The organism is Sporosarcina sp. (genome assembly GCF_029257255.1).
Classification (GTDB): Bacteria; Bacillota; Bacilli; order Bacillales_A; family Planococcaceae; genus Sporosarcina.
The window spans coordinates 1-87,092 of sequence record NZ_JARICI010000080.1 but is presented as its reverse complement, the minus strand read 5'-3'; the positions used below and the strand labels follow the sequence as shown (position 1 = coordinate 87,092).

General features: G+C 41.8%; 86 protein-coding genes and 1 pseudogene. 54 read left to right on the top strand and 33 right to left on the bottom strand.

Translation table 11 applies throughout. The features are described from left to right. Nucleotides 1-164: RNA polymerase sigma factor (locus Q1J64_RS15225; RefSeq protein ID WP_301109959.1), on the bottom strand; the 164-nt coding region annotated here is incomplete at its 3' end. Nucleotides 165-581: 417 nt separating this feature from the next. Here Q1J64_RS15225 and Q1J64_RS15220 point away from each other — a divergent pair. Together Q1J64_RS15220 and Q1J64_RS15215 are read left to right on the top strand one after the other, a co-directional pair. After that, nucleotides 582-1,070 carry an RNA polymerase sigma factor gene (locus Q1J64_RS15220; protein ID WP_301109953.1) on the top strand — a complete coding sequence of 163 codons (489 nt, stop codon included), beginning with the start codon at nt 582-584 and terminating at the stop codon, nt 1,068-1,070. Further along, on the top strand, nt 1,057-1,713 hold the full coding sequence (locus tag Q1J64_RS15215; protein WP_301109952.1) for a zf-HC2 domain-containing protein: 657 nt from the start codon (nt 1,057-1,059) through the stop codon (nt 1,711-1,713). The genes Q1J64_RS15220 and Q1J64_RS15215 overlap by 14 nt, the downstream gene beginning before the upstream one ends. A gap of 172 nt (nt 1,714-1,885) precedes the next feature. Here Q1J64_RS15215 and Q1J64_RS15210 read toward each other — a convergent pair whose 3' ends face one another. Then, nucleotides 1,886-3,550 (bottom strand): FAD-dependent oxidoreductase, encoded by a 1,665-nt coding sequence (locus tag Q1J64_RS15210; RefSeq protein WP_301109951.1) that lies wholly within the window; start codon nt 3,548-3,550, stop codon nt 1,886-1,888. Nucleotides 3,551-3,987: 437 nt separating this feature from the next. On the opposite strand from Q1J64_RS15210, the gene Q1J64_RS15205 reads away from it, so the two are divergent. From Q1J64_RS15205 to Q1J64_RS15190, 4 genes are all read left to right on the top strand, one after another. Further along, complete coding sequence (locus Q1J64_RS15205; RefSeq protein ID WP_301109950.1) at nt 3,988-4,560, top strand: TetR/AcrR family transcriptional regulator; 573 nt, start codon at nt 3,988-3,990, stop codon at nt 4,558-4,560. Between the two features lie 98 nt (nt 4,561-4,658). Then, the gene (locus tag Q1J64_RS15200) at nt 4,659-5,006 is read left to right on the top strand and encodes a DMT family transporter (RefSeq protein WP_301109949.1); all 348 of its coding nucleotides are present in this window, start codon (nt 4,659-4,661) and stop codon (nt 5,004-5,006) included. A 1-nt stretch (nt 5,007) separates the two neighbouring features. After that, entirely contained in the window at nt 5,008-5,322 is a 315-nt protein-coding gene (locus Q1J64_RS15195; protein WP_301109948.1) for a DMT family transporter, read from the top strand. Nucleotides 5,323-5,520: 198 nt separating this feature from the next. Further along, entirely contained in the window at nt 5,521-6,408 is an 888-nt protein-coding gene (locus Q1J64_RS15190; RefSeq protein WP_301109947.1) for a DMT family transporter, read from the top strand. 58 nt (nt 6,409-6,466) lie between these two features. Here Q1J64_RS15190 and gshAB read toward each other — a convergent pair whose 3' ends face one another. From gshAB to Q1J64_RS15175, 3 genes are all read right to left on the bottom strand, one after another. Continuing rightward, entirely contained in the window at nt 6,467-8,728 is a 2,262-nt protein-coding gene (gene gshAB / locus Q1J64_RS15185) for a bifunctional glutamate--cysteine ligase GshA/glutathione synthetase GshB (protein ID WP_301109946.1), read from the bottom strand. A 147-nt stretch (nt 8,729-8,875) separates the two neighbouring features. Next, the gene (gene fghA, locus Q1J64_RS15180) at nt 8,876-9,709 is read right to left on the bottom strand and encodes an S-formylglutathione hydrolase (protein ID WP_301109945.1); all 834 of its coding nucleotides are present in this window, start codon (nt 9,707-9,709) and stop codon (nt 8,876-8,878) included. Nucleotides 9,710-9,713: 4 nt separating this feature from the next. Continuing rightward, complete coding sequence (locus Q1J64_RS15175; protein WP_301109944.1) at nt 9,714-10,832, bottom strand: S-(hydroxymethyl)glutathione dehydrogenase/class III alcohol dehydrogenase; 1,119 nt, start codon at nt 10,830-10,832, stop codon at nt 9,714-9,716. A gap of 226 nt (nt 10,833-11,058) precedes the next feature. Here Q1J64_RS15175 and Q1J64_RS15170 point away from each other — a divergent pair, with 226 nt between their 5' ends. The 3 genes from Q1J64_RS15170 to Q1J64_RS15160 all read left to right on the top strand — a co-directional run bounded on the left by Q1J64_RS15170 (nt 11,059) and on the right by Q1J64_RS15160 (nt 13,134). Further along, nucleotides 11,059-11,400: a winged helix-turn-helix transcriptional regulator gene (locus tag Q1J64_RS15170; protein ID WP_301109958.1), complete on the top strand. Its 342-nt coding sequence runs from the start codon at nt 11,059-11,061 to the stop codon at nt 11,398-11,400. Between the two features lie 193 nt (nt 11,401-11,593). Further along, nucleotides 11,594-12,319, top strand: a complete 726-nt coding sequence (locus Q1J64_RS15165) for a 3-ketoacyl-ACP reductase (protein WP_301109943.1) — start codon at nt 11,594-11,596, stop codon at nt 12,317-12,319. A 299-nt stretch (nt 12,320-12,618) separates the two neighbouring features. Further along, on the top strand, nt 12,619-13,134 hold the full coding sequence (locus tag Q1J64_RS15160; protein WP_301109957.1) for a YehS family protein: 516 nt from the start codon (nt 12,619-12,621) through the stop codon (nt 13,132-13,134). Between the two features lie 47 nt (nt 13,135-13,181). Here the strand turns inward: Q1J64_RS15160 and Q1J64_RS15155 are convergent, their stop codons facing one another. Further along, a complete protein-coding gene (locus Q1J64_RS15155) occupies nt 13,182-14,003 on the bottom strand; it encodes a DUF817 domain-containing protein (protein WP_301109942.1) in 822 nt (273 codons plus the stop codon). Between the two features lie 154 nt (nt 14,004-14,157). Here Q1J64_RS15155 and Q1J64_RS15150 point away from each other — a divergent pair, with 154 nt between their 5' ends. Further along, nucleotides 14,158-14,859, top strand: coding sequence for a peptidylprolyl isomerase (locus Q1J64_RS15150; protein WP_301109941.1), 702 nt, complete (start codon nt 14,158-14,160; stop codon nt 14,857-14,859). A gap of 280 nt (nt 14,860-15,139) precedes the next feature. Beyond that, nucleotides 15,140-15,964 carry a TatD family hydrolase gene (locus Q1J64_RS15145; RefSeq protein ID WP_301109940.1) on the top strand — a complete coding sequence of 275 codons (825 nt, stop codon included), beginning with the start codon at nt 15,140-15,142 and terminating at the stop codon, nt 15,962-15,964. A 555-nt stretch (nt 15,965-16,519) separates the two neighbouring features. Here the strand turns inward: Q1J64_RS15145 and Q1J64_RS15140 are convergent. Further along, nucleotides 16,520-16,964: pseudogene (locus Q1J64_RS15140) on the bottom strand (hypothetical protein). 445 nt (nt 16,965-17,409) lie between these two features. Between Q1J64_RS15140 and isdC the strand changes: the two are divergent. From isdC to Q1J64_RS15095, 9 genes are all read left to right on the top strand, one after another. Next, a complete protein-coding gene (gene isdC / locus Q1J64_RS15135; RefSeq protein ID WP_301109939.1) occupies nt 17,410-18,051 on the top strand; it encodes a heme uptake protein IsdC in 642 nt (213 codons plus the stop codon). Further along, complete coding sequence (locus Q1J64_RS15130; RefSeq protein ID WP_301109938.1) at nt 18,048-19,520, top strand: NEAT domain-containing protein; 1,473 nt, start codon at nt 18,048-18,050, stop codon at nt 19,518-19,520. The genes isdC and Q1J64_RS15130 overlap by 4 nt, the downstream gene beginning before the upstream one ends. Nucleotides 19,521-19,640: 120 nt before the next feature. Continuing rightward, nucleotides 19,641-20,567 (top strand): hypothetical protein, encoded by a 927-nt coding sequence (locus Q1J64_RS15125; RefSeq protein ID WP_301109937.1) that lies wholly within the window; start codon nt 19,641-19,643, stop codon nt 20,565-20,567. Nucleotides 20,568-20,585: 18 nt separating this feature from the next. Continuing rightward, a complete protein-coding gene (gene isdE, locus Q1J64_RS15120; protein WP_301109936.1) occupies nt 20,586-21,491 on the top strand; it encodes a heme ABC transporter substrate-binding protein IsdE in 906 nt (301 codons plus the stop codon). 41 nt (nt 21,492-21,532) lie between these two features. Beyond that, nucleotides 21,533-22,498: a FecCD family ABC transporter permease gene (locus Q1J64_RS15115; RefSeq protein WP_301109935.1), complete on the top strand. Its 966-nt coding sequence runs from the start codon at nt 21,533-21,535 to the stop codon at nt 22,496-22,498. 6 nt (nt 22,499-22,504) lie between these two features. After that, nucleotides 22,505-23,275: an ABC transporter ATP-binding protein gene (locus tag Q1J64_RS15110; protein ID WP_301109934.1), complete on the top strand. Its 771-nt coding sequence runs from the start codon at nt 22,505-22,507 to the stop codon at nt 23,273-23,275. 11 nt (nt 23,276-23,286) lie between these two features. Further along, complete coding sequence (srtB, locus tag Q1J64_RS15105; protein WP_301109933.1) at nt 23,287-24,063, top strand: class B sortase; 777 nt, start codon at nt 23,287-23,289, stop codon at nt 24,061-24,063. A 255-nt stretch (nt 24,064-24,318) separates the two neighbouring features. Continuing rightward, complete coding sequence (locus Q1J64_RS15100; RefSeq protein ID WP_301109932.1) at nt 24,319-25,590, top strand: M48 family metallopeptidase; 1,272 nt, start codon at nt 24,319-24,321, stop codon at nt 25,588-25,590. 104 nt (nt 25,591-25,694) lie between these two features. Continuing rightward, nucleotides 25,695-26,321, top strand: coding sequence for an NUDIX hydrolase (locus tag Q1J64_RS15095; RefSeq protein WP_301109931.1), 627 nt, complete (start codon nt 25,695-25,697; stop codon nt 26,319-26,321). Nucleotides 26,322-26,368: 47 nt separating this feature from the next. On the opposite strand, the gene Q1J64_RS15090 is transcribed toward Q1J64_RS15095, so the two are convergent. Beyond that, complete coding sequence (locus tag Q1J64_RS15090; protein ID WP_301109930.1) at nt 26,369-26,791, bottom strand: organic hydroperoxide resistance protein; 423 nt, start codon at nt 26,789-26,791, stop codon at nt 26,369-26,371. A gap of 176 nt (nt 26,792-26,967) precedes the next feature. Here Q1J64_RS15090 and Q1J64_RS15085 point away from each other — a divergent pair, with 176 nt between their 5' ends. The 8 genes from Q1J64_RS15085 to Q1J64_RS15050 all read left to right on the top strand — a co-directional run bounded on the left by Q1J64_RS15085 (nt 26,968) and on the right by Q1J64_RS15050 (nt 36,770). After that, entirely contained in the window at nt 26,968-28,158 is a 1,191-nt protein-coding gene (locus Q1J64_RS15085; RefSeq protein WP_301109929.1) for a DUF4317 domain-containing protein, read from the top strand. Nucleotides 28,159-28,263: 105 nt separating this feature from the next. Beyond that, a complete protein-coding gene (locus tag Q1J64_RS15080) occupies nt 28,264-28,794 on the top strand; it encodes an RNA polymerase sigma factor (protein WP_301109927.1) in 531 nt (176 codons plus the stop codon). Next, the gene (locus Q1J64_RS15075) at nt 28,787-30,058 is read left to right on the top strand and encodes a DUF4179 domain-containing protein (RefSeq protein WP_301109926.1); all 1,272 of its coding nucleotides are present in this window, start codon (nt 28,787-28,789) and stop codon (nt 30,056-30,058) included. Before Q1J64_RS15080 ends, Q1J64_RS15075 begins: the two co-directional genes overlap by 8 nt. A gap of 246 nt (nt 30,059-30,304) precedes the next feature. Continuing rightward, a complete protein-coding gene (locus Q1J64_RS15070; protein WP_301109925.1) occupies nt 30,305-31,804 on the top strand; it encodes a malate:quinone oxidoreductase in 1,500 nt (499 codons plus the stop codon). Between the two features lie 190 nt (nt 31,805-31,994). Beyond that, nucleotides 31,995-33,788, top strand: coding sequence for an SLC13 family permease (locus Q1J64_RS15065; protein WP_301109956.1), 1,794 nt, complete (start codon nt 31,995-31,997; stop codon nt 33,786-33,788). Nucleotides 33,789-33,975: 187 nt separating this feature from the next. Then, entirely contained in the window at nt 33,976-34,998 is a 1,023-nt protein-coding gene (locus tag Q1J64_RS15060) for a LytTR family transcriptional regulator DNA-binding domain-containing protein (RefSeq protein WP_301109924.1), read from the top strand. Nucleotides 34,999-35,217: 219 nt separating this feature from the next. Next, nucleotides 35,218-36,066: an ABC transporter ATP-binding protein gene (locus tag Q1J64_RS15055; RefSeq protein WP_301109923.1), complete on the top strand. Its 849-nt coding sequence runs from the start codon at nt 35,218-35,220 to the stop codon at nt 36,064-36,066. Beyond that, nucleotides 36,063-36,770, top strand: a complete 708-nt coding sequence (locus tag Q1J64_RS15050; protein ID WP_301109922.1) for an ABC transporter permease — start codon at nt 36,063-36,065, stop codon at nt 36,768-36,770. The genes Q1J64_RS15055 and Q1J64_RS15050 overlap by 4 nt, the downstream gene beginning before the upstream one ends. A 43-nt stretch (nt 36,771-36,813) precedes the next feature. On the opposite strand, the gene Q1J64_RS15045 is transcribed toward Q1J64_RS15050, so the two are convergent. Beyond that, the gene (locus Q1J64_RS15045; RefSeq protein WP_301109921.1) at nt 36,814-37,353 is read right to left on the bottom strand and encodes an ECF transporter S component; all 540 of its coding nucleotides are present in this window, start codon (nt 37,351-37,353) and stop codon (nt 36,814-36,816) included. A 316-nt stretch (nt 37,354-37,669) separates the two neighbouring features. Between Q1J64_RS15045 and Q1J64_RS15040 the strand changes: the two genes are divergently transcribed. The 6 genes from Q1J64_RS15040 to Q1J64_RS15015 all read left to right on the top strand — a co-directional run bounded on the left by Q1J64_RS15040 (nt 37,670) and on the right by Q1J64_RS15015 (nt 43,357). Further along, nucleotides 37,670-38,194, top strand: coding sequence for a sigma-70 family RNA polymerase sigma factor (locus tag Q1J64_RS15040; RefSeq protein WP_301109920.1), 525 nt, complete (start codon nt 37,670-37,672; stop codon nt 38,192-38,194). Beyond that, nucleotides 38,184-39,356, top strand: a complete 1,173-nt coding sequence (locus Q1J64_RS15035) for a hypothetical protein (protein WP_301109919.1) — start codon at nt 38,184-38,186, stop codon at nt 39,354-39,356. Before Q1J64_RS15040 ends, Q1J64_RS15035 begins: the two co-directional genes overlap by 11 nt. Before the next feature lie 221 nt (nt 39,357-39,577). Next, complete coding sequence (locus Q1J64_RS15030; protein ID WP_301109918.1) at nt 39,578-40,600, top strand: methionine ABC transporter ATP-binding protein; 1,023 nt, start codon at nt 39,578-39,580, stop codon at nt 40,598-40,600. Continuing rightward, the gene (locus tag Q1J64_RS15025; protein WP_301109917.1) at nt 40,597-41,250 is read left to right on the top strand and encodes a methionine ABC transporter permease; all 654 of its coding nucleotides are present in this window, start codon (nt 40,597-40,599) and stop codon (nt 41,248-41,250) included. The genes Q1J64_RS15030 and Q1J64_RS15025 overlap by 4 nt, the downstream gene beginning before the upstream one ends. Before the next feature lie 13 nt (nt 41,251-41,263). Beyond that, entirely contained in the window at nt 41,264-42,091 is an 828-nt protein-coding gene (locus Q1J64_RS15020; RefSeq protein WP_301109916.1) for a MetQ/NlpA family ABC transporter substrate-binding protein, read from the top strand. Nucleotides 42,092-42,166: 75 nt separating this feature from the next. Beyond that, complete coding sequence (locus Q1J64_RS15015; protein ID WP_301109915.1) at nt 42,167-43,357, top strand: M20 metallopeptidase family protein; 1,191 nt, start codon at nt 42,167-42,169, stop codon at nt 43,355-43,357. Nucleotides 43,358-43,411: 54 nt separating this feature from the next. Here Q1J64_RS15015 and Q1J64_RS15010 read toward each other — a convergent pair whose 3' ends face one another. Both Q1J64_RS15010 and exaC read right to left on the bottom strand, forming a co-directional pair. After that, nucleotides 43,412-43,774, bottom strand: a complete 363-nt coding sequence (locus Q1J64_RS15010; RefSeq protein ID WP_301109914.1) for a DUF779 domain-containing protein — start codon at nt 43,772-43,774, stop codon at nt 43,412-43,414. A gap of 21 nt (nt 43,775-43,795) precedes the next feature. Beyond that, on the bottom strand, nt 43,796-45,316 hold the full coding sequence (gene exaC, locus Q1J64_RS15005; RefSeq protein WP_301109913.1) for an acetaldehyde dehydrogenase ExaC: 1,521 nt from the start codon (nt 45,314-45,316) through the stop codon (nt 43,796-43,798). Nucleotides 45,317-46,245: 929 nt separating this feature from the next. On the opposite strand from exaC, the gene Q1J64_RS15000 reads away from it, so the two are divergent. Next, nucleotides 46,246-47,100, top strand: coding sequence for a YitT family protein (locus Q1J64_RS15000; RefSeq protein WP_301109912.1), 855 nt, complete (start codon nt 46,246-46,248; stop codon nt 47,098-47,100). A 55-nt stretch (nt 47,101-47,155) separates the two neighbouring features. Here the strand turns inward: Q1J64_RS15000 and Q1J64_RS14995 are convergent, their stop codons facing one another. Further along, complete coding sequence (locus Q1J64_RS14995; RefSeq protein ID WP_301109911.1) at nt 47,156-48,889, bottom strand: globin-coupled sensor protein; 1,734 nt, start codon at nt 48,887-48,889, stop codon at nt 47,156-47,158. A 239-nt stretch (nt 48,890-49,128) separates the two neighbouring features. Between Q1J64_RS14995 and Q1J64_RS14990 the strand changes: the two genes are divergently transcribed. Further along, on the top strand, nt 49,129-50,583 hold the full coding sequence (locus Q1J64_RS14990) for a protein adenylyltransferase SelO (RefSeq protein WP_301109910.1): 1,455 nt from the start codon (nt 49,129-49,131) through the stop codon (nt 50,581-50,583). Between the two features lie 46 nt (nt 50,584-50,629). Here the strand turns inward: Q1J64_RS14990 and Q1J64_RS14985 are convergent, their stop codons facing one another. The 6 genes from Q1J64_RS14985 to Q1J64_RS14960 form a co-directional block, all read right to left on the bottom strand. Then, nucleotides 50,630-51,568 carry an ABC transporter permease gene (locus tag Q1J64_RS14985; protein ID WP_301109909.1) on the bottom strand — a complete coding sequence of 313 codons (939 nt, stop codon included), beginning with the start codon at nt 51,566-51,568 and terminating at the stop codon, nt 50,630-50,632. After that, entirely contained in the window at nt 51,546-52,469 is a 924-nt protein-coding gene (locus Q1J64_RS14980) for an ABC transporter ATP-binding protein (protein WP_301109908.1), read from the bottom strand. The genes Q1J64_RS14985 and Q1J64_RS14980 overlap by 23 nt, the downstream gene beginning before the upstream one ends. A gap of 84 nt (nt 52,470-52,553) precedes the next feature. Continuing rightward, nucleotides 52,554-53,225: an ABC-2 transporter permease gene (locus Q1J64_RS14975; RefSeq protein ID WP_301109907.1), complete on the bottom strand. Its 672-nt coding sequence runs from the start codon at nt 53,223-53,225 to the stop codon at nt 52,554-52,556. Continuing rightward, the gene (locus Q1J64_RS14970) at nt 53,222-54,082 is read right to left on the bottom strand and encodes an ABC transporter ATP-binding protein (RefSeq protein WP_301109906.1); all 861 of its coding nucleotides are present in this window, start codon (nt 54,080-54,082) and stop codon (nt 53,222-53,224) included. Before Q1J64_RS14970 ends, Q1J64_RS14975 begins: the two co-directional genes overlap by 4 nt. A 5-nt stretch (nt 54,083-54,087) precedes the next feature. Then, nucleotides 54,088-54,459: a GntR family transcriptional regulator gene (locus Q1J64_RS14965; RefSeq protein WP_301109905.1), complete on the bottom strand. Its 372-nt coding sequence runs from the start codon at nt 54,457-54,459 to the stop codon at nt 54,088-54,090. A 109-nt stretch (nt 54,460-54,568) separates the two neighbouring features. After that, nucleotides 54,569-55,000: an S-Ena type endospore appendage gene (locus Q1J64_RS14960; protein WP_301109904.1), complete on the bottom strand. Its 432-nt coding sequence runs from the start codon at nt 54,998-55,000 to the stop codon at nt 54,569-54,571. A gap of 199 nt (nt 55,001-55,199) precedes the next feature. Here Q1J64_RS14960 and Q1J64_RS14955 point away from each other — a divergent pair, with 199 nt between their 5' ends. Beyond that, nucleotides 55,200-56,126, top strand: a complete 927-nt coding sequence (locus tag Q1J64_RS14955; RefSeq protein WP_301109903.1) for an S-Ena type endospore appendage — start codon at nt 55,200-55,202, stop codon at nt 56,124-56,126. Between the two features lie 55 nt (nt 56,127-56,181). Here the strand turns inward: Q1J64_RS14955 and Q1J64_RS14950 are convergent, their stop codons facing one another. Then, nucleotides 56,182-57,510, bottom strand: coding sequence for a TrkH family potassium uptake protein (locus tag Q1J64_RS14950; protein ID WP_301109902.1), 1,329 nt, complete (start codon nt 57,508-57,510; stop codon nt 56,182-56,184). Between the two features lie 187 nt (nt 57,511-57,697). Between Q1J64_RS14950 and splB the strand changes: the two genes are divergently transcribed. Continuing rightward, nucleotides 57,698-58,726, top strand: coding sequence for a spore photoproduct lyase (gene splB / locus Q1J64_RS14945; protein WP_301109901.1), 1,029 nt, complete (start codon nt 57,698-57,700; stop codon nt 58,724-58,726). 110 nt (nt 58,727-58,836) lie between these two features. Further along, complete coding sequence (locus tag Q1J64_RS14940; RefSeq protein ID WP_301109900.1) at nt 58,837-59,067, top strand: hypothetical protein; 231 nt, start codon at nt 58,837-58,839, stop codon at nt 59,065-59,067. A gap of 11 nt (nt 59,068-59,078) precedes the next feature. Here the strand turns inward: Q1J64_RS14940 and Q1J64_RS14935 are convergent, their stop codons facing one another. Both Q1J64_RS14935 and Q1J64_RS14930 read right to left on the bottom strand, forming a co-directional pair. Continuing rightward, nucleotides 59,079-59,231, bottom strand: coding sequence for a hypothetical protein (locus Q1J64_RS14935; RefSeq protein ID WP_301109899.1), 153 nt, complete (start codon nt 59,229-59,231; stop codon nt 59,079-59,081). A gap of 75 nt (nt 59,232-59,306) precedes the next feature. Then, the gene (locus tag Q1J64_RS14930; protein ID WP_301109898.1) at nt 59,307-60,221 is read right to left on the bottom strand and encodes a patatin-like phospholipase family protein; all 915 of its coding nucleotides are present in this window, start codon (nt 60,219-60,221) and stop codon (nt 59,307-59,309) included. 164 nt (nt 60,222-60,385) lie between these two features. On the opposite strand from Q1J64_RS14930, the gene Q1J64_RS14925 reads away from it, so the two are divergent. The 4 genes from Q1J64_RS14925 to Q1J64_RS14910 all read left to right on the top strand — a co-directional run bounded on the left by Q1J64_RS14925 (nt 60,386) and on the right by Q1J64_RS14910 (nt 64,359). Next, on the top strand, nt 60,386-60,715 hold the full coding sequence (locus Q1J64_RS14925) for a DUF378 domain-containing protein (RefSeq protein WP_301109897.1): 330 nt from the start codon (nt 60,386-60,388) through the stop codon (nt 60,713-60,715). A gap of 287 nt (nt 60,716-61,002) precedes the next feature. After that, nucleotides 61,003-62,406 carry a VWA domain-containing protein gene (locus Q1J64_RS14920; protein WP_301109896.1) on the top strand — a complete coding sequence of 468 codons (1,404 nt, stop codon included), beginning with the start codon at nt 61,003-61,005 and terminating at the stop codon, nt 62,404-62,406. Between the two features lie 110 nt (nt 62,407-62,516). Further along, entirely contained in the window at nt 62,517-63,041 is a 525-nt protein-coding gene (locus tag Q1J64_RS14915) for a sigma-70 family RNA polymerase sigma factor (protein ID WP_301109895.1), read from the top strand. After that, nucleotides 63,034-64,359, top strand: coding sequence for a DUF4179 domain-containing protein (locus Q1J64_RS14910; protein ID WP_301109894.1), 1,326 nt, complete (start codon nt 63,034-63,036; stop codon nt 64,357-64,359). Before Q1J64_RS14915 ends, Q1J64_RS14910 begins: the two co-directional genes overlap by 8 nt. Before the next feature lie 381 nt (nt 64,360-64,740). Here the strand turns inward: Q1J64_RS14910 and Q1J64_RS14905 are convergent, their stop codons facing one another. The 10 genes from Q1J64_RS14905 to Q1J64_RS14860 all read right to left on the bottom strand — a co-directional run bounded on the left by Q1J64_RS14905 (nt 64,741) and on the right by Q1J64_RS14860 (nt 74,661). After that, the gene (locus tag Q1J64_RS14905) at nt 64,741-65,502 is read right to left on the bottom strand and encodes a purine nucleoside phosphorylase YfiH/LACC1 family protein (protein WP_301109893.1); all 762 of its coding nucleotides are present in this window, start codon (nt 65,500-65,502) and stop codon (nt 64,741-64,743) included. 69 nt (nt 65,503-65,571) lie between these two features. After that, nucleotides 65,572-66,228 (bottom strand): GntR family transcriptional regulator, encoded by a 657-nt coding sequence (locus Q1J64_RS14900; protein WP_301109892.1) that lies wholly within the window; start codon nt 66,226-66,228, stop codon nt 65,572-65,574. A gap of 49 nt (nt 66,229-66,277) precedes the next feature. Continuing rightward, a complete protein-coding gene (locus tag Q1J64_RS14895; RefSeq protein ID WP_301109891.1) occupies nt 66,278-67,789 on the bottom strand; it encodes a tripartite tricarboxylate transporter permease in 1,512 nt (503 codons plus the stop codon). A gap of 29 nt (nt 67,790-67,818) precedes the next feature. Further along, on the bottom strand, nt 67,819-68,259 hold the full coding sequence (locus Q1J64_RS14890) for a tripartite tricarboxylate transporter TctB family protein (protein ID WP_301109890.1): 441 nt from the start codon (nt 68,257-68,259) through the stop codon (nt 67,819-67,821). A gap of 71 nt (nt 68,260-68,330) precedes the next feature. Further along, nucleotides 68,331-69,308, bottom strand: coding sequence for a Bug family tripartite tricarboxylate transporter substrate binding protein (locus Q1J64_RS14885; protein WP_301109889.1), 978 nt, complete (start codon nt 69,306-69,308; stop codon nt 68,331-68,333). 18 nt (nt 69,309-69,326) lie between these two features. Next, the gene (locus Q1J64_RS14880; protein WP_301109954.1) at nt 69,327-70,286 is read right to left on the bottom strand and encodes an aminopeptidase; all 960 of its coding nucleotides are present in this window, start codon (nt 70,284-70,286) and stop codon (nt 69,327-69,329) included. Between the two features lie 446 nt (nt 70,287-70,732). After that, nucleotides 70,733-71,845, bottom strand: a complete 1,113-nt coding sequence (menC, locus tag Q1J64_RS14875) for an o-succinylbenzoate synthase (RefSeq protein WP_301109888.1) — start codon at nt 71,843-71,845, stop codon at nt 70,733-70,735. Continuing rightward, nucleotides 71,835-72,653 (bottom strand): GNAT family N-acetyltransferase, encoded by an 819-nt coding sequence (locus Q1J64_RS14870; protein WP_301109887.1) that lies wholly within the window; start codon nt 72,651-72,653, stop codon nt 71,835-71,837. The genes menC and Q1J64_RS14870 overlap by 11 nt, the downstream gene beginning before the upstream one ends. Further along, on the bottom strand, nt 72,650-73,798 hold the full coding sequence (locus Q1J64_RS14865; protein ID WP_301109886.1) for an amidohydrolase: 1,149 nt from the start codon (nt 73,796-73,798) through the stop codon (nt 72,650-72,652). Before Q1J64_RS14865 ends, Q1J64_RS14870 begins: the two co-directional genes overlap by 4 nt. A 14-nt stretch (nt 73,799-73,812) precedes the next feature. Continuing rightward, nucleotides 73,813-74,661 (bottom strand): MurR/RpiR family transcriptional regulator, encoded by an 849-nt coding sequence (locus tag Q1J64_RS14860; protein ID WP_301109885.1) that lies wholly within the window; start codon nt 74,659-74,661, stop codon nt 73,813-73,815. Nucleotides 74,662-75,041: 380 nt separating this feature from the next. On the opposite strand from Q1J64_RS14860, the gene Q1J64_RS14855 reads away from it, so the two are divergent. The 4 genes from Q1J64_RS14855 (at nt 75,042) to abc-f (ending at nt 79,309) form a co-directional block, all read left to right on the top strand. After that, nucleotides 75,042-76,514, top strand: a complete 1,473-nt coding sequence (locus tag Q1J64_RS14855) for a BCCT family transporter (protein ID WP_301109884.1) — start codon at nt 75,042-75,044, stop codon at nt 76,512-76,514. 121 nt (nt 76,515-76,635) lie between these two features. Continuing rightward, the gene (locus tag Q1J64_RS14850; RefSeq protein WP_301109883.1) at nt 76,636-77,097 is read left to right on the top strand and encodes a RidA family protein; all 462 of its coding nucleotides are present in this window, start codon (nt 76,636-76,638) and stop codon (nt 77,095-77,097) included. Nucleotides 77,098-77,198: 101 nt separating this feature from the next. Then, nucleotides 77,199-77,729, top strand: a complete 531-nt coding sequence (locus tag Q1J64_RS14845; protein ID WP_301109882.1) for a GrpB family protein — start codon at nt 77,199-77,201, stop codon at nt 77,727-77,729. A gap of 23 nt (nt 77,730-77,752) precedes the next feature. Next, nucleotides 77,753-79,309, top strand: a complete 1,557-nt coding sequence (gene abc-f / locus Q1J64_RS14840) for a ribosomal protection-like ABC-F family protein (protein WP_301109881.1) — start codon at nt 77,753-77,755, stop codon at nt 79,307-79,309. 79 nt (nt 79,310-79,388) lie between these two features. Here the strand turns inward: abc-f and Q1J64_RS14835 are convergent, their stop codons facing one another. Then, nucleotides 79,389-80,075 (bottom strand): DUF4956 domain-containing protein, encoded by a 687-nt coding sequence (locus Q1J64_RS14835; RefSeq protein WP_301109880.1) that lies wholly within the window; start codon nt 80,073-80,075, stop codon nt 79,389-79,391. Beyond that, the gene (locus Q1J64_RS14830; protein ID WP_301109879.1) at nt 80,044-80,853 is read right to left on the bottom strand and encodes a polyphosphate polymerase domain-containing protein; all 810 of its coding nucleotides are present in this window, start codon (nt 80,851-80,853) and stop codon (nt 80,044-80,046) included. Before Q1J64_RS14830 ends, Q1J64_RS14835 begins: the two co-directional genes overlap by 32 nt. 345 nt (nt 80,854-81,198) lie before the next feature. Here Q1J64_RS14830 and pxpB point away from each other — a divergent pair, with 345 nt between their 5' ends. From pxpB to Q1J64_RS14795, 7 genes are all read left to right on the top strand, one after another. Next, nucleotides 81,199-81,912: a 5-oxoprolinase subunit PxpB gene (pxpB, locus tag Q1J64_RS14825; RefSeq protein WP_301109878.1), complete on the top strand. Its 714-nt coding sequence runs from the start codon at nt 81,199-81,201 to the stop codon at nt 81,910-81,912. A gap of 1 nt (nt 81,913) precedes the next feature. Then, nucleotides 81,914-82,873 (top strand): 5-oxoprolinase subunit C family protein, encoded by a 960-nt coding sequence (locus Q1J64_RS14820; protein WP_301109877.1) that lies wholly within the window; start codon nt 81,914-81,916, stop codon nt 82,871-82,873. A gap of 102 nt (nt 82,874-82,975) precedes the next feature. Then, nucleotides 82,976-84,016 carry a TRAP transporter substrate-binding protein gene (locus tag Q1J64_RS14815; protein ID WP_301109876.1) on the top strand — a complete coding sequence of 347 codons (1,041 nt, stop codon included), beginning with the start codon at nt 82,976-82,978 and terminating at the stop codon, nt 84,014-84,016. Nucleotides 84,017-84,126: 110 nt separating this feature from the next. Continuing rightward, a complete protein-coding gene (locus Q1J64_RS14810; protein WP_301109875.1) occupies nt 84,127-84,666 on the top strand; it encodes a TRAP transporter small permease subunit in 540 nt (179 codons plus the stop codon). Between the two features lie 33 nt (nt 84,667-84,699). Beyond that, the gene (locus Q1J64_RS14805) at nt 84,700-85,992 is read left to right on the top strand and encodes a TRAP transporter large permease (protein ID WP_301109874.1); all 1,293 of its coding nucleotides are present in this window, start codon (nt 84,700-84,702) and stop codon (nt 85,990-85,992) included. Between the two features lie 13 nt (nt 85,993-86,005). Next, entirely contained in the window at nt 86,006-86,764 is a 759-nt protein-coding gene (locus Q1J64_RS14800; RefSeq protein ID WP_301109873.1) for a LamB/YcsF family protein, read from the top strand. A gap of 67 nt (nt 86,765-86,831) precedes the next feature. Continuing rightward, nucleotides 86,832-86,984, top strand: a complete 153-nt coding sequence (locus Q1J64_RS14795) for a hypothetical protein (protein ID WP_301109872.1) — start codon at nt 86,832-86,834, stop codon at nt 86,982-86,984. Nucleotides 86,985-87,092: the final 108 nt, after the last annotated feature.

Sequence of the window (87,092 nt, the reverse complement as noted above, 5' to 3'; positions counted from 1 at the left end):
GTCGCATGGTTTCGGTAGGTGCTCATACCTTTAGCTGCCTTAATAAACACTTCTTGTACGAGATCTTCTACATCACGAGTTCCTGAATAGTAAACTAAAAAATTGAAAACATCTTGGCTATAGAGATAAAACCAATTGGAAATAATCTCTTTTTCGTTTTGCATTGATTTTGATCCTCCCTTTATAGGTCTCTGCTTATTAGACGTTTTTTATTTCATATTGTGTCAAAAAATGGCGCGAAAAGTTTTTTCTAAACACTGGATAGGTTTTACTCCAACAAGAAGGTAAATTGATATTTATATTGAAGAATTTGATGTAGGTGTTATAAGGAATGAAAGCTGAGATGTGTAATAGCGTATATATGCTAAAGAAGCAGATCCTTCATTAGAATTATGTTAAAGTGCTCTATAAAAACTGCATTTTCACATGGTAAGGTGAACCGTACCATAAGTAAGTGCGGTTTTAATGGTATTTTCTTGAGCATGCGCATATGTTTTTATGCTTGTTTACAGATATGTCTATTTTTTTAACCTTGTAACGTTTTAATGCTTCGCTAGTTGTTTAGGTAAAGGGGGGAAGGCATGGATTTTGAGGAAATCTATCAAGCATATTTTAATGACGTTTATTTTTATATAAGATCACTGACGTCAGACGAAAATATTGCGGAAGAAATAACACAAGAAACATTTTTTAAGGCACTAAAGTCCATGCACCAATTTGACGGCAAAAAAGATATACGAGCATGGCTTTTTACAATCGCAAAAAATACCTATTTTACGCATTACAAAAAGCAGCAACGTCAAATCAATCAGATGGAAGAATCAGTATTAGATGTTCAAATCGTGGAGCATTTAATGAATGAAGAACAAGCTTTTACTATTCATCGTTATTTACACACAATGGAGGAGCCCTATAAAGAAGTCTTTTCCCTTCGTACATTCGGTGAGCTGTCTTTTGAGAAAATTGGTCAACTTTTTGGAAAAAGTGATGGCTGGGCTAGAGTAACGTTTTACCGTGCGAAAAAGAAAATATTAGTTTATATGGAGGCGATACGAGATGAAGGAAATTAAATGTACAATTATTCAAGATTTATTACCGATTTATGTAGACGATGTCGTAAGTAAAGATACAAAAGAGCTGGTAGGGCATCATTTACTAACATGCCAAGCGTGTCAAAAAGAATACGAACAAATGGCGCAAACATTGTATGTACCAATCGAAAATAAAGTGACATTGTTCGAAAAGGTCAATAGAAAATGGAATCGCAAAAAAATGATACTTATTGGTGGATCGATTGTAACGACTGTTTTATTGTGCTTAGCTATATTTTCTTATGTATTTCACTATGCAAAACCAATTACGTATTCAAAGGATTTGTTTGAGATTGAACAACAGCAAGATGGGACGTTGGTTTCAAATTATTTTGGGAAAAGTCATGCAGGGACTCATATGACGCATCCGATGAAGGTTGAAATAGATGGTGAAATGAAAAATATTAGCTTGGTATATTATGTCGAAACGATCGCTAATTCGCCAACGAGTAATTTTTTACGGGATGATGAAAGAACAGGTCCCGATCGATTTGAATTACCGGATAGCAAAGCTGTTGATGCAGTGTATTATGGGCAATTTGATGTTGAAAAAGTAATCATCACAAAAAAACAATCATGGGACGAACTTTTGAAAGAAATGACTTTAATTTGGAAGAGATAGAAGGAACTAATCAACTCATTTAATTAAAATGTTATAAAATTAGAACTTAGAACGGATAAGGCTGTAGCCAAACTCAAATTTTGAGTCTGGCTACAGCCTTATACATAATTAAGAATTACTAGCTTCTACGTAAAACGATTTTTTCACACAATGGATGGTATAAAAATACTTTTTATATTTTATCTTTACAGTGCATGGAAGCCAAGTAACCAAAGGTCATACCTGGCCCTATTGTTGCCCCTGGACCAGGGTAAGAACGCCCCATTATCGAAGCTGAACAATTACCAGCAGCGTAGACATTATCAAATACAGTTCCATCCTCTTTTACTACCCTTGCAAATTCGTCCGTAACGACGCCACCTTTAGTACCGATATCGCCTGGATAAACTTTCATTGCATAATAAGGTGCTTCATTGATTTCGAGTAAATTTGGATTTGGTAAACTAGGATCACCATAATACGTGTCATGTGGCGTTTCTCCTCTATGGAAGTCCAAGTCTTTGCCATCTCTTGCAAATCCATTGAATCTGTCCATTGTTTCCACTAAATTTCCTTTTGGAATATTTAACTTCCCTTCTAATACTTCGACTGTATTTCCTTTTAAAACTACATCATTCTCGTAGTATTCTTTAGGGAAATCTTGTCCTGGGAATAGGCCGGTAAATATATACCTTTTCTTAGCACGTGCATCTAGAATAATCCAGGAAGTAATAGCTTTTCCATCTGTTTTTTCATTGTGTTCATACATTTTATCGACAAATTCATGGTAAGGGGTGGGTTCATTAACATATCTTTTTCCGTCTTGGTCAACGATGATCATATTCGGAATCCCTCTATCAGCGACTAAAAAGAATGGCATTCCCAAATGATTAATAACAGTAGGCGCCCCCCAAACCCTGTCCATTAAAGCAAACTTTGCATTCAGTTTTGCAAATGGTTCAATGATATCCCCGGTTTGCCCTTTTGGTGAACTTGTCCAATCGACGTTTTGTGGACTTGGAAGATACTTATTTCTCTTTTCTTGATCTCTAGAAAATCCACCTGAACCAAAAATTAAGCCTTTATTGATTTTGATTGATATATCATTACCGTTTTTCTTTACGAGTAGACCCGTTACTTTGTCGTCTTCATAAATAAAGTCAATAAATGGTGATTCAAGCCAAATCTCACCGTTTAGATCTTTGTAAGTTAAAGCCATTCTAGCGATTAAAGCACTTCCTAAAGAGGTATAATTCTTTTTGAGTAATATATGCTTAATTAATCGCCATCCTAATGTAATAGAAGCTCTTTTTCCTGCCCAAGTTCTAGTAATCATATTAACTTTTACGAAATCTTGTCCTGTCATAACGAAACCTTTTGTATCCATTGCAGGAGGAAGAAGCATACCCTTCCAATCTCGTAATTTATTTAAATCAATAACTTTGGGTTCAATCGATCTACCCTTTCCTTTCCCACCTGGTTGTGTTGGGTAATAGTCAGAGTAATTTTTTGCATAGGAGAACCTCATGTGTGGTCCTAGATTATGCATATATTCCAACATTTCGATACCCTTATTTAGATAAGTTTCTTTAATTTTATCACTTACTAAATCGCCAACAGTTGAATCTAAATATAATTTAGACTCTTCAAAACTATCGCCAGCGCCAGCCTCAACTAAATATTTATTATTCGGAATCCATATACCACCACCCGATAATGCAGAAGCTCCTCCAAAATACTTTTCTTTTTCGATTAATAACGTATTTAATCCTTCTTTTTTTGCTGTAATTGCAGCAGAGAAACCTGATGCACCAGAGCCAACTACTACAACATCATACTCATAATCCCATACCATCATAAAATCCTCCTTTGGTTATGTGTTTAATACTTTCTACGTTTGTAAGATAACTGTGAAATATATTTAAAAATTCGATAAAATGCTTAGACAACTAAACATTACAGTATTTACAAAATTTATACAATGTATGATTTAAATAGATTATATATGTTGATCTTATGATTCTCACGTAATCCCAGGCGACATGAAACACACAGCACTACTTCACAAAGCAGATAGCGAGAATAAAATGAAGAAGTTGGTTTGAATTGCTATTCTAAATTTATTGGTTAAATGGGTTTGGCCGGGACCCTCTTAGAGCCTATGACTGTTTTTTCTACCCCGAATGCTCAAGTAGTACCGGATTATCCCTTAGTGTTGATATGAAAATTTGACATACTAAAAAGGTTGTGTAACACTTTGAATATGAATGACATTCATTCATTAGGAGGTTAGTTATGAATAAAAGGGAAAAAATTGTCTCGGTAGCGATTGATACATTTATCGAAAAAGGTATTGAAAAGACAACTATTTCTGAAATTGTTGATAAGGCGGGGATCGCTCAGGGCACATTTTATTTATATTTCTCTTCTAAAATGTCATTAATGCCTGCAATAGCTGAGGTGTTGGTGAAAAAAATGCAAGTTTGTTTACAAAATGAAGTGAAATCTACTCATTTAGAACAACAATTAGAAGAAACTATAGATGCGATGTTTGCTTTTACGAGTGAATATAAGGAACTAACAAAAATAATGTATGTTGGGCTTATAAAAACTGAACATGTTAACGATTGGGAAATGGTTTATATTCCTATTTATCAATGGATGGAAGATCTCTTATATACCGCCCGAAGATTAGGCGATATACGATTAGATATAAATGTAAAGTATGTAGCTAAAATAATAATTGGTATGATTGAAGCTGCGGCGGAACAAAATTATCTATTTGATGAACAGAATCCAACCATCATTGCGGAACACCGTAAGGAATTGCAAAAGTTTGTAACGTACGCTTTAGGTGCACCTTCATAGCGTAATTTTTTTAAAACTAAAATGAATGACATTCATTCATTAGTAGTAGGCATAAGAATAAAAATCAGTGGCAATATATCTAAAAAGGAGTGATTTTTATGAACAAAGCTTGGTTTTATGTAGTGTTAACTAGTATATTTGAATTATTTTGGATTTTTGGGTTCAATGTAGCCAATACATGGTGGCATTGGCTAATCATTATTCCATTAATATTTATTGACTTTATATTCCTATCCAAGGCTTGCGAAACTTTACCAACCGGAACAGTGTACGCTATTTTTGCCGCTGCGGGTACAGTAGGAACAGCATTAATGGATGTATTCATCTTTGGCGGAGACTTTAGTTTTTCAAAAGGGTTCTTCATGACAGTTATTGTAGCCGGAGTTATTGCTTTAAAATTAGCAGATAATAATGTGAATAACACGTCAGAAAAGGAGGTTGATTAATATGGGTTGGTTATTTGTACTAATAGCAGCAATATTAGAACTTGTTGGTGTGATCGGATTGAATAAATTTAGTGAGAAAAAATCACTTGGTAACACGTTAATGTTCTTCGGGGGATTCGGCGGTGCATTTGTTTTCTTATACTCCTCATTTAACTATTTACAAGTAAGCATTGCATATGCAGTATGGATTGGTATTGGAACAGTAGCTGCAGTACTAGTAAATATGATTTTCTTTAATGAATCAAAGAGCTTAGGGAGGATCATTAGTCTTATCGTAATCATTATTGGAGTGGTAGGTTTAAAAGCAGTATCTTGATAGGGAAGTATTGTATAAATTGAAACCCCATGCTAATTATGTACCTCTTAAATAACTAAGGTTTTCCCTTCCTAGTTTTAATCCTATAAAAATGGGCCAACCTACATTTTAGTGAGTTGATGTATCTAAACAAAAATGTATATGAAAAATCTTAGTAAGTATAAAATAGGACAGTTAGCGTTAGGGAGGGGGATAAATTTGTTAAAAGCATATGGATGGCTAACTTTTTGTGTAATAGTGTGGGGAAGCAATTTTGTATTTGGAAAGATGTTAGTCCAAGACTTTTCCCCGACTCTTTTAACCATGCTTAGACTTTTGTTTATTGTATTATTTTTAATTGGATTATCCTCATACAAACAGCACTTTAAACGACTTAACAAATCCGATTTATTGGCGGTTTCCTTTCTAGGCGTTATTGGTGTTTTTATAAACCAGTGGTCCTTTTTTGCGGGATTACAAACAGCCGATCCAACAACGTCTGCATTAATTTTGGCCACTACCCCTATTGTAACCGGCGTATTAGCCGCCATTTTTTTAAAAGAACTAATAACCATTCGTATGGTAATGGGATCTATCGTTGCGATAATAGGTATCTACTTTGTTGTAGCAAAAGGAGATTTATCTTCTCTGCATATCGATAAAGGTTTATTTTGGATTGTTATCACGATGATTACCTTCGCCATTCTGATTATCATGACTAGGCTTCTTTCTAATAGAATAGATTCATTGACCATTACTTTATATTCAAATGTTGTAGGATTAATTGTGTCGATTCCTTTTGTTTTTTTACTTGATAACCCATTAAAGATAAGCTCTAAGATATCGGATTGGTCTTTTTTGATTGTAACTGCCGTTGTGGTACACGGTATAGCAATGTTGATTTGGAATAACAACATTAGATATGTCGATGTTTCAAAGGCTTCCATATTATCTAATTTAGAGCCTTTTGTAGCAATGATAATGGGATTGATATTGTTATACAAACCAATAACTGGAGCGGAAATTTTAGGATCACTATTTATAGTGGGAGGCGTATTGCTATCTACATATCAGCGAAAAAAACCTCTGCCTATTACACAGAAATGATTTCTGGATAAAAGGAGAGGCTATCAAGCAAAGTTGATAATCGGATGAGCTATACAACTTACTCTGCTTCATCCTCAAATAACTCAGGGAATAAATACTGTATGATTTCCATAGTCAACCGCCGGGACGTCCCTTTGTATGGATAGATATGCATATACATAGACGGATTAAAGTTCGCTTCAATAATTCCATACGCATTTTCATCAGTTGCAGGAACTTCGGTGTTTTCAATAATTAAATCGATACCGCTAATTTTTGCTTCAAGGGCAGCTACCGCATCCACCGCGATCTTCTTATAATCTTCAGGAATTTGATCCGTAACGTCAATAGAATCTCCACCTGTGCTCACGTTGGAATTCTCACGCAGGTACACGATCTCATCAGCTTTTGGAATCGAATCTATTTGATGTCCTTGTCCTTTAAGCATAAGAACTTCCAGATCACCTAATTGTATAAGTTCTAATGGGGTTCTATGGTCTCTGCCTCGTAAGGGATCACGGTTCTTTTCGTTAACTAACTCTTCAATAGTATGTTTTCCATCACCTGTAACATTGGCAGGCGTGCGCAATAAGACTGCATGAACCTTTTCATTCAGCACGAAGAAACGATATTCTGTGCCATTGAGAAACTCCTCTATAAGTACAGAAGAATCCTCTTGAAATGCCAGTGTGATGGCTTTTTGATAATCATCATAACTTGCACCGTCTTTGAAGATCGAAATTCCTAAACCATAGTTAGTTGTTTTCGGCTTCACGACAAAAGGCTTGGTGGAAAACAGAGTGTAAGCTCGTAAAGCGTGTTCTATGTCATTAAATTCATCACCTAATGGCACACGAAAGCCATGTTGATGAAGGATTTTCTTCGTTACTGTTTTATTTTCCATAATTAAAGGTGATACATAACTATCTTTACTTGTCATATTACCGTTTTTTACATACTCAATATGATCTTGTAATTGGAGCTTCAAAAATTGATCTTGCCGATCTAAAATCTCGACTTGTATCCCTTGCTGGATTGCATCGAACATTAAAATCTGCGTGGACAGCTCCATGTCAGTAAACCCTGTTAATTCATAGGGCTTAGCCCATGCCATAGTATAATTTTCTTTGGCAATCCCCACAGCCACCTGTTCTTGGCTGCTTTTTTCAATCTCTTCATAAAGTCTTCCGGCTAACGTTTTACTTGGATCTGCTAACATTTCTCTCAGATTAGTAAATAACGTATCTGAAACCGTCAGACCTAAGGTTTCTACTACATATTCCATTTCATCAATCATATGTTCAGCTTCTGTTTTAAACTGAGTAGGCTCTAATGGATGCTCGAGAGCTACTGTATTATTGTAAGATTCGCCAGTTTTACAATCAGTGCTTTCATCTTTCCAAAGTAAATATAGAAGGAATAGGTGCAGAAACTCTACTTGTTCATGACTGATCCCATACATTTCGAAAGGATTTAAGTCTATATTTCTCACTTCGACATAGCTGACGCCTTGCTCTTCCAGTTTTGAAACATGACCTTTGCTTCTCAGACGGATGGCTGAATAAAATTCTTTTTCCTCTAACAAATGTCCCTTTTTAACCATAGTGGCGAGACCGGCAACATAATCGGATATGCTGTTGTATGAAACTTGAACCTCATCTGAATTCGTATAACCATATTTACTGCTTCTAATACTTCTTACGGGCTTGTCAGAAGAATGATCTTCAAAAAAGTTCTTTTCACTAATAGGCGAAGCTCCGTAAAAGTAAGTTGTTAACCAGCGATACTGTATATAGTTTCTAGTTAGTTTTAAATAAATTTCACTTTTAAATTGAAGATATTCTTTATACTCCGATTGTAAATGAAACAACGCTTGAATCAACCTATCATCAAATTCAAAATTAAAATGAATACCGCTGATCATCTGTTTACGGCGTCCATAGGATTTGGCTAAGTACCGGCGATATAAAACACTTTCAAAGTTTTTTAACTTGGCAATGACAATGTCTTCTTCTTTTTCCGGTAACTGCGGCGGCATGCTTAACGGCCAAATCATTTCCTGATCACTCATAGAACGATATGCAACGTCATGAATAGCAGATAAGTGGTCAAATAGCTCTTCTATTGAATTGGTAACGGGCGTTATTAGTTCCATCTGTGTTTCTGAAAAGTCTCGCTGAATATATGGATGCTGATCTCTTGCTGCAAGCACTTGAGGATGGTCTGTTTTTGCTAAACTTCCGGATAGATCAACTCGTTGACCCTCTTTTTCAATCCCGTAGCGAGCTTTTAATAAGTATGGTTTCACATGTTCATTGCCTAACATTTCTTTTAAATTCATAGTAGCTATCGCTCCCTGATTACTTTTTCAAAGCAGTCTTTTAGGAAATTCACCCATAATATATGACAAAAAGCAGAAATTGAAAGTATCCACATTCGGTTAAAATGTGGATACTTTCAATTCCACATTTTATGATAAAAAAGGGAATTAACCTAAGTGTTTCATATGGAAAGCAAAATGATCATCCAAGAAAGAAGCAATAAAGAAATAGCTATGATCATAACCATCTGCTTTTTTATAAGTAACTGCTTGATGACTCTTCTGGGCATTTGCTAAGAATGTCGTTTCATCCAATTGTTCCGGATAAAACGAATCTTGAGTTCCTTGTGTAATAAGAATAGGCGGTATGCCAGTTTCTTTGATCAGTTCGGAAGCGTCCCATTCTTTCCAGGCATCTCGGTCTTCCCCTAAATAAGCGGAGAAAGCTTTCATTCCCCATGGAACGTCACTAGGGCTAAGGATTGGAGAAAAAGCAGAAATGGCTTTAAATCTTGCAGCATTTTTCATGCCAATTACTAAAGCGCCATGCCCTCCCATTGAGTGACCCATTATGCTCTCTTCTCCTGAAAAATTAGGCACTAACGTTGAAGCGATATCTGTTAATTCCTCCGTAATATACGTGTACATTTTATAATTATTTGCCCATGGTTCCTGAACTGCATCTAGATAAAAGCCTGCGCCTTTTCCAAGATCCCATGCATCGTCGTCCGCGACATGTTCTCCGCGGGGTGATGTATCGGGAATAATGACTGCTGTTTGATGTTTGTCAGCCAATCGCTGAAAACCGCTTTTTTGACTGAAATTATCATCTGTACAAGTCAAACCAGACAGCCACCAAATAAGAGGGATCTTTTTTCCCTCTTTATTTGACGGTAAATAAATGCTAAACGTCATATCACACTGTAAGACTTCTGAATAATGGCTGTACTTACATTGCTCTCCATCAAAAGAGCGATGTTGTTCCATGCGTTTAATACTCATTCTCTCACTCTCCATATGTTAAGATTGTGCGGATTGATTCGCCTTTGTGAAGCAAGTCGAATGCTTCGTTGATATCCATAAAGTCTAAATGATGGGTAATAAATGAATCCAGATCAATTTTGCCATTCATAAAGTCTTCAATCATTCCTGGAAGTTCAGTTCTGCCTTTCACTCCGCCGAAAGCTGAACCTTTCCAAACGCGGCCCGTAACTAATTGGAATGGACGAGTCTGAATCTCTTTCCCTCCAGCTGCTACGCCAATAATAATACTTTCTCCCCAGCCTTTATGGCAACATTCAAGAGCTGATCTCATCACTTCTACATTTCCAATACATTCAAAACTATAATCCGCGCCGCCATCAGTCATTCCAACAATGACTTCTTGGATAGGCTTATCAAATTTAGAAGGATTAATAAAATCAGTAGCGCCCATCTTTTTAGCCAATTCAAATTTATCCTCATTCATATCAATCGCAATAATTCGGCTAGCTTTTGCTTGAGCCAATCCTTGAATAACAGCTAATCCAATAGCCCCTAAACCAAATACAGCCGTCACAGCGCCTACTTCTACTTTCGCTGTGTTATGAACAGCACCAATACCAGTCGTAACACCACATCCGAACAGGCAAACTTTATCAAGCGGTACATTGTTGTCTTCCACTTTTACTAAAGAAATTTCGGATACAACTGTATATTCACTGAACGTACTTGTTCCCATATAGTGATAAATAGGTTCCCCATTATAAGAGAATCGTGTCGTTCCGTCCGGCATTAATCCTTTACCTTGCGTTTCCCGAATGGCACTGCACAAGTTTGTTTTGCCTGATAGACAGAATTTACACTTTCCACATTCAGGTGTATATAGTGGAATCACGTGGTCTCCTGGCTTTACAGAGGTCACTCCTTCACCTACAGATACGACAACACCCGCACCTTCATGACCGAGAACCGCAGGGAATACACCTTCAGGGTCGTCACCTGATAATGTGTATGCATCTGTATGACAGACTGAAGTGTACAGAATTTTGACCAGTACCTCTCCGGCTTTTGGCTCTTCTACATCAATTTCAACGATCTGAAGTGGTTCTCCTGATTTAAATGCAACAGCAGCTCTACTTTTCAAATGAAGACCTTCTTTCTAGAGTTTTTATAGTAATACTATACCCATAATTACATATCACGAACCGATCATCAATACTGACATATTTGTCACTATACAGGTTGCGCTACGTATAAAAGCTGCAAAAAGATAGTGTTTACATTTTCATACTGACATACTATAATTCATCTTACCATACTGACATATTTGTCACTTTAAACATCACGCTATTGGAAAGGTATGTGAACAGATCGTGATTCATTATAAAGAAAAAGAATTCTACAGCAGTAAAGACTTAGCCTTATCCGTTATAGGTGGGCGTTGGAAGATAGCGATTATTTGGTGCTTGCTCCAGCAGTCACCATTACGGTTGAGTGAAATAGAGAAAAAGCTTCCTGATGCCAACCAGCGTATGTTGATTAGACAATTGAGGGAATTAGAAGACGATAAAATCATTACTCGGTTTGTATATCCTGTTGTCCCGCCGAAAGTAGAGTATGAATTGAGTGAAATTGGTCTTCTTTTGGAACCCGTTGTTACATCGATCTGTAACTGGGGCGATAATTTCCATGCATTTTTAGAAAAAGATTAAAAGGGGTAATTGTTAAGTTCATTTCATAATCGCTCTTGTTAAAAATACAAGCGAGGAACGAATTTGCGTAGTCGTCCAATGAATCGCATTCATGAACATCTATCATTCCTCTTTTTTCAGTTTCGTGCTACATTTCATTTCAATGGGTATAATGAGAGAGTAAGGCATAAAAGCGTGAAGGGAGTCCGTTACAATGGCACAATCATTAAATGGAAAAGTAGCATTTATTACAGGCGCAGCAAGAGGGATTGGGAAGGCAACAGCACTTCACCTAGCAAAAGAGGGTGTCCATATTGGACTACTCGCAAGAACAGAGTCTGCTTTGAAAGAAGTGGCTGCAGACATTAAAAGTTACGGTGTGAAAGTAGCCTACGCAACAGCGGATGTTTCATCTGAAAAGCAAGTAGAAGCAGCGATTGCATCATTGACGAATGATTTAGGACCTGCTGATATTTTAATAAATAATGCAGGCATTGCAACATTCGGTACTGTCTTGGAAATGGATCCAGGGGAGTGGAAGAATATAGTGGATGTGAACTTAATGGGTACATATTATGTAACACGTGCCGTATTACCGCAGTTAATTGAAAAAAATGCGGGTGATATCATTAATATTTCATCGACAAATGGTTTAAATGGAGCTGCTACTTCTAGTGCATATAGTGCCTCAAAATTTGCCGTAATAGGTTTTACAGAATCATTAGCACAAGAAGTACGACGAAATAATATTCGTGTTTCAGCTCTAACACCTAGTACTGTAGCAACTGATTTAGCACTTGATTTAAACTTAATTAAAGAAAACGATGATTCCAAAATTATGCAACCGGAAGACATAGCTGAATTCGTCGTGAATCAATTAAAACTAAATCCACGTGTTTATGTGAAAACAGCAAGTTTCATCGCCACTAATCCATTCTAATCTTTTCTCATCAGAAAATTTTTATTTGTAATAGATGGACCCGAAGCTAATCACCCATTTTAATAGGTGATTAGCTTTTTTATTTGGATCAAAGTAAGTGAACTAATAACAATCCATTTTATTTTATGGTTCTTAACCGCAACCTGTTCTTGACTTCATAATTAAATGGGAGGTATTTGTGGTGATTAGAGAAAGTTTGTACATTTTGATTTCTAGTACAGCTGCAAAATGATACGATAAAGTAAATCAAAAAGGACTATACTAGGCGTAACAACCGCAAACCAGAAAGGTATCAGGTGATCACATTGAATAATAATGATATATTAGCCCGTTTACGATACGCATTGGATATAAAAGATGCAGGCATGACAGAGATATTTGAATTGGGCGGAGTAGAAGTAACCAGACAAGAAGTCCGCGACATGCTGGCAAAAGCAAAGGACAGCCAGGAACTTGATGCGCAGGAAAGTGAATACGTCAAAGAGATCGACAACAAAACGTTAGAATCGTTTCTGAATGGTTTTGTAATACTGAAAAGAGGAAAGCAAGAAGGTCAATCTGAAAATGCACCGAACCAGTTCTTGATGTCAGATAATCATCGAAACAAAAATAACATCCTGCTCAAAAAACTGAAAATCGCACTTTCGCTTACAGGTGAAGATATGATGGAAATCTTACACGAAGCAGGTGTTGATTTATCAAAAAATGAATTAAGTGCTGTTCTGAGAAAAGAAGGACATCGGAATTATAAAGAATGCGGTGACCGATATGCCCGGAATTTCTTAAAAGGTTTGGGATTACGTTACCGGGAATAGTGTAAAGACCTGAGTAATGCTTACAACAGCATTACTCAGGTCTTTTTTTATTTCGATTCTTTTCTCGAATGTCCTTTGACCTGTTTCAACGTCGCCACAATCAAAAAGCTGACGATCACCAGCAACAGCCACGAACTCAGCTTCCCAATCCCCACCAGATGCCACGTCTCGCTTTGATTCGGATATTTCCAGGCACCGAAAAACGTTGCGATATTTTCAGCGACCCAGATGAAAAATCCAATGAGTACAAATGAAAGTGCAATAGGCATACGGTAACGCGTCCCACCTACTTCATACGTAACCCAGGCCTGCCAAAAGACAATTAGCACTAGCGCAGACAGCCACCAGCGAATATCAATCCAATAATGGTGAGTGAAAAAGTTCAGGTAGATGGCGGCAGCAAGTGGGGTAACGAGCCAAAGTGGCGGCCACTTCACCAAATCTACATTCAGTCTTCTCCATGCCTGGCACAGATAACTGGCGACACTGGCATACATGAATCCACTGTACAGCGGCACGCCAAGTATTTTGAAGAAGCCTTCTTCAGGATATGACCAGGAACCCATATTCACTTTAAATATTTCCAAGGCCAGTCCTATTAAATGAAACAACGTAATCACTTTTAGTTCATCGCGAGTTTCGAGCCCCGAACGCACCATCCACCACTGCATGAGCAGGAAAATGAGTAGCAGCCAGTCATAACGAGGCAAAAAGGGAAGTGGTATCACCTGTGTCAGTGCTAATGAACCGAAAATAACGACCGGGAATAAGCAGGACAACGCCTGTTGCCAGCCGAAGCGGACGAGCTGCAACCAAGCCGTTGTAATAATTATTCTTACGGACTTTTTCTGAATCGCACTTTCTTGCATAAGTCACCGCCTTTTCATTATCAAGATAAATCGAAATCTTTCTGGAAATTAGTATGACGAAGTATGACCTGCTTTGGTTCACTCTTTATTGGGAATTAGCTGGCCATCTGTTATATAATGAGTTCGCACAATACATAAGGGAGTTGTAAAAAATATGTTCGTACGTAAAAAAACACTCGCTTTACTTTTTAGCTTAACAGCGATTGCCTTCTTGTTGATGGGCTGCGGTTCAAAGGCAGAAGAGGGGAAATTGGTAGAACAAGAAGTTGCTGAAGAGCCGGTAACCGACACAGAAGAAGTGAAAGAAGAAGCAGTAGATTATTCTGGAGATGTGGAAGAAAATCCAATCGTGACCATTACGATGGAAAACGATGAGAAAATCGTATTGGAACTGGAGCCTAAAGTTGCGCCAAATACAGTAGCGAACTTCATTTCATTAGTAGAAGAAGGATATTATGACGGGCTGATTTTTCACCGCGTTATTCCAGGATTCATGATTCAGGGCGGAGATCCTGCAGGAAATGGTTCAGGCGGCCCAGGGTATTCAATTGACGGGGAATTTACGGATAACGGCTTTGAAAACAACATGCTACATGAGCGCGGAGTTCTTTCCATGGCTCGTACACAAGATCCGAACTCTGCAGGTTCACAATTTTTCATTATGGCGGAAGATACGCCTGATCTAGACGCAGCGTATGCATCATTCGGAAAAGTGATCGAGGGAATGGAAACAGTCGATGCAATCGTTGCTGCTGAAACAGACCCTTCTGATAAACCTGTTGAAGATCAGAAGATGAAGACAGTCGAAGCGGATACAAAGGGTTTTGACTATCCTGCTCCGGCAGTTAATAAGTAAAAAATACAGGCTGCTCTTGTTAAAAAGAGCAGCCTGTATTTTTATTTACTCAACGATGATGTATGGTATAAATAAACTAATAAACACACCTGTGAATAGTGCATTTACCAGCGTCCAATGCCGATCGCCCCGTCGAAAAAGAAGGCGATGATGAAAGATAATTATGAAATCCAGCTTGTAGCAGTCGCAAAACATTTCATCTCCTATACCTAACGCAATCATTTCCTTTTGATTGTAACCCGCAATTGTAAAGCCTTCTATTAGAAAGCGAGGACATAAAATGAACAGACGTGTGATTGACGCGCATATTCATTTGGATATGTACAACGATGATGAAAGAGCGTTGATTCTAAAGGAGTTAGAAGGGCATTCCGTCGATGCGTTGGTTGCGGTTTCAAATGACCTGGCATCTTCCTGTCGACAACTGGAGTTTGCGCGTATAGACAGTCGTATCAAGCCGGCAATTGGCTGGCATCCAGAGCAAAATGTACCGGGTGAAGAAGAAATACAGGCAATCCTGAAATTGATTGATGAAAACCAGCATGGTCTGACTGCGATCGGTGAGGTTGGGCTGCCTTATTATTTGAGGCAGGAAAAACCTAAATTGAAGTTGGCGGCGTATGTAGAAGTGCTCGAGACCTTCATTCGAAAAGCTGCTCATACCAAGCTGCCGATTGTGCTGCATGCAGTTTATGAGGATGCAGAGGTTGTCTGCGATCTGCTGGAAGCTCATTCGATTACGCATGCTCATTTTCATTGGTTTAAAGGAGAGGACGCAGTTTTACAGCGTATCCTGGCAAATGGCTATATGGTTTCCGTCACGCCGGAAGTGTTATACAGAGAAAAGATTCAGCGAGTTGTCGAACAAACACCGCTGTCGCAGTTGATGGTGGAAACGGACGGACCGTGGCCGTTTGAAGAGCGGTTTTCAGGACACATGACACACCCATCGATGATGCACGACAGTATACAGAAGATCGCGGATATTAAGCGAATGAATGAGGATGAAGTGTATCAAAGCATCTATGAAACAACTAAAGAGTTTTATTGGATTGATAAAAAAAGAAATATATCCTTATCAGATAAACCATCCGGGAATGGTTGAAAAGTTAAATCAGAATCTGTTGTTGACAATCTGTCTCTTAAGCATTGTAAAAAGTGTGTTGTGGTTTTACAATGCTTGGGTTGTCCAATTGTTTATTTTCACCTTAATTTATAAAGCTAGACAGAAAAGGCATCTACTTTCACATCTAACTTTATTCACTTTCATATTATATGAGAATCACTTGAGATAATAGACTGCCAGTGTATAGTTATCCCTAATTACCCGTTCTATTAAATTATCTAACGACGGAGGGGAACTTTCCTCCGACATAGGCAGTGTCATTTTGGGGGCGTATACTAAATAAGTTTTGAAATACTTACTTAGTTGATCGTAGCGGAAGCCGGCGACTCCAGCGGGAACAGCACGAGCCGAAGACCCTGGACTGAGCGAAGCGAGAGAAGCGGCTGAGGCCGTGCCAGCGGAAAGCGTCCGGCTGCAGAGTTGGACGACTAAATGAATAAGATACGAATAATCATAACTGAAAGCCTGAATCCAAGATTACTGTGTAATCTAAGATACAGGCTTTTTATTTCAGACATCCTATCTCTTCACACATTATGAACAAAGTACAATAATTTGAGAAGGTGTTGCCTGTGGAGGAATACTTCTCGTAGTCGCTCCGTACACCACAATTAGATTTCTTCTACCAACGTCTCCAGTGAATGGCTGCCCGTTTTGCAATACAATACGTGTTTGCGGAGAAATAGTCCACTTTCACACGATAATAAGGCGAATCTTTACTCATCACGAGTGCTCTATACTGTGGTGGGTAGATCATGGGGACAGGCGCATTTGCATCGTAAAAACCAGTTACCCGGTCACCTGTCTGAATTATTTCATGATCAACAAAATACGTCGTCGGTTCCACTACAAAATTGACGATATTCCCATACCCGTTATCCACTGTAAACAGCTTATAGCAGCCTGCTTCATTCTTTTGCCCGATCGAAAAGTCCTCAATCATCATCACAGTGCCGCTGAAAGATAAAAAATTCATCATTTGGCTCCTTCCGGTATTCATTCTGTCTATATAGCCTATGTAATTTTCACGGCTTGGTGAATGTGGATGGTGGAAAATAATGTAACATAATACAGCCGCCTGGCAGACAGTCCTTCATATTTAAGAACCTGAATGGATGCCCCTGGTCATTTCCTGTCGAAAAGTAACGATTGAATTATACCGGAAATAATTGACATGGAAGGGAATACAGTATATAGTAAATGATAACCGTTCTCATTGAATGGGTGGGATGAAAACGTATACATAGTAAAGTCTACTCGTCACACAAATGTCATGAAGATTCATAAAGAATCTGTGAATTTACAGTAGAAAGACAAGGGATTTGTGAGATACTCTATAGGTGGGAATACGCCCAGCATATAGAAAAAATTATATTAATTTTCTTTAAGATAAAACTAACTTACTGAGAGGGGACGAATAAACATTGAAAAAAGGATTTATTTTTGTATTATTAGCTGGCTTTCTCATGCTGACAGTGGCTTTGCCGCAAGCATCAGCGCAAACCGCAGATGGAACACATTCACTCAATTACCAAGTAAATCAGCCAAACAGCAGCTCTGCTTCCATCGCCAATGATTACTTCTTAAAGCCCGCAAAGGCGACGGTGAAAGATGGAGTTGCTACAGTAGAACTTACGCTGAAGAACAGCACATGGATCACAAAATTCCAGCCACCGGGCGGTGCAATCGTACTCAGTGAAGACAAGGCGGCGGATACACGCGTCGTTCAATTTACAGTAAACGATCTGTCAAAGCCCTACACAGTTGAAATGAAAGTAGACGTGGATGATATCAATTACCACCATGAATACTCGGTTGATATCGTTTTTGATAAAGCGGCAGCAGTCGTTCCGCCGGCAAAGAATGAAACGGTGACACCAGCTCCAGAAAAGGATAAAACACCTGCTTCGAGTACGACAGGGACAAAAAAACCGTCGACTGAAAATCAAGTGAAGAATCCACAAACTAGTGATTCAACGCCGTACTTACTAATCTTTGCATTAGTCGGTTCAGCATTTTTATTTTATAAAACAAGAAACCACAGAAAACAGGGGGAACAATCATGACGAAAAAAGCTACATCACGCGCAACAAAAGCAGTACTGGCATCACTACTGGCTGCATCAATCGCACTTCCATCTGCAGCTTCCGCAAGTACAAATCCAATCAGTTCAAGCAATAATGCAGCAACTACACTTGCCGAGACAATTGCAGCAGATCAGATTATTGACTTCCACGTGTTTAAACCAGGAACGACTGAACCACAGCCGGCAATCAGCGGCCACATTGTACCTCAGGGAACACTTGTTGAAAAAGACGGAAAAACTACAGCATACTTAACGATTGCAGCTAAATCAGCTCCAATGATTGCAGCACTTCAAACAAAACAAGGGGAAGCATTTGTTGATGCAGCTGGTGTGAAAAATACAGATGGTACAATCACATACAGTTTCCCAATTGTTAAAGATACAGTTTATCCAGGGAAGATTCATGTAGTAGTACCAGCTGCAAATATGGATAAATGGTATGAATTCGACTTCAAAGCAACAGCAGCTAAAAACGATGTAGAAGCAGAAGTTAAATCAGTGCCTGTAAAAGTTTACAAAGACGGCACGAACGAAGAATCTATGATGAAGCAATACATGTCTTCTACTGCATCAGTGAAGAAGCTGGCAGACGGTAATGAAGTAACAATTTCATTCCCTAAAGGCCACTACATTCAAGAGTTCAAAGTAGACGGCAAGGTTGTAGCGATTGCTACAGACGACAAGTCTACAGGTGAACGTACGTATACATTCAAAGTAGCGGACTTAACAAAAGTAGTGAATGCTGACCTGCACGTGATTGTAGACGAAGCAGGCGTTAAGTACGATGCAAATCATAAAGTTCAACTTGGGCTGGATGGCGCAAAGCCTGGTGATAAGCCAGTTGTAGATCCAAAACCGGAACCAAAACCGGAACCAATCGTGAATCCATTTAAAGATATCGATAAAGACGGAAACAAAGATGCGATCCTTGCTCTTTACAAGAAAGATATCATCAAAGGCGCAGACAAGTTCAACCCGCGCAACAATATCACTCGTTCACAATTCGCATTGATGATCGCACGTGCCCTTGATCTAAAATCTTCAGGATCTGTAGGCTTTAAAGACCTTGCCAACATCACTGACAAAGAGCGAGTAAATGCAATCAATGCATTGGCACACGCAGGTATTGTTCAGAAAAACGAAAAGTTCAACCCGAATAACACATTGACTCGCCAGCAGGGAGCATTAATGCTTTACCGCGCGGTGAATTATGCAGCAGGCAAAGAAATGACTATTGGCGATACTAGCTTGAAATACTATGCTGACGGCGCGGTTGTTACAGACCCTGAAACGAAAAAAGCATTCGCATTATTGTATGCAGGAGAAATCATGACAGGCTCTAAGACAGCTGACGGTAAAAAGGTGATTAACGCAGGTAGTCCTCTGCAGCGTACACAGATGGCTAAAATCTTAAACGGTTCATTGAATTTCATGGACAAATATAAATAAGTAATTCGAACAGATACTTCCTTTCGCTTTTTTCATTAAGCGGGAGGAAGTTCCTGTCGTTTTATCTGTATTCAGCAGTAAAACCGGTTTCTGAAATTGAAGGGAGCGTGCGGGTCTGAAATGAAAAGAATAGGTGGTCTTTCAATCCTGATCTTGATGGTCTCTGTACTGCTGCCCTTTCATTCAGCTGCTGACGCGGCAGAACGAAAACCCGTCAATGGTGTGTATCAAGTTGAGCTAAGTTTTCAATCAGAAGGAGCAGCGAGTCAGGAAGTTTTATTCGGCAATAAAGCTGAACTGACAGTTAAAGAAGGTCGCTACAGTCTATCGGTTCCAGTGAAATATCAAGACGTCATCAAGAAAATAACCGTGAAACAGTCAGGAAGTCAGCTAAAGTCTTCACTGAATGCCGATGAAAATTTAGTTCAGTTTGATATAAAGAATATACAGGAGAAGTTCATTCTCGAAGGAACTTTTCAATGGTCTGCAGACGATATTCCGATTGCATTTTCACGAGAACTAGTCATTAATAAGAATTCACTGCCTAAGGAAGAACAGCAGGCTGCAGGAGAGCAGGATGCTATTGGCAGCGCAGGGCAGACGGATGGAAAAGCAGAGCCGTCGGCCAGGGATGAATCTGTGAATTCAAATAAATCACCAATCATCAAAAAGACGGAAAGATGGTCGTATACCCCCCGACCCTCCAGACATTCAAAGGAAGCTGCAGAGGCTAGAGAAAAACAGCAGGCTGCAGAAGCAGCACGAAAAGCAGCATCTGAAGAGGAGCAGCTAGTATTTGATCGGACACAGGATGAGCCGGCAATAGAACAGCCAGTAAAAGAGCAAAGTCTGGTAAAACCGGCAGTGGTGCAGGTAGCAGAACAAGCAGCAGTGGCTCCGACCCGGGCTCAGACACAGACAGCAGAAGGTCCTGCCATTCCATTTGAACTTGCAAAAGTCGGTATCCTGTTTCTTGCCTGTATACTTTCAGGCGTTTTATTCATCCGACGAATGATAAACAGAAAAAAAGAAGTCATCAGTAAATGATGAGTGGAGGATTACAGCGTGCAGAAAACATGGAGATATTTTACGTTGTTCGCAGCCGTTCTCGTATTAGCGTTTGTGGCGGGTTGCGGTGCAGATACAGATAAGGAAAGTCCGGCAGCAGACAAAGCCGGCGATGACACAGTAAAAGAATCAGATCAGCGCATTGTAGCGGGAACAGTCGTCATTGCAGATATCCTGGATAAGTTAGACATCGACGCAATCGCTGTCCCTGAATCAGAAAAGCAACTGCCCACTCGCTTTGACGGACTGCCGACTATCGGCAACGCGATGACTCCAGATATGGAGATTGTGAAGTCTTTAGATCCGACAGAAGTGTTGTCCGTTTCTACGCTGGAATATGATTTGATCGACAGCTTCGAACAGTTAAATGTTCCGGTGAAGTTTTTGAACTTCCAAAGTGTTGATTCGATGATTGCGGAGATTCAAGCACTTGGGGAGCGTTATGACCGTACAGAAAAAGCGGATAAACTGACGGCCAATCTGCAAAAGAATATTGAAGCTGCAGAAACAGTTGCAGCGAACCGAAAAGGACCGCGTGTATTGATTTTACTTGGAATTCCCGGCAGTTATCTGGTAGCTACGGAAAACTCTTATGCAGGCGATTTAGTGAAGCGTGCAGGCGGCATTAACGTAATGGAAGGGCAAGATCCAGAATATCTGTCTTCCAATACAGAATATCTTCACAACAGTAATCCGGACATTATCTTGCGCTTGTCACACGGTATGCCGGAAGAAGTTGTAGAAATGTTTGATGAAGAATTCAAAACGAATGATGTGTGGAAACACTTTGATGCTGTGAAAAACGGCAAAGTTTATGATTTGGAAGAAGAGCTTTTCGGAACGACTGCTTCTCTGCAGGTACCGGAAGCATTGAAAGAGTTAATCAAGATATTCTATCGTTGATCAGACTGATTGATGAATTACGGTGAAAAGGGAAGTCCGCTATGACAAAAAGAATTGTTAGTTATGTGGCAGTAGCTGTGCTGCTTATCGTGACCATCGTTTATTCAGCTACGACCGGCAGTATTCAAATGGGATTTTTCGAATTTTTTAGCGCACTCTTTGAAAAAGGAAACAGCCAGATGGAAGCGATTCGGGATCTACGTTTTCCCCGGATCATCGTCGCTTTATTTGCAGGGGCGGCACTTTCCGTTTCAGGTGTTCTGCTGCAGTCGGTGATGCGTAATCCGCTGGCAGATGCAGGGATTATCGGGATTTCTTCAGGTGCTGCTTTTGTTCAGTTATTTATCATTTCGTTTTTCCCAGCGCTCTTTTTCATGACGCCTTTATTCGCATTTATGGGCGGAGCATTTGCTTGCTTCCTCGTTTTTGCGCTGTCATGGAAGTCTGGGCTCAGTCCGTTGAAACTGATTTTAGTCGGAATCGCAATCAATGCGATGTTCACAGGGCTGACGGAAGCATTCATCAGCTTTGGCGGATCGCTGAATGTTTCGGCATCTAGTGTCATAGGTTCGAATCTGACGCTGCGCACTTGGAAAGATGTTTCTACGATTGTTACATACGGCACAATTGGTTTAGTGTTGGCATTTGCACTTTATAGCTGGTGTAACTTGCTGGTGCTGCAGGATAAGACGGCAAAGAGCATTGGTTTCCACGTGGCACGTGCAAGGCTGATCATTGCGGCAGTGGCAGTTTTACTTTCAGCAATTTCGGTTGTTGTGGCGGGCGTCATTTCATTTGTCGGCTTACTCGTACCACATATTGCACGCAGATTAGTGGGCTATGACCACAAAGTGCTGATACCATTTACGGCGCTACTAGGAGCCCTCATCATCCTGCTGGCTGATACGATTGGAAGGACTATTGTGTCCCCACTTGAGATACCTGCATCGACGATCATGGCCATTATTGGCGGACCGTTCCTCATATTCTTACTGCGAAAAGAGTGACCTGCTATGGAAATGAAAAGTATCATTGTCTCGCATGATAATAAAACGAACCATTTGGACGGCGTGTCGACGTCGATTCAAAAAGGCAAGATCACGACGATCATCGGACCGAACGGCTGCGGAAAATCGACGTTATTAAGTGTGCTGTCCAGAAACAATGCACCGAAGTCAGGATCAGCTTCATTGGAAAATCGCGATTTACTGCAGTATAAGCCAAAGGAATTCGCAAAAAAGCTGGCGATTGTCTATCAGCAAAATGATATACCGAAAGATTTGACGATTGAAAAGCTTGTTGGCTTTGGCAGGTTGCCGCATAAACACTTACTGCAGCGTGCACAGGAAGAAGACCGTCAGGCGATCGACTGGGCGCTGTCGGTGACGAACCTGATCGATAAGCGTGATAAAGATCTGGAGGCGCTGTCAGGCGGAGAACGCCAGCGTGTGTGGATTGCAATGGCATTGGCACAACGCTCTGAAATTCTTTGTCTGGACGAACCGACGACGTATTTAGATATCTACTATCAGATTGAGCTGCTGGAACTGGTGAAGTCGCTGAATGAAGAATACGGACTGACGATTGTCATGGTGTTGCACGATATCAACCAGGCAATCCGCTACAGCGATGAAATCATCATGATGAAGGCGGGACAGATTGTGGCAGAAGGACCGCCGCTCGAAGTGATTACGAAAGACGTTATTAAGCAGGTGTACGGCGTCAATGCGATCTTCAAGGAAGACGACGAGATCGGCCTCTATATGATGTCACTCGGTATTTAGGAGGTCTCCGAATGAAAAAACGTTTGTCGAAAGTGATGCCGTTTGTTTATCTGGCAGTCTTTCTTTATTCGGGTTATTTACTGGTACAGTATCTCTATACGTACGTAGAAGCTGCCAGTTCATTGAAAGAGACACAGGAGATCTACGAGACGGCACTGGAGAATGTCACGGAGCCTGGGGTTGTAGAAGGTTCAAATAAAGAAGCCATTTTATCACGTTACACGATGCGGCCGCAATTTGAAGAGCTGCATAAGGTGAATGATGATATCGTCGGCTGGATCTCAGTGGAAGGTTCAAAGGTCAATAATCCGATTCTGCAGGCGGAGGATAACGACTTTTATCTAAACCGCAATTTCAAGGGAGATTACAGCCGTGCAGGAAGTGTCTTCATGGATTTCCGCAATGACGTGACGGACATGAGCCGCAACACAGTCATTTACGGCCACGCCATGAGAAATGATACGATGTTCGGCAGCCTGAAGAAGTTCGGTGATCAGGACTATGCCAATAAACATTCGGTGATCTATATGGACACGTTGTATGAAGGCTATGACATTGAAGTGTTCGCTGCCTATGAAACGACCATCGACTTTTATTATATTGAGACGCATTTCCAGTCGGATGAAGAGTTTGGGGACTTCTTAGGGGAAGTGGAATCGCGTTCGCTGATTGATATGCCGGTGGAAGTAGGACCGGACGATCAAATCGTTACGCTTTCTACATGCAATAATTCCGTCAACAGTAAAGACAAGCGCTACGTGGTACAAGGAAAATTAGTGAAAAGATAAAAATAGGAGTTACTACTTACAAAGGAATGCATAAACTATATGTGTTCCTTTTTTCTTTATCCGAGGGCAAATTGAGTATGAATAAGTAAAAGCTAGTTAGAATGGTTTGGTTAACTAATCGTAATTGACAGGTAATAAGATTCAATTTTTCTATATTATGAGAATGTTATTGTAAGATATGGTAGATTAACAGAATATCCAAGTCAGTAATTGTTTTCATTAGTAATTTATCAGTACATATTAGGAGGGTGTTTGTTGGGAAATCAATCGTTACTTTCAAGTAAAGAAACGCCGTATTTTGTCATTAGTATTGTATTCAGTGTCATCATCTACTTACTTGCCATTATTAGTGTTGTCGGTATCCTGATTGCGGCAGCGATTCTTGCCATTTTATTAGTTATGAATGCCATCATGATCGGAAGTATACGGGGGAACGGGATTCGGGTGAATGAAAAACAGTTTCCTGATGTCTATAAGAGAGTTGTGGACTTATCCGTGCAAATGGGAGTAGCTAAAGTACCTGATATATTCGTAATTAATTCTGAAGGTGCTTTAAATGCATTTGCCACAAGATTTATGGGCAGAAATATGATGGTGATTTATTCGGAAGTGTTCGAACTGGCGAGACAGCAGGGTGAAAAGGAACTGGATTTCATTATTGCCCATGAACTTGCCCATATTAAACGAAGACATGTGTGGAAAAACATCCTGACTATGCCTGCCAATTTTATCCCCTTTCTATCACAGGCCTACAGCCGTGCCTGTGAGTATACATGTGATCGGCATGCCGCCTATTACACGCAGGACGGGATCGCTGCAAAACGGGCACTTATTATTTTAGGTGTCGGGAAAGGGCTTTATAAAGAAGTGGATGAAGTCTCTTACCTCGAACAGATTGAAAGTGAATCCAATGTAGCGGTATGGTTTTCCGAAGTATTATCCAGCCATCCCAATCTGCCAAAACGAATTCAGACAGTCGGCCAATTTATGCAGGTCGAAGGAACACCGAACTTCAGGTCTAATGCAGGGAGAATTACAGTAGGCGCACTTATCGCAGGTGGAGCTATTACCGTTCTGTATGTTGGGATTATTTTCTTTTTTGCTCTGGGTTCTACTTTTCTTTCTACGTTCCTGGTCGGCTTTCAGGATGAATATGATTCCCCTAGTTTAAACGGGCTCATGGAGGCAGCGGCAGATGGAGACGTTAAAGAAGTAGAGAAGTATGTGGTGCAGGGGCAGGATATCTTTGAAGAAGATGACGAACATACAACTGCACTTCACTATGCAGTCTACAACAGCAATGTTGAAGTTGCTGAAGTATTATTGGAAAATGGGGCAAATCCAAATGACTCGGATAATTACTCAACTGTTTTAACAGCAGCATTGTCGAATGGAGATTATGAGTTGGCAGCACTGCTCTATGAATATGGTGCAGATCCATTAGCAAAAGATGTTGATGGTGAATCAGGAGTGAGTTATTTAGGAGTCCAAACGGAAGAAGAATTTAAGGAAATATTAGAATACTAATCTGCTATATGAAAGTCACTCTAAATGGGTGGCTTTTTTGAATCTCTTTTATCCGAACGATAGTAATGATACTATAGATAAAAACACCGGGGTGAGAATATTCTATGAACTTGGATCGACTGCACGATAAAATTCAGGATAGTAAATCGCTGTTCATTGGAGAAGATACGGCTTTTCGTTCAGCTGTAGTTATTCCGCTTGTAAAGTCCGAGGATGAATGGCATGTTTTATTTGAAGTACGATCATTCAAGATGAGAAAGCAGCCGGGAGATATCAGTTTCCCTGGAGGACGCATTGATGCGACAGACGCTTCTCCGATGGCGGCTGCTTTGCGGGAGACGCAGGAAGAACTAGGGATTAATCCCGACACTGTAAGGGTGATTGGCGAGTTAAGCCCGTATATTGCATCTCCATCGTTTGTTGTACATCCATTTGTAGCAGTCATTGATTATAATGAAATCATCCGTAGCTACAATAAAGACGAGGTAGAAGAAGTCTTCGCAATCCCTGTAGAATGGCTTCTTAAGCATGAGCCTTACATGCATCTAATATCTATAAATCCGTCTCCAGCCACAAACTTCCCATATGAGAAGATCATGAATGGCGATCAATACCAATGGAGAAGTCATTCATTGGAAGAGTGGTTTTATGAATACGGTAATTATACGGTGTGGGGATTGACAGCAAGAATTCTGAAACATTTTATAGAAATTATGAAAAAAACGACATGAAAAGGCTGCAGACGAAACAATTGTCTGCAGCCTTTTGATCGATTCTATTATAGTACTTCTAACGATACTTCGATATTTCCTCTCGTAGCTTTCGAGTACGGACAGAATTGATGAGCTTTTTCTACCAGGTCTTCAAGCTTGTCCTTTTCGATGTCTGTTCCTTTTACTTGCAGTTTCACTTCAAGTTTAAAACCACCGTCTGATTCGTCTTTACACAGACTGACGTTTGCCGTAACTTCGGAAGAGAATTTGACATGCTCTTTGCCTGCAACTAATTGCAGCGCGCCGTCAAAACAAGATGCATAGCCAGCTGCGAATAATTGTTCAGGATTAGTAGAATTTGTCAGCTCTTTTTCTCTCTTCGTACCCGGCATAGCCGTATCAAACTCGACAACTCCGTTTGAAGATTTTACATGACCTTCACGGCCGCCTGTAGCTGTAGCTGTTGAGGTGAATAATTTTTCTGACATGATATCACTTCTCCTATTCGAAATTTTATGATCTATTTTTCTGTTTACCCTAATGCCTATATATTATGTCTGAAATCCACAATATTTTTGCTTTCCCCGATAATTAGTCAATTTATGCAGGGGAAGTCCGCTATAATGGACTATAGAATGTTAGTGATCAGGAGTGGAAATAATAGATGAATAAAAATGATATCGCGGACATCCGCAAGCGTTTTAAAGTTGATTCGGATTTGCTGACGATCACGGATATATACAATATTTATATCCGGCAGGAGAGCAGTGAGATCTACCATGAGGAGAGTCAGGCATTCCCTTTGCTGGATCGCGAGCAACAAGAGCTGTTTTTGGCAAATTTCAAAAAAGTGCTGGGCGGCAAGCTGGGAATGAAGCTGTTTGAAGTGAAGTTTGAACCGCAGACCGATGAACAGCCGGACCACGCACAGAAGCTATTATACGCCGGGCTTCAAGCTGAAGAAGCAGATGAATGGAAAGATGAGATGCAGCATCTGGCGTTGAAAATGGTGAAAGAAGTACAGTATGAAAAAGATTTAGTGGTAACATTCATACGAGGAAATTATTTCAAGAAGACGAAGCGCAACAGTGAGGAAACAGAAATTGATGCGCGCGATGAAGTGTTCACAACACCGTTTATTCTGTGCAGCATGAATCATACGGATTTACCGAAACGCTCCATTGTCTTTGATTTCATTGAGCGTGAATTTAAGGCGAATACGATGATTGATCCGATTATTAATTTAGCATCACCGGTCGGCGGCTTTTTGTTCCCGAGCTTCACCGATAATGCGGCAGATGTCAATCATATTCTGTATGCTGCAGGTAAGGTGAATAAGCCGGATTACCGTTTCATTGAGGAAGTATTGAACGGCGAAGAGATCATGACGGCTGCAGATGATAAAGCAGTTTTTGAAGAAATTATTAAGCATGTGGTGGGGGAAGAAGTTGCTTCGCAGACGCTTGCCAATGTGTATGAAGCTGTGCATCGCTTGACCGAAGTGGATGAAGAAGACGAGGAGCCGGAAGAGCCGCCGGCATTGGATAAAGTGCAAATAGAACGTGTGCTGAAAATGAGTGGTGTGGATTATGTTGATGCAGAGCAAGTAAAGAATGCGTTTGAATCAGTTGTCGACGATGATATGTATGAAATGAAGGCAACCCATATTGTGCCGAGCTATACGTCGAAATCGATTAAGATCGAAACGAAAGTGGCCAATATCGCAATCAGTCCGCAAGATTTGAAGTATGTCAAACAGGTCAACTACGACGGCAAGCGTTGCATTTTGATTGAGGTAGAAGAAGATACGATTATTGATGGATTCAAATTGATTTCGGAGAAGCTGTTGAATTAATAAGTATTCTTGTATGAAAACCGTTCATTGTGGTGAACGGTTTTTTATTATAAGAAAATGAACTTTTTGCCGACGTGAAGACTCTTATAGATGAGGGGTGAAGATATGAGAATTGCTCGGTTGGTGAAGCGAGCTAAAAAGGGTGATAAAGAAGCGCTGTTGCAGTTAATCAGTGAGCAGCAAGATGACTATTACAGGCTGGCTCTGAGTTATATGGGCAATTCCCACGATGCCATGGACGCGATGGAAGAGATGATTGTCAGTCTGTACCGTCATATTCCGAAGCTCAAAAAGAATGAGTCGTTTTACAGCTGGAGTAAAACGATACTGGTGAATCAGTGCAGGAAGATGCTTCACAAGGCAGACCGGGTCGTACTGCTAGAAGATTTTGAGACGGATGAGTTTCATTCCGAAGATGTCTCTTTAAAGAGAACCGAGCAGGCGATAGATATCCAACAGATGCTGGCTGTCGTTAATAAACATCAAAGAGAAGCGATTGAGCTGAAGTACTTTCATGATTTGGATTATAAAACGATAGCGGATATAACGAAAGTCTCTGTGGGGACAGCAAAATCAAGAGTGTTTAATGGTTTGAATAAAATGCGTGAAGCGGCAAGGGGTGAATTCAATGACTGAACTTGAGCAGAAGCTGGCAGAAGAGAAAAAGCGTCTGGACGAAATAACGGCACCGAGTGAATTGGAAGGACGGCTGCGGGCTGCCTTGGAAACAGCGCCAAAGCAAAAGAGATCGCGGATGCCGCAATGGATTTCAGTGGCGGCTGCATTACTTATTCTGTCATTGGCCGGCTATCAATATGATGCATTCGCTTATTACGGGAAGAAATTGCTTGGTTTTGAAGAAATCATGCCTGAAACACTGACGAAGCTAAATGAAGCAGGAAATGGTCAAAACGTGGATAAAGCGATGACGCTGCCGGATGGATCGAAGTTTACTGTGAACGGAATTTTAGCAGATGAAAATAGGTTTGTGCTTTACTACACGCTCGACAACTCTGAAGGTGTGGGCGAGGACATGCATTTCATGGAACTGAATGGTTTCCTTACAAACTCGTTTTCTAGCCACGGCACGTCCACTATGAATGAAGAAGGCACGCAGTTGAAAGGAATGCGGACTTTTGAGCCGGTCAGTCCGTTTGCGAAAAAACTGACGCTGGAATTTCAGGACTCCCACTCACAAGATTGGCTGAAAATCACATTTCCATACGATCCAAGTACTGCGATGCAGACGAAACTGAAACAGTCCATTAAAAAAAGCGTTCAGGTAGATCAGGGAAATATTCGTTTTGATTCAATTACAGCAACGCCGAGTCAAACGACAATTAAGGGTAAACTAAAGGTAGATAATTTTGATCGGATTTCATTGGGATTTGAAGGGGTGAAACTGCTGGCAGACGGCGTGGCGATTGACGAGATCGGCAGCAGTGTTTCTTCGACATTTAATGGCGATGTATTTACAATTGATTTTGACGTGCTGCCCGATCATTTGGATTCGCTCGTGCTTTCCGTAGATACATTTGTAGGATATAAACAGGTGGATGAAAGGATATTACTGACGGCAGGAAAGGAAGCTACCGCAGATCTTAATGGCAAAGAATTGATTATCAGAAAGATGGACGTAACTTCAGATGGTTTAGAGGTTACAGTTGCGACAGAAGAAAATATCCTGCTGGATGGCGTGACAATTCAAATTAAAAATGACGAAATTCCATTAACAACAACACTGCGTCAGGACTATGCAATAGCGAAAAATGGCAGGGAATATAAGGAGCGGATTTTACTTTTTGACAGCACTCAGTTACCAGATGCGATCACAATTAAAGGGATACATTATGAGAAAAAGTACGGAGAAACTGTCGAAATCCCAGTTAGAAATAAGTAATTTGGCGTATAAAGTGTCATGAAGCCGCCAATATGTATCAAAATTCCGACATTTTTCTTGTTGAGTCCTTACAAATAAACAAGTCCCTTTAATCCCGGTTAAATTTCATGTATACTAGAAAAGATGTTAGTCGATGTATGGTAACTAAGACAGAATAAAGTGCTCCTCGTGCGCGCCATGTTCGTTGTGACGCCTTATTCAGGGACATTTACAGTTCTGTAAATTTCACATATAAGGAAGGTCAAAATGAGTAATAAACAAACTAAATCAGACGTTATCTTAATCGGTGCCGGAATTATGAGTGCGACACTAGGAACAATGCTTAAAGAACTAGCGCCAGATTGGAAAGTTTCATTGTTCGAAAAGCTGGATAAAGCGGGAGAAGAAAGTTCTCACGAATTGAACAATGCAGGAACAGGACACGCGGCATTGTGTGAACTGAACTATACTTCCGAAAAGGCGGACGGTTCCATTGACATCACAAAAGCAATCAAAGTCAATGAGCAATTCCAATTGTCCATGCAGTTCTGGTCCCATCTAGTAGAACAGAAATTAATCAAAGACCCGAATCAGTTTATCATGCCCCTGCCTCACATGAGTTTAGTTCAAGGCGAAGATAATGTAACGTATCTTAAAAAACGCTTTGCAGCAATGACAGCTAACCCGTTATTTCAAGGAATGGAGTTCTCTGATGATCCGGAAAAGCTCAAAGAGTGGATCCCGCTGATCATGAAGGACCGTCCAGCTAGTGAATCGATTGCTGCAACTAAAATCGATACGGGAACAGATGTAAACTTCGGTGCGCTTACACGTATGCTGATTGATCACTTGAAGCAAGCTGATGTGGATGTCAACTATGGTCATCAAGTGGAAGATATCAAACGTGCAAGCGACGGCGAATGGGAATTAAAAATAAAGAATAATCGTGATGGTGTTCTTGAATATCACAAAGCGAAATTTGTTTTCATTGGCGGCGGGGGCGGAAGTCTTCCATTGCTTCAAAAGACAAATATTCCAGAGAGCAAGCATATCGGTGGATTCCCTATCAGCGGAATCTTCATGATCTGTAAAAATCCTGACGTGATTGCAAAACATCATGCGAAAGTATACGGTAAAGCAAAAGTCGGTGCACCGCCAATGTCGGTTCCTCACTTGGATACACGCTATATTGACGGCGAAAAATCTTTGTTGTTCGGACCGTTTGCAGGCTTTTCACCAAAGTTCCTGAAAACAGGTTCTATGATGGATCTAATCGGCTCTGTAAAACCGAATAACGTAACGACGATGCTTGCATGCGGTGCTAAGAATATGTCATTGACTAAATACTTGGTAGAACAAGTCATACAGTCAAAAGAACAGCGTATTAATGAACTGCGAGAATTTGTTCCAGATGCGAAGAGCGAAGACTGGGATCTATGGACTGCAGGCCAGCGTGTTCAAGTTATTAAGGATACAGATAAAGGAAAAGGAACACTTCAGTTCGGTACAGAATTAGTAACGGACGCTGACGGAACAGTTGCTGCACTTTTAGGAGCTTCTCCAGGAGCATCAACAGCTGTTTCGGTTATGCTGGACCTATTGCAAAAATGTTTCCCTGAGTACGTAAAAGACTGGGAACCAAAACTAAAAGAAATGATTCCTTCCTACGGTAAGTCTTTAGTGGAAAACCCTGAACTTCTCAAAGAAATTCATGCGTCAACTGCTGAAACGCTAGGACTGTCTAAAAAAGAAGCGATTCTTGACTAATTAACAAATATTGAAGGCTTCGTTACGTTATTCGTAACGGAGCCTTTTTGCATCCCGATGAATTTCACCTGACCGTGATTAATTACGTAAAGAAATGGTGTACAATTAAGAAAACATCAGAAGAAAGGTATTGAGAAGCTTGGATTTATTGCTGACGTTTGGGATTTTAGGAATTACAATTGTCTTATTTATGACGAATCGTCTACGGGCAGATCTGGTGGCGGTTTTGGCTTTACTGGCTTTTGTGCTAACAGGTATTTTACAGCCTGCAGAAGCTCTAACCGGCTTTTCAAACTCCGTTGTCATCATGATTGCAGGACTTTTCATTGTAGGTGCCGGTATTTTACGCACAGGGCTCGCTCAAATGGCCGGCAATGTACTTGTACGTTATGCAGGTGACAGTGAAAAACGGTTATTTGTCCTGTTACTGCTGATTGTGGCGTTTGTCGGCGCCTTCATGAGCAATACAGGCACAGTGGCTCTGATGATGCCGATTGTCGTCAGTATTGCCATCAGCATTGGGAGTAATCCGTCCAAGTTTCTGCTGCCTCTTTCGTATATCGCCAGTTTCTCCGGCCTGCTGACATTGATCGCATCACCGCCGAACTTGATTGTCTCGCAGCTTCTGGTTGATAACGGATTTGAGCGTCTCAGCTTCTTCCAGATCACACCGATTGGATTGATTGGCGTTGCGGTGGGCGTGGTCTATCTGTACTTCATGCGTGATCGGATTGTACCGAAGGGGATGAGAAATGCGAAAGGTGATGTCTCGCAGCCGCTCTCTCCCAAACAGCTGGCTAAAGACTACAGACTTGGCGGGAAGCTGCTGCAGATTAAAGTTCCTGAAGACTCCTCACTCGTTGGACAGCGTCTGTCTCAGCTGAAGATTCCGGCGCGTTTTCATATGGCCATCCTGAAGATTGAACGTAAATCCATGGAAGGTATCAAGTTCCTGCCAATGACGTTTCAGGAAATGGCGGGTCCGTCGAGTATTATTGAGGCGAATGACATTTTATATGTACAGGGAACGGCCAGCCAGGCGGAGAACTTGATCAGAGAGTATGGTTTGCTGCTCGTGGAACAGGGAGCGGAAGCGGAGAAGCTTGTGTCAAAAGAACTCGGTATCGCAGAAGTATTGCTGACGCCGCATTCCCGTCTGATCAATAAAGATATTCGCAGCATCAGATTCCGTGAAACGTACAATTTGAACATTATCGGCATTAACCGACAGGGCAAGCAACTTTTGAAAGAGATGTCCAAGCGGCAGCTGCGCTTTGGAGATTCCTTACTAGTACAGGGATCATGGGAATCCATTGAGCTGTTGGCAAGAGAGACGAAAGATGTGGTCATCGTCGGACAGCCGCAGGAACATGCAAGCGTTGCTTCGGCGAGCGGTAAAGCATGGGTGGCGGGAGCAATCATGCTACTGATGGTGACACTGATGATAACTGAAGTTTTTCCGGCCTTTATATCGGTGTTAATTGCGGCCGTCTTAATGATTTTAACAGGATGTGTGCGAAATATGGATGATGCCTACGGGCAGATTAACTGGGAAAGTATTATCCTGATTGCAGCCATGCTTCCGATGGCGACCGCGCTTGAAAATTCCGGCGGCATGGAGCTGCTGTCCGAAGGTATGATTAAATTGCTAGGTGGACTGGGAGCGATAGGCGTGCTGGGTGGAATATATTTGCTGACTATGGTTTTTGGCCAGTTCATTAGCAATACAGCGACTGCTGTACTGTTTGCGCCGATTGCGATGAGTGCTGCTGTCAGTCTGGATGTCAATCCATATACTTTTCTGATCGCTGTAGCGGTGGGAGCAGGCATGTCGTTCGCAACACCGGTTGCATCACCTACAAATGCATTGGTGATGACAGCAGGTGGATATTCGTTTAAGGACTTTGCGAAAATAGGGATTCCGTTGCAAATTATTATGTTTGTTGTCATGATGATTGCAATTCCGCTGCTGTTTCCTCTATAAGTTACATGTGAATAGTAGTAAAAACGCAGCCTTTCGACCATTCATTTATGGGCGGAGGGTTTTTGCGTAAAGTCATGTGAAACATCAATCCTTTTGCAGCAATTACACAGCAACAAAATATCTTAGTGTATAAACTGCTATAATGAACAGTGAAAACATAGATAATTCCGGAATGAGGGCTGGCAAGATGACGCTTCAATTTATCAACGCAGAAAAACGCATACATGATTCGATTGTTTTTCCTTCCTTTAATTTAACTGTAAAACCTGGACAGGCCGTGGCAATCTACTCTAGTGTCAATGTTCGAGAGCAGTTAATGGAGGTGCTTTTGGAAAACTCCAGACTGTCAGGGGGAGAGGTCCGGGTATCAGGATCGTCATATATCAAAAGTAAACAGCAGCTTGGTTTTCTATTTCTGCATCATGGCTTATATGAGCGATTATCCATTGTAGAAATGATTCGTTTTACGAAGCAGCTCTACACCTCAAATTTGTCTATAGAAGATACGCTTCACATGGTTCAGCTGGATTCAAAATGGAAAGTGAAGATAAAAGAGCTGTCCTATTCGGAAAGAAGACGTGTTCAGCTGGCATGCCTGCTTGTGCAGAATCCTTCTTATTATATCTTTGAGGAAGCTGATCAGAATCTAGATCTCGAATCTAAACGCATTTTTCTAACTGTTCTGCAGGATTTGAAAGAACAAGAGAAAGGTGTATTAATACTGACAGGAAATATGGAGAGCGCAGTTACTGCCGGCGATGACGTCTTCCGTTTGGATGACAACGGACTTCATTCCATTCAGACACGCGATACGCTAGAAGATCAATCAGCTGCGGATGAAATATCTGTTACCGCAGAATCTGTTTTGCCGGTGCGCTTTGAAAAAATCCCAACAAAAGTAAATGAGAAGATTGTTTTATTTGATCCGCCTGAAATTGACTATGTTGAAAGTAATGAAGGTCAGTCTTTTTTACATATTAAGGGGGAAGGGTTTCCTACAAATTTCACGCTCAATGAATTGGAAGGACGTCTACTGCCATTCGGGTTCTTTCGTTGTCACCGCTCGTATATCGTCAATCTGCAGAAGGTGCGCGAAGTAATTACCTGGACGAGAAACAGTTACAGTCTCGTATTGGATGACACTGAAAAATCGACAATCCCTTTGTCGAAAACAAAAATGGTTGAACTTAAAGAGATGCTTGGACTCTAATTCTGTCGAAATATGCATTATTTCCCGGGTAATAAACTTGAGGAATATCAAGTTACTCTATCGGACTTAGGTTGTTTCAGCTGTTCATTCACCAATCTAATTGCTCCATTCACCCCGTATCACGCTCCTTTCATTCGAAATAGGATGCTGTTTTATTTTCATTCCCTTAATCTAAAGGTGCAAAGGAAAAACGTACAGCAAATTGATAGGAGGATAAAAATGGAGAATATTATAGAGGTGAAGGAACTGGCAAAAGTATTCGGCAATCAAAAAGCACTGGAGAGTGTAGACTTCCATGTGAAAAAGGGAGAGATCTTCGGCTTTTTAGGACCGAGTGGATCAGGTAAAACGACTACTATTAAAATATTGACGGGCCAGCTGACAGCTACGAGTGGAACGGCAACGATCTTCGGTGAGCCGGTATCTCAGCTGAAAAAATCTGAATATCGCAGCCGTTTCGGTGTACTTACGGATAGCAGCGGTCTTTATGAAAGACTGTCAATTTACGATAATTTGAAGTTGTATTGTGATCTGTATAATGTACCGAGTTCAGAGATTGATAAAGTGCTCGATGTCGTGAATTTGCGTCAGGATCAATCAAAACGCGTGTCTACTTTGTCCAAGGGAATGGCGCAGCGCGTGACACTGGCAAGAGCATTGATTCATAAACCTGAATTACTCTTTCTAGATGAACCGACGTCTGCACTGGATCCCGGAAACTCACTTCATATACACAAGGGATTACGCAGGCTCAATGAAATGGGAACAACCATTTTTCTCACTACACATGACATGCAGGAAGCAGAACTTCTGTGTAACCGTATTGCTTTTTTAGACGGCGGAAAGATTCAGCTTCTCGACACGCCCAAAAAGCTGAAGCAGCGTTTCTCAGATTCAACAATTACTGTGGAACTGGCAACGCAAGAGCGGGTCGTGCTGTCTGCAGGAGCCGAAGGGGCTGACCGCCTGTTTGATTATATGAACAACAATCAAGTAGTGACGGTTCATTCGAATGAACCGACTTTGGGAGAAATCTTTGTACAAGTGACGGGGAGGGAATTGGCATGATGATTTCATTGAAGCGAATGAATGCTATATTGGTAAAAGACTTTAAGGACTTTTCGCGGAACTTGGCGGTTTCGACTATTTTGATCTTACCAATCGGACTCGGAATCATGTATGGCCAGACAGGACCAAATTCGCTGGAGGCAAACTTTCTGTTGATCAACTTAGCTTTCGTTATGGTTGCTACTTTTGTTCAGTGCTGCTTAATCGCAGAGGAGAAAGAAAAGAATACACTTCGTGGACTGATGCTCTCGCCGGCGAGTACGGCTGAAATAATTGGCGGCAAAAGTTTGCTGACGTTTATACTGACTATGCTGACTGTCATCATCACTATATTCTTTACGGATTATAGACCGGCAAATATGGGTGTGATTGCTGTAGCATTTATTCTTACTGTATTTTTCTATATTGGTTTTGGAACGTTGCTTGGTTTATTTTCAAAGTCAGTTCTTGAAGCTTCAGTCATCGTCATGCCGGTCGTTACGGTTTTCTCCTTGGGTTCATTTCTGCCAGCATTTGTGGATCAATATCCGATTGCTAAAATAGGCATGTACTTACCGAACATCCAGCTGATCGAACTTGCAGTAATAGTGGAGCAGGGCGGAGGTTTCGGTGATGTGCTGTCGGAACTGCTCATTATTTTGGCGTGGGTTGTCGTGCTGTTCCTGCTGACACGTGTCATGTACCGCAAGAAAATGATTGATTAACATAAAAGAGTGCCTGCGCATTGTTTAGCGCAGGCACTCTTTGTTATTTAAACATCGGAACTTTCTTCAGCATTGCACATACCGGAATAGCCACCGCAATTCCGACTGCACATTGAACGAGGTCACCTGGAATCGAAGCCAAAGGAATAATCCAGCTGTGATACAGGATACTTTCGCCAATATAATAACCCGCTACTGTAACAGGAATCGATAGGATCATCGCCAGCAGGTTGAACGAAAAACTCGCACCTTTCCGGCCATTAGACCAAGCAATTTTTCCGATCAAGTAGCCTTGCAGCCCACGCGTAATGATCGTGATCGGTGCCCATAAAGCCCAGCCTCCGAATATATCAAACAATCCCATTCCAACAGCGCCTGCAATGGCACCTTTTTTCGGCCCGAATAAAATCGAAACGATAAACAGCATGGCAGTACCGAGGTGGATCAGTCCGCCGTTTGCAGCAATTGGCAGCTTAATATTCAATAACAGCGTCGCTACAAAAACGAGTGAAGCCAGCATGGAAGTGATGATCAAATCGAACGTCTTCGTACGAGACGGTGCATAGCTCTGTGATTTTTGCATTATCTCAACCTTCCTAACATTGTGGGATTGGTTCATTTAGAATAATGGATATCTGGTGTGTTTAAAAGTATCAATTTCTAATAAAGTTTAGGGGTCAGATAAATCCTTTTTTACTTTTACCAAATATCATGATGCCTGATTTATGAGCAGGTGAAGATGGCGAATCAAACGTATCCATTCAAGAAACAGCGATTCGCCATCATTTTCTGTGTTTCTATATGATAATATATTGATTCATTCATGAAAATAAGTTTAGCGGAAATGAAACCCGGTCCGTCCGAGTGTTGTCTAACATGCAAGTAGGAAGGGAGGCGACATGTTGGAAAAGCAAGAACGTGATCAGCTGCTGTATGAAGCGATGAATGAACATGGTGATTATTTACTGCGTGTCGTCTTTGCGGTTGTAAAGGACGAACAGCGGGCAGAGGACATCGTGCAGGAAGTATTCGTCCGTTATTATCTGCATCTGGATTCATTTGAAGGCCGTTCTTCTGTAAAGACGTACTTATATAGAATCGCGATGAATGAATGCAAGAATGTTTTTAAAAGCTGGTCTCATCGAAAACTCGTGATTTCTGATCTGTTCCGTCATGTACTTGTTTCGAATGAAACACCGGAAGAGGAAGTGCTGCTCGCAGAATCTTCGAGTCATGTAGCGCAAATGGTTGAAGTGCTGCCGATCAAATATCGGGAAGTCATCTGGCTGTATTATTATGCGGAATTGTCTGTTTCAGAAATCGGTGAAGTGCTGGACTCCCCGGTCAATACGGTAAAGACCAGACTGGCAAGGGGCAGGAAACTGGCGCGGATTGCATGGGAGGAGAGAAGTGATGATGAATAAGCGAATCAAAAAGGATCTACATAATTCCATACCTGAAAAACTGACGTTGAACGAGGAGAAAAAACAGACCATCCTGGCTGCTGCGCACAGACGGATGAATTCCGAAACGCCGCGGAAGAAACACCGCCTGGCACCTATTTTGGCTTCCGTTGCAGTCATTGGATTAGCGGGTTTCCTTGCCTTCTCTTATCTCCAGTCCGACAAAGAGCAGTCTGCCACACCGGTTCAGTCTGTTGTTCCGCAGCCGGAAGTGGTTACGCATCAGCAGCAGGTGGTCGTGGATCACGTAGAATACAGCCAGCTCATTGATTCGATTTACCTGGATGAAACTGATGAATTGATCTATACGGACAGCCATGACATCTTCTCTAATTCAATGGAGACACTGACAACAAAACGACTAGCGCAAGGAACGGGTGACGTGATTGCAGGTGTCACACTGTCAGCAAATGAACAGTGGATTTCCTGGGAATCCGGTGGTCTGATTCATGTGTTGAATAGAGAGACTGGGGAGACTCAGGATATTTCCGATCACTTGGGCATGCAGCAAGTCGCAGGTGATACACTTCTTTATTTATCAGTGCAGAAAAATATTGCGGTTATGCAGCTGGGCTTGCATACAAAGGAGCTGCATCTGGTTCATGAGTATGAGGGAAAGGGAGATCAACAATCATACACAGTATATGAAGATCAAGCTGTCTTTTCAGAACAGCTCAGCGACCAGGGCAAACCTTATACGAAATTTACGCTGTACGACTTAAACACTCGCGCAGAGATTGGCACGTATTCAATTCCTTACAGTGAGATCGGAAAGGTCGAGCTGCAGAATGACAGAATATATGCAGAAGTTTCAGCAGACGGGGATGCTTATACGCTTGGTTATATAGATATGAAAGAGGGTAAATTCAACAAACTGGATGTTCCTCAGCACTTTGATTATGCAGTTCATGGTGAATGGCTTGCATTAAGCGTACCGGATACAACATCTGATACAGTGAAGGCGTTTAAGTTGGAAGGTGACAAAGCGGTTGTGCAAACCTATCTGCAGGATATCAAAGAACGGTTGGTCAAGCCGCGGTTTACGGAACGCGGCACATTGGTTTTGAATAGCGAAGATGCGCTTCATTCCATGCATTTGTTGCATACGCAGACACTGGAATGAGCCAATGAATACTGAAAGACAGCCAGGCATTTGCCTGGTTTTTTTTATTGTGCGAAAGCATGAGACTGAACTTCGGTTGCCATTACCTATCTAAATAGCGAACCATATTATCTCTCCTGCATACTATATCTTTAAAACCTATTGACTAATCGGAATAATAAGGTATTATAGTTATTAATTCAGATTAGTTAACTAGGTTTAGAGGGAAGGGGAGATTGTCCTTGATAGAGTTTACAGATATAGGGAAGCAATTTACACACAAGGGCAATACGATTGTTGCGTTACAGGACGTTTCATTAAAAGTTGAGAAGGGCGATATTTTTGGAGTGATTGGTTATAGCGGGGCGGGTAAGAGTACGCTGCTCCGAATGGTGAACTCTTTAGAGGTGCCAACAACCGGAAACGTGATAGTGAAAGGAAAAGAGCTAGGCGTACTTTCAAATATTGCACTTTCTCAAGTGAAAAAAGATATCGGAATGGTGTTCCAGCATTTTAATCTATTGGAATCGAAAACGGTGTTTGAGAATATTGCGATCCCTCTAGTTCTTAATAAAGTTAATAAAAAAGAGATTCGAATGCGTGTCAAAGAACTGCTGGAATTTGTGGGGCTGGCAGATAAGGAGAAGAACTATCCGGCTCAATTGTCTGGAGGGCAAAAGCAGCGGGTTGGGATTGCCAGGGCATTGGTGACAAATCCTGAAATATTGCTTTGTGATGAAGCCACTTCTGCACTTGATCCGAAGACAACATTTTCGATATTAGAATTACTAAAGCAGATTAATGAAAAGTTTCATATTACCATTTTAGTTGTAACGCATGAAATGGAAGTCATTCGTGAAATATGCAACAAGGTAGCGGTAATGGAGAATGGGCGTGTCATTGAGTCAGGACACGTATTGGATGTATTCGGAAACCCGCAAAATCCTACAACTAAAGGTTTTGTGAAGACTGTCATTCATGATGAGATTCCGCCCAGTGTTATCGCTGAAATTCAGGACGATCAAACAAACCGCAGGATTTTTCAATTTAAGTTTCTCGGTGAAAATTCCACCAGCTCACTGCTCTTTGAACTTTCAAAACAGTTTGAAGCAGAGATCAAGATCCTGTTTGCAAACGTGACGGAGCTTCAAGGTACAACGCTCGGAATCTTTACCGTCGCTTTTTATGGTGACGATGCTGAAATTGAGCGAATGGTACGTTACGTGACAGAAAGAGAAGTACTGATTCAGGAGGTGAAGCTATGAATGGTGTTTCGACAGAGTTAATTATGCGATCCGTCTATGAAACGGTGTATATGGTTTCGGTTTCCCTTTTAATTGGTGCGTTGATTGGTATTCCGCTGGGGATTTTATTAGTGTTAACACGGTCCAATGGCATAAAGCCCAATGCAGTCTTTTTCACCGTACTGAACGGCATCATCAATATTTTACGATCCATACCATTCATTATTTTATTGGTTGCGATTACGCCGCTTACTCGATTAATTGTTGGGCAAACCTATGGATCAACAGCCGCAATCGTTCCGCTTCTAGTATATATCGCTCCGTTTATTGCACGATTGGTAGAAAACTCTTTATTGGAAGTAGGGCCGGGTATTATGGAACTCGCAAAGTCACTCGGTGCCTCTACTTTTCAGACGATTCGATTCTTCTTGCTGCCTGAAGCGCTAGGGTCACTGGTACTGACGTTGACAACGGCAACTATCGGATTAATCGGGGCTACTGCGATGGCGGGTACGATCGGCGGTGGAGGGGTCGGAAGTCTTGCGATCACATATGGCTATGAACGGTTTAATACATTTGTCATTGTGTTGACGGTCATCATTTTGATTATCATTGTGCAGATTATTCAAGGCGCGGGGAACCGCTTAGCAAAAAAACTACGACATGAGTAAAGGGGATAGGAAGATGAGGAAATTTTCGATAGTAGCAGGTTTATTGGCGGTATTCGTATTGGCTTTGTCAGGCTGCGGTAAAGATGATCATGTAGAAGGTGAAGAAAAAACAACGATCAAAGTAGGTACATCACCAGGACCTTACAGTTTATTATTCTTGGATGCGGTCAAACCGATCTTAGAAGAAAAAGGCTATACAATTAAACAGGTAGAATTTAACGATTTATTGCAGGCGGATGTTGCAATGGCAGATGGCGGTATTGATTTGAATGTGGATCAGCACACAGCGTATTTGGAGAATTTCAATGAAAATAAGAAAGCTGATTTAACAAGCATTACGCCGATTCCAACTGTGCCGGCAGGTTTATTCCCGGGCAAGAAAACTTCATTGGATGAGATCAAGGAAGGCGACACAATCGGGATTCCAAATGACCCGTCGAATGCAGCGAGAGCATATGCAATCCTTCAGAAAGCTGAAATTATTAAACTGAAAGATGGCGTAGAACCAATTAAAGCAACGGCTGGTGATATCGAAGAAAATCCTCATGGCGTGAAGATCGTAGAGATGGATTCCGCACAGATTCCTCGTTCGTTAAGTGATTTGGATTATGGTGTGGTACCGGGAAGTATCGTCTTTGCTTCGAACATGGATCCTTCGACTAAACTGATTTCAGAAGATGTACAGGATCATTTAGTGTTAGTAGCCACGACAACTGAAAAACATAAGGATTCACAATGGGCCAAAGATGTAGTGGCTGCGTATCAATCGGATGAATTCAAAGAGTATTTGAAGGGACATAACAAAGATGACTACTGGTTTGTTCCGAAAGAATTGCAGTAATTCATAGTGTATCGCCTGCAAGGCATATAGCTAACCTTGCAGGTTTTTTCATTACTATAAAGGAGGAATAACGAGATGACCAGCAAGCAACCAATCCTGAATGACCTACATGATAAGCTGGCAGAAACCGCTTATGAAGCAATAGAGTGGAGACGCTATATGCACCAGTATCCTGAACTGTCCTTCCAAGAAGAAAAAACGGCGTTATATATTCAAGAGAAGCTGCGCAGTTTTGGATTACAAGTGACTTCAAATATTGGGGGACTTGGAATTACAGCGGTTTTGGAAGGTGCTCATCCAGGAAAAACGATTGCATTCAGAGCAGACTTCGATGCATTGCCGATTGAGGACGAAAAAGAAGTTCCCTATAAATCGCAAAACCCTGGCGTGATGCATGCATGTGGTCATGACGGGCATACAGCGGCATTGTTATGGACAGCGAAAACACTTAGCGAATTCAAACGGTCTATCCACGGAAAGATCGTTTTCATTTTTCAGCCTGCAGAAGAATTACCTCCAGGAGGAGCAAAGTTCATGGTGGAAGCAGGTGTGTTGGGAGGCGTAGATTACGTGTTTGGAGCACACTTAGATTCTCAGTCACCGCTAGGAACTATGGTTGTGGGGGAAGGGTACCAGATGGCTGCAGTAGATAAGTTTTCCATTAAGGTTCAAGGTATAGGCGGTCATGGGGCAAGACCTCATCAAGCAGTGGATGCCATTGTAATTGCTAGTGAAATCGTTAATTCTTTGCAGAAAATCGTCAGCAGACAAGTCGATCCGCTGCAGTCGGCAGTCGTGACGATTGGTGTGTTACAGGCTGGGAGCGCATTCAATATTATAGCTGATAAAGCTTTATTGGAAGGAACGGTGCGGACATTTGATGCAGCCGTGCGGAAGCAGGTGGAAGAACAAATCTACCGGATTGCCGAAGGAATTACGGCGGCTTTCGGTGCTACCTGTCAAATCGACTATTTAAACGGCTATCCTGCCTTATACAACCCGTCAGCTGAGACAGAAACCGTACGATCTTTATTTGTAGAAGAGTTTTCAGCGGACCGAGTAGTAGAAATGGAGCCGTCTATGGGAGCAGAAGATTTCTCGTATTTCTTGCTGGAGAAACCAGGTACTTATTTCAGAGCAGGTTCACGAAATGAAGACCCGGCCACTCATTATCCTCATCATCATCCGAAATTTGATTTTGATGAAAGGGCATTAGAGAATATAAGCAAAGCATTTGTGAAGATTGCAAATCATTATGTAATGTAAAAAAAGAGGCTGAACTGAGGTCGGTATACCGACTAACAGTTCAGCCTCTAATCGTTAACGTTGATTCTTTACAATTTCATATTCCTCGTCAGTAAATACACGGGATTCCATTATAAAATGTGTATCTTCAATGCTATCGAGTGAAAACTCTGCACCACGTCCAGGCACGGCATCGATGATGAGCTGCGTGTGCTTCCAGTACTCGTATTGGCTTACATGCATATAAAAAGGTGTATCGCCAATCATGCCAAGTAACTTGTCCGCTTCTCCGATACGGAAATCGCCTTCTATATAGCACATCGGTGCTGAGCCGTCACAGCAGCCGCCGGATTGGTATAACAAAACAGGGCCATGAGCTTTTATTAAATTATCAAGAAAAGACAGAGCCTCATTTGTAGCTGTTACTAGTTTGACCATGATCAAACACATCCTTTTAGTTTAGAAGAAACCTTGAGAACTTTCATCGTAGCTTACTAATAAACATTTTGTCTGTTGATAGTGGTCCAGCATCATCGCATGGTTTTCACGGCCGATGCCAGATAGTTTGTAACCACCGAATGCAGCGCCGGCAGGGTATTGGTGATACGTATTTGTCCATACACGTCCCGCTTGAATTGCACGTCCAGCACGGTAGGCGACGTCACCTTTACGTGACCATACACCTGCTCCTAATCCGTAAAGTGTATCGTTTGCAATTTCCATTGCTTCGTCAAAATCTTTAAATGTTGTGACTGCAAGTACAGGTCCGAAGATTTCTTCTTGGAAGATGCGCATTTTATTGTGCCCTTTGAATACAGTCGGTTTGATATAGTTACCGTTTTCAAGATCTCCGCCTAAATGGTTTTCTTCTCCACCTATTAAGCATTCAGCGCCTTCTTCAGCACCCAATTTAATGTAGGAAAGAATTTTTTCTTTCTGTTCATTGGAAGCTTGAGCACCCATCATTACTTCTGTATCAAGTGGGTTGCCGATTTTGATTGCTTTTACTCGTTCAAGTGCACGTTTCATGAATTCATCATAAATGGATTCCTGAATTAATGCGCGTGAAGGGCATGTACAAATTTCGCCGGAGTTAAGAGCGAACATAACAAAGCCTTCAATTGCTTTATTCAAATATTCGTCATCTTGAGCCATAACGTCCTCAAAGAATACGTTTGGCGACTTACCACCAAGTTCAAGTGTTACTGGAATGATGTTTTCTGTCGCATATTGCATGATTTGACGTCCGACAGCTGTTGAACCTGTGAATGCAATTTTTGCGATTCGCGGGTTAGTAGCAAGCGGCTTACCAACTTCTATACCAAATCCGTTTACGATATTCAGAACACCAGCAGGGAGCAGATCCTGGATTACTTCGATAAGCACCATAATAGAAGCTGGAGTTTGTTCAGCCGGTTTCATTACGATACAGTTACCCGCCGCCAAAGCCGGTGCAATTTTCCAGACTGCCATTAAAATAGGGAAGTTCCAAGGAATAATTTGTCCAACTACACCAAGTGGTTCCTGGAAATGATAAGCAACGGTATCGTTATCCAGCTGTGATGTGCGGCCTTCTTGTGCACGTATGACACCTGCAAAATAGCGGAAGTGGTCAATTGCTAGTGGAATATCGGCGTTTAATGTTTCACGGACTGCTTTCCCGTTATCCCAAGTTTCTGCAACAGCGATCTTCTCGAGATTTTCTTCCATGCGGTCGGCAATTTTATTTAATATAATAGCCCGTTCAGCAGAAGATGTTTTGCCCCATGCATCTTTAGCAGCATGAGCCGCGTCCAGTGCCAGTTCAATATCTTCAGCGGAAGAGCGTGCAATCTTTGTAAATACTTCGCCTGTAATAGGAGTTTTGTTATCAAAGTATTTTCCGTTTACCGGTGGGGTCCATTTACCGCCAATAAAGTTATCATATTTCTCTTTGAATTGGACGATTGAGCCGTCAGTATTTGGGTTTGAGTAAATCATAGATGTCTATCTCCTTAAAAATGTTTTAAACTACATCTAAATGATGTATTAAAGTTATTTGATTAAAACATATTCAGATGTTGTTCATCTCCTATGATGCCTGTATAGTCTTTGAAATTCAAGTGTAAAAAAATTTAAAGAGATTACCTTCTTTTTATTTATTTTTAAATAGCGATAACCAGTAGCGAATAATGGATAATTACAGTTTTTGCTCTGAAACAAAAGCGTATAGATTGTAGAAACATATATGTAAGTACTATATAGGCTCATCCTCTCGTGGACATCTGATTGAGAGGTTTGGCACAAAGTAATGCGGTATTGTTGTAGTGCAAAGATTTCATCAACCGCGGTTGGAGAGGCATTTACGTGTAACACGGTAAGTTTTTGCAGTATTATGGATTGGGTGCAGTGTGATAACAAACCTAATTTTCAACATTTTACGCAAAAGAGCATGGGCAGCAGCCCTTCTCTTTTGCGCTTTTTAGTTGCGATACGGGTCAAACAGGAAAGAGATTTATTGTAATCAAGAATGTGCTATAGAATAAAAAATACAAAACTAATGGAAAGCTACTGCAATTCGGGTGGCTTTCCATTAGTCTACTTGTTCAAAACTAAAATCCATTATCAACTCCAACTGACCCACTTTTCCTGATAGATCTGTAATGACTGTTTTAATCTCACCGATTCCTTTGACCAAATCCTCCAACAGTTACAGCATTTGCCCTGTCATATATCCAGCCTCCTTATTTTGTTCTGTTAGCCCAATAAAATAGCAATATAAATCATTCACCTATTAATAAAATGAACCCGCGTTTCCTTATTATTTTGGGGGGAATCGAATGCATACAGACATACTCAGATGATAAGTTCAACATTTTACGGTAAAATGGCAAAGGCGGCTTAAGCTGCCGGGAAGGACGGATTGACACGTGAAAACGACATCAGCGAAACAAAAGCTGCTCAGCGAATATATTTGGATTATGGTAGGCTCCGTATTTGTCGGCTTAGCTTTTAATATATTTTTTCTTCCTGCAAAACTTGCGGCAGGTGGAGTATCAGGGGTCAGTACATTATTGTATGAGTTATACAATTTTGAACCTGCCTACGTGCAGTGGATTATCAATATCCCTATCTTTTTTCTAGGTCTGGCATTGCTCGGAAAAGACTTCAGTTTGAAAACATTAGTCGGCACATTTTTTGTACCGCTGACGATCTATCTCAGCAGGGACATTCCTTATACAATCGACAATCCTCTTTTATCTGCTATTTACGGAGGGATTTTATTGGGATTTGGCCTTGGAATTGTCTATCGGGGCAACGGCTCTACAGGAGGGCTTGCTACGGTGGCACAGATTGTTAAAAAATATACCGGGCTATCCAGCGGTTATGCGCAGATGCTTGTAGATGGAGTTGTCGTAATAGCTTCCGCGGTCGTCTTTAATTTGGAGTTGGCATTGTTCGCGATGATGGCGATTTTTGTGACGAGCAAAGTAATCGACTTTGTACAGTTGCAAACGTCACATTCAAAATTGGTACTGATTATTACTGAGCATGAAGAACGCATCCAGAACATTATTAAAGAAGAAATCGATAGAGGACTGACAAAAGTACGGTCTGTCGGCGGCTTTTCGAATCAAGAAAAAACAATGATTTTATGTGTGGTTGAACAGCAGGAGGCCATTTATTTGAAGAAGGTCTTACAGGAAGAGGAACCGCATTCGTTTGTCGTATTCTTAAATGCGTCTGAAATCCTTGGAAGAGGTTTTTCCCTTGCGAAATTCTAAAGAACAGGCAATTAGGAGAGCTGAAGATCGCTTTTCTAATAGCCTGTTTTATTATTTACACTTCTTGTAAAACCATATTTTCTTTTGTGATGACATCGATCAAGTCATCAAGCAGTGTAATGACTTCGGCAGATGCCATTTCAAGCAGCCGTAAATCTTGCTCCGCTCCTGCGATATCGTCTCGTTCAAAATTGACAGCAGCTTTTCGTGCATATTTGTGCACATCGGCATGATATTGATCTATTTCTATAAATGAAGACAAATGACCAAGTCTTTTCCTGGTTTCTTCTGAGTGATACCACTTTCCAAGACGGCAGTCATTATGCGAAGAGACATCTGATGGTTTTACTGTCTCCAAGCCTAATAGCATATTGTAGATTCGCCATTTCCAAAGAATGTGATCTGCTTTTGACAGCTGCAGTAAAGCGATGGAAGACAGATGTACATTATTTTCCTCAACCACGCGGAGACGGAAGTTATTAATTTCCTGACTTAACTGGTAAACAGAAGTGGATGTGCTCTCACCGAAGCGGCGGATATCTTCCTGTGTTTGAGAAATGACCATCATACGATTGGATACTTCATCAATAGAAGCGGCCTGTTCCTGAGAAATAGCGGCTGTATTACTGACGTCTAAATTGATTTCCTCGAAAGCTTCTACAATGGCATTCAGTAATGGCAGGGCATTTTTTGCTTCTTCAGTTGCACGATTAATACTTTTCGTTGTATCTTCAATGGAACTCGACACATTGTTTGCGTACGATTTCAAATGGCCGACATTATCCGTCACTTCTGCAAGTGCAGATACTGTATTTTCTGCAAGTTTACGGACTTCCTGAGCGACAACCGCAAACCCTTTGCCGTGTTCACCTGCTCGTGCTGCTTCAATGGATGCATTCAGTGCCAATAAATTGGTCTGTCCTGCAATCCCATTGATCAGTTTCACAACATTTTCGATTTCCTCTACACGATGCTGTAAGGAAGCGAATGTTTCAACGATTGAACTGAACTGTTTTTCTGTCTGGAAAATGTCAGCCAGCGTCGTTTCAATCGTCTTTTTACCGTTGATTGCATAATCAACAGAGTCAGCAGTTTTTTCGGAAATACGTGAAGAAGTGTTGGCTACTTCTGTAATCGACGCTGAAATCTGCTCGGTTGCTGCAGTGGATGACTGTATTTCATTGGATTGATGATCTAGGTTGAAAATCAAATCTTTCATGAACATAATCTTGGTATTGGCATCGACAAGATGAGAAATCTCGGTTACGACATGCTCAACCGTCTGCTCAGTCATCAGCTCAATATAAAGCTGCTGGTCAATGTTTACTGCTGATTGCAGGGATTTCAGCAATTCAAAAGCTTTACCGGGACGGTATCCGAAATGGTATAGGAGATGCGTTTGAATATAAAAAGCAAACTGGTTGAAGAGTACGATCGTCTTCCCAGGTTCAAATTGATTTTTTCGCAAAATGAAAAAGAACTTTAATGTCTCTTCCATATAATCTTCATCGCGTGTCTGAGTGAAGAAATTTGTCAAATAGGCGTCAATCAGTGGCTTGGGAATGGGATTATGTTGTTTAGGGGACAGTTCTTCTAAATATTGTTCGAAGATTTCCGTGATTGTTGGAGTAACGTCTTTTAGCTTATTATATAACTCCTTCAGGTTTTGAATATCTACTTGTTGGAAATGATTATAGTGTAACGTCTCTTTAAAACGCTGGGGTGCCTCTATATCGGTACCTCGCTGCAATAGTTGTTCTACATTCATTTTGGGACGAAATGATGACATGCAGTGACCTCCTAAAAAATATTATTATCCTAAGTATAGATACTTTTCATTATAAATCAATGTTTCAAAGGGAAATAGTTATAGTTTTTTGAGCAATAAGTTCTAATTGTCATTAATGAGTTATATTTCCCCTATTGCTTACTTCACTTTTGTGAATCGTCTTAATGGACATCTGTTTACGAGTAAAGCAGGATGAAGCTAGTACCATTTTTTTGCTTGGACTTGGGAGAGGAGAACATATGAATACACAACAACCTATTGGCTGGAATTTAGGGATGAGTTATGTTGAATTACCTGAATCGTTTTATTCAGAAATGGAGCCAAATCAAGTGAGTTCACCTCAAGTGGTTTTACTGAATGATCAGCTTGCGGCTACGCTGGGACTGAATTTGGAACAGTTACAGAGTACAGATATGGCAGCAATTTTTGCTGGCAATGAAAAACTGGAAGGCATCGAACCGATTGCACAGGCGTATGCAGGCCATCAATTCGGTAATTTTACCATGCTAGGTGACGGACGGGCGCTGCTGCTTGGTGAGCAAACGACTCCACAGGGAAATCTAGTAGATATTCAATTGAAGGGCTCAGGACGTACTCCGTATTCCCGTGGGGGAGACGGCCGGGCGGCACTCGGACCGATGCTTCGCGAGTACCTCATCAGTGAAGCGATGCATGGGCTGGGCATTCCGACGACACGAAGTCTGGCAGTGGCAGTAACGGGCGAGCCTGTACTGCGTGAAATCGCTCTGACAGGCGCTGTGTTAACACGTATTGCTTCAAGTCACTTACGGGTTGGAACGTTTCAATATGCAGCTGCCCGGAGAGTGCGGGAAGATCTTCAGGCGCTGGCTGATTATACAATCAAACGTCATTATCCAGCAGCTCTACATGAAGAGCACCCTTATCTTGCGCTGCTCGAAAAAGTCATAGAGAGACAAGCTTCCTTACTTGCAAAATGGCAGCTTGCCGGCTTTATTCACGGCGTCATGAATACGGACAACATGACAATCAGTGGCGAGACAATTGATTACGGGCCGTGTGCCTTTATGGATATGTATAATCCGGCAACTGTCTTTAGTTCAATTGATGTGCAGGGACGTTATTCATATCGAAATCAACCTGGCATTGCAGAATGGAATTTGACGCGGTTTGCGGAAACTCTTCTGCCATTGCTTCACGACAATCAGGAAGAAGCGGTGAAGCTCGCTGAAAGTAAGCTCTCTGAATTTGCCCGATTGTATGTGACAGAATGGATGGCCGGCATGAGAGCGAAACTCGGACTGTTCAATGAAGAAGAGCAGGACGAAACGCTTGTGAAGGATTTGTTGGACATCATGAACGAGCAACAGGCGGATTACACGAATACATTCCGTTCATTGACACTTGATCAATCAGAGAAAATGTTCAACGCACCAGAATTCATTGAATGGAAAGAACGCTGGACAGCAAGACTACAGCGCCAGCCGAATGATCGGGAAGCAGTGAAGATGCGGATGAAACAGCATAATCCGTCTGTGATTCCGAGAAATCATCGGGTGGAAGAAGCATTGCAGGCAGCGGAAACAGGGGATATGCGACCCTTCCTGAAGTTGCTGAATGTACTTGAAAATCCTTATGCGTATACAGCTGAACAAGAAGAATATACAGAACCGCTTTCCGACGGAGGTTCTTTCCAGACGTATTGCGGTACATGAAAAAGGCCTGCTCAAACTGAGCAGGCCTTTTGATTATTGAAAGTTTTTATGCAGTAATATCCCGCTTCGTAAACACGGTGTAGCTGATCATCAAGAAAACTACAAGGTACACAGCCAAAACTGCTAGCGAGAACGGCATGGTGATACCATCTACAAACACGGAACCGGTTTCGTACATCGTCAGATTCATATGAGTGAAGACGAGATATTTTGCGATTTCGTATTGTGAAAGTAATAAAACAATCGTGTTGCCCGTAAAGAAAATGAATAACGACAGACCGATGGCCATTCCGTTTGACCGGAAGACACTGCCGATCATGAATGCAAAAGTAGCCGTAATGATCACGTTGGCGAAAGCCAGAATCAGCATATACAGACCGTGGCCCCAGACTGAAACGGGGACAACCGCATTACCATCCCACTTCAGTTCCTGACCTATGCCTGAAGGGAATAGTATATATGCACTGATGATCGTTACCGCGAAGCCGATGAACATCAGCAATATACCAAATAAAAGAACAGTCGCGTATTTTGACGTCATGATTTTCCATCTACTAACAGGGCGTGTCAGAAGCATTTTGATTGTTCCTTGTGAGAATTCAGACGCTACGATGCCGGCTGCTACAATAACCGTAATCAGTACAACGAGACTTCCAACACCTACAGGATTAATGATCAGTGATTCCCGGCCATCTTCAGCAAGCGGCGGAATGTTATTTGCTAAACGGTATTCCAAAATCTTAACGGTTTCTTCATTCTGCTCCTGTTCCATCTCCGGCAGATCGAGTTCAATCGCTTCTTTTGTATACCGTAATTGCTCTTGTGCATTAGCTTTCCAGTCAGTATGCTCGGTAGTATCTTGACTGTTAATCCATTTAGTCAATCCCATCAGACCGATGACTGCAGCAATCAGCAGAATCGTCATAATCCATGTACCTTTTTTAGCCCACAGTTTCATCCATTCATTTTGTATGAGATTCAGCAATCTGTCCGCCCCCCGTCATTTCCAGGAATTGATCCTCTAATGTTTTGCGGTGCGGCTGCACAGCGAAGACTTCGATTTCATTGGCTGTCAGCAGCTGTACGATTGATGGAACCTGATTTTTTTCAGCCTGGAGTACCAAGCCAATAGGTAGTGGTTCCACTGTGAAGCCTTTAGAAACCAGCAGTTCCTGTGCTTTTGCAGCAGGGGACAGTTCCAGGTAATAATGGGACTGCGCTGTTTCTGACATGTCGCGAATATCGACGAGTCGGCCGTTTTGAATCACTGCTATCCGATCACACATTAATTCAATTTCCGAAAGCATATGGCTTGAAACGAAGACAGACACCCCCTCGGTTTCCGCAATGACGCGCAAGTGTTGACGGAATTCGCGGATGCCGGCGGGGTCGAGTCCGTTTGTCGGTTCGTCTAAGATCAGGAACTTCGGCCGGTGCAATAAAGCTTGAGCCAGACCGAGACGCTGCCGCATGCCGAGAGAGTAAGTAGAAACCTTCTCGTTAATCCGCTGTTCCAATCCTACTTGCCGGACGACTTCATCGATTCGTTCTTTACTGATATTTTTTTGCATGCGTGCGAAATGCAGCAGGTTTTTATAACCGGACATAAATTTGTACATCTCAGGATTTTCTACTATAACGCCGACTTTTGACAAACCTTCTTCAAAGTCCTCTGATAGCGGCTTGCCGTCAATCAAGATTTCACCGCTCGTTCGTTTCATCAGGCCGACCATCATACGGATCGTCGTCGTTTTACCGGCTCCATTCGGCCCTAGGAATCCGGTAATTTGCCCGGGATATAACGATAAACTGACATCGTCAATAATTTTTTTGTTTCCAATGATTTTCGTCAGATTTTGTAACTCGACTATTGGTTTTATGACCATACATCCTCCTTCTTCTTACGTTAGTAAATTCTAACCTGTAATAACTAACGATTTTTATTTGCAAAAGTTTTCTGATTTGGAATATTAGGCGTGGTCAAAATCAGTTTTGCGGACAATTCGAATCGATAGCAGGATAGACAGCCATGTCAGTATGGCGCTTATCAGAAGGACTGAGAGTGCGATTGTCCATTGATTTGTGGTGACAAGCTCCGCAGTTTGCAGGAAAAATTGTTGTTCCGCTACCATTCTTGGATTTTCCATGATGTTCAGTATGATTCTAAACGACATCATGCTAAACAAAGGTAGTATGATCGTTAAAGAGGTTGCTAATAGATAACCCATTTTAAATTGAATTGGATAAAACAGGGAAAGAATTACGTAAAAACTTCCGAGAGCGATGAGCAGTTCAGGCATCGTCATCATTCGTGTAGGAAACGGAGCGAACGTCTCAAACAAGAAGATATACACCAGTATTCCAACTGCAGACAATCCAAACCACATAAAACCTGCTGCGTACTTTGCCAGTACGAATTGTTTTCTCGTGACAGGAAGACTGTTTACCAAGACAGATTCTTTCTCAAAATCTTTGTTACTGGTGGAAATGGCTATAAAATAAGCGACGAAGATCAGCAGGAGAATATGACGTACAGGCTGCCCATCTGTGAAAAAGTTTGTAAATATGATAAACCATAAAGCTGTAAGGAAGTAGGTGCTCGCTTTTTGCGTATATAGGTCTTTTCGTATTAGAGCATTCATTGAGATCCGCCCCTTCCTGTGTAATACATAATATCTTCGAGTGTCGGTTTTTCAATTAGCAATGGTTGCAGTCGATCTAAAGGGGTTTGTGAAGTATCCGCTAAACATTCGAACCCGACATCAGTTACACGGAGGCCAATCACAGACAATCCTTCTACTAGACTGCGTTGATCTGCATTCCCTTTTACCAACACATAACGTTCGGTAAATTCCTCTTTTTCTCCCTGAAAGATAATGCGTCCATCGTGAATGAAAATAATGAAGTCTGCTATTTTCTCTAAATCGGTTGTAATGTGAGTCGAGAAGAAAATGGCTTTTTCTTCATCTTGTATAAGGTCCTGCATCATATCGAGCAGTTCGCGGCGGACAATCGGATCAAGGCCTGCTGTCGGCTCATCCATGATGATAAAGTCAGGATGGTGAGACAGAGCCATAGCAAGTGCAAATTTCATTCGCATTCCTTTGGACAGATGCTTGACGCGTTTTGCTTTATTCAGCTGGAATTTCCGCAGATAGTGATAGAACAGTTCATCATCCCACTTGGAGTAGAAAGGTGCGAGAATTCGTTTATTTTTCTCGATAGTAAGATCTTCGTAGTAAAAATCTGCGTCATAGACAAAACCGATGCGCTCCTTAATTTCTGCGGTATGGTTCTCGTGTGACTCGCCAAACACACGTATTTCTCCTTGTCCAGCTCGAATTAAATCCATTAGACAGCGGATGGTTGTCGTTTTTCCCGCACCGTTTGCCCCGATGAATCCGGTAATGAATCCTTTTTTTATATCGAAGCTAAGATTATCCAGTGCAAAACCATTGAATTGCTTCGTCAGGTTTCGTACTTCCACTATATTTTCCATTCTTTTCACTCCTCGTACAGTAGTGTCAGCATATGAATCAATTCTTCAAGACCCACGTCAAATGCGCGGCCGTCTTCAATCACATTCACCAGCTGCTGCTCAATTTTCTTCAATTGCTCTTCTTTCAAAAGCTCACGGTTCTGTGCAGCGACAAATGAACCTTTGCCTGGAAACGTTTCAATAAGTCCGTCGCGTTCCAATTCTTCATAAGCCTTTTTCGTTGTGATCACACTAATCTGAAGGTCTTTCGCAAGCTTGCGGATCGATGGCAAAGCTTCTTTTTCCTGCAGTGCACCCAGCAAAATCTGCTCCTTCAACTGATTCTTAATCTGCAAATAAATCGGCTGATTCACCGAATTGGAGATGACAATATTCAATACATCACCCTTTTCTTTGTTAACTGTATATGTGCAGTATATACGGTAGTAACAGTTGAGTCAATACTAAAAAACCCTTCAGAGATTTTCTCTGAAGGGCATGTTGATATTAAACTGTGACCGTATAGTGTAAATCTAAGCAATACTTTCCGAAGCAATTTGTTGAAGTTTCCGAAAGGGAATTACAAACAATTTCCACTCTACTGATATCTGGGAATGCTCGACTGACAGTATTACCTGTCGTATCTGTCAAACATTTTCCAACTGCCTTAGGAACAACAAAACTTGCTCCTGAAACATTGTCGTAAGGTTTATTCTGGCTATCGTATACAACCACGCCAAGTAAATTGTCACAGCCTCCTTGGTAATTAATCGTTACAGTACCAGAAACTTTGCCTGTAAAACTATTTTCTTTTTCCCAAAGTGTTCTAAAAGTTGAACCGCAAGGATAGCACCAATTACCACAAGCAGAAGTAGAAGCTAAGAACGACTGAGGATCCGGAGCAAAAACCGGATCTGGACAACATCCTCCTCCACACATATATTTCACCTCCCTCGCTTTGATCTGAAGGACTTTCTGTGTTGCTCTGTCCTTCTGTTATATCTAATGCAGCAGCGAAAGAAGTACTTGGTTGCTCGTCTCGTAGGTTATCAATAAAACTTTTTACGGGTGAATAGTACAAGGCGTATCGGTTTTGTTTCATACAATAAAGTACTAAGTCTATTTAAAGGATGATCAGATGATACAGAGCAGAAGGGGGCATCAGGGCAAGTGCGGAGAATTGTTCTCCAAAAATACGCTGGTCCATGTGACGATGCAGAACGGAGTGCTGCGTGCCGCGGGTAAAATGTCGAATGGCAATTGTTTTACGACGTGTTATTTTTCAGTTCAACATATTAATTACGAAACAGGCTGTGTAGTCCTGCAATTAATCCGTCCTATCTTTCGAAAACGTCTGTTATTGATTCGTACGAATAAAACACTGATGATTACACTCGATTGTGTATGTGCAGTGCAGAAATTGGCCCGTCCCGTGCTGGACTGGGTGGAATTGAAGGACACAGTAAGAAACGCTGCCTGCGGGAATATATGTAGGGAATGGTCTTCTGAGCAGCCTGTTATTTATAGGAATTATTCATGTACATCATCCATAGCATTTTTTGTTTTCTCCTATTGGAAGGGAACGAAGGAAAAGATACAGCTCCGGATTTCGAGCCGGTCGCAAGAAGATGTATTTCTGACAGTAGCCAGGGGCGAAACCGTCAGTATAGCAATAAAAGATATAGTACTGGTGGAGATCACTACACCGTCAGCCCGTGTGACCGGACGTTATACAATCTCTCTTCATCAACTATATACAAATCGAATACAGGACTGCTTTCCTAAGAGGCCAAAATACTTCAGAGAAATGGTGCTGATCACGGAAACGGTTCATCTATGTAATGCTTCGGGAAAAGTATTTCATAATTTCACAGACCAGTTGCTCTATGCGACGGTCACTATTACGAATAAAAACGACATAAAAGCAGTGGTTAAAATGGATGGGGAGTCCTTCTTCATTCCGTCGAATAATGCACGTTCCATCACGGTTTCGAGTTTAGACTGCTTGGAAACGATTTGCGGCTGTCCGGTAGATATTACGATTACTTTCCATACGATTGCCTAGCTATAGTCATACAGAAAAAGGACTGCATAGATGATATATGCAGTCCGTGTATCCATCAACCTGTTTGTACTTGATCGTATGAATAATGATACGATTCTTTTTTTGTTCTAATCAGTAGGAAAAACAGTGTCAACGGGCCGATGCGTCCCAAAAACATGACGATGCAAATAATGACTTTTCCTGCAGAACTTAAATCGCCTGTAATGCCGACCGATAATCCGACAGTGCCAAATGCGGAAACCGTTTCAAAAAGAAGAGCCAGGAACGGCATTTTTTCTGTGATGGTCAATAAAAATAAGGCAGTGAAAATCACGCCAGAACTGACTGCGGCAATTGCCATGGAACGCACGATAATCTCTGCTTTAATGGTGCGCTTAAAAATATGCGGCTCTTTGATCCCTCTGAAATACGTCAGCGTCGCCAAAACAATAACGATAAATGTCGTCAGTTTAATTCCGGATGCTGTGGAAGCACTTCCTCCTCCAATAAACATAAGGACAAGAGTGAGTAAGAGCGAGGACTCTTCCATATCACCGACAGCCACCATATTGAATCCAGCGGTTCTTGGTGTGACAGCCTGAAAATAGGAAGTCCCTACTTTACCCAAAAAACTCATGTCGGCAATCGTTTTTTCATTGTGAAATTCAAGTATGAGCAGAAACAGGGCAGCGATGGCATTGACGATTAATGTACCGTAAATCATCATTTTTGTGTGCAGTGCCCATTGGCGTATGGAGCGTTTATGCAGCACATCCATGACGACTACAAAACCGATGCCGCCAATAATAAATAAGCCCGATAAGATGATGGTCACAGCGGGATTTCCTGCGAAAGACGCCAAGTTATCAGGAAATATTGAAAAACCGGCATTATTAAATGCAGACACGACATGGAATACACTGTAATACAGGCCGTGCTTCCATCCGAATTCAGGAACCCAGAAGAATGACAGCGCAATAAACGCAATACCTTCCGTGATGAAAACGAACAATAAAATTTCACGCAGGAATTTGAGTGTGCCTCCAATGGATTGATAGCTAAATGTTTCCTGTATGAATATCCGGTTTTTCATGCCGACTTTTCTGCCGAGAATCATTAGTGTGGCGACAGCGAACGCCATTAAACCAACGCCCCCGATTTGAATCATCAGCAGCAAAACGATTTCACCGAATAACGTCAGTGTGGTATGGATATCAAATACACCCAGGCCCGTAACGGTTGTGGCCGAAGTGGCGGTAAAAAATGCATCTACCCAGCTAATTGGTGTGTAGGTTGCCATTGGCAGTTTCAGAAGCAATGTACCGGTTAAAATGGTCAATACAAACGATACAGCAATTAAAGCAGGCGGAGAAATAGTTTTACGTCGTTTCCGAACAGTTTTCATCGTCTGTTCAACTCCTACTTTTCTGAATGAAAAACAAACTGCAGTATGTATTGATTATTGATCAAAATTTCAATAAATCAATAGGAGTATTGTCCATTTTTTTACAAAGCAGAATCTGACTTCTCATAATTAAGCTGCAATGATCCACACTATCTAAAATCCAAATCATGCAGGGGAGTTATTCGAGATGAACAAACCTTTCGTTCCACAGTTAGTCTACTTTGAACCGAATGCATTGGAATATCCGCTTGGACAAGAACTAAAACGTAAATTTGAAGCCATGGACATTGAAATTCGCTATACAACTTCACATAATCAAGTGCGTAATTTGCCGGGTGAGACAGATGCCCAAAAATATCGCATTGCGAAGTCCACATTGGTTGTAGGTATCCGAAAAACATTGAAATTCGATACGTCAAAACCGTCCGCTGAATATGCCATTCCACTTGCGACCGGATGTATGGGTCATTGCCATTACTGCTATTTGCAGACGACAATGGGGTCCAAGCCGTATATTCGGACGTATGTGAATGTGGAAGAAATTTTAGAAGCTGCCGACAAGTATATAGAAGAACGTGCACCGGAAATCACTCGTTTTGAAGCAGCGTGTACATCAGATATTGTGGGCATTGATCACCTGACTCATTCATTGAAACGAGCGATTGAGCACATCGGTCAGACTGAACTCGGACGTCTGCGCTTCGTGACGAAATTTCATTTTGTCGATCATCTGCTGGATGCCAAGCATAACGGCAACACCCGATTCCGGTTCAGCGTCAATGCCGATTACGTAATCAAGAACTTTGAACCCGGCACCTCTCCGCTGGATAAACGGATAGAAGCAGCAGGAAAAGTGGCACGGGCTGGCTATCCGCTCGGCTTTATCGTAGCGCCTATTTACTTGCATGATGGGTGGGAAGAGGGTTACCGCCATTTATTCGAACGTCTGGATGCAGAACTGCCGCAAGACGCTCGTGACGACATTACCTTCGAATTAATTCAGCATCGTTTTACGAAGCCCGCTAAGAAAGTCATTGAAAAAAATTATCCCAAGACGAAACTGGAACTGGATGAAGAAAAGCGCCGATATAAGTGGGGCAAGTATGGAATCGGCAAATATATCTATCCGAAAGATGAAGAAGATCAGATTAAGGATAGGCTGTACCACTATATTGAAGAATTCTTTCCGAATGCAAAGCTTGAGTATTTTACTTAAGAGCCTCAACACAAAAACAGGCTCGCGGCTCTGGAAAACCAAGCAGCAAGCCCCTAATTCCATATAATTGAAAAATGTGATAGACTGTTTGGCAAAAGGGGGAAAGTTACATGAGCAGATGTACAATTGATCATTCGCATGAAGACACGTTGAAAAAGCTGCAGGAACAGCAGGAATATTTACCGGATAATCTTGTTGAAAGATGTGGGATGTTTTTACGTAAGCCATTGGGTCAGGAGACATTAAATGAGGTGTTTCATTTATTAAAAAAATACGATTTGGCAGAGGAAATTGAAAGACTAGAACGGAATCGACAACTTGAAAAGCTGTTGAATGAGTGAAATTAGTTTTATCACAACTCACCCAGCAATAGGGAGATAGCTGTTTTGAGCAGTTTGATATCTTCCATGATGAAGTTTTTGATATCGGCGGGTGCAGTATTGTATTCGTTTGTCAGTAGGTGAAGTTCTCGGCTGAGGATAAAACTATCGTGTAGATTCTCCATAATCGCGACCCTCCTTATTACTCATTTTACCCGGTGTACAGCGTTATAAACTGAATCCCAGTCAAAATATTTCATTTAGATGACATTTCGATGACTGACTAAATGCAAACGATTGGGGGACCAGGTTCTTAAAAATTGTTTTGTACGGTTTCGACCGATAGTGAGTAGTTCCTCCATTTGTTCCTCGGTCATGTCAAATTGTGTGGCACTGTAATCATCGACTGGAATGAAAACGATATTTTGTTCATGTTCCCGTGAAATGTATTTTTCGTCATGCGCATTTTTCATGGTGGAGAACAGCGCTTCAAATAACTGAAGAGCGTTATGAATGGTGCGTCCCGGCATATCCTCTTGGCGCCGACTTAATTTTAATCCAATTACCGGACGCTTTTTTGACTTATTGTCGTCGAATAGCCACATGGGAAAGTTGCTTAACACGCCGCCGTCCACGACAATCGTTCCCTTTGGAGCATCCAGACGAACTGGTTCGAAAAAGTAAGGGATGCCGCAGCTCATTCGAAGTGCTTTCGCGATGGAAAACTTATCGGGATCGTAGCCGTACTGATCTAAATCGTCGGGCAGCACCATCATTTTCCCGTTGGTCAGATCGGAAGCTACTAACTTTAACGACCCGCTTGGCAAATCACCAAATGCATAGCAGCCTTTGCGAGCCAGCTTATCGAAAAACCAGTCTTCCAGCGCTTTGCCCTGATACAATCCCATGCGCCAATAAAGTGAAACCCATTTCATAAAAGGAAATGGAAGTAACGTTTTTCTTGGGTCCAGAAGCGCCTGGAAATCCTCTTCCGCTAAGAGTTCCCCAATTTCATCGGCTGTATAACCTGCCGCCAAAAAACTTGCCACAATGGCGCCTGCACTCGTTCCTGCAACCTGCTCAAACTGATAACCCTGACTTTCGAGTTCCTGAACAGCACCGACTAATGCAAATCCTTTCAATCCGCCTCCTGAAAATACGCCATCAATCCGCACATCATCCCTGCTTTCATTTATAGTCTTCTTATACTGTAGAGCCCCAAGCACTCAAATAGAACTGAATCCTCATGAAACATGCATGAAAATGCTCGATTAGCGAATCATAGGAAAGAATCTTCAATCAATGGATTCGATTATGTGAAGCTGAGGAGGTGTATGGAATGAGTATGTTTATGCGGGTTGCATTGGCTTTGGTCATTATAGGCGCTCTTAACTGGGGACTGATCGGATTTTTCAGCTTTGACTTGGTAGCCACTATTTTCGGTGGACAAAACACTCTATTGGCAAAGATCATTTATGCGATAGTAGGGCTTAGCGGATTAGCCACGATTGCACTGCTGTTCCGTCCGGATGAAGAGGCGGAAGAAGCAATTAGAGCAGAGCGTGATCTATCAACAAAGATGGACTACAGCACGGAATTCGGAGACGAACCGGATTTTACCGAAGTACGTAAAGATGCCGAGAAAAAAGAAATAAAGAAGGATTACTAAAAGTCGTATGGCGTGACAGCATGCCCCTTTACTTTATGTAGAGGGGTTTTTTACTTACTTGTGAAACAATATAAATGAGCAGGGAGAACATAACGTGAAAAACTCACTAAAATAAAGCCTTCGGTGGATTGTGATCAGCAGAATTACTGTATGCTGTTGCTCGGACAAGTTCCTTTCTACTAAATAATTAAGGGTATTGTGGAAAAGTTAGGAATTTTTACATAGAAACTTCTTCGTCTGCTAAAACGTAAATAGAGATAGGATATTTATGAAGGGGAGAGGTTGGTATGACGCTAAGAAAGATCATGTTCCTATTTATTGCAAGTAGTCTTTTATTGATAGCAGCCTGTTCCAATCAACCAGCGAAGGATTCTGCTGCTGCAAATGCTGAAGATGAACAAGTGACCGAGAAAAAGGATGGCGGTGATATTTCCCCTGCGGCAAAAACGCTGGAAGAGTTAATGGGTCAGCCTCCAGGTACATTGGTGGAAGAGTTCATGGATCCCGATATTGAAGCGGCACGGACGGTCAACTTCGTTCATTACCTTCGATTTTATGAAGATACGTTTAAAGGTGTAGTGGAGAATGATCTGCCGGGCTATTTCAAGAAAAATCCCAAAGCAGATGCCGCTCTTGTTTATGACTATCTGGTGTATACGTTAGGTTCAGGCCAGTACAAGCCGTACTATGATCAGCTAAAAGATTTTGATCATGGCTATGTCATGCCTGAACTGCCGGACGGCGAGGATGAAATTGAACGCGTGAAAGCTCAGGAGACAAATATTGTCGTCTTAATGGATGCGAGCGGCAGTATGAAAGCCGAAATCCAAGGTGAAACGATGATGGACTTGGCAAAAGATGCGATAGATCAATTCACAAGCGGATTGGATGAATCGGTGAATATTGCATTATTCGCTTATGGACATAAGGGGAAAGGTACAGAGGCAGACCGTCAGTTATCTTGTTCATCTATTGATAATTTGTATCCGTTAAGCAGTTATGATGAAAATTCATTTCATGAAGCATTGAATTCATTTCAGGCTAGCGGCTGGACGCCTTTAGCAGGCGCTATGGCGAAAGCACGTGAGTACCTGTCTGATTATGATCGCGAAAAGTACCGCAATATCATCTACATCGTCAGCGACGGTGTGGAAACTTGCGATGGCGATCCCATGGAAGAAGCGAAGCAACTGCATGACAGCGAAATTGAAGCAAAGGTCAATATTATCGGATTTGACGTCGATGATGAAGGCCAAAATCAGCTGAAGCAAGTGGCGGAGGCAGGGGGCGGTCAATATGCAACGGTTCGGAACCAATCGGAATTTGAAGAGGTACTAATCCGCAAATGGCAGCCTAGCCGAATGCAAGTTTTCACACAACAAGGTGTGAAACTGCAGGACTCTGTCTGGAAAATGGATGAGCTGATCGAATTATACGGTCGGCTGACCAATCTTGCGACACGTGAAAGCCAACGAATAACGGATGCCGCATCTTTCTTGCGCAATGAGGGGTACATAAGTGCAGAAGTGGCGGATGAAGTAATTGAAATGGCAAAGCAACAGCAAGAGATGCGAAATACGCATTTTGAAGAACTGAAAAACCAAAAGGTTGAAGAAGCCGATGGGGCAAAAGAAGAAATTGATGCTGCTGTGAATGAGTGGAAAGAAGAGTGGTCTGAAGTTTTGGAGTGAAACGAGTGAGAGACGCTGGTGAGAAATCATCAGTGTTTTTTTATTTTATCAAGAGATGAACTTTTCCGGGTCTGTGCAGTCTAATGTATAAGAAGCGGGGGTGGGACCGAATGGAAACGACAGACAGAGAGATCCATATAAAAGCGATTGCAGGAGATGACGAAGCTTTTCTCGCATTGATGCAGCTTTATAAGGAAGACCTTCTGAGGACGGCTCTCGCGTTCTTGCGAAATGAGCACGACGCTCTGGAAGCGCTGCAGGAAGTGACGTATCGTGCCTATAAAAAGATTCGTACAGTGAAAAATCCAGCGTTTGTCAAAACGTGGCTAATCCGCATCATGATGAACTATTGCCAGGATCAATTAAAAAATAATAAACGATTTGCGTCAGATGACACCTTTATATCGACAGAAGGAAAAGAAGATGTCTCACGCCTTGAAATGCGCGAAGCACTGGCCGAGTTATCCAATGAAGAACAGCAATTAATTTATTTGAAATATTTTCAAGAAGTTAAAATCAAAGATATCGCACGGCTGGAAAATATCCCGGAAGGCACAGTGAAATCGAGGCTGCATAAGACATTGCGCACGCTTCGGTCGTATTTTGAAGAGAAGGGAGGAACCGGACATGTATGAGGAGGAAGAGGAAAAGTTGAATCAGCTGAAAGATCAATTGGACAGTTATCCACTTCCGTTATCTGAAGCTGATCAGGTAATTCGTGAGGGAATGGAAAGAGCGAAGCGGGAAACGCAGCAAGTACGTAAAAGACGTAAGCGAGTCTTCAGCAGTATAGCGGTTGTTGCATTGCTGCTTCTGACCTTTGTCACATCGATCCGAGTTTCTCCCGCGTTTGCAAATGCAGTGGCTTCTATTCCTGGAATGGAGAAATTCGTTGAGCTCATAGCGATGGATAAGGGTCTGGATGCGGCCATTCAGAATGATTATTATCAAGAGATTGGGGCTTCTCAGACAGTTGGAGATCTGACGCTGACAGTGGACGGGGTCATTATGGATGAGTCGGGAATGAATGTGTTTTATACGATTGATTCGGAGAGTTCACTGGAACGTATTAGGATTAAGTCTGTAAATTTATCGATGGAAGGAGGTATGCCGGAAGGAAGTGTTTCTTACGGCTCGCCGCAAGAGGAAAGTGAAAATATCCGAAAGTATACAGATCGAATAGATTTTCATTTTGCCGAACTTTACACGTCGGAGAATCGTTCATTCGACTTGGAAGTTGAAACACTGTTGAGTGGAGAGAGGGCAGAGTTTTCTGTGCCGTTTACCTTGCCGGAGAAAATAAAATCCAGCGATGTGTATACACTGAATCAACAAGTTGAGATTGATTCACAAAAGTTTACGGTGGAAACAGTCACCATTTCACCGCTGCGGGTTGGAGTGAAAATTGTACTTGATCCCGACAACCCAATGAAAATACTTGGGTTTGAAGATATGAGATTGGAAGATGAAAAAGGTGAAGTGTGGAGTTCCATCAGAAACGGCACTTCTGCATTTGGTGAAGTGGACGGAAGGAGTCAGACGTATTTCCTGCAAAGTAATTATTTCTCCCAGCCGAAAAAGCTGTATTTACGCATGAATAAAGTGCAGGCTGTCAAGCAGGAGGAAGCAATAGCGGAAATTAACACTGAAACAGGGGAGTGGTTCAATCAGCCGAGCGATCAGAAAATCAAGCTGCTAGAATGGGATAAATATCATGTAAAACTGAAGATGCCGAGCGAAGCAGAGGATGCTGTTCACCATGACCTATTCAGCACGATAACAGACGCAGCAGGAAAAGAAGTGAACAATCCTTCCACAGGGATGTATACCACAGAGGGATTCGATTACTGGGATTACAGCTTCAGTCCGACGGAGTATCAAAACCCGCTGAAGCTGGAGCTTTCTGCGTATCCTAACTATCTGGAAGGTGACGTTAAAGTGGAATTAAAGTAAGGTGGTCGAAAATCCGCGTGCGATCATTAACCCGGTATAAGCGCTCATAAAACTGCGCAGCTGCTCCTAATCTTTCGGGCGGTGCTCATAAGGAGCATTGGCGTGATCATGCAGCTTACGAATTTGATCATAGAATTGCTTTGCGCGCTCATAGATCAACTAAGACACTGAAAAAGAGAGGAAACGTGCGGCAGTCGGCTGGTTTGGTTCGTTCATCATGGAGTTTGGAGTGGTGAGGCTCTGTAAATGTGCGGTCAGTCAGCGGTTTGGTGCGCCATGACAACGTTTTGGTTCGATGCTGGAAGAGTTTGGCGCGTTCCTGCTCCAATATGAAAATCAGGACTGCACGCGGAGATATTTCTCCCGAGGCAGTCCTGTTTTTTATGCTTTTCTCTGAATAAAACTCAAATGACGGCCTGCTTTTTTATCCTCACGATAAGAAAATCCGTCAGCACTCTGGAACGTACACGTGCGGTCGATTGAAATATTCTCAGCAGGGATTCCAGCTAGTTCACATTGCTTTTTCACCGTCAGCTGATTGTCGATATGGTATTTATTCGTCGTTTCATTGTAGTGGATAAAATCATCCGCGTAGCCGAGGTTGTGGAATTTCGTATAGACGTCTTCATCGACTTCAAACTTCTTCTGGCTTAGTGCAGCACCGATTTGAACGTGAACGCGGCTCAGATCACATTGCTCAGCGTGCTGTAAATGATGAAACAATTTCAATGTGATTTCCTTCACGGTCCCTTGCCAGCCGGAATGGACGACACCGGTCAGCGTGCTATTATCACTGTAAAAAATTACAGGTACACAATCTGCCGTCAAGCTGCAGAGTACAATATTTGATTCGTATGTGTACAGTGCGTCGGTATCAGGAATGGCAGTTTCCAGTTCATTGACACCGCGTCCCTGGTCTTCTTTCGTCACGCGGTGAAAGTTCGCGCTGTGTGTTTGATTGGCGAATACGAAATCAGCAAGTGAACAGCCAAGGAACGCAGCAAGTTGTTGGCGGTTGCTGCGTACGTGATCTGCAGATTCACATGCGTGGAGTGCCATATTGTTACTTTCAAGTTCAGCACTGTCTTTCATTGTCATGCCTGCGAGTAGTTTTTCATTCTCGATATAAATATTGGTTTTCATATTAGCCAGCACCTCATTTATACGTGGTAATAGTAAAAGACGACTGGTTAGAAGTCGTCTTTTACTGAATTATTTAGCTAAGTGATTTTGAATATAATTGAAACCATTTCTGACGTGAGACTGCATAGCAAGTTTTGCCTGTACTTTGTCCTTTTCTTCAATAGCTTTTACAATCTCCATATGTTCTTTATATATTTCGCTTCTTCTTTCATCGTTAAAAGAAGATATATTTCTATTGTGATAGATGACATCGTTCAACTGTACAAGCAGATTGCTTAGTGTTTCATTATCAGCATATCTCAATATGGTATTGTGTATCGCAGAACTGAGTTCAAAGTACTCAGAAGAAGAAGTGGTCTCTACTGAGCGCTCTACAAAATTATAGAGTTCACGTATTCCAACTTCATCCATGTTATCAATAGCCAATTCGACTGCCAAGGCTTCCAGAGACTCTCTGCATGTATACACATTAGCTAACTGCTTTGTAGAGAACTCTTGTACGATCGCACCTCTCCAAGGTATGATCTTGACCAGACCTTCAGAAGCAAGTCTCCTGAAAGCTTCACGTACAGGAGTAGTGCTGACGCCTAATTGCTCACTCACTTTAGTTTCAGTGAGACGTGTTCCCGGTGCTATGTCTCCTTCGACAATAGCTACCTTAATGTTCTCATAAACCATGACATTTAAGGGTTGGCGTCCAACAGTTTTAATATTTTCAATGCTCATATAATATTCCTTTCATTTGCTTTAGTCGTAGATACATGAAACAACTTGGTTAAACCTTTTGTGTTTTCATGAACATGCGCTTAAAAACAGGATAGAAAACAATAAGTGCTATGAGTACTAAAAATAATAAAGAAACCGGTCTAGTGACAAAAATACCGAGTCCAGTTTCAGACATGATTAAAGACTGTCTTAACGTATTTTCAGCTAATGGGCCTAGCACTAAAGCTAAAACAAGGGCAGCAGGGGAATAGCCATATAATTTCATGAAAAATCCTATGACGCCGAATATTAGTAATATCCATATTTCAATTATACTATGGTTTAAGCTGTAAGTCCCAATTAAGCATAAAGAGATTATAACAGGTATGAGAAATCGATATGGTAATTTTACAATCATTAAAAAGAATGGTATAGCAACTATATTGATTAGAAGTAAAATTGCATTACCAAAATACATACTTGAGATGATACCCCAAGCAAAGTCCGGTTTTTCAATCATTAGTAAAGGACCTGGCTGTAAACCATACATTAAAAACGCTCCTAATAGAATGGCAGTTGATGCGGAACCTGGAATACCCAAAGTCATTAATGGGACCATAGCGCCTGATGTAGCACCATTATTCGCAGTTTCCGGTGCAATTAAACCGGGTAGATGCCCTTTTCCGAATTTTTCAGGTTCTTTTGATACTTTCTTTTCAATTGAATAAGAGAAGAAAGAAGCAATGGTTGCACCTGCACCAGGTAACACACCTGTTACAAAGCCAATTATAGAACCTCTTAAAAAGGTGAACTTTGCTTTCATCAATTCTTTCCAAGAAGGCCAATTTTCCTTGCTTTTTAATGAAAGGTCTAAGTTTTCTAACTTTCCATCTTTATGAGATCCTGAATACACTCTGAATAACAACTCTCCGATTCCAAACAAACCAATTGTAACAGGGATAAAACTGACCCCGCTTATTAGCTCAGGCGAACCAAAAGTGTATCTTGGAGTTCCTGTAATTACATCCACTCCAACGGTTGCAACAGCTAACCCAATTAATGCTGATATAAAACCTTTCAATTTGCTGTCATCAGTCATCCATATTAGAGTAAGTAATCCCATAATCATCAACATGAAATATTCAGGTGGTCCAAATTTAAGGGCTACTTTAGCAAATGTAGGTGCTAACGTAAAAATTAATATAACTCCAATAGTACCACCGACAAAGGATGCGATTGCCTGCACAATTAATGCTTTTCCGGCTTTTCCCTGAAGCGTCATGGGGTAACCGTCAAACGTACTTGCTACAGCTGCGGAATCTCCTGGTGTATTAATTAATATTGAGGTTGTAGCGCCGCCGTATTGAGAACCATAGTAAATACCTGCCAGCATAATGATAGCCGAAGTTGGATCTAAGGTGAGTGTGAGAGGCAATAAAATGGCTATCCCAGCTGAAGCTCCAAAACCAGGAATAATTCCTACAACCATACCTATGAAAGCGCCAACAATTAGGAGCAGCATATTTGTTGGTGTTAAAACTACAGAAAAACCTTGTATAAGATTAGTGACTATTTCTTGCATGATATCGCTCCTAACAAGAGAGTATAAATTTAAAATATATTTTCAAAGATACCTTGGGGCAATCCAGTTTTTAACATAAATTCAAATAGAATAAAGATTGAAAGCGGAATTGTAAGTCCTAGTATTATGTTTTGCTTCAACTTATTCTCATTTAATAACAGAAGAACTACGAACATAAACAGTATAGTGGATAACAATGAACCTAAAATATTGAATATAGCTATGTAAACAGTTGTAACAATTAATAGCTTAAAGAAAATAGATATGTGTAAAAGGGAAATCTTTTCTTCACGATTACCTTTATAATTCTTAATTAAATCAAATGCGATTAAAATAATAAGCGTTATGCCGATTACGATAGGAAAGAAACCGCTTCCAGGAATATCATTTGAAAAGAATTTTAATGTAAAGGCTATGGATAAGTATAAGCAGGAAACAACTAATAAAAAGAACGTAAATATGTTTTTCATTTCAAGTTGAACCCCTTTCCTGATAAGAAAACTCTGTCTTCTGTTTTAAAAAGACAGAGTTTCTATAATAATTATTGGTTCGCTGACTCTAACGAATCTTTAAATTTTGTGTTAGTCTCTTCAAGAAACTCTGAGAAATCATCGCCGAATAGAATATAATCAGACATCCCATTGTCTAGAATGTATTTTTTCCACTCGTCCGTTTCTGCTACCTTTTTCATAGCGTCAATCCACCAGTCTTTTACTTCATCATCGATATCAGCAGGAAGAACTACGCCGCGTGGTTGCGAAATATTAACGTCATATCCGAGTTCAGTAAAGGTAGGTACGTCTTCCAATTGCTTTAATCGCTCTAATCCTGAAAAAGCTAACGGTTTCATAAGTCCGCCTTCAATTTGTCCCATTGAACGAGCGGGGTTACCAACAATAGCATCTAAACTGTCGGATAATAATGCACTAGTAAGTTCACCGGCTCCTTGGAAAGGAACGTAGTCAAAATCAAAACCAGCTTCTTTAGCAAAAAGATTAGGAACAATCATTTCATCACTAACTTGTCCAACCCCGCCAATTTTCATCTTCTTACCACTTTTTGTTGCTTCAATAAAGTCCTCCAGTGAACCATATTTAGACTCACCTTTAACTAGAAAGAATAAGTCGTCGGCACCCATTAATGCAATTGGTGTAAAAGAATCGTAACTGAAAGCAGTTTCAGAAACTAGAGGAGTAGTAAAGAAGCTGCCGCTTGTAGGACCTACAAAGTATGGATCACCCTTTTTTGTCTCCAAGAACCCCCAACCAACTGCGCCACTACCGCCCTCACGGTTTTCAATCTTTATACTGTCTGTATAAATATCTTCTTTTTGCATGATTTCCATGATCTTTCTCAGGTACAAGTCTGTACCGCCGCCAGGACCAAAAGGTATTACAGCATTCAGTGTTTTAGCAGGGTATTTATCGGTACTGCTTTCTTTTTCGCCAGCGTTGCTGGAGCAAGCTGCAGTCATCATAGCAATTGTAAATACGATTGATAGAGTCAAAAACCTTTTCATATTCATACCTCCCTGGATTTATAAGAGAACGTTGCCGTTTTCTATAATAGTTACTCCATCCGCAACGAGTGTTGTTTCAGTCATGATCAAATCATAGTGACAGGCCGCTTTAACTGTTCCGCCAAGTGTAATACTTGAACCAATTCCGATATGAACCGATCCGAATACTCCTTCATCTTCAAGCATCAGCCCGTTAAATTTACAGCGGGGGTTCAACCCTACTCCAATTTCTGCAATGTTATAGACGTTCGGATCATTTTTAGATGCTAGGTTGTCAGCCAGTATATGTGCTTCAAAACCGCCTTCAATATTAGTAATCATGCCGTCTTCTACTGTACAAACGACTTGTTCTTTCAAGATACCAATTCCAATGTAAGGAATACTTGCGTTCGCAACAATCTTTCCATTTGCGGATCCTTCAAGAGGGGATACGTTCGCTTCAATAGTTGGTACAGGTGCAAATTGTCCGCTCTTTACCATACCAGTCATCGAGTTACTCTTACGTCCTGTTGCAGACATCTTTAAGTCAGTACCGTGAGTAGTCGTCAAATGAATTTCTTTTGCATTTTCTAAAGCTTTTCCTACAGCTTCACAAGTCGGAGCTGCTTTCGGGAAGTCTGCAAGAACTCCGCTATCAATCAGCATATGATCTTCAAATTGTGTCAACATGATTCCCCTAGAACCATTTTCAACCGCATTTTTTACAGCATACGTATGAGTGATTGATGTAAATACTGCACTGATAAATACGTCGCTTTCTTTCATTGCAGCAGCAACAGTTGCCGGCGGTTCGCTACTGTCTGACGTTCTCGGCATAATAATAGAAATCGTTGGCTCTGCGCCAACTGCGGTAACGGCTGCGGCAATACTTTCTGCAATTGACATTGTTTTTGGTTCCGTAATTATGACAACGCTTTCATTTTCTTTAATATTTGCACACACTTCGACTACTTGCTTTGCACCTTTAGACATTAACATACTTTTCAAAATAAACAACTCCATATTCTATAGTATTTGTTTCTTTAGACTATTATCAATTATCAATCTTGTAAAGTCAACTATATTCTATAGAATATATAAATATTAAAAAACTGTTCCTTATTATAAGGAACAGTCTAATTTAATATAAATTCGCTTTAACTAGTCTAAATTACTGTTTCATTTTTGCATCATCTTATATTTTTAATACTCATTCATTTATTTGTGATTTGCTTTTAAGAACATTTTCGTCAAAGTTATCGTGTTGCAAGTAGAGATTTTTATAAAAAACATCTTTAGATTAGAAAGACATGCCCTTAAATCAGAGTCTAATACAATCAACCTTGCAAAGATATCTAGGTATGCAGATAGGTCAAATGTGCTCAGTATTAAATAGTCGTTTTCATGAAGATCCCTCCAGCCTTACTATATGCCGAGTACGTTCCTCAACCCCTGTGAAACACTTGACTATGAACCATGAATTTCTCTACCATATCCCAGTTTAACTCAAATCCAATTCCTGGCGCCTCGGGCACATCGATCAGCCCGTCATGCATAGTAACTTCAGGCAGGATGATATCTTCCTCCCAGTAATGCGCGGAAGGAGCGGTATCTCCCGGCAGTGTGAAGCCGGGCAGACTGGTGATGGCGATATTGTGTGCTCGTCCGACACCGGCTTCGAGCATTCCGCCGCACCAAAGCGGGATATTATGTTGCACACATAAATCGTGGATCTTCTTCGATTCTGACAATCCGCCGACACGTCCGATTTTCAAGTTAATAATTTTCGTGCTGCCAAGCTCAATGGACTTTCTGGTATCTTCGGCAGAATGAATGCTTTCATCCAGACAAATCGGCGTTTCGATCTTCGCTTGCAGCTTTGCATGGTCGATAATATCACCATGCGCGAGAGGCTGTTCGATCATAGACAGATTAAATTCATCAAATTTCCGTAAGTGATCGATGTCTGCCAAAGTATATGCACAGTTTGCGTCTGCCATCAGTTGGATAGTAGGAAATTCGCTGCGGATTGCCCGCAAAATGTCCAGATCTCTTTCTGGCATGACTTTCACTTTAATGCGTCTGAAACCCTGCTCTAAATAACCTTCTAGTTTCTTCAGCAATTTCGCTTCAGTTTCTTGAATGCCGACACTTACGCCGACTTCAATTTTCTTCTTCGTACCGCCTAATGCAGCGGCTAGAGAGAGGTTCTGTTCTTTCGCGTATAAATCCCATACCGCCCCCTCAATTGCGGCTTTTGCATTATAATTCCCTCTGAAGTGAGAGAAAATCGTTGAGACATCATCAGGATGCTGGATATCGGATTTCAAAAGTAATGGAATCAAATAATCCGTAAGCATATGCCAATTCGTCTGGACCGTTTCTTCATGAAAGAGGGGAGCAATTGAAGCAACAGATTCACCGAAGCCCGATTTCCCGTCTGCTGATTTTACTTCGACCAAAATAAAGTCTTTATCCTGCTCCACTCCGACACTTGTCTTGAACGGGTGCAGCATTTTCATTTTCATATAACGTAAGATGACAGTTTTAATTTCCATTCGGGTTCCCTCGCTTCTCCAAAATATATACATAGCTTTCTTCTACTTCGGGGTGTTTAACAAGATCAGTTACTACCCAGCCGTTTTCTAAATATCTTTTGAAAATCCCCCTCGTCTTTTCGCGCCAGATTAGCGCTTCCGATAGATCGTGTTTTTTGAGCGCTTGAAAGTTCGCGGGTACTGGTACGGCCACTGTCTGATCGCCTTTGCGGTAAATTGAATTTTTTGCAAAGAGATATCCGTCTTCTTCATGCACTTCAATAAGAAAAGGTATTTGACGAATATCGGTGGATACAGAATTGCGGGGCTGTTCCCGAATTTTCCATTCGACTGTAAAACGATCGGATGGAATTCCGTCATTCATCCCGTCTTCCATGTCCCCGTAAGCATTTTCCGTATAGTCCACTACAACAGCCCGTAGTTTCCGCAGATTCAGATTGGCGTTGACCGTTTCGAGAGGATCGTATGTCCACACAATCCGGTCGAATCCTTTTTCTAGAGCAACTTGCCGCTGAGCGATTTTCAACTGTTCGCCTATACCAAGTCTGCGGTAGTCCGGATGAATGCCGAGGCTGTGTGAATATAAGTAGACTGACTGGCCGTCAAAACCGGGAAAACTGTACTGAAAGCCGACCAATTGATCTTGATCGAATGCGCCTAAAATTAATCCGCCATTCTTCACGGTAGCTATTGTGTGACTGAGCGGCACGGTGTCTTCGATGCTCCAGACGATCGATTCAAGCGCCTGGACTTTCTGTAAATCATCCAGCTCTTCAATCATCCGAATAGTTAAGGGAGGATGTTTCATAGGGGCTTTTCCTCCATTTCTTGATCTGCTCTCACCAGCAGCTCGGTAAGTATTTTTGCTCCGTAAATTAACGCTTCTGTGTTGAACGACATCTGCGGATGATGAAGGCCGGGTCTTAAATCACAACCTAATCCGATCATCGTGGCGGCGATGTGAGGCGTCTTCCATGTATAAAAATGAAAATCTTCCGCACCTTGCGAAACGCATGGACCAGCAGTGTTTTCTTCTCCCAAAACAGAACCGATAGCTTGCTGTGCAATGCGGACTGCTGATTCATTTTTGATAGCTGCAGGGGAGTAGCCGACTGATTCATAATCAATTACTGTTTCGGTCAATGCAGCAGTTCTTTCTATTATGTGTTTCGCTTTTGTCAGCAAGTCTTCCATCGTTTCATTCGCTTCGGCACGGATATCTAACGTGAAGCGGGCAGTTGCCGGGATGGAGTTACTCGTTTCTCCGCTATGTAACTCGGTCATTTTGATGGAGAATTTCTTGCCTCCAGTCAGTCGAATTCTCTGTAAGGACTGAATCAATATACTGACTGCTTCAATTGGATTATTGCCTTCTTCAGGGCGTGCGGCATGAGCGGGTGTTCCTTTGATAACTCCTTTAATAGTAGAAGAGGAACCGTGAAGGATTACAGGAGCGGCCTGTCCAAACGGAACTTCCATGTGCGGCCGTACATGAACTCCACCTAAAAAGAGTACATCTTCCAAAACGCCTTCTTCCATCATTTTTAACGCGCCTTCCGCCAGTTCTTCAGCAGGTTGGAAAATAAATCGCACCGTATGTTCGAATGAAATACCACTGTTCTTCAGGGCTAGTGCCGTATACAAAGCCATTGTGCTGTGGGCATCATGGCCGCATGAATGATTGGCTATGACAGCGCCGTCCACTTCTTGAACCAGTGCATCCATATCTGCACGGAGCGCGATGACACTCTTTTTTTGACCCGGAATTTCTGCGGTGAACCCATGATGTCCTGTATGCGTTTTGATTTTCAGTCCGGCTGCCGAAAGTTTTTCCTGTAAATAGCGGGATGTCCGCTGTTCTTCCCAGCTCGGCTCTGCTAGCGCATGCAATTCCTGGTAGGTTTGCAGAATCTGTTCTTTGTGGTCTGTAATGAATTGAATTGGATTGTCCAATGAAATAACCTCCTTCATTCTGAAAATAATTGTTGTTCTGTATATAAACGCTCCAGCAGCTGCTGCCGCTTGGTAATGCGTCCTGAATTTCGAATACGTATGCCGGCAAGGAGGATATCCAGTAAGCTAATGGTCGATGCGATGGAATGTGTATCGACATGTTCTTTTCCCAAACAGCCGAACGTCATATCCGCCAGCTGACCAATCGGTGATAGGGTTCGATCAGTAATGCCGATTACTTTTGCTCCCTGTCCTTTTGCGATAGTTGCCGCCTGTACGGTGTCACGCCGGTAACGTGGAAATGAAAAGACAACGGCTACTGAGTCTGTTGTTAAATCGCAAAGATCCTCGGTCATAAAGCCGGCGGGACTCGATAGTACGACATTATCTCTTAATTGCTTCAGTGAATAAAATAACCAATAAGCCGCTGCATATGAACTACCGAATCCCGCGATGTAAACACGATCCGATTGAATGAGGGTGTCTGCCATTGCCCAGATGTCCTCGATATTTATCTGATTGGCTGTATGTTGCAGGATGGTCTGCTCTCTTTGGATGGCTTGACGTATAAAATGATTGTCGCTCGCTGGGTCATCTTGTAAAAAAAATCCTTCAGCAACTTTCTGCTTAGGCAAAAATAAGTCTTTCCGAAGAGCTTGCTGTAATTCTGAGTACCCGCTGAAACCTAATGCGTAAGCCAATCGAATGACCGTTGTTTCACTGACACCCACTTGTTTACCGATTTGAAAAGCGGTTAACAATGCGGCTTCTTGCGGATGTTCTATATAAAAGGCTGCTACCTTTTGCTGGCCTGATGATAAAGAAGAATAGTGCAGTTTAATGATTTGGTGCAACGTTTTCATAAAGTCACCTACCAATAAATGAAGTTTGTGCTTCGTTAATTTAAACATAGTGAAGGGGAAACTTCAATTGGGAGTGCCTGTGTGCCAAACAATTGCGTTAGTTCAAACATTCATGATTGTTCAAACAAACATGAATGTTTCGCGCACAGGCACCCAGTTAGTTTGGATGAAAATCTTGTAAGTGGGTATAGTAATGATAAATAATCGGTCCAATAAAATTTTTAATAAAATTGATAATGTAGAAAACCTTGTCGCCACGGGCCTGAATCTATCTCGTATACTAATAAAATCAAAGAAAAACAGGTTGTCCATTTGATTTCTTAATTAATAGAGAGTATAGTGTAAAGCTGCTTGTGTAAACTATGACTACAGGGGGAACTATGAGAAAAATATCAAATGTTTTTTACATTACAATAGGATTAATCGTTTTAGCAGTCGGCTACGGTGTAATTGATCCTGTCCATTTTGAGCAGATCACGAATTCCGGTAAAGCTTTCGTTGCATCGACATTCGGCTGGTACTACATGCTCCTAATGACCGCGCTTTTGTTAATCAGTATTTTTATGATATTCAGCCCGTACGGTAAAATTCGTCTCGGGAAAGATACAGATCGTCCTCAATTCTCCACAATTACTTGGATTGCCATGCTGTTCTCGGCAGGGATGGGTATCGGTTTAGTGTTCTACGGTGCCGCAGAGCCTTTGTCTCATTACGCAGTTCCGGCAACTGAAGATCCATTTACAGCTGATGCATTTAAAGAATCTTTACGGAAAACATTTTTACATTATGGCCTTCACATCTGGGCACTATACGGAATGGTTGCTTTGGCTTTGGCATACTTCCAGTTTCGAAAAGGTGAGCCTGGTTTAATTTCAGCAACACTGAAGCCGATTTTCGGAGCGAGAATGAAAGGTCCATGGGGGACAGTAATCGATGTTCTTGCTGTATTTGCAACTGCTTTCGGTGTAGCAACATCTCTCGGCTTCGGCGCTGTTCAAATTAACGCAGGTTTGGATTATTTATTTGGATTCACGATTGGCATCAAGTCACAATTCATCATCGTGACTGTAGTGACGTTCTTATTTATCGGGTCTGCTTGGTCAGGATTGAATAAAGGGATTCGTTACCTATCGAATACCAATTTAATATTGGCTGTCGCGCTTTTAGGACTTATATTAATATTAGGACCGACAATGCTGATTTTGAATATGTTTACTGATTCAGTGGGTGGTTATTTTACAAATCTTATTGATATGAGTATGGGTACAGCTCCATTGAACGGAGAAAATCGGGGCTGGCTCGATGGATGGACAATCTTCTACTGGGCTTGGTGGATTTCTTGGTCACCTTTCGTCAGTATGTTTATTGCACGTGTTTCAAAAGGACGGACAATCCGTGAATTTATGGCAGGCGTTCTGCTTGTACCATCATTCTTCGGTTTTATCTGGTTTGCAGCATTCGGTACGACAGCAATCGATATGCAGGATTCAGGGGTTGCAAATTTGGCGTCACTGGATATTGAGTTAGTCGTATTTGAGATGTTTAACGAGCTTCCTTTAGGTACACTAATTTCGTTATTCGCTATCCTGCTGGTAACTTCATTCTTCATCACTTCGGCAGACTCGGCAACCTATGTACTCGGTATGCAGTCGACATACGGTTCACTGACGCCACCGAACTCGGTGAAGGTCGTCTGGGGAATCATCCAATCTTCTATTGCGCTGATTTTACTTTCAGTAGGCGGCCTGGGAGCATTGCAGAATACCATTATTATCGCTGCTCTGCCGTTCTCGTTCGTCATTGTATTTATGATGTTTGCGCTGTTTAAATCACTGAATCAAGAACTTGATTAATGAAATTAAAAGGAACATGCGATAAAATTCGCATGTTCTTTTTCTATTTATTGACCAGTTTGACCACCTTTCCCCAACGTGTTACGATCGAATCATTATTTTACGTGATGGAGGAAACGCAATGAATATCGAAGAAAAACTTGCAGCTCTGGGAATTCATCTTCCGCCGCCTTCACGACCGATGGCGAACTACGAAATGTCGGCGCGTGTCGGCAATGTGCTGTATTCTTCCGGAGCAGGCTATATGAAGGACGGGAAGCCTGCGATTACAGGAAAGTTAGGCGACGACGTTTCGATGGAGCAGGGCTATCAGGCGGCGCGAGGGACGGCATTGCAGTTACTGAGTAATCTGCAGGACGAATTGGGATCACTTGATAAGATCAAAAACTTTGTAAAAATACTCGGCTATGTCAATTCTACAGATGATTTCATTCGCCAGCCGGAAGTAATCAACGGAGCTTCTGACGTAATTATTGAAGTGTTTGGAGATAAAGGAAAACATGCCCGTTCCGCAATCGGCGTAAACACTTTGCCGTTTGATATACCCGTTGAAATTGAGCTGATTGTTGAATTGGAAGACTGAAGCAGAAACCGGCCAAATTCATCGGGCTGGTTTTCTGTTTTCTAAAGCAATTGAGCGCACCGGGTGGTAAAATAGGTAAGTTAAGTAGGGGGTACTTCACAGTGCGAACCGTTGAAATTGTTACTTATCGCGAAGAATGGCCAGTGCTGTTTCAGGAAGCAGCGACTCAGATATTTTCAATTTTCGGTGACGAGCTGATTGATATCCATCATATGGGAAGTACTTCTATCAAGGGACTGGCGGCTAAACCGATTATCGACATGATGCCGGTAGTGAAAAATATCAATGATGCGGATAATTATCATCCGCAAATGAAGTCAGCAGGCTATGAGCCGCTAGGCGAATTCGGAATTCCCGGGAGCCGCTATTTCCGCAGAGGCGGTGACAAGCGGACACATCATGTGCATATATTTGAACAAGGTGACCTGGCAATTACACGACATCTTGCATTCTGTGACTATCTTCGTTCGCATCCTGAGAAAGCTGACAGTTACGGTGCATTGAAATTAGAATTGGCTGCGCGTTTTCCGTTTGATATAGAATCCTATATCGAGGGGAAGGAACCGTTTATCATAGAGGAAGAGAAGAAAGCGCTGAATTGGTATTTACGCAAGGAAGAAAAGTACAGATAAATAAAAAGGAACAGGTGTACAACATGAGTTTATTAACCGTAAAAAATATCAGCCACAGCTTCGGTGACCGGGCGATTTTTGATGATGTTTCGTTCCGTCTATTAGCAGGAGAACATATCGGATTAGTAGGTGCAAACGGCGAAGGAAAGTCCACGTTCATGAATATTATTACGCATAAGCTGGAGCCGGATGCCGGAACAGTTGAATGGTCAAAGCGTGTACGAGTCGGTTATTTGGATCAGCATGCCGTTTTGAAGCAGGGGATGACTATCCGCGATGTGCTGCGTACGGCGTTTCAATATTTATACGATATGGAAACCGAGATGAATGAACTTTTTGCCAAGATGGGCGAAGTGGAGCCGGATGAACTGGAAAAGCTGTTGGAGGAAACGGGGCAGCTGCAAGATTCCTTAGAGCAGAATGGCTTTTACATGATTGATGCAAAAGTGGAAGAAGTGGCAAACGGACTGGGTCTGAATGAATTCGGGCTGGACCGCGATGTCAATGATCTCAGTGGAGGACAGCGGACAAAAGTATTGCTTGCCAAACTGTTACTGGAGATACCGGATATTTTACTCCTCGATGAGCCGACGAACTATTTGGACATCGAACATATTGAATGGTTGCGCACCTATTTACAGGAGTATCCCGGTGCGTTCATCTTAATTTCGCATGATATTCCATTTTTGAACAGTGTCATTAACTTGATCTATCATATGGAGAATCAGCAGGTTAACCGCTATCCAGGCGATTACGATGAGTTTTTACGCGTACATGAAATGAAGCAGCAACAAGTCGAAGCAGCATATAAGAAACAACAGAAAGAAATTGCGAATCTCAAAGATTTCGTAGCACGTAATAAAGCGAATGCTGCGACAAGCAGAATGGCGATGTCACGGCAGAAGAAACTCGATAAAATGGATGTCATTGAAATGGATTCTGAGAAGCCAAAGCCGCATTTTGATTTTAAAACCGCTCGGACGCCAGGCAAGTATTTATTCGAGACAACAGGCCTCGTTATTGGCTATGATGAGCCTCTGTCACAGCCGCTTGATTTAACGATGGAACGCGGGCAGAAGATTGCTTTATCCGGTGCAAACGGTATTGGTAAAACAACGCTGCTTAAGAGTCTGTTGGGTGAAATTCCTGCATTGCAGGGAAAAGTGGAGCGTGGAGAGCATCTGTCGATCGGCTACTTTGAGCAGGAAATGAAAACAGATTCAGACCGAACATGTCTGGAAGAGATCTGGAGTGAATTCCCGCATTTTGCCCAATATGAAGTGCGTGCTGCGTTAGCACGTGTTGGATTGACGACGAAGCATATTGAAAGCAAGGTGAAAGTGTTGAGCGGAGGAGAGCGCGCGAAAGTACGCCTCTGCAAGCTGGTGAATCAGGAAACCAATTTGCTCGTTCTGGATGAACCGACAAATCACTTGGATTACGATGCGAAAGAAGAGTTGAAACGTGCGCTGAAAGAATATAAAGGCAGCATATTGCTAATTTCACACGAGCCTGATTTTTATGAAGGTGTGGTTTCTACAATTTGGAACGGCGAAACATGGACGACCAAAATGTTCTGATTGACAAAATTATACAATGTTCCACGTGAAACGTTAAAAAATCCAACCGGGTGTCGGTTGGATTTTTTAATTTATAGTTTCAGTCACGCATCTCTAAATATGAAAGGGATACTTTCAAATTCGCATTACGTACACGGATTTCATTGAGCAGGTCCTGATCTTTTGTATCGGTTTTGCTTCTAATTGCAAAAGTATAGAGAATCATCGTCCCCAAGTTCGTTGTCTCTACTTGACGAAGCTGGTAAGATTCTGTCTTTTCATTTAAGATGTCATCGAATAAGTTTTCGTGGTTCAAGTTCTCAGGCACCGTCACTTTTAGGATCTGTGTGTCTTTCCCTTTGCCGTAATCGACTTTATATAGAAGGTAGAAGATCAGACTTGCGAATAATGTTAAAGCAATGGCGAGAGGGAACTGAAACAGTCCTGCGGTCATTCCCACACATAATCCAAAGAAAATGTACGAGATATCCTTGGCATTCGTTACAGCACTTCTAAAACGAATGAGGGAAAAGACGGCGAATAAACCGAATGCGACGCCTGCATTGTCGCTTACGACATTCATGACGACGGACACGACGACACTCATCATGATGATCGTATGTACAAATGCCTGTGAATAGCGTTCTCCTGTAAACGTAATCTGGTAAACCTTTGTAATTATTAAGCTTAGGACAGCTGCAAGCGCCATCGCGGAAATACTCATCCACATTGTCGGCGTGGCACCGTCTAATCCATTAGATGAAAACAAGTTCGTGATCTGATTCATTCTCTATTCCTCCTGTAATCGGTTCTTCCAATTCTTTTGGTTCAAAATAGCCTGCCTGCGGTAATATATCTCCGCTTAACAACTCTGTGCTTGTGCAAAACTTTGACGCACTTCGCTGCTCGCACTGCAGTTCCTGTAAAATACGAGCGAGCCAAAGCGGCACACTGTGATCGACTTTTACTTCCAGCACGACAAGGTCGGGATCTATAAAATGCTCTCCATACGGTCCATTCTCAATATGTAGATCTTCTTTGCGACATTTCAAATCGAAGTCGAACGTGATGCGCAGTTCGGAATCATTAATGCCGTGAAGCGCATGACGGCTGTATGACACGACCATTTCAGGACGCAACTGATAGAACTTCCGGAAATAATCAACTTCCTTCATGACTTGTGAATTAGACGTTTCGTATTGATCCAATCCGGCTTGTCCATCTTCTTCTAAATAGCGGTATGCTTCTCTGAGCGGTAGAAGCATTCGCCGTTTATTGACAACTTTCTTATGTTTCTGTTTCACTTCAAAGAACGCGGTGCTGTTAAGGTCTGCGTCATCGTATACGCGCAAGCGCAATTTCTGACGATATTTTAGTTTGTTTTTTGTCTCAAAGTAAATACCTTTCTCTGCATTGTCGAAGTACAGGCTAGTGACTGAATATTTCCCGTCGACACCGTTCTTATCGTTGCGCATTTTGGGTCCGATCCGGTCTGTAAGTTCTTCGTATTGGCGGCGAGTAATTAAGTATTTTTGCTCTTTTCTGCTGAAGATTTCTATCGCCATATGGATCTGCTCCTTCTGTTTTCATTCGATAGTCTAAGTATAAGTAAGGAACATGAGGAAAAGAGTAGTGAAAGATTAGAAATTGATGAGAACTATATAAGTTGAACTAAACAAATTACATCGTGGAAGTAACTGAGCGCCGTTGATTTCCGTATTTCTGTGCACTTTACAGAAATTAAGGAAATACAGTGTTCCTTCTACAAACTAATGTCGAAAGCTCCCCTAAGTAGCGTTTACCTATTGTTAAATTAGAATAATTTAAACATTGACATTATTCTAATTTACTATTATTCTATGGATACTTATTACGTAATCAAATTGGTTTATTGAATAGGAGAATACATCATGCAATTTGATTGTCGACCTGCTGGCGATTGTGCAGTGTTGGTTTCATTCGAACAGAAAATCTCTGAAGATATAAATGAGAACGTTATACGCTTGGCAGAGTGCATTCATCAAGCAGGAATTCATGGCGTAGAAGAGTTAGTTCCGGCTTTTGCAACTGTCATGATCTATTACAATCCGCTGCACATTACATGTAGCGAATTAATAAAAAGAATTCATTTAATAGATGTATCGTCAGTCAGTCAGAAGAAAAAGAAAATGGTTGTTCACGACATACCCGTCTTGTATGGAGGCGATGCAGGACCTGACCTGGCGTTCATAGCAGAGTATCATCATCTGATAGAACAAGAAGTGATACGAATTCATACGGAAGAAATATACCGGGTTTATATGATTGGCTTCGTTCCCGGCTTTCCCTATTTGGGAGGATTAGATTCAAGAATACATACACCCCGATTGGAATCACCAAGATTACAGACTCCCGCAGGTTCAGTCGGCATTGCCGGACAGCAGACAGGCATTTATCCGCTGACTACACCGGGCGGCTGGAGAATCATAGGAAGAACGCCTGCACCGCTTTTCAAACCCGAAGAAACTGAACGCCCTGTGTTGATTTCCCCAGGAGACGCAATCCGCTTCATTCCGATTACAGAAGAACGATATTCCGAATTAATGCATGAAGATACTCCGCAGTACAAGGGAGGCAGCTACTAACATGAAAAGCATGGCGGTACTAGAAGTGTTGAAACCCGGAATGCTGACAACTATTCAGGATCTGGGCCGCTCAGGCTATCAGCAATTTGGAATTGTAGTGTCAGGCGCAATGGACAAGTATGCTATGCGAATGGCAAATTTATTGGCAGGCAATGACGAAAATGCAGCTGTACTTGAAATTACGCTGACAGGACCAACGTTTTCTATTCTGGAAGACTGCAAGATTGCGATAACAGGTGCAGATTTATCTCCTTCAGTCAACGGAAAGCCGATTCCTTTATGGACAGAGATGGACTTAAAGAAAGGGACAGTCTTAGAGTTTGGACCGATTATTGACGGGTGCCGGACATACTTAGCAATCGCCGGTGGATTTGACGCACCGCTGCTGATGGGCAGCCGTTCTACTTACTTGCGAGCAAATATCGGCGGCTATGAAGGACGAAAGCTGCAAAAAGGCGATGTACTGCATGCATATAATTCTCAGCACGAAACGAGAAAGGGATACAGAAAAAGCCTGCACAGTGAGTTGATTCCGAAGTATGCCAATGAAATCACGCTACGAATCATTAAGGGGCCACAGTGGGACGCTTTTACGGAGGACAGCCAGAAAAAGTTCCTGGCGAGTACATATGAGGTATCCGCGCATTCTGACCGGATGGGCTATCGTCTGCAGGGGGAGCGCCTGGAAACCAATCTGACGCAAGAGCAAATCACGGATCCGATTCCAAACGGTGCTATCCAGATTCCGAACAACGGTGAACCGATTCTCTTATTAGCAGACAGACAGACAACGGGCGGTTATCCAAAAATCGGTGTAGTCGTAACCGTCGACCTGTTTAAAATCGCACAGGGAAAACCAGGTGACCTTGTATTTTTTGAAGCAATTGATATAGAAGAAAGTCACCGGTTGCTGGCAGAACAAGAAAGCGTTTTTAAACTGCTTTCTGTTAGTAATCGGTGAGTTTTCTATAAACAGATGATAAAAACTACGCGACTTTAAAGGGGGGGCGGGGTAGTGCTGAATGGAATGTGATAGTAAAACATACAAGGGGGATCTACAAACATGAAAAAACAAATGACACTTGCAGCATCGGTATTATCTTTATTCTTAATATTGTCCGGTTGTGGTAATGACGACTCAGGTAAAGAAGCAGGAAGCGACGGCGGAAGTTCAGATAAGCCGGTCAGCTGGGTAGCAAACTCCGTCTATCCTGAAAATAACCACAACGGTGAAGGCTTGAAAGAATTTGCTCAAAAGTTGGATGAAGCAACAGACGGAAAAGTGAAATTGGAAGTACAATTGGGCGGGGCTCTGGGTTATGAAGGACCTGAGCTTTTATCTGCAGTGCGTGACAATGCTGTTCCAGTATCAGATATCTTAACGAGCGGTGTGGCGGGTGATGAGCCTTTATTCGAAATCGTAACATTGCCATTCTTAGTACAAAGTTATGAAGAAGGAAAAATTCTTAACGATATCTCCCGACCTTACTTTGACAAAATGGCAGAAGAAAAATGGAATCAAAAGATTCTTTATATCGCTCCTTGGCCGGCTGCAGGTTTCTGGACAAAGAACGAAGTAAAGTCTTTGGCTGATATGAAAGGTTTGAAGATGCGTACGTATGACAAGAACGGTGCATTGGTAGTAGAAGCTGCTGGCGGAACACCTCACCCGCTTCCGTTCAGTGAAGTGTATTCTTCATTGTCAACTGGCGTAATTGACTCTGTATTGACGTCCACTCCTACTGGGGTAGATGCGAAATTCTGGGAAGTTCTTGACTACTATGTACCTGCAAACGTAACAATGGCAACAAACTTTGTTTCTGTAAACTTGGACGAATTAAACAAGCTGGATAAAGAAACACAGGACAAAATCATTAATGCAGGTAAGGAAATGGAAGAAATCATGTGGAAGATCGGTGCGGAGCTTGATAAAGAAAAAGAAGCCGTCGTCAATGAAAACGGAATTACAACGCTTGAGCCAAGTCAGGAGTTTATGGACAGCTTAGCGGAAGTAACAGAAGACATCAGGCAGGACTGGCTGAAGACTGCGCCCCCTGAAGCACAGGAAATTATCGATCAGTTCAATAAAGAAGTTGGACGCTAATCAGCTTCTTTAAATCGGATAGAAAGCTCTTGGCGGATTATTCATAAGAATGCCAGGAGCTTTCTATTGAAATTTAATGAATCCACTTTTGCGGAAAGGGGACAGACAGCATGAGAAGATTTATACGAATCATCGATGCGATTTCTCAGTTTTTGGGGATTCTTGCCGGCGTATTCATTATGGCGGGTGTTGTGCTGGTAATGGCCGAAATTGTCGTGAGAAATTTATTCAACGGCACACTTTATATCACTCAGGAATACACAGCGTATTTCATGGTAGCGATCACCTTTTTCGGTTTAGCTTACACACTCAAAGATAAAGGTCATATCAGACTGGAGTTTTTATATAGAGTAGTGAAGACCGGAAAGTCCCGTGCTATGTTAGAAATTTATGCGCTATTGGTCGGACTCATTATATTTATTATTATCACGTATGCAACAACGAACTACTTTTTAGATGCTGTTGCAACCGGCAAACGTTCTATGCAAATCTCCAAAACAATGCTCGCCATTCCTCAATTTGCTATGCCTCTCGGTTCATTATTAATTTCACTTCAATTTGTTGCGGAAATTTTTAAATGCATCTTGAAGATTAAAGATAAAGATTACGGTGAACAGCAGGAAGAAGAAATTGATATACTGGGCCGTTAACAATAGCACTTATGAAATGAAGGGGGACTAGCCTTGAGTTTAGCCGTTGTATCAATTACATTAATAGGTCTCTTAGTCCTATTCTTAGGAAGTACGATATGGGTGGGTGTCTCGCTGTTCCTTGTAGGAATTGGCGGTTTAATGTTCTTTACAAGCAGCCCCCCGATGACCATCATGAACAATATACTTTGGAACAACACTAACAGTTCCACCATGCTTGCGCTGCCGTTATTCATTTTGATGGGAGAAATTTTATTCCGCAGTAAGATTTCAGAGAATCTGTTCAAAGGATTGACGCCTTGGATCAGTTTTCTGCCGGGCCGTCTGATTCACGTTAATATCGCGGCTAGCAGTTTGTTTGCCGCAGTCAGCGGATCTTCTGCTGCTACTACTGCAACAGTGGGAAAGATCACGCTGCCAGAACTATCCAAAAGGAATTACGACCGTTCACTAAGCCTCGGTTCCTTGGCAGGCGCCGGAACGCTTGGCTTTCTGATTCCTCCGAGTATGATGATGATCGTATATGGAATTGTAGCGGATGTCAGTATCGGTAAACTGTTTATCGCGGGGATTGTTCCGGGAATTATCCTGGCGACCGGGTTGAGCGGCTACATAATTATCAGATGCTTAATTAATCCGAGTCTTGCAGTGGGAGACGAAAAATATTCTTGGGCGTACCGGTTCCAGACTTTGCCTTTGATTCTTCCGGTCATTGTACTGATCTTTCTTGTACTGGGAAGTATCTATTCGGGATGGGCGACGCCGACCGAAGCAGCTTCCGTAGGTGTTGTCGGATCTTTAATTTTCGCTTTATTCTCGCGCACGTTAACAATTCGCATTTTTAAGGAAGTTCTGCTGGCAACGGTGAAAACGAGCACGATGATTATGTTGATCGTAGCAGGAGCTTCTTATCTGTCAGTCGTTGTCGGCTACTTAAATATGCCTGCCAAGCTGACCTCTTTTATCTCGGAAATGGGATTATCAAGTTATATGCTGATTGTCATCTTGACGATTATGTATATTATTCTAGGCTGTTTACTAGATGGTTTCTCCATGATTGTAATGACGATGCCGCTGGCGCTGCCTTTAATTGTCGCAGCGGGCTTTGACCCTTTATGGTTCGGTATCTATCTGATCTTTATGATCGAAGTCGCGCAGATCACGCCGCCGGTCGGCTTTAACTTGTTTGTCATTAACGGGATGGTGGACGAAGATATTTTAACGATTGCCAGATACGCATTGCCTTCTTTCTTGATCATCTTGCTGATCGTGGCGGTTATAACAGTCTTCCCGGACATTATTTTATGGCTTCCCAATAAAATGTAGAGGTGAAGGATGAATGGTGAAAGTAGATATAAATTGTGATCTTGGTGAAAGCTTCGGCAATTTTAAAGTAGGAAATGATGAAATTGTCCTGCAGTATGTTACTTCTGCAAACGTAGCATGCGGTTTTCATGCCGGTGATCCCATTGTTATGCAAAAGACAGTGGAAATGGCGCTGGAAAATAACGTGGCCATCGGCGCGCACCCAGGCTTTCCAGATCTATTAGGTTTCGGACGCAGACAAATGTTCATCACACCTGTTGAAGCCAAAGCGTATGTGCTGTATCAAGTAAGTGCGCTGAATGGTTTTGTGAAGGCTGCGGGCGGAACATTACAGCACGTCAAACCGCATGGTGCTTTTTACAATATGGCGGCCAAGGATTATGATTTGGCACGGGGTATTGCAGAAGGCGTGCATGCAGTAAATCCGGATTTGATCCTAATGGGGTTGGCCGGCGGGGAACTGATCAGGGCAGGAAAAGAAATCGGACTGCAGACAGCGAGTGAAGTATTTGGCGACCGCCGCTATACGTCAGACGGCAAGCTGATGGACCGCAGCATCGAAGGTTCTGTGATCCATGATAAACAGGTAGCTGCTGATCAGATACTTAATATGGTACTGAACGGCAAGGTCCGCACACTTGATGGCGAAGAAGTGCGGGTCCAGGCAGACAGCATCTGCGTTCACGGCGATAATTATGAAGCAGTGGAGCTGGTGAAGGAAATCAAAAAGTCACTGACTGAAAAGGGTGTAGAGCTGAAGGCCCTGCGCTGAGCGGGATTAAGTAATAGGAAAAAGGATCATCCGTAGGGGATGATCCTTTTGATCGTGAGTGATGCGAGTGGCGAATGGTGCGGTGGACGACAGAATTGGTTCGTTCGTTGAGCTGTTTGGAGCGGCAAAGCGGACTAAACGCGCGGTGGCGGTGATGTTTGGCTCGTTTCTAGATGTTTTTGGCGCGGTGCCAGGCTACTTTCGCGCGCGGCCGTTTTAATTCGATAAAGTCCATATAATTGTGTAAAAAGAAAAAGGGCCAATATTTACCCTCATGATACAATGTTTTCAACCACGATAAACATCTAAGGAGAGGTAAATATGACCC

Bases quoted from the DNA above. Each gene is read 5' to 3' on its own strand.
- Q1J64_RS15220 (WP_301109953.1), top strand. From the start codon at position 582: ATGGATTTTGAGGAAATCTATCAAGCATATTTTAATGACGTTTATTTT.
- Q1J64_RS15215 (WP_301109952.1), top strand. From the start codon at position 1,057: ATGAAGGAAATTAAATGTACAATTATTCAAGATTTATTACCGATTTAT.
- Q1J64_RS15210 (WP_301109951.1), bottom strand. From the start codon at position 3,550: ATGATGGTATGGGATTATGAGTATGATGTTGTAGTAGTTGGCTCTGGT.
- Q1J64_RS15205 (WP_301109950.1), top strand. From the start codon at position 3,988: ATGAATAAAAGGGAAAAAATTGTCTCGGTAGCGATTGATACATTTATC.
- Q1J64_RS15200 (WP_301109949.1), top strand. From the start codon at position 4,659: ATGAACAAAGCTTGGTTTTATGTAGTGTTAACTAGTATATTTGAATTA.
- Q1J64_RS15195 (WP_301109948.1), top strand. From the start codon at position 5,008: ATGGGTTGGTTATTTGTACTAATAGCAGCAATATTAGAACTTGTTGGT.
- gshAB (WP_301109946.1), bottom strand. From the start codon at position 8,728: ATGAATTTAAAAGAAATGTTAGGCAATGAACATGTGAAACCATACTTA.
- fghA (WP_301109945.1), bottom strand. From the start codon at position 9,709: ATGAGTATTAAACGCATGGAACAACATCGCTCTTTTGATGGAGAGCAA.
- Q1J64_RS15165 (WP_301109943.1), top strand. From the start codon at position 11,594: ATGGCACAATCATTAAATGGAAAAGTAGCATTTATTACAGGCGCAGCA.
- Q1J64_RS15155 (WP_301109942.1), bottom strand. From the start codon at position 14,003: ATGCAAGAAAGTGCGATTCAGAAAAAGTCCGTAAGAATAATTATTACA.
- Q1J64_RS15150 (WP_301109941.1), top strand. From the start codon at position 14,158: ATGTTCGTACGTAAAAAAACACTCGCTTTACTTTTTAGCTTAACAGCG.
- Q1J64_RS15145 (WP_301109940.1), top strand. From the start codon at position 15,140: ATGAACAGACGTGTGATTGACGCGCATATTCATTTGGATATGTACAAC.
- Q1J64_RS15130 (WP_301109938.1), top strand. From the start codon at position 18,048: ATGACGAAAAAAGCTACATCACGCGCAACAAAAGCAGTACTGGCATCA.
- Q1J64_RS15125 (WP_301109937.1), top strand. From the start codon at position 19,641: ATGAAAAGAATAGGTGGTCTTTCAATCCTGATCTTGATGGTCTCTGTA.
- Q1J64_RS15115 (WP_301109935.1), top strand. From the start codon at position 21,533: ATGACAAAAAGAATTGTTAGTTATGTGGCAGTAGCTGTGCTGCTTATC.
- Q1J64_RS15110 (WP_301109934.1), top strand. From the start codon at position 22,505: ATGGAAATGAAAAGTATCATTGTCTCGCATGATAATAAAACGAACCAT.
- srtB (WP_301109933.1), top strand. From the start codon at position 23,287: ATGAAAAAACGTTTGTCGAAAGTGATGCCGTTTGTTTATCTGGCAGTC.
- Q1J64_RS15095 (WP_301109931.1), top strand. From the start codon at position 25,695: ATGAACTTGGATCGACTGCACGATAAAATTCAGGATAGTAAATCGCTG.
- Q1J64_RS15090 (WP_301109930.1), bottom strand. From the start codon at position 26,791: ATGTCAGAAAAATTATTCACCTCAACAGCTACAGCTACAGGCGGCCGT.
- Q1J64_RS15085 (WP_301109929.1), top strand. From the start codon at position 26,968: ATGAATAAAAATGATATCGCGGACATCCGCAAGCGTTTTAAAGTTGAT.
- Q1J64_RS15080 (WP_301109927.1), top strand. From the start codon at position 28,264: ATGAGAATTGCTCGGTTGGTGAAGCGAGCTAAAAAGGGTGATAAAGAA.
- Q1J64_RS15075 (WP_301109926.1), top strand. From the start codon at position 28,787: ATGACTGAACTTGAGCAGAAGCTGGCAGAAGAGAAAAAGCGTCTGGAC.
- Q1J64_RS15070 (WP_301109925.1), top strand. From the start codon at position 30,305: ATGAGTAATAAACAAACTAAATCAGACGTTATCTTAATCGGTGCCGGA.
- Q1J64_RS15065 (WP_301109956.1), top strand. From the start codon at position 31,995: ATGACGAATCGTCTACGGGCAGATCTGGTGGCGGTTTTGGCTTTACTG.
- Q1J64_RS15060 (WP_301109924.1), top strand. From the start codon at position 33,976: ATGACGCTTCAATTTATCAACGCAGAAAAACGCATACATGATTCGATT.
- Q1J64_RS15055 (WP_301109923.1), top strand. From the start codon at position 35,218: ATGGAGAATATTATAGAGGTGAAGGAACTGGCAAAAGTATTCGGCAAT.
- Q1J64_RS15050 (WP_301109922.1), top strand. From the start codon at position 36,063: ATGATGATTTCATTGAAGCGAATGAATGCTATATTGGTAAAAGACTTT.
- Q1J64_RS15045 (WP_301109921.1), bottom strand. From the start codon at position 37,353: ATGCAAAAATCACAGAGCTATGCACCGTCTCGTACGAAGACGTTCGAT.
- Q1J64_RS15040 (WP_301109920.1), top strand. From the start codon at position 37,670: ATGTTGGAAAAGCAAGAACGTGATCAGCTGCTGTATGAAGCGATGAAT.
- Q1J64_RS15035 (WP_301109919.1), top strand. From the start codon at position 38,184: ATGATGAATAAGCGAATCAAAAAGGATCTACATAATTCCATACCTGAA.
- Q1J64_RS15025 (WP_301109917.1), top strand. From the start codon at position 40,597: ATGAATGGTGTTTCGACAGAGTTAATTATGCGATCCGTCTATGAAACG.
- Q1J64_RS15020 (WP_301109916.1), top strand. From the start codon at position 41,264: ATGAGGAAATTTTCGATAGTAGCAGGTTTATTGGCGGTATTCGTATTG.
- Q1J64_RS15015 (WP_301109915.1), top strand. From the start codon at position 42,167: ATGACCAGCAAGCAACCAATCCTGAATGACCTACATGATAAGCTGGCA.
- Q1J64_RS15010 (WP_301109914.1), bottom strand. From the start codon at position 43,774: ATGGTCAAACTAGTAACAGCTACAAATGAGGCTCTGTCTTTTCTTGAT.
- exaC (WP_301109913.1), bottom strand. From the start codon at position 45,316: ATGATTTACTCAAACCCAAATACTGACGGCTCAATCGTCCAATTCAAA.
- Q1J64_RS14995 (WP_301109911.1), bottom strand. From the start codon at position 48,889: ATGTCATCATTTCGTCCCAAAATGAATGTAGAACAACTATTGCAGCGA.
- Q1J64_RS14990 (WP_301109910.1), top strand. From the start codon at position 49,129: ATGAATACACAACAACCTATTGGCTGGAATTTAGGGATGAGTTATGTT.
- Q1J64_RS14980 (WP_301109908.1), bottom strand. From the start codon at position 52,469: ATGGTCATAAAACCAATAGTCGAGTTACAAAATCTGACGAAAATCATT.
- Q1J64_RS14975 (WP_301109907.1), bottom strand. From the start codon at position 53,225: ATGAATGCTCTAATACGAAAAGACCTATATACGCAAAAAGCGAGCACC.
- Q1J64_RS14970 (WP_301109906.1), bottom strand. From the start codon at position 54,082: ATGGAAAATATAGTGGAAGTACGAAACCTGACGAAGCAATTCAATGGT.
- Q1J64_RS14960 (WP_301109904.1), bottom strand. From the start codon at position 55,000: ATGTGTGGAGGAGGATGTTGTCCAGATCCGGTTTTTGCTCCGGATCCT.
- Q1J64_RS14955 (WP_301109903.1), top strand. From the start codon at position 55,200: ATGATACAGAGCAGAAGGGGGCATCAGGGCAAGTGCGGAGAATTGTTC.
- Q1J64_RS14950 (WP_301109902.1), bottom strand. From the start codon at position 57,510: ATGAAAACTGTTCGGAAACGACGTAAAACTATTTCTCCGCCTGCTTTA.
- splB (WP_301109901.1), top strand. From the start codon at position 57,698: ATGAACAAACCTTTCGTTCCACAGTTAGTCTACTTTGAACCGAATGCA.
- Q1J64_RS14940 (WP_301109900.1), top strand. From the start codon at position 58,837: ATGAGCAGATGTACAATTGATCATTCGCATGAAGACACGTTGAAAAAG.
- Q1J64_RS14935 (WP_301109899.1), bottom strand. From the start codon at position 59,231: ATGGAGAATCTACACGATAGTTTTATCCTCAGCCGAGAACTTCACCTA.
- Q1J64_RS14925 (WP_301109897.1), top strand. From the start codon at position 60,386: ATGAGTATGTTTATGCGGGTTGCATTGGCTTTGGTCATTATAGGCGCT.
- Q1J64_RS14920 (WP_301109896.1), top strand. From the start codon at position 61,003: ATGACGCTAAGAAAGATCATGTTCCTATTTATTGCAAGTAGTCTTTTA.
- Q1J64_RS14915 (WP_301109895.1), top strand. From the start codon at position 62,517: ATGGAAACGACAGACAGAGAGATCCATATAAAAGCGATTGCAGGAGAT.
- Q1J64_RS14910 (WP_301109894.1), top strand. From the start codon at position 63,034: ATGTATGAGGAGGAAGAGGAAAAGTTGAATCAGCTGAAAGATCAATTG.
- Q1J64_RS14905 (WP_301109893.1), bottom strand. From the start codon at position 65,502: ATGAAAACCAATATTTATATCGAGAATGAAAAACTACTCGCAGGCATG.
- Q1J64_RS14900 (WP_301109892.1), bottom strand. From the start codon at position 66,228: ATGAGCATTGAAAATATTAAAACTGTTGGACGCCAACCCTTAAATGTC.
- Q1J64_RS14895 (WP_301109891.1), bottom strand. From the start codon at position 67,789: ATGCAAGAAATAGTCACTAATCTTATACAAGGTTTTTCTGTAGTTTTA.
- Q1J64_RS14890 (WP_301109890.1), bottom strand. From the start codon at position 68,259: ATGAAAAACATATTTACGTTCTTTTTATTAGTTGTTTCCTGCTTATAC.
- Q1J64_RS14885 (WP_301109889.1), bottom strand. From the start codon at position 69,308: ATGAAAAGGTTTTTGACTCTATCAATCGTATTTACAATTGCTATGATG.
- Q1J64_RS14880 (WP_301109954.1), bottom strand. From the start codon at position 70,286: ATGTTAATGTCTAAAGGTGCAAAGCAAGTAGTCGAAGTGTGTGCAAAT.
- menC (WP_301109888.1), bottom strand. From the start codon at position 71,845: ATGGAAATTAAAACTGTCATCTTACGTTATATGAAAATGAAAATGCTG.
- Q1J64_RS14870 (WP_301109887.1), bottom strand. From the start codon at position 72,653: ATGAAACATCCTCCCTTAACTATTCGGATGATTGAAGAGCTGGATGAT.
- Q1J64_RS14860 (WP_301109885.1), bottom strand. From the start codon at position 74,661: ATGAAAACGTTGCACCAAATCATTAAACTGCACTATTCTTCTTTATCA.
- Q1J64_RS14855 (WP_301109884.1), top strand. From the start codon at position 75,042: ATGAGAAAAATATCAAATGTTTTTTACATTACAATAGGATTAATCGTT.
- Q1J64_RS14850 (WP_301109883.1), top strand. From the start codon at position 76,636: ATGAATATCGAAGAAAAACTTGCAGCTCTGGGAATTCATCTTCCGCCG.
- abc-f (WP_301109881.1), top strand. From the start codon at position 77,753: ATGAGTTTATTAACCGTAAAAAATATCAGCCACAGCTTCGGTGACCGG.
- Q1J64_RS14835 (WP_301109880.1), bottom strand. From the start codon at position 80,075: ATGAATCAGATCACGAACTTGTTTTCATCTAATGGATTAGACGGTGCC.
- Q1J64_RS14830 (WP_301109879.1), bottom strand. From the start codon at position 80,853: ATGGCGATAGAAATCTTCAGCAGAAAAGAGCAAAAATACTTAATTACT.
- pxpB (WP_301109878.1), top strand. From the start codon at position 81,199: ATGCAATTTGATTGTCGACCTGCTGGCGATTGTGCAGTGTTGGTTTCA.
- Q1J64_RS14820 (WP_301109877.1), top strand. From the start codon at position 81,914: ATGAAAAGCATGGCGGTACTAGAAGTGTTGAAACCCGGAATGCTGACA.
- Q1J64_RS14815 (WP_301109876.1), top strand. From the start codon at position 82,976: ATGAAAAAACAAATGACACTTGCAGCATCGGTATTATCTTTATTCTTA.
- Q1J64_RS14810 (WP_301109875.1), top strand. From the start codon at position 84,127: ATGAGAAGATTTATACGAATCATCGATGCGATTTCTCAGTTTTTGGGG.
- Q1J64_RS14800 (WP_301109873.1), top strand. From the start codon at position 86,006: ATGGTGAAAGTAGATATAAATTGTGATCTTGGTGAAAGCTTCGGCAAT.